General features: G+C 43.5%; 117 protein-coding genes and 1 other annotated feature (1 of these 118 running past the window's edge). Of the genes, 19 read left to right on the top strand and 98 right to left on the bottom strand.

Annotation, left to right across the window (positions count from 1 at the left end):
- The 9 genes from fmt to LCM10_RS00545 all read right to left on the bottom strand — a co-directional run.
- Positions 1–245, bottom strand: partial view of a methionyl-tRNA formyltransferase gene (gene fmt, locus LCM10_RS00585; RefSeq protein WP_224873897.1) — the 5' end (the start) only. The gene continues 697 nt to the left of window position 1, outside the view; the window shows 245 of its 942 coding nt (coding positions 1–245); its start codon is at positions 243–245; its stop codon lies beyond the left edge, outside the window.
- Complete coding sequence (gene def / locus LCM10_RS00580) at positions 242–727, bottom strand: peptide deformylase (RefSeq protein ID WP_224873896.1); 486 nt, start codon at positions 725–727, stop codon at positions 242–244. Before def (LCM10_RS00580) ends, fmt begins: the two co-directional genes overlap by 4 nt.
- Positions 728–755: 28 nt before the next feature.
- Complete coding sequence (gene priA / locus LCM10_RS00575) at positions 756–3,182, bottom strand: primosomal protein N' (RefSeq protein WP_224873895.1); 2,427 nt, start codon at positions 3,180–3,182, stop codon at positions 756–758.
- Positions 3,166–4,389 carry a bifunctional phosphopantothenoylcysteine decarboxylase/phosphopantothenate--cysteine ligase CoaBC gene (coaBC, locus tag LCM10_RS00570; protein WP_224873894.1) on the bottom strand — a complete coding sequence of 408 codons (1,224 nt, stop codon included), beginning with the start codon at positions 4,387–4,389 and terminating at the stop codon, positions 3,166–3,168. The genes priA and coaBC overlap by 17 nt, the downstream gene beginning before the upstream one ends.
- Positions 4,390–4,528: 139 nt before the next feature.
- Positions 4,529–4,750: a DNA-directed RNA polymerase subunit omega gene (gene rpoZ, locus LCM10_RS00565; protein WP_224873893.1), complete on the bottom strand. Its 222-nt coding sequence runs from the start codon at positions 4,748–4,750 to the stop codon at positions 4,529–4,531.
- Complete coding sequence (gene gmk / locus LCM10_RS00560; protein ID WP_224873892.1) at positions 4,751–5,365, bottom strand: guanylate kinase; 615 nt, start codon at positions 5,363–5,365, stop codon at positions 4,751–4,753. It abuts the gene before it with no gap.
- A complete protein-coding gene (remA, locus tag LCM10_RS00555; protein ID WP_172248446.1) occupies positions 5,366–5,638 on the bottom strand; it encodes an extracellular matrix/biofilm regulator RemA in 273 nt (90 codons plus the stop codon).
- 56 nt (positions 5,639–5,694) lie between these two features.
- A complete protein-coding gene (locus LCM10_RS00550) occupies positions 5,695–6,570 on the bottom strand; it encodes a YicC/YloC family endoribonuclease (RefSeq protein ID WP_224873891.1) in 876 nt (291 codons plus the stop codon).
- 186 nt (positions 6,571–6,756) lie between these two features.
- The gene (locus tag LCM10_RS00545; RefSeq protein ID WP_224873890.1) at positions 6,757–9,435 is read right to left on the bottom strand and encodes a cation-translocating P-type ATPase; all 2,679 of its coding nucleotides are present in this window, start codon (positions 9,433–9,435) and stop codon (positions 6,757–6,759) included.
- A gap of 652 nt (positions 9,436–10,087) precedes the next feature.
- Here LCM10_RS00545 and LCM10_RS00540 point away from each other — a divergent pair.
- The gene (locus LCM10_RS00540; RefSeq protein ID WP_224873889.1) at positions 10,088–11,791 is read left to right on the top strand and encodes an NFACT family protein; all 1,704 of its coding nucleotides are present in this window, start codon (positions 10,088–10,090) and stop codon (positions 11,789–11,791) included.
- A 132-nt stretch (positions 11,792–11,923) separates the two neighbouring features.
- On the opposite strand, the gene pyrE is transcribed toward LCM10_RS00540, so the two are convergent.
- The 46 genes from pyrE to LCM10_RS00310 form a co-directional block, all read right to left on the bottom strand.
- Complete coding sequence (gene pyrE, locus LCM10_RS00535) at positions 11,924–12,547, bottom strand: orotate phosphoribosyltransferase (protein ID WP_224873888.1); 624 nt, start codon at positions 12,545–12,547, stop codon at positions 11,924–11,926.
- Positions 12,544–13,254: an orotidine-5'-phosphate decarboxylase gene (gene pyrF, locus LCM10_RS00530; RefSeq protein ID WP_224873887.1), complete on the bottom strand. Its 711-nt coding sequence runs from the start codon at positions 13,252–13,254 to the stop codon at positions 12,544–12,546. The genes pyrE and pyrF overlap by 4 nt, the downstream gene beginning before the upstream one ends.
- Positions 13,226–14,167 (bottom strand): dihydroorotate dehydrogenase, encoded by a 942-nt coding sequence (locus LCM10_RS00525; protein ID WP_224873886.1) that lies wholly within the window; start codon positions 14,165–14,167, stop codon positions 13,226–13,228. The genes pyrF and LCM10_RS00525 overlap by 29 nt, the downstream gene beginning before the upstream one ends.
- Positions 14,164–14,940 carry a dihydroorotate dehydrogenase electron transfer subunit gene (locus LCM10_RS00520; RefSeq protein ID WP_224873885.1) on the bottom strand — a complete coding sequence of 259 codons (777 nt, stop codon included), beginning with the start codon at positions 14,938–14,940 and terminating at the stop codon, positions 14,164–14,166. The genes LCM10_RS00525 and LCM10_RS00520 overlap by 4 nt, the downstream gene beginning before the upstream one ends.
- Positions 14,937–18,149: a carbamoyl-phosphate synthase large subunit gene (gene carB, locus LCM10_RS00515; protein ID WP_224873884.1), complete on the bottom strand. Its 3,213-nt coding sequence runs from the start codon at positions 18,147–18,149 to the stop codon at positions 14,937–14,939. The genes LCM10_RS00520 and carB overlap by 4 nt, the downstream gene beginning before the upstream one ends.
- Positions 18,142–19,233 (bottom strand): carbamoyl phosphate synthase small subunit, encoded by a 1,092-nt coding sequence (locus LCM10_RS00510; protein ID WP_224873883.1) that lies wholly within the window; start codon positions 19,231–19,233, stop codon positions 18,142–18,144. Before LCM10_RS00510 ends, carB begins: the two co-directional genes overlap by 8 nt.
- Positions 19,230–20,516, bottom strand: a complete 1,287-nt coding sequence (locus LCM10_RS00505; RefSeq protein ID WP_224875554.1) for a dihydroorotase — start codon at positions 20,514–20,516, stop codon at positions 19,230–19,232. The genes LCM10_RS00510 and LCM10_RS00505 overlap by 4 nt, the downstream gene beginning before the upstream one ends.
- A 12-nt stretch (positions 20,517–20,528) precedes the next feature.
- Complete coding sequence (locus LCM10_RS00500; protein WP_224873882.1) at positions 20,529–21,410, bottom strand: aspartate carbamoyltransferase catalytic subunit; 882 nt, start codon at positions 21,408–21,410, stop codon at positions 20,529–20,531.
- Positions 21,411–21,558: 148 nt separating this feature from the next.
- The gene (locus tag LCM10_RS00495; RefSeq protein WP_224873881.1) at positions 21,559–22,890 is read right to left on the bottom strand and encodes a uracil-xanthine permease family protein; all 1,332 of its coding nucleotides are present in this window, start codon (positions 22,888–22,890) and stop codon (positions 21,559–21,561) included.
- Positions 22,891–23,037: 147 nt separating this feature from the next.
- Entirely contained in the window at positions 23,038–23,583 is a 546-nt protein-coding gene (pyrR, locus tag LCM10_RS00490; RefSeq protein WP_224873880.1) for a bifunctional pyr operon transcriptional regulator/uracil phosphoribosyltransferase PyrR, read from the bottom strand.
- A 233-nt stretch (positions 23,584–23,816) separates the two neighbouring features.
- Complete coding sequence (locus LCM10_RS00485) at positions 23,817–24,728, bottom strand: RluA family pseudouridine synthase (protein WP_224873879.1); 912 nt, start codon at positions 24,726–24,728, stop codon at positions 23,817–23,819.
- Complete coding sequence (gene lspA / locus LCM10_RS00480; protein WP_224873878.1) at positions 24,676–25,194, bottom strand: signal peptidase II; 519 nt, start codon at positions 25,192–25,194, stop codon at positions 24,676–24,678. The genes LCM10_RS00485 and lspA overlap by 53 nt, the downstream gene beginning before the upstream one ends.
- A 111-nt stretch (positions 25,195–25,305) precedes the next feature.
- The gene (locus LCM10_RS00475) at positions 25,306–25,581 is read right to left on the bottom strand and encodes a hypothetical protein (RefSeq protein ID WP_224873877.1); all 276 of its coding nucleotides are present in this window, start codon (positions 25,579–25,581) and stop codon (positions 25,306–25,308) included.
- A 311-nt stretch (positions 25,582–25,892) separates the two neighbouring features.
- On the bottom strand, positions 25,893–28,664 hold the full coding sequence (gene ileS / locus LCM10_RS00470; RefSeq protein WP_224873876.1) for an isoleucine--tRNA ligase: 2,772 nt from the start codon (positions 28,662–28,664) through the stop codon (positions 25,893–25,895).
- Positions 28,665–28,761: 97 nt separating this feature from the next.
- Positions 28,762–29,002, bottom strand: a binding site (T-box leader).
- Positions 29,003–29,055: 53 nt separating this feature from the next.
- A complete protein-coding gene (locus tag LCM10_RS00465) occupies positions 29,056–29,571 on the bottom strand; it encodes a DivIVA domain-containing protein (RefSeq protein ID WP_224873875.1) in 516 nt (171 codons plus the stop codon).
- 89 nt (positions 29,572–29,660) lie between these two features.
- A complete protein-coding gene (locus tag LCM10_RS00460) occupies positions 29,661–30,428 on the bottom strand; it encodes an RNA-binding protein (RefSeq protein ID WP_224873874.1) in 768 nt (255 codons plus the stop codon).
- Positions 30,429–30,519: 91 nt separating this feature from the next.
- Positions 30,520–30,783 (bottom strand): YggT family protein, encoded by a 264-nt coding sequence (locus tag LCM10_RS00455; RefSeq protein WP_224873873.1) that lies wholly within the window; start codon positions 30,781–30,783, stop codon positions 30,520–30,522.
- A gap of 8 nt (positions 30,784–30,791) precedes the next feature.
- Positions 30,792–31,241: a cell division protein SepF gene (locus tag LCM10_RS00450; RefSeq protein WP_224873872.1), complete on the bottom strand. Its 450-nt coding sequence runs from the start codon at positions 31,239–31,241 to the stop codon at positions 30,792–30,794.
- 14 nt (positions 31,242–31,255) lie between these two features.
- Entirely contained in the window at positions 31,256–31,930 is a 675-nt protein-coding gene (locus LCM10_RS00445) for a YggS family pyridoxal phosphate-dependent enzyme (RefSeq protein WP_224873871.1), read from the bottom strand.
- A gap of 4 nt (positions 31,931–31,934) precedes the next feature.
- Complete coding sequence (gene pgeF, locus LCM10_RS00440; protein WP_318247457.1) at positions 31,935–32,753, bottom strand: peptidoglycan editing factor PgeF; 819 nt, start codon at positions 32,751–32,753, stop codon at positions 31,935–31,937.
- Positions 32,754–32,811: 58 nt separating this feature from the next.
- Positions 32,812–33,093, bottom strand: a complete 282-nt coding sequence (locus tag LCM10_RS00435; RefSeq protein ID WP_224873870.1) for a YlmC/YmxH family sporulation protein — start codon at positions 33,091–33,093, stop codon at positions 32,812–32,814.
- Between the two features lie 138 nt (positions 33,094–33,231).
- Positions 33,232–34,008, bottom strand: a complete 777-nt coding sequence (sigG, locus tag LCM10_RS00430) for an RNA polymerase sporulation sigma factor SigG (RefSeq protein ID WP_224873869.1) — start codon at positions 34,006–34,008, stop codon at positions 33,232–33,234.
- A 225-nt stretch (positions 34,009–34,233) separates the two neighbouring features.
- The gene (sigE, locus tag LCM10_RS00425) at positions 34,234–34,953 is read right to left on the bottom strand and encodes an RNA polymerase sporulation sigma factor SigE (RefSeq protein ID WP_224875552.1); all 720 of its coding nucleotides are present in this window, start codon (positions 34,951–34,953) and stop codon (positions 34,234–34,236) included.
- A gap of 53 nt (positions 34,954–35,006) precedes the next feature.
- Entirely contained in the window at positions 35,007–35,930 is a 924-nt protein-coding gene (spoIIGA, locus tag LCM10_RS00420; protein WP_224873868.1) for a sigma-E processing peptidase SpoIIGA, read from the bottom strand.
- Positions 35,931–36,262: 332 nt separating this feature from the next.
- Positions 36,263–37,420 (bottom strand): cell division protein FtsZ, encoded by a 1,158-nt coding sequence (ftsZ, locus tag LCM10_RS00415; RefSeq protein WP_224873867.1) that lies wholly within the window; start codon positions 37,418–37,420, stop codon positions 36,263–36,265.
- A gap of 41 nt (positions 37,421–37,461) precedes the next feature.
- On the bottom strand, positions 37,462–38,760 hold the full coding sequence (gene ftsA / locus LCM10_RS00410) for a cell division protein FtsA (RefSeq protein ID WP_224873866.1): 1,299 nt from the start codon (positions 38,758–38,760) through the stop codon (positions 37,462–37,464).
- A 114-nt stretch (positions 38,761–38,874) separates the two neighbouring features.
- Positions 38,875–39,237 (bottom strand): small basic family protein, encoded by a 363-nt coding sequence (locus tag LCM10_RS00405; RefSeq protein ID WP_224875551.1) that lies wholly within the window; start codon positions 39,235–39,237, stop codon positions 38,875–38,877.
- A 1-nt stretch (position 39,238) separates the two neighbouring features.
- Positions 39,239–39,967 (bottom strand): DUF881 domain-containing protein, encoded by a 729-nt coding sequence (locus tag LCM10_RS00400; RefSeq protein ID WP_224875550.1) that lies wholly within the window; start codon positions 39,965–39,967, stop codon positions 39,239–39,241.
- 47 nt (positions 39,968–40,014) lie between these two features.
- Positions 40,015–40,716 (bottom strand): DUF881 domain-containing protein, encoded by a 702-nt coding sequence (locus LCM10_RS00395; protein WP_224873865.1) that lies wholly within the window; start codon positions 40,714–40,716, stop codon positions 40,015–40,017.
- Positions 40,700–41,488, bottom strand: coding sequence for a cell division protein FtsQ/DivIB (locus LCM10_RS00390; RefSeq protein ID WP_224873864.1), 789 nt, complete (start codon positions 41,486–41,488; stop codon positions 40,700–40,702). Before LCM10_RS00390 ends, LCM10_RS00395 begins: the two co-directional genes overlap by 17 nt.
- 612 nt (positions 41,489–42,100) lie before the next feature.
- Positions 42,101–43,201: a stage V sporulation protein E gene (gene spoVE / locus LCM10_RS00385; RefSeq protein WP_224873863.1), complete on the bottom strand. Its 1,101-nt coding sequence runs from the start codon at positions 43,199–43,201 to the stop codon at positions 42,101–42,103.
- 117 nt (positions 43,202–43,318) lie between these two features.
- On the bottom strand, positions 43,319–44,668 hold the full coding sequence (gene murD, locus LCM10_RS00380; RefSeq protein ID WP_224873862.1) for a UDP-N-acetylmuramoyl-L-alanine--D-glutamate ligase: 1,350 nt from the start codon (positions 44,666–44,668) through the stop codon (positions 43,319–43,321).
- Positions 44,669–45,643, bottom strand: coding sequence for a phospho-N-acetylmuramoyl-pentapeptide-transferase (gene mraY / locus LCM10_RS00375; RefSeq protein WP_224873861.1), 975 nt, complete (start codon positions 45,641–45,643; stop codon positions 44,669–44,671).
- A 1-nt stretch (position 45,644) separates the two neighbouring features.
- Positions 45,645–46,052 (bottom strand): hypothetical protein, encoded by a 408-nt coding sequence (locus tag LCM10_RS00370; RefSeq protein WP_224873860.1) that lies wholly within the window; start codon positions 46,050–46,052, stop codon positions 45,645–45,647.
- 2 nt (positions 46,053–46,054) lie between these two features.
- Entirely contained in the window at positions 46,055–47,515 is a 1,461-nt protein-coding gene (locus tag LCM10_RS00365) for a UDP-N-acetylmuramoyl-L-alanyl-D-glutamate--2,6-diaminopimelate ligase (RefSeq protein ID WP_224875549.1), read from the bottom strand.
- 197 nt (positions 47,516–47,712) lie between these two features.
- Positions 47,713–49,629: a stage V sporulation protein D gene (locus tag LCM10_RS00360; RefSeq protein ID WP_224873859.1), complete on the bottom strand. Its 1,917-nt coding sequence runs from the start codon at positions 49,627–49,629 to the stop codon at positions 47,713–47,715.
- Positions 49,630–49,785: 156 nt separating this feature from the next.
- Positions 49,786–51,993 carry a penicillin-binding protein gene (locus tag LCM10_RS00355; RefSeq protein WP_224873858.1) on the bottom strand — a complete coding sequence of 736 codons (2,208 nt, stop codon included), beginning with the start codon at positions 51,991–51,993 and terminating at the stop codon, positions 49,786–49,788.
- A complete protein-coding gene (ftsL, locus tag LCM10_RS00350) occupies positions 51,993–52,361 on the bottom strand; it encodes a cell division protein FtsL (protein WP_224873857.1) in 369 nt (122 codons plus the stop codon). Before ftsL ends, LCM10_RS00355 begins: the two co-directional genes overlap by 1 nt.
- A gap of 23 nt (positions 52,362–52,384) precedes the next feature.
- Positions 52,385–53,320: a 16S rRNA (cytosine(1402)-N(4))-methyltransferase RsmH gene (gene rsmH, locus LCM10_RS00345; RefSeq protein WP_224873856.1), complete on the bottom strand. Its 936-nt coding sequence runs from the start codon at positions 53,318–53,320 to the stop codon at positions 52,385–52,387.
- Between the two features lie 37 nt (positions 53,321–53,357).
- Entirely contained in the window at positions 53,358–53,789 is a 432-nt protein-coding gene (gene mraZ / locus LCM10_RS00340) for a division/cell wall cluster transcriptional repressor MraZ (protein ID WP_224873855.1), read from the bottom strand.
- 276 nt (positions 53,790–54,065) lie between these two features.
- A complete protein-coding gene (bshC, locus tag LCM10_RS00335) occupies positions 54,066–55,685 on the bottom strand; it encodes a bacillithiol biosynthesis cysteine-adding enzyme BshC (protein ID WP_224873854.1) in 1,620 nt (539 codons plus the stop codon).
- Positions 55,686–55,780: 95 nt separating this feature from the next.
- Positions 55,781–56,167, bottom strand: a complete 387-nt coding sequence (locus tag LCM10_RS00330; protein ID WP_224873853.1) for a DUF3397 domain-containing protein — start codon at positions 56,165–56,167, stop codon at positions 55,781–55,783.
- A 1-nt stretch (position 56,168) separates the two neighbouring features.
- The gene (locus LCM10_RS00325) at positions 56,169–57,065 is read right to left on the bottom strand and encodes a 2-dehydropantoate 2-reductase (protein ID WP_224873852.1); all 897 of its coding nucleotides are present in this window, start codon (positions 57,063–57,065) and stop codon (positions 56,169–56,171) included.
- A gap of 131 nt (positions 57,066–57,196) precedes the next feature.
- A complete protein-coding gene (locus tag LCM10_RS00320) occupies positions 57,197–58,738 on the bottom strand; it encodes an acyl-CoA carboxylase subunit beta (protein WP_224873851.1) in 1,542 nt (513 codons plus the stop codon).
- A gap of 41 nt (positions 58,739–58,779) precedes the next feature.
- Entirely contained in the window at positions 58,780–58,995 is a 216-nt protein-coding gene (locus LCM10_RS00315) for a biotin/lipoyl-binding carrier protein (RefSeq protein ID WP_224873850.1), read from the bottom strand.
- Between the two features lie 30 nt (positions 58,996–59,025).
- Complete coding sequence (locus LCM10_RS00310; protein WP_224873849.1) at positions 59,026–60,372, bottom strand: acetyl/propionyl/methylcrotonyl-CoA carboxylase subunit alpha; 1,347 nt, start codon at positions 60,370–60,372, stop codon at positions 59,026–59,028.
- Positions 60,373–60,678: 306 nt separating this feature from the next.
- Here LCM10_RS00310 and LCM10_RS00305 point away from each other — a divergent pair, with 306 nt between their 5' ends.
- Positions 60,679–61,155 carry an N-acetyltransferase gene (locus tag LCM10_RS00305; protein ID WP_224873848.1) on the top strand — a complete coding sequence of 159 codons (477 nt, stop codon included), beginning with the start codon at positions 60,679–60,681 and terminating at the stop codon, positions 61,153–61,155.
- A 54-nt stretch (positions 61,156–61,209) separates the two neighbouring features.
- Here LCM10_RS00305 and LCM10_RS00300 read toward each other — a convergent pair whose 3' ends face one another.
- From LCM10_RS00300 to LCM10_RS00285, 4 genes are all read right to left on the bottom strand, one after another.
- Complete coding sequence (locus LCM10_RS00300; RefSeq protein WP_224873847.1) at positions 61,210–61,833, bottom strand: RsfA family transcriptional regulator; 624 nt, start codon at positions 61,831–61,833, stop codon at positions 61,210–61,212.
- A gap of 104 nt (positions 61,834–61,937) precedes the next feature.
- The gene (locus LCM10_RS00295) at positions 61,938–62,696 is read right to left on the bottom strand and encodes an enoyl-CoA hydratase/isomerase family protein (protein WP_224873846.1); all 759 of its coding nucleotides are present in this window, start codon (positions 62,694–62,696) and stop codon (positions 61,938–61,940) included.
- Between the two features lie 105 nt (positions 62,697–62,801).
- Positions 62,802–62,975, bottom strand: coding sequence for a 50S ribosomal protein L32 (gene rpmF / locus LCM10_RS00290; protein WP_032088947.1), 174 nt, complete (start codon positions 62,973–62,975; stop codon positions 62,802–62,804).
- A 62-nt stretch (positions 62,976–63,037) separates the two neighbouring features.
- Complete coding sequence (locus LCM10_RS00285; protein ID WP_224873845.1) at positions 63,038–63,580, bottom strand: YceD family protein; 543 nt, start codon at positions 63,578–63,580, stop codon at positions 63,038–63,040.
- Between the two features lie 287 nt (positions 63,581–63,867).
- On the opposite strand from LCM10_RS00285, the gene LCM10_RS00280 reads away from it, so the two are divergent.
- Positions 63,868–65,085 (top strand): nucleotidyltransferase, encoded by a 1,218-nt coding sequence (locus tag LCM10_RS00280; RefSeq protein WP_224873844.1) that lies wholly within the window; start codon positions 63,868–63,870, stop codon positions 65,083–65,085.
- Between the two features lie 40 nt (positions 65,086–65,125).
- Here LCM10_RS00280 and LCM10_RS00275 read toward each other — a convergent pair whose 3' ends face one another.
- Positions 65,126–66,175 (bottom strand): SepM family pheromone-processing serine protease, encoded by a 1,050-nt coding sequence (locus LCM10_RS00275; protein WP_224873843.1) that lies wholly within the window; start codon positions 66,173–66,175, stop codon positions 65,126–65,128.
- 3 nt (positions 66,176–66,178) lie between these two features.
- On the bottom strand, positions 66,179–66,958 hold the full coding sequence (locus LCM10_RS00270; protein ID WP_224873842.1) for a patatin-like phospholipase family protein: 780 nt from the start codon (positions 66,956–66,958) through the stop codon (positions 66,179–66,181).
- A gap of 172 nt (positions 66,959–67,130) precedes the next feature.
- Between LCM10_RS00270 and ylbJ the strand changes: the two genes are divergently transcribed.
- Positions 67,131–68,357: a sporulation integral membrane protein YlbJ gene (gene ylbJ, locus LCM10_RS00265; RefSeq protein ID WP_224873841.1), complete on the top strand. Its 1,227-nt coding sequence runs from the start codon at positions 67,131–67,133 to the stop codon at positions 68,355–68,357.
- Positions 68,358–68,412: 55 nt separating this feature from the next.
- Here ylbJ and coaD read toward each other — a convergent pair whose 3' ends face one another.
- Together coaD and rsmD are read right to left on the bottom strand one after the other, a co-directional pair.
- Positions 68,413–68,898: a pantetheine-phosphate adenylyltransferase gene (gene coaD, locus LCM10_RS00260; protein WP_224873840.1), complete on the bottom strand. Its 486-nt coding sequence runs from the start codon at positions 68,896–68,898 to the stop codon at positions 68,413–68,415.
- Positions 68,899–68,924: 26 nt separating this feature from the next.
- On the bottom strand, positions 68,925–69,482 hold the full coding sequence (gene rsmD, locus LCM10_RS00255; RefSeq protein ID WP_224873839.1) for a 16S rRNA (guanine(966)-N(2))-methyltransferase RsmD: 558 nt from the start codon (positions 69,480–69,482) through the stop codon (positions 68,925–68,927).
- A 407-nt stretch (positions 69,483–69,889) separates the two neighbouring features.
- On the opposite strand from rsmD, the gene LCM10_RS00250 reads away from it, so the two are divergent.
- Positions 69,890–70,279 carry a methylthioribose kinase gene (locus LCM10_RS00250; RefSeq protein WP_224873838.1) on the top strand — a complete coding sequence of 130 codons (390 nt, stop codon included), beginning with the start codon at positions 69,890–69,892 and terminating at the stop codon, positions 70,277–70,279.
- Between the two features lie 53 nt (positions 70,280–70,332).
- Here LCM10_RS00250 and LCM10_RS00245 read toward each other — a convergent pair whose 3' ends face one another.
- On the bottom strand, positions 70,333–70,608 hold the full coding sequence (locus LCM10_RS00245) for a YlbG family protein (RefSeq protein ID WP_224873837.1): 276 nt from the start codon (positions 70,606–70,608) through the stop codon (positions 70,333–70,335).
- 235 nt (positions 70,609–70,843) lie between these two features.
- Here LCM10_RS00245 and LCM10_RS00240 point away from each other — a divergent pair, with 235 nt between their 5' ends.
- On the top strand, positions 70,844–71,158 hold the full coding sequence (locus LCM10_RS00240; protein WP_224873836.1) for a hypothetical protein: 315 nt from the start codon (positions 70,844–70,846) through the stop codon (positions 71,156–71,158).
- Positions 71,159–71,194: 36 nt separating this feature from the next.
- Here LCM10_RS00240 and LCM10_RS00235 read toward each other — a convergent pair whose 3' ends face one another.
- The 4 genes from LCM10_RS00235 to LCM10_RS00220 form a co-directional block, all read right to left on the bottom strand.
- A complete protein-coding gene (locus tag LCM10_RS00235; protein ID WP_224875548.1) occupies positions 71,195–71,638 on the bottom strand; it encodes a YlbF family regulator in 444 nt (147 codons plus the stop codon).
- A 75-nt stretch (positions 71,639–71,713) separates the two neighbouring features.
- Positions 71,714–72,094, bottom strand: a complete 381-nt coding sequence (locus LCM10_RS00230) for a hypothetical protein (protein WP_224873835.1) — start codon at positions 72,092–72,094, stop codon at positions 71,714–71,716.
- A gap of 107 nt (positions 72,095–72,201) precedes the next feature.
- Positions 72,202–72,441, bottom strand: coding sequence for a YlbE-like family protein (locus tag LCM10_RS00225; RefSeq protein WP_224873834.1), 240 nt, complete (start codon positions 72,439–72,441; stop codon positions 72,202–72,204).
- A gap of 11 nt (positions 72,442–72,452) precedes the next feature.
- Positions 72,453–72,860, bottom strand: coding sequence for a YlbD family protein (locus LCM10_RS00220; RefSeq protein WP_224873833.1), 408 nt, complete (start codon positions 72,858–72,860; stop codon positions 72,453–72,455).
- Positions 72,861–73,109: 249 nt separating this feature from the next.
- On the opposite strand from LCM10_RS00220, the gene LCM10_RS00215 reads away from it, so the two are divergent.
- Positions 73,110–73,592 (top strand): PaaI family thioesterase, encoded by a 483-nt coding sequence (locus tag LCM10_RS00215; RefSeq protein WP_224873832.1) that lies wholly within the window; start codon positions 73,110–73,112, stop codon positions 73,590–73,592.
- Positions 73,593–73,656: 64 nt separating this feature from the next.
- Here the strand turns inward: LCM10_RS00215 and LCM10_RS00210 are convergent, their stop codons facing one another.
- Positions 73,657–74,586, bottom strand: coding sequence for a CAP domain-containing protein (locus LCM10_RS00210; protein WP_224873831.1), 930 nt, complete (start codon positions 74,584–74,586; stop codon positions 73,657–73,659).
- 401 nt (positions 74,587–74,987) lie between these two features.
- A complete protein-coding gene (locus LCM10_RS00205) occupies positions 74,988–75,422 on the bottom strand; it encodes a CBS domain-containing protein (RefSeq protein ID WP_224873830.1) in 435 nt (144 codons plus the stop codon).
- 294 nt (positions 75,423–75,716) lie between these two features.
- On the opposite strand from LCM10_RS00205, the gene LCM10_RS00200 reads away from it, so the two are divergent.
- Together LCM10_RS00200 and ytvI are read left to right on the top strand one after the other, a co-directional pair.
- Positions 75,717–76,076, top strand: a complete 360-nt coding sequence (locus LCM10_RS00200) for a YugN family protein (protein ID WP_224873829.1) — start codon at positions 75,717–75,719, stop codon at positions 76,074–76,076.
- 381 nt (positions 76,077–76,457) lie between these two features.
- Positions 76,458–77,516 (top strand): sporulation integral membrane protein YtvI, encoded by a 1,059-nt coding sequence (ytvI, locus tag LCM10_RS00195; RefSeq protein ID WP_224873828.1) that lies wholly within the window; start codon positions 76,458–76,460, stop codon positions 77,514–77,516.
- Positions 77,517–77,580: 64 nt separating this feature from the next.
- Here the strand turns inward: ytvI and eis are convergent, their stop codons facing one another.
- The 8 genes from eis to cyoE form a co-directional block, all read right to left on the bottom strand.
- A complete protein-coding gene (eis, locus tag LCM10_RS00190) occupies positions 77,581–78,738 on the bottom strand; it encodes an enhanced intracellular survival protein Eis (RefSeq protein ID WP_224873827.1) in 1,158 nt (385 codons plus the stop codon).
- Between the two features lie 110 nt (positions 78,739–78,848).
- The gene (locus LCM10_RS00185; protein WP_224873826.1) at positions 78,849–79,310 is read right to left on the bottom strand and encodes a DUF420 domain-containing protein; all 462 of its coding nucleotides are present in this window, start codon (positions 79,308–79,310) and stop codon (positions 78,849–78,851) included.
- A gap of 72 nt (positions 79,311–79,382) precedes the next feature.
- Positions 79,383–80,288: a cytochrome c oxidase assembly factor CtaG gene (ctaG, locus tag LCM10_RS00180; RefSeq protein WP_224873825.1), complete on the bottom strand. Its 906-nt coding sequence runs from the start codon at positions 80,286–80,288 to the stop codon at positions 79,383–79,385.
- A 528-nt stretch (positions 80,289–80,816) separates the two neighbouring features.
- On the bottom strand, positions 80,817–81,149 hold the full coding sequence (ctaF, locus tag LCM10_RS00175) for a cytochrome c oxidase subunit IVB (RefSeq protein WP_224873824.1): 333 nt from the start codon (positions 81,147–81,149) through the stop codon (positions 80,817–80,819).
- A 4-nt stretch (positions 81,150–81,153) separates the two neighbouring features.
- A complete protein-coding gene (locus tag LCM10_RS00170; RefSeq protein ID WP_224873823.1) occupies positions 81,154–81,783 on the bottom strand; it encodes a cytochrome (ubi)quinol oxidase subunit III in 630 nt (209 codons plus the stop codon).
- Positions 81,783–83,651: a cytochrome c oxidase subunit I gene (gene ctaD / locus LCM10_RS00165; RefSeq protein ID WP_224873822.1), complete on the bottom strand. Its 1,869-nt coding sequence runs from the start codon at positions 83,649–83,651 to the stop codon at positions 81,783–81,785. The genes LCM10_RS00170 and ctaD overlap by 1 nt, the downstream gene beginning before the upstream one ends.
- 29 nt (positions 83,652–83,680) lie before the next feature.
- Entirely contained in the window at positions 83,681–84,757 is a 1,077-nt protein-coding gene (gene coxB, locus LCM10_RS00160) for a cytochrome c oxidase subunit II (protein ID WP_224873821.1), read from the bottom strand.
- Positions 84,758–84,860: 103 nt separating this feature from the next.
- Positions 84,861–85,775 (bottom strand): heme o synthase, encoded by a 915-nt coding sequence (cyoE, locus tag LCM10_RS00155; protein ID WP_224873820.1) that lies wholly within the window; start codon positions 85,773–85,775, stop codon positions 84,861–84,863.
- Positions 85,776–86,255: 480 nt separating this feature from the next.
- Between cyoE and LCM10_RS00150 the strand changes: the two genes are divergently transcribed.
- The gene (locus tag LCM10_RS00150) at positions 86,256–87,164 is read left to right on the top strand and encodes a COX15/CtaA family protein (RefSeq protein ID WP_224873819.1); all 909 of its coding nucleotides are present in this window, start codon (positions 86,256–86,258) and stop codon (positions 87,162–87,164) included.
- 41 nt (positions 87,165–87,205) lie between these two features.
- Here LCM10_RS00150 and pyc read toward each other — a convergent pair whose 3' ends face one another.
- The 4 genes from pyc to glsA form a co-directional block, all read right to left on the bottom strand.
- Positions 87,206–90,643, bottom strand: a complete 3,438-nt coding sequence (gene pyc, locus LCM10_RS00145) for a pyruvate carboxylase (RefSeq protein WP_224873818.1) — start codon at positions 90,641–90,643, stop codon at positions 87,206–87,208.
- Positions 90,644–90,786: 143 nt separating this feature from the next.
- Positions 90,787–92,004, bottom strand: a complete 1,218-nt coding sequence (gene ftsW, locus LCM10_RS00140) for a putative lipid II flippase FtsW (protein WP_224873817.1) — start codon at positions 92,002–92,004, stop codon at positions 90,787–90,789.
- A gap of 284 nt (positions 92,005–92,288) precedes the next feature.
- Positions 92,289–92,570, bottom strand: coding sequence for a YlaN family protein (locus LCM10_RS00135; protein ID WP_224873816.1), 282 nt, complete (start codon positions 92,568–92,570; stop codon positions 92,289–92,291).
- A gap of 149 nt (positions 92,571–92,719) precedes the next feature.
- Entirely contained in the window at positions 92,720–93,640 is a 921-nt protein-coding gene (gene glsA / locus LCM10_RS00130; protein ID WP_224873815.1) for a glutaminase A, read from the bottom strand.
- Between the two features lie 138 nt (positions 93,641–93,778).
- On the opposite strand from glsA, the gene LCM10_RS00125 reads away from it, so the two are divergent.
- Positions 93,779–94,276, top strand: coding sequence for a peptidyl-prolyl cis-trans isomerase (locus tag LCM10_RS00125; protein WP_224873814.1), 498 nt, complete (start codon positions 93,779–93,781; stop codon positions 94,274–94,276).
- A gap of 135 nt (positions 94,277–94,411) precedes the next feature.
- Here LCM10_RS00125 and LCM10_RS00120 read toward each other — a convergent pair whose 3' ends face one another.
- The gene (locus tag LCM10_RS00120; RefSeq protein WP_224873813.1) at positions 94,412–95,740 is read right to left on the bottom strand and encodes a PhoH family protein; all 1,329 of its coding nucleotides are present in this window, start codon (positions 95,738–95,740) and stop codon (positions 94,412–94,414) included.
- Positions 95,741–95,918: 178 nt separating this feature from the next.
- Between LCM10_RS00120 and LCM10_RS00115 the strand changes: the two genes are divergently transcribed.
- Positions 95,919–96,521, top strand: a complete 603-nt coding sequence (locus LCM10_RS00115) for a YhcN/YlaJ family sporulation lipoprotein (RefSeq protein WP_224873812.1) — start codon at positions 95,919–95,921, stop codon at positions 96,519–96,521.
- 36 nt (positions 96,522–96,557) lie between these two features.
- Here the strand turns inward: LCM10_RS00115 and LCM10_RS00110 are convergent, their stop codons facing one another.
- Positions 96,558–97,013: a pyridoxamine 5'-phosphate oxidase family protein gene (locus tag LCM10_RS00110; protein WP_224873811.1), complete on the bottom strand. Its 456-nt coding sequence runs from the start codon at positions 97,011–97,013 to the stop codon at positions 96,558–96,560.
- Between the two features lie 246 nt (positions 97,014–97,259).
- Here LCM10_RS00110 and LCM10_RS00105 point away from each other — a divergent pair, with 246 nt between their 5' ends.
- Together LCM10_RS00105 and LCM10_RS00100 are read left to right on the top strand one after the other, a co-directional pair.
- Positions 97,260–97,460, top strand: coding sequence for a YlaI family protein (locus LCM10_RS00105; protein WP_224875547.1), 201 nt, complete (start codon positions 97,260–97,262; stop codon positions 97,458–97,460).
- The gene (locus LCM10_RS00100; RefSeq protein WP_224873810.1) at positions 97,450–97,914 is read left to right on the top strand and encodes a hypothetical protein; all 465 of its coding nucleotides are present in this window, start codon (positions 97,450–97,452) and stop codon (positions 97,912–97,914) included. Before LCM10_RS00105 ends, LCM10_RS00100 begins: the two co-directional genes overlap by 11 nt.
- An 87-nt stretch (positions 97,915–98,001) precedes the next feature.
- Here LCM10_RS00100 and LCM10_RS00095 read toward each other — a convergent pair whose 3' ends face one another.
- Positions 98,002–98,310 (bottom strand): YlaH-like family protein, encoded by a 309-nt coding sequence (locus tag LCM10_RS00095; protein WP_224873809.1) that lies wholly within the window; start codon positions 98,308–98,310, stop codon positions 98,002–98,004.
- Between the two features lie 23 nt (positions 98,311–98,333).
- The gene (typA, locus tag LCM10_RS00090; RefSeq protein ID WP_224873808.1) at positions 98,334–100,172 is read right to left on the bottom strand and encodes a translational GTPase TypA; all 1,839 of its coding nucleotides are present in this window, start codon (positions 100,170–100,172) and stop codon (positions 98,334–98,336) included.
- Between the two features lie 250 nt (positions 100,173–100,422).
- Here typA and LCM10_RS00085 point away from each other — a divergent pair, with 250 nt between their 5' ends.
- Positions 100,423–100,608, top strand: a complete 186-nt coding sequence (locus tag LCM10_RS00085) for a YlaF family protein (RefSeq protein WP_224873807.1) — start codon at positions 100,423–100,425, stop codon at positions 100,606–100,608.
- Positions 100,609–100,685: 77 nt separating this feature from the next.
- On the opposite strand, the gene LCM10_RS00080 is transcribed toward LCM10_RS00085, so the two are convergent.
- Both LCM10_RS00080 and LCM10_RS00075 read right to left on the bottom strand, forming a co-directional pair.
- Complete coding sequence (locus LCM10_RS00080) at positions 100,686–101,477, bottom strand: inositol monophosphatase family protein (RefSeq protein WP_224873806.1); 792 nt, start codon at positions 101,475–101,477, stop codon at positions 100,686–100,688.
- Between the two features lie 312 nt (positions 101,478–101,789).
- Positions 101,790–101,984, bottom strand: a complete 195-nt coding sequence (locus LCM10_RS00075) for a hypothetical protein (protein ID WP_224873805.1) — start codon at positions 101,982–101,984, stop codon at positions 101,790–101,792.
- 185 nt (positions 101,985–102,169) lie between these two features.
- Between LCM10_RS00075 and LCM10_RS00070 the strand changes: the two genes are divergently transcribed.
- Positions 102,170–102,790, top strand: a complete 621-nt coding sequence (locus LCM10_RS00070) for a YktB family protein (RefSeq protein ID WP_224873804.1) — start codon at positions 102,170–102,172, stop codon at positions 102,788–102,790.
- A gap of 37 nt (positions 102,791–102,827) precedes the next feature.
- On the opposite strand, the gene LCM10_RS00065 is transcribed toward LCM10_RS00070, so the two are convergent.
- Together LCM10_RS00065 and LCM10_RS00060 are read right to left on the bottom strand one after the other, a co-directional pair.
- Positions 102,828–103,100: a UPF0223 family protein gene (locus tag LCM10_RS00065; protein WP_224873803.1), complete on the bottom strand. Its 273-nt coding sequence runs from the start codon at positions 103,098–103,100 to the stop codon at positions 102,828–102,830.
- Between the two features lie 15 nt (positions 103,101–103,115).
- A complete protein-coding gene (locus LCM10_RS00060) occupies positions 103,116–104,075 on the bottom strand; it encodes an NAD(P)H-dependent flavin oxidoreductase (RefSeq protein ID WP_224873802.1) in 960 nt (319 codons plus the stop codon).
- Positions 104,076–104,292: 217 nt separating this feature from the next.
- Here LCM10_RS00060 and LCM10_RS00055 point away from each other — a divergent pair, with 217 nt between their 5' ends.
- Positions 104,293–105,762 carry an aminotransferase class I/II-fold pyridoxal phosphate-dependent enzyme gene (locus tag LCM10_RS00055; protein WP_224873801.1) on the top strand — a complete coding sequence of 490 codons (1,470 nt, stop codon included), beginning with the start codon at positions 104,293–104,295 and terminating at the stop codon, positions 105,760–105,762.
- Between the two features lie 149 nt (positions 105,763–105,911).
- On the opposite strand, the gene LCM10_RS00050 is transcribed toward LCM10_RS00055, so the two are convergent.
- The 3 genes from LCM10_RS00050 to LCM10_RS00040 form a co-directional block, all read right to left on the bottom strand.
- Positions 105,912–106,031: a GapA-binding peptide SR1P gene (locus tag LCM10_RS00050; protein ID WP_224873800.1), complete on the bottom strand. Its 120-nt coding sequence runs from the start codon at positions 106,029–106,031 to the stop codon at positions 105,912–105,914.
- A gap of 273 nt (positions 106,032–106,304) precedes the next feature.
- Entirely contained in the window at positions 106,305–107,135 is an 831-nt protein-coding gene (locus tag LCM10_RS00045) for a polysaccharide deacetylase family protein (protein WP_224873799.1), read from the bottom strand.
- 69 nt (positions 107,136–107,204) lie between these two features.
- Positions 107,205–107,453, bottom strand: a complete 249-nt coding sequence (locus LCM10_RS00040; RefSeq protein WP_224873798.1) for a hypothetical protein — start codon at positions 107,451–107,453, stop codon at positions 107,205–107,207.
- A 229-nt stretch (positions 107,454–107,682) separates the two neighbouring features.
- On the opposite strand from LCM10_RS00040, the gene LCM10_RS00035 reads away from it, so the two are divergent.
- Positions 107,683–108,066, top strand: a complete 384-nt coding sequence (locus tag LCM10_RS00035) for a hypothetical protein (protein ID WP_224873797.1) — start codon at positions 107,683–107,685, stop codon at positions 108,064–108,066.
- A 139-nt stretch (positions 108,067–108,205) separates the two neighbouring features.
- Here the strand turns inward: LCM10_RS00035 and lpdA are convergent, their stop codons facing one another.
- From lpdA to LCM10_RS00010, 5 genes are all read right to left on the bottom strand, one after another.
- On the bottom strand, positions 108,206–109,615 hold the full coding sequence (gene lpdA / locus LCM10_RS00030; RefSeq protein WP_224873796.1) for a dihydrolipoyl dehydrogenase: 1,410 nt from the start codon (positions 109,613–109,615) through the stop codon (positions 108,206–108,208).
- Positions 109,616–109,619: 4 nt separating this feature from the next.
- On the bottom strand, positions 109,620–110,942 hold the full coding sequence (locus tag LCM10_RS00025; RefSeq protein WP_224873795.1) for a dihydrolipoamide acetyltransferase family protein: 1,323 nt from the start codon (positions 110,940–110,942) through the stop codon (positions 109,620–109,622).
- 171 nt (positions 110,943–111,113) lie between these two features.
- Complete coding sequence (locus LCM10_RS00020; protein ID WP_224873794.1) at positions 111,114–112,091, bottom strand: alpha-ketoacid dehydrogenase subunit beta; 978 nt, start codon at positions 112,089–112,091, stop codon at positions 111,114–111,116.
- Positions 112,092–112,094: 3 nt separating this feature from the next.
- Positions 112,095–113,210, bottom strand: coding sequence for a pyruvate dehydrogenase (acetyl-transferring) E1 component subunit alpha (gene pdhA / locus LCM10_RS00015; RefSeq protein WP_224873793.1), 1,116 nt, complete (start codon positions 113,208–113,210; stop codon positions 112,095–112,097).
- A gap of 495 nt (positions 113,211–113,705) precedes the next feature.
- Positions 113,706–114,365, bottom strand: a complete 660-nt coding sequence (locus tag LCM10_RS00010; protein WP_224873792.1) for a YkyA family protein — start codon at positions 114,363–114,365, stop codon at positions 113,706–113,708.
- A 280-nt stretch (positions 114,366–114,645) separates the two neighbouring features.
- On the opposite strand from LCM10_RS00010, the gene def (LCM10_RS00005) reads away from it, so the two are divergent.
- The gene (gene def / locus LCM10_RS00005; protein WP_224873791.1) at positions 114,646–115,200 is read left to right on the top strand and encodes a peptide deformylase; all 555 of its coding nucleotides are present in this window, start codon (positions 114,646–114,648) and stop codon (positions 115,198–115,200) included.
- Positions 115,201–115,343: the final 143 nt, after the last annotated feature.

Here is a 115,343-nt window from a genome sequence, read left to right as displayed (position 1 = left end):
AAGTCAGGTTCCAGTGCCAAGATTTGATCTAAATCTTCTTGATTCCTGATTTTTTCCGGTTGATATACCGGAATTCCGTGTTTCACAGCTTCGGCTTTCACTGGAGGAGGCGTAAGTACGCGTTTTCTCCCGACTGGCCTGTCTGGCTGTGTCACAACTGCAATCACATCATATTTTTCCTCCAATAGTGCCTGTAGAACAGGGACTGAGAAATCCGGTGTTCCCATAAAAACAATCTTTGTCATTCTGATTCATACCTTTCTAGTTCTTCTTCGGTTACATATCGTTCTATTTTTGATGTGAAAAGAATACCGTTGAGATGATCTATTTCATGCTGGATGGCCCGTGCCATAAAATCCTTCGCGTGAAATTCGATCAACTTCCCTTTTCGGTTATACGTTCTGACTTTGATGGAATCTGGCCTCGTGACTTCCCCATACAATCCCGGGAAACTCAGGCAGCCCTCAAGATCTGTTTGAGACCCATTTACTTCGATGATTTCAGGGTTGATCAGTTCGATCGTACCGCTGTCATCACCAATATCGACGATCGCCACTTGCAGGTCCACCCCTACTTGTGGGGCAGCGAGTCCGACACCGTCCGCTTCTATCATTGTGTCATACATGTTGTTCAATAATTTCTTTAATTTCTTGTCAAATGCTGTTACCTTCTCACATTCTTTTTCCAAGATTGGATCAGGGTGCATTACAATTGGAAGAATGGCCATTACATACCTCTGCTTTCTATATATTGCTTTACATCATCACATAAGGATTCACATCAATCGAGATTGATAAACCTTGAGATGCATATTGTTGTTGAAATTGATCCAGCACTGTTTTTAAGGTTGAAGCTAAATTCGGTTCCCGCTTGTATTTTATCAAACATTGGTAACGATATCTATTTTTGATCCGGGGGATCGGGGAAGCTGACGGCCCTAGAATAATCGTTGATTGGGAGAGTCGTGAACGGATGAAACCAGACAATCTTTCAGCGATGGATACGACCTGCATCAAGTCTTCATGACTGAGCGTAATCAAGGTGATGTAATAAAACGGTGGATAATTCCCCATTTTCCTCATCATCATCTCTTGAGAATAAAAGCGATCATAATCGTGTTCAGAAGCGAGTTCTATTGAATAGTGCTCAGGGGTGTAGGTCTGGATCACCACTTCACCCGGCAATTTGTGCCTTCCTGCCCGCCCGCTGACCTGGGTCAGGAGCTGAAAGGTCTTTTCCGCCGCCCGGAAGTCAGGCAAATGGAGCATTGTATCTGCGCTCAATACGCCAACCAATGTGATATTCGGGAAATCGAGTCCTTTGGCAATCATCTGGGTGCCAAGAAGGATATCCGCCTTTCCTTCGCCAAATGCGTTCAATAGTTTTTCGTGCGAACCCTTCCTGCTTGTTGTATCCACATCCATCCGGATGATTCTCGCACCAGGCAAAAGCTTATTCAGTTCTTCTTCCACCTTCTGTGTACCCGTCCCGAAATAGCGGATATGTTCACTTTCACATTCCGGGCATGTGTTCGGGACATGCTCTTCATATCCACAATAATGACACTTCATCCCATTGGAAAAGCGGTGATATGTCAGGGAAATGTCACAGTTTGGGCATTGTACGACGAAGCCGCAATCGCGGCACATGATGAAAGAAGAGTGCCCTCTTCTATTCAGGAATAAGACCGTTTGTTCCCCTTTCTCGATCCGGGTTTGCAGCTTATCGAATAGTTCCTGTGAAAACATCGAGCGATTCCCGCTCCTTAATTCTTCTCTCATATCAACGATTGATACAGCGGGCAAGTCACCATCATTCATCCGTTTATTCAAAGTAAGAAGGTGGTAGACGCCTTTCGAAGCCCGAGCGAATGATTCCAGTGAAGGAGTCGCACTTCCAAGGATGACGGGGCACCTGTGTGTTTCAGCCCTCTTCACAGCCACATCCCTTGCATGGTAACGGGGATTCTCTTCCTGCTTATAACTTGTTTCATGCTCCTCATCGATGATGATGATCCCGAGATTTTCGAACGGTGCAAAAATGGCCGACCTGGCGCCGACCACGACCTTTACTTCCTTACGCTGGATTTTTCTCCATTCATCGTATTTCTCACCGACCGATAACCCGCTGTGCAGGACCGCTACATCATTACCAAAGCGCCCTTTGAAGCGATGGACCATTTGAGGGGTGAGCGAGATTTCTGGGACGAGGACAATCGCTTCTTTTCCTTTTTCCAACACTCGTTGAATGGATTGCAAATAGATTTCAGTTTTTCCGCTTCCAGTCACTCCGTATAACAGGAAGGTGCGATGCAGGGTATCCTCGATCGTTTCCAGGATCGGAAGGATTGCTTCCCTTTGTTGATCCGTCAAAGTGAGCGGTGTCGTTTTCTCAAAGACCCTGTTTTCAAAGGGATCACGGTATACCTCGACGCTTTTTTCAATCAGAATCCCTTTTTTCACTAATGCTTTGATCGTAGAGGATGTCGTTTCTGCCCCTTCGATGAGTTCATTAGTAAGAAACGCTTTTCCGGGATCTCCTAGACTGTTCATGTATTGAAGAACTTCCTTTTGCTTATTCGCTTGAGGAGGAAGTCCTTCTATCACTTCCTGGAGGCGAGTTCCTGATACATTCAGCTTGAGGTGCCTCACTGTCTTTTTGTTCCCTTTCGCCTTTACCTTGTAGATGACATCAATGATCCCTTTATTCACTAGGGGTTGAATCACTGGAAGCAACCCTGCCTGTTCAATCACCTTCCAAGGGACTTCACTCCCCTTTTTGAAAAAAGGGATCAAAGACTCTGGCAGGTCGACATGCTCAGCAGTGGTTTCTAATTGAAAATATTTTTCATACTTTGCCTTCATTGCTGCGGGTAGCATGGCTTGAAAGGCTGAAATTTTAAAAGAGAGTGTCTTCTCCGTCAACCAGTTACCCAGTGACAATAACTCTTCATTCAATACAGGGACTAAATCCATCGGCTCGTGGATGGGCTTTAATTTAGATACTTCCCCTTTTTCCTTCAATTCCATGACGAATCCCTGTATTTTTCTTGGACCGAATGGGACAGCCACCCTCATCCCGGGAGAAATGCTTCCAAGCCATTCATCCGGAACGAGATAATCGTATGTACGATCTGTCTGCATCGCGGGGACATCGACTATGACGCTAGCTACGTTCTTCATGCTTACGCCCCATCTCTTTGATTGCTTCCCGGAAAATTTCCTTGGATGCATCCAGTTTTGAGAGTAGTGGCAGTTCCCTTACTGCATGTTCTGAGATGATTGTGATTTTGTTTGTCTCTGTCCCGAAACCGGATCCTTCTTCCGTCACATTGTTGGCAACGATCATATCCGCATTTTTCTTATGTAACTTCGCTTTTGCATATTCCTCAACGTTCATCGTTTCAGCTGCGAAGCCGATCAAGAACTGTCCATCTTTCTTTTCACCTAGGCTTTTCAGTATATCCTTCGTCCTTTCGAATTCCAACAGTAGATTGCCTTCCTTCTTCTTCAGCTTCTGGTCAAGTACCTCCACCGGTCGGTAGTCTGCCACTGCAGCACTCTTGACCACGATATCCGCCGCATTGAATCGGGAATGGACGGCATCGTACATTTCCTCAGCTGAAGTCACGGGAATGAATTCCACCCCAGAAGGCGGCTCAAGATTTGTCGGTCCCGAGATCAAGGTTACCTCTGCACCGAGCTCTTTAGCAGCCAATGCCAGGGCATGCCCCATTTTTCCAGTCGAACGATTTGAGAAGAATCTGACCGGATCGATTTTTTCACGTGTAGGACCGGCTGTAATGACAATACGCTTCCCTTTAAGGATAAGCGTTTCTTCCTTCACTCCTGAGAAATGATCATGGATGATACCCACGATTTGTTCAGGCTCTTCCAGCCGCCCTTTCCCAACGTATCCACAGGCAAGGTAACCTTCGCTCGGCTCAATGAACCGGCATCCATCGTCATACAATCTCCTGATGTTTCTCTGTACAGCAGGATGGTCATACATATGTACATTCATTGCTGGCGCAACCCAGACAGGTGCCGTAGTAGCCAAGAGAGTCGTGGAGATCATGTCGTCGGCGATCCCATTCGCCACTTTGCCGATCATGTTGGCCGTTGCAGGTGCGACCAGTACGAGGTCAGGCCAATCTGCAAGGTCGATGTGCGCAATCTTGGAAGGGTCTTTTTCATCGAACGTATCCCAATATACATCTTGTCTCGAGAGGGCCTGAAACGTCAGCGGCGAAACAAATTTCATCGCCGAATCCGTCATGATGACCTTCACTTCCGCTCCGCTTTGTACCAGCTTGCTGGTCAATGCGGCAGCCTTATAAACGGCTATGCCCCCAGTAACACATAAAAGTATCTTTTTCCCCTGAATCATCGTCTTTCCCCCATTACACTTTTTACTTCCTTATATTATGAAGGATTTATAAACAAAAAGAAAATAGGGCTGTCCCAGAAAGATTAAAATCTTTTTGAGTCAACCCTTTAATCACGTCATGGCTTATGAGATGAAAGAATTACTCATCCGAGTAAACGGCTTTTTCATCTCGTTCTTTCATCGATAATTGTCCGGCATGGATTTCTTCAAGTGCTTTGCCGACAAACTTTTTAGAAGCATACTTCTCCAAGCGGAAATCACCCGTTTCTTGAAGTCCCCTCGCGCGCTTTGCAGCAACGCTTACTAAAGAATATTTGGAATCAATTTTTTTCATCAATGAGTCAATCGATGGATATAACATCTATTCAACCTCCAGCATTTTAATATATCGTTGTTGAACTCTTTCTCTCTTGCAGTGCTCTGCTTGCACAATGGAATTGATCTTTTCTACAGCATGTTCGATCTTATCATTCTCAACGATGTAATCGTATAGATTCATCATTTCGATCTCTTTTCTCGCTGTATTCAATCTCCCCTGGATGATTTCATCTGTCTCGGTACCCCTTGTCACCAGTCGGTTCTGCAATTCAGACAGGCTCGGCGGAGCGAGGAAGATGAATAGTCCTTCCGGAAACTTATCACGCACTTGTTGAGCGCCCTGTACTTCGATTTCCAGGAAAACATCTCGACCATTGTCGATTGTCTCACGGACATAATCTACTGGGGTACCGTAATAGTTCCCTACGAATTCCGCATATTCAAGAAGCTTCCCCTGTTCGATGAGTGCTTCGAAATCTTCTCTTGATTTAAAGAAATAATCGACACCATCCACTTCGCCTTCCCGAGGCTTACGGGTCGTCATTGAAATGGAGTATTCAAATTTTGTATCTTCTTGGGAAAAAATCGCTTTTCTCACTGTTCCTTTCCCCACTCCCGAAGGACCGGAAAGTACGATCAGCAATCCTTTTTCATTCATTTATTTACCCTGCCCTTCTTCTTGCAAATCCTCTTTATCGGTTAATCGATGAGCAACGGTTTCAGGTTGAACAGCCGATAAGATCACATGATCGCTATCGGTGATGATGACAGCCCGTGTTCTTCTTCCGTATGTAGCATCAACCAGCGTTCCGCGGTCCCTTGCATCTTGGATCAACCGTTTGATCGGTGCAGATTCAGGACTGACAATCGAAATGATCCGATTAGCCGAAACAATATTTCCGAATCCTATATTGATGAGCTTAATAGACATGACGCTCCTCCTAATCAATAGCTTAGTTTCTCCGTATACTTGAAAAACTAAACTTCTTATTCTACATTTTGCACTTGCTCCCTTAGCTTCTCCAGTGTTGATTTCAGCTCGACGACAAGTGATGTGATCGTTGAATCATTCGATTTCGAACCGATTGTATTCACTTCACGGTTCATTTCCTGAATCATGAAATCAAGCTTCCTGCCGATCGGTTCCTTCAAGCTCAAAGTTGTTTGGAAGTAGTGAATATGGCTCTTCAAACGGGTCAATTCTTCCGTTATATCAGATTTATCGGCCATAATGGCCACTTCATTCAGTAAACGCGTTTCATCAAGCGCCCCTTCTGCATATTCCGTCATTTTCCTACGCAGCTTTTCACGGTATTGTTTAACCACTTCAGGAGCGAAACTACTCAACATCAGCACTTTTTCTTCGAATGAATTCAAGTGGGTATGAAAATCCGCATTAAGGGCGTCGCCTTCCTTCACCCTCATTTCCTTTAATTCTTCCGCAGCCAAGTTGACAGCATTAAGCACCAATTGTTCGAGCTCTTCATTCTCTTGTTCCGTTTCATCGATTGTCACGAACTCTTCCCTTGCCAATAGATGATTTAACTCGATGTCGCCTTTCACTTGAAAACTCTCTTTCACTTCATGTACTAACTGATAATAATCTTGAATGAGCTTCCAGTCAATATGCAGGTTTCTATGGACCAGCCCTTCACCTGTGATGGTGATGAAAATATCCACTTTTCCTCTTCTGATTAATTCCGAAACCTGTTTTTTGATTTTATCTTCAAGTTTCATCAATTGACGGGGAAGGCGTATATAGCATTCATGAAACCGATGATTCACCGATTTCATTTCCACTGTTATGGAAAAACGTTCTGAATCCAGTTTACTTCTTCCAAAGCCTGTCATACTGACAACCATTACGATCACTTCCAATCTGCCTGTTTAATCGTGTCAAGTAATGTTGTTTGATTATGTATAAACCTCCCAGTAACCTCTATAATGTTACAATCAAAGGGATACTTATAAGATGATCGGACTGACTATATGTAAAAAAAGGTAATAGAGGACAAATCTCTATTACCTTTTGGATTATACCACAATTCACTATTTTTTTCTTGCAAAAAATGAACCTGCAAGTAAAAAGGTAGGGACGGAACTCAATCCTAAGATTAATAACCAGTCTTTCCATTGGATCGGGACTGTATGGAAAATCGGCTGCAACGTTGGAATATAGATGACAAGCAGCATCAGTACCAAAGATGAAATGACAGCCCAGACCAAGTACATGTTACCGAACGGATTCCTTGAGAATACAGACACTTCGCTTCTGCAATCGAATACATGGATCAACTGGGCCATGACAAGGGTGGCGAATGCGACCGTCTGTGCATATGCCAAATGATCAGGGTGTGCCTTGTGTGCCAGGATGAATGCAAGGAGTGTAACGATCCCGATCAAAAACCCCCTTGATACGACTTTCCATCCCAAGCCACGGGAGAACACGCCTTCTTTCAAATTCCTAGGCTTCCTCTTCATGACATCGTCTTCAGGTTTATCAAGTCCCAGTGCCATCGCAGGGAGTCCGTCTGTCACCAGGTTCACCCACAGGATTTGAATCGGAACGAGCGGAAGAGGCAATGCCAACAGCATGGCAAATAACATGACCAGGATTTCCCCTACGTTTGACGCTAGGAGATATCTGATGAACTTCCGGATATTTTCATAGATATTCCGACCTTCTTGAATCGCGGATTTTATTGTCGCGAAATTGTCATCCAAAAGTACAAGGGAAGAAGATTCCTTTGCCACATCTGTTCCCGTGATTCCCATTGCCACTCCGATATCGGCAGACTTGATGGCAGGAGCATCATTTACCCCATCACCTGTCATGGCGACGACATGCCCCCTATTCTGCAAGGCTTTGACGATTTTCAATTTATGTTCAGGCGATACACGGGCAAAGACCGACACTTCTTCCACGACTTCCTGAAGTTCTTCTACATCCATTTCGTTCAATGCTTTTCCGTCCAGGACTTTGTCGTTCCTTTTCAGGATGCCTAACTGGGCAGCAATCGCCTTTGCCGTCAATACATGATCCCCAGTGATCATGACCGTCTTTATCCCCGCTGCCTTACATTCCCTGACAGCTTGTTTCACTTCCGGTCTTGGCGGATCGATCATCCCCTGAAGCCCAATGAACGTGATCCCTTCTTCCACATCCTTTTCACTCAGGGACTCCACTTTCATCCCATTTAAAGACTTGTAGCCAATGGCAATGTTTCTGAGTGCATTCGATGACATCCCCTCAATGGCATGCTCCACTTTCTGAGACAGTTCCCTTGTCTTCAATTGAAGCTTATCATCCCAGAGGATGGATTCGCTTTTGGCTGCCAGGACATCGGGTGCCCCTTTGGTCACGGAGAACTGCTTACCATGTTGATCGACGACAATGACAGTCATCATTTTTCTTGTGGAATCAAACGGAAACTCTTTTACGACTGTGAATTTCTCTGATAGGGATGCCCTATTCAATCCTGCTTTCAAACCTGCTACCAGGAGGGCACCTTCAGTCGGGTCCCCATCAACGGCAAAACTATCTTCCCGGCTGATGAGTTCCGCGTGATTGCAGAGCATCCCGTACGTAAGTAATTGATTCAGCGCTTTCTGGCCATGTGGCGAAACCCTTTCTTCACCATTGTAGAATTGACCTTCAGGTTCATAACCGGTTCCGGTTACGGACCACTCTCTTCCCCCGCTCCATAAGTGAGTAACGGTCATTTTATTCTGTGTGAGCGTCCCTGTCTTATCCGAACAGATGACAGATGCACAGCCAAGGGTCTCAACTGCAGGAAGCTTCCTTACGATGGCTTTCTTTTTGATCATCCGTTGAACACCAAGTGAAAGGGCCACGGTCACGATGGCAGGAAGCCCTTCAGGAATGGCAGCCACTGCGAGCGACACGCCTGCCAGGAACATTGTATAGATATCATGTCCTTGAATCACCCCGACCCCAACGACAAGAGCAGTGAGGATGAGCGCCACCGTAATGAGGATTTTCCCCAATTCCTCCAGCCTTCGTTGTAAAGGAGTGGTCATGGTTTCTGCTTTTTGCAGCATGTCCGCAATTTGCCCCATCGCTGTCTTCATTCCGATCGCAGTGACGACTCCGATCCCATTCCCTCTTGTAACCATCGTCCCCATGAATGCCATATTTTCAAGATCGCCCAGACTGACATGGTCCCCAACGACAGGATTGGTTGTCTTCGTCACTGGAACCGATTCACCAGTTAGTGCCGACTCTTCGATTTCCAGATTGTTTGCTTCCAACAATCTCATGTCTGCCCCAATCCTGTCTCCACTTACAAAGCGCAGGATGTCGCCCACCATCACTTCTTTGGAAGGAATCTTTATCCAGTTCCCATCCCTCAGCACCGAAACTTGTGGAGCCGACAGCTCTTTAAGTGCCTGAAGCGACTTTTCAGCTTTTCTTTCCTGGAAAAATCCGAGGAAGCCGTTGATCAATACGATCGCAATGATGGCGATTGCATCAATATACTCACCAAGCAATCCCGATATGAGGGTGGCTGCTAGCAGGACAAGCACCATGAAATCTTTAAATTGGCTGAAAAATAATAGTAGATTTGATTGTTTTTCTGCTTCTTCTAGCTGATTGTATCCAAACTGTTTCCTTTTTTGGGATACATCTTCTTCCGACAGACCGTTTTGATAATCGGTATTTAATGACTTTTCTATGTCTTCCTGTCTCATCTCATGAAATTTCATTCAACCAATTCACTCTCCTCCTACAATAACGAAAAGTTGTTCTTCTCTTAGCATTCTTATTCAGACTCGTCCTAAAAAATGATATGATTTAAATATCATTTTTAGCTTGATTGAATTAATCACCTTTAGTTCGATCTGTACTGAACACCGCTGTTGGTTTCCGTGCGAGACTTCGCTTTCCGCGGGTGACCCGTGAGCCTCCTCGGCTGCGCCTGCGGGCCCGAAAAGCGGAAGTGGGCGTTTTGCTCCCTTTGAAAAATGTTCTTCGGCTTTAGAGGCGTTTTTCGCCTCAAAAGTCGAAGGTTAATTTTCAAACGGGAGCAGACCACTGTAGCTAGACACGTCTCACATCAGCCACTTCTCCCGCAGGAGTCTGCGTCTTTCACTCCAACCAACAGCTGGAGATTTGAGAATTCAAGAATTAGCTTTTTCATATGGACAAAGCTTATAGTTAAAGGAACTGAGTTTTGATTAGGAAGTACATTAATAAAAATCAACTAATATATTTTTTGATTTTTTCACAGATGAGTTTTTACTTATTTATTTAGAGCAGCGGTCGATGTAAATCAAAAAAGTCTGATATTGATCAGCTGATAATAGTGCAGGTATAAAGAAAAACATAAAATACGTTATTTTAAAGAGGATGTTGGTTATGTCATTTGATGGATTGTTTACGAGAGCGATGGTATTTGAGTTGAAAGAGGCCGTTATGAATGGAAGGATCAATAAGGTTCACCAGCCTTATAAGAATGAGATCATCATGGTCGTACGGGCGAACGGGAAGAATCATAAGCTTCTTTTATCTGCCCACCCCAGTTATTCACGAGTGCAGTTGACGAAGGAAGAGTACGAGAACCCGTCTGTTCCCCCTATGTTCTGCATGCTCCTCCGCAAGCATTTGGAAGGGTACATCATTGAGGATATCAGACAATCTGAACTCGACCGGATGATTGTATTCGAGGTTAAAGGAAGAAATGAGATCGGGGATGTTTCGTATAAGCAGCTGATCGTCGAAGTGATGGGGAGACACAGCAATATCATCTTGGTCGATAAAGAACGAAACATGATCCTTGACAGTATAAAGCATATATCGCCAAGCATGAATACTCATCGTACGGTGCTACCTGGTCATGAATACGTCATGCCTCCACGGCAGGATAAGGGAAATCCCCTTGAAGCAACAGAAGAAGATGTATTGAGAGCCCTCGACTTCAATGCAGGGAAGCTTGATAAACAAATCGTTCAATCATTTGCGGGAATTTCCCCGCTATTTGCCAAAGAGGTCATCGAGCATGCGGGGCTTGGCAAGCAGGCTGCAATCGCCCAGTCTTTCCTTGATTTAGTAGGAAAAGCGAAAGATCATCAGATATCCCCCACGCTCATCATCGGGGAGAAAGAAGTATTTTACTGGGCCCGTCTAGATCATGTGGAAGGAGAGGAACTTGCCTTTCCTTCATTAAGTGAACTACTGGATCGTTTCTTCCATCAAAAAGCGGCCAGGGACCGTGTGAAACAGCAAGGAAATGATCTCGAGCGGTTCATCCGAAATGAACGGGATAAGAACGTCAATAAAATAGAAAAGCTGAAACAAACTTTGAAGGATGCCGAACAGGCCGACCGCTATCAATTGCTGGGGGAACTCCTGACGTCAAATCTCTATGCCGTTGAAAGGGGGATGACCGAAGTCAGTGTGGTAAATTATTATGACGAGGACGGTGGCAGCATCACCATCCCGCTTAACCCACAAAAATCCCCTTCTGAGAACGCTCAACTATATTTCTCCCGCTACCAAAAGGCGAAGAACGCGATTGAAATCGTCAATGAGCAAATCAACAAAGCAGAAGACGAGATCATTTACCTGGAGCGTTTGATGCAGCAGCTGGAGTCAGCATCAACGAAGGATGTTGAGGAAATCCGTGAAGAGCTGGAAGAAGAAGGCTACCTTAAAGCCCGTAAACAGAACAAAAAGAAAAAGACAAATGTGAAGCCTATTCTTGAAAAATATCGTTCAAGTGATGGCACACAAATCCTGGTTGGTAAAAATAATAAACAAAATGATTACTTGACGAATAAAGCTGCGGGCAAGGATGATATTTGGCTGCATACGAAAGACATCCCTGGTTCACATGTTGTCATTAAAAGTAATGACCCCTCCGAGCAAACAATCAAGGAGGCGGCAAATATCGCTGCCTATTTCAGCAAAGCAAGGGAGTCCAGTTCGGTTCCTGTCGATTTCACCGCCGTCAGACAGGTCAAAAAGCCGAAAGGGGCTAAACCGGGGTTTGTCATCTATGAAGGACAGCAAACCGTTTACGTCACTCCAGATCTCGACCTCGTTCGGTCACTAAAAGAGTAAAGAAAGAAGCGCTTTTACCACAACCTTCGGTAAAAGCGCTTTTTAGTATGCTTAGTTAAACACTCTTTGTCTCAACAATCTCCTAAATAAGTCTGATAGTAAAAAAAGCAACTCATAATGAGCTGCTTCCTTCTATTTACCCCATGCTTCGGGATTTTCCTTCCACTTATTCAATTCTTCCAGCTCTTCTTCTCTGATGATGGAACGTTGAAGTGCGACAGAGAGTAAGCTTGTGTAATCCGACAAGGCATGTGCGTTAATGTCATGTTCCTCCAGCATCTTTTTGCCTTTTTGAAGTTCATATGTAAAGATGGCTGCAACCCCCAATACCTCACACCCTGCTTCTCTTAATGCTTCGACTGCCGTGATGCAGCTGCCGCCTGTTGAAATAAGATCCTCCACCACGACGACTTTTTGACCTGCAGCCACTTTCCCTTCTATCTGATTTCCTTTGCCATGTGCTTTCGCCTTGCTACGGACATAACACATCGGGAGGTTTAATTTCTCACTCACCCATGCTGCATGAGGAATCCCTGCCGTAGCCGTACCCGCAATCACTTCTACTTCCGGATAGTGCGTTTTAATGATTTCCGTGAGGCCGCTTGAGATTTCATTCCTCACCGCTGGATAAGACATCGTCAACCGGTTATCACAATAAATCGGCGACTTGATCCCAGATGACCATGTAAATGGCTCTGCAGGATTTAAAAAGACGGCTTCTATTTCTAATAGTTGTTTGGCGATTTCTTGATTCATTCAATAGCCCCCCATTCTTTTACAACTTGCTCGTAAGCCTGTCGTGGATCCACTGCTTTCGTGATGCTTCTTCCGACAACGATTACCGATGATCCGAGTTCTTTTGCTTTTTCAGGCGTTGTGACCCGGTGCTGATCTCCCTTTTCATCCTGTGATAATCTGATTCCTGGAGTGACCCTTAAGAAATCCTCACCGCAATGCTCCCTTATAAGGGCCGCTTCATGAGGTGAACAAACCACACCATGTAATCCTGACTGTTTCGCGAGGCTGGCATAATGCAAGACTGAATCATCGATCGACCTCGGGATCAGCTGTTCCTCCCTCATTTGCATTTCCGATGTGGAAGTTAATTGGGTGACAGCAATCAATTTTGTCCGACTCCGACCTGATGAAGATCCTGCCTCAAGGCCTTCCAGTGCTTTCTCCATCATCGCCGTGCCACCTGCAGCATGGACGTTGAGCAGCTCAAGATCATATTGAGCAAGTCCTTTCATTGCACCGTACACTGTGTTCGGGATATCATGGAGTTTCAAATCAAGGAAGATGCGATGATCCTTACTTAAGAGCTTCTCGATGATGATCGGCCCATTCTGAAGATATAACTCCATTCCCACTTTTACATTCAAACTTTCATGGAATAATCCCAGAAAGTAAGAAGTTTCTTCCCATGTCGGAAAATCAAGAGCTATAAACGGCTTTTGATTCATTCTTTCCCCAGCTCCTTCCAGTGAGTTCGGAAATATGGTCCACTCCAAGTTCATCCAGCAATCCAGGAAGTTCGTTAATGATCCGTTGACAGACGAAAGGATCAACGAAGTTTGCCGTTCCAACTGCAACAGCGCTTGCTCCTGCGTAGAAATACTCAATGACATCTTCAGCGGATTGAATGCCGCCCATGCCTATGATCGGCAGGTCTACAGCCTGGCTTACTTCATATACCATCCTGATTGCTACCGGTTTGATTGCAGGCCCGGATAATCCACCTGTCTTGTTGGCGAGTACAGGCTTTGCCGTTTTTAGATCCAGTCTCATTCCGACAAGGGTGTTGATCATTGTCAAACCGTCTGCTCCGCCTTCTTCAACCGCTCTAGCCATTTCAACAATGTTGGAAACATTAGGCGAAAGCTTTACATAAAGCGGAACCTGCGACACTTCCTTTACTCTTTCCGTTAATTCCTTTGCCACTTCAGGAATGGTGCCAAAGGCAATTCCGCCTGTTTTGACATTCGGACAGGAGATATTCAGCTCAAGTGCCTTTACATTTGATGCGGTCGAAATTTCTTTGGCCACTTCAACATAATCTTCCATTTGTGATCCCGCCACGTTGGCAATGATCGGAACATCGTAGCGTGAAAGCCATGGCAATTCATTTTCCATGACCCCTTTCAGTCCAGGGTTTTGCAGGCCGATCGCATTCAGCATCCCAGCATTTGTCTCTGCAACCCTTGGAGTCGGGTTTCCGAACCGTGGCTCTTCCGTTGTTGCCTTGATCATGATGGCACCAAGTTGACTCAAGTCATAAAATTGACTGTATTCCCTTCCGAACCCAAAGCACCCAGAAGCAGGCATGATGGGGTTTTTAAGCGATAAACCCGGTAATTCAACTTTCAGTCTGTTCATAATTGCACCACCCCCGCTGGAAATACCGGCCCATCACTGCACACCTTTACATAACTATGACCTTCCGGATCGTCTTGTTTATGACAGACGCATGCAAAACAAGCACCGATTCCGCAGCCCATTCTCTCCTCCAAGGAAATGAAGCCATTTTTCATTTCCAGCTTGGATTGTAATGCATTCAGCATCGGTGTCGGGCCGCAAGAAAAATACTCATCAAAATCAGGAGCTTCTTTTTGGATGACATCCGTGACAAATCCCTTTGTCCCCAGTGATCCATCTACAGTGGCAATGAACGTTTCTCCAAGCTGACTGAACCTTTCTTCATAAAAGCTGACTGAATGATCTTGAAAACCTAAAATATGTTTCACTTCCCAGCCTCTTGCTATCAAGCTTTTTGAAAGTCCGTAAAGGGGAGGAACACCGATTCCACCACCTACTAGTAATGCAGTCTTGCCGTTCCCTTCCATTACGGTAAACCCATTTCCAAGAGGTCCGAGGATGTCGACGGTCTCCCCGCTACCGGAAAGGGACAGTAGCTTCGTCCCTTTCCCTTCTGCACGGTAAATCAACCTCATCGTTTGTTCTTGCTGATCATATGATGCGATGGAGATCGGCCTCCTTAAGAGAGGGTCGATCCCCGTTCCGACTTTCACATGGACAAATTGGCCCGGGGCCTTGATTTCATTCACTAGTTCCCCTTTGAGGACCATCTCGAAGATGTTCTTTGCGATTTGTTCATGGGAAACCACCGACATTTGGTCATTTACGATCATTGATGGACCGCCTCTCTTTTCTCCTGCTGTGCTGGAAGTGCCTCTGCTGAAAATGTCATTGATTCGATTACCCGTAAAATGGCCTCTGCTGTATCCAAGGATGTGAGACATGGGACCCCATTTTCAACGGATTCGCGTCTGATCCTGAAACCGTCACGAGCCGGCTGCTTCCCTTTTGTAAGCGTGTTGATGACAAACTGTGTCTCTCCGCTTTGAATGATGTCAAGTAAGGTAGGTCCTTCAGAACCGATTTTATCGACTTCCTTGACAGCGATCCCTTCTTTTGCTAAATGTTCAGCGGTCCCTTTCGTAGCCAGGATCCCGTAACCGATATTCACGAAGCGTTTCGCTAATAACACCGCTTCATCTTTATCTTTATCCGCCACTGTCATCAATACGGAACCGTACTCCTTCATTTCCATCCCCGCTGCTACCATTCCTTTGTACAGTGCTTTTTCTAACGTTAAGTCTTTCCCCATGACTTCCCCTGTGGATTTCATTTCAGGACCGAGCGTGATATCAACCCTTCTCAGCTTCGCAAAAGAGAATACCGGTACTTTCACGTATACTCCTTGCTTTTCAGGAATCAAGCCGGTTTCATATCCTTGGTCCTTCAAAGATATCCCGAGAATCGCTTTTGTCGCCATATTCGCCATCGGCACGTTCGTGATTTTACTGATGAACGGCACCGTCCTGCTTGAACGCGGGTTCACTTCCAGTACGAAGATTTCACCTTTGGAAATGACATATTGAATGTTTAGCAAACCGACGATGTTCAAGCCTTTTGCCAGGCGGATTGTGTAATCCACTAACATTTCTTTCTGTTCCTGCGTCAGCTGTTGTGGCGGGTACACAGCAATCGAATCCCCTGAGTGGACCCCTGCACGTTCAATGTGCTCCATGATCCCCGGGACAACAACGTCGACTCCGTCTGAAATCGCATCCACTTCAATTTCTTTCCCGATCAGATATCTGTCAATCAAAACAGGATGCTGAGGATTGACCTTGACCGCGTTTTCCATATAGTGAAGGAGCTCTTCCCTTCTATACACAATCTCCATTGCTCTTCCACCGAGTACATAGGAAGGTCTAACGAGTACCGGATATCCGATTGATTCAGCAATTTCAAGTGCCCCTTCAACCGATACGGCTGTTTTCCCTTGGGGTTGGGGGATCCCTAATTCGTGCAATGTGTGTTCGAATTTATCCCTGTTCTCCGCACGGTCGAGATCCTCAAGTGAAGTCCCTAGGATCTTGACGCCCCTGTTCACCAATTCCTCTGCCAGGTTTATCGCGGTTTGTCCCCCGAATTGAACCACGACTCCTTTAGGCTTCTCAAGATCGATGATGTGCATCACATCTTCCACTGTAAGCGGTTCGAAGTACAATTTATCTGATATGCTGAAATCCGTGGATACCGTTTCAGGGTTATTGTTTACGATGATGGCTTCATATCCGGCTTCTTTAATCGCCCATACCGAATGGACCGTCGCATAATCAAATTCCACTCCCTGGCCGATGCGGATCGGTCCAGATCCGAGGACAATGACACTTTCTCTTTTGGTTACCTTGGATTCATTTTCCTCCTCATACGTTCCATAGAAGTATGGCGTTTCTGATTCAAATTCAGCTGCACAGGTGTCAACCATTTTGTACACAGGGATGAGTCCGTTTTCTTTTCTCCATTGATAGATTTCATGTTCTGGACATCCCCACAGTTTCGCAACCGTTATATCAGAGAAGCCCATGCCTTTTGCTTTTTCAGCCAGTTCCAGGTTAAATGGATGGTCCCTTAATTCCCTCTCGAACTCTACAATTCTATTCATTTTGTGGAGGAAGAAAAGGTCGATCTTGCTCCACTCATGGATTGTTTGGATCGTTACGCCCCTCCTGAGAGCCTCGCCAACATAGAAGAGACGCTCATCCCCGGCTTTTCGGATTCTTTTTTCGATCCAGTCATCTGTCATTTGGTCACTATCACTCAACTCTAGATGGTACGTATTGCTCTCTAGTGAACGGACTGCTTTCAGGAGCGATTCTTCGAACGTTCTTCCGATCGCCATCACTTCACCTGTTGCTTTCATTTGTGTACCGAGATTTCGTTTTGCTGCCTCGAACTTGTCAAATGGCCAGCGTGGAATTTTCGTTACGACATAATCAAGGGCAGGTTCAAAGGCTGCATACGTTTTTCCTGTTACAGGATTCATCATTTCATCCAGTGTGAGTCCGACGGCAATCTTCGCTGCGAGCTTCGCAATCGGATAACCCGTAGCTTTTGAAGCGAGTGCCGAGGACCTGCTCACCCTTGGATTCACTTCAATGATGTAATATTGGAAACTGTCGGGATCCAGGGCCAATTGAACGTTACACCCTCCTTCGATCCCAAGTTCACGGATGATTTTCAAGCTTGTATTTCTGAGCATTTGATACTCACGATCACTTAATGTCTGACTCGGTGCCACCACGATGGAATCCCCTGTATGGATCCCGACAGGGTCGATGTTTTCCATGTTACACACCACGATCGCATTGTCCGCGGCATCTCTCATCACTTCGTATTCGATTTCTTTATACCCTGCGATACTCTTTTCAAGAAGACACTGGGTCACTGGGCTATATTTCAATCCTGAAGTTACGATTTCTATCAATTCCTGTTCATTATGACAGATTCCTCCGCCTGTCCCTCCAAGCGTGTAAGCTGGTCTTACGATGACCGGAAAGCCTACACCGTCCACGAACTCAAATGCTTCCTCTACGCTTCTGATGATTTCACTTTCAGGTACCGGTTCATTAAGCTCTCTCATCAAGTTTCTGAATAAGTCTCGATCTTCTGCTTTTTCGATGGCAGAGAGTTTCGTACCAAGAATCTCCACGTTACATTCTTCCAGTACACCTGATTTCGATAACTCGACTGCCATGTTCAACCCGGTCTGACCGCCCAATGTAGGCAATAAGGCATCAGGGCGTTCTTTTCGGATGATTCTGCTGACAAATTCAAGTGTCAGGGGCTCAATATAGACCTTGTCGGCCATCTCGGCGTCTGTCATGATCGTCGCAGGATTCGAATTGACCAGTATGACCCTGTATCCCTCTTCTTTCAAGGCAATACAAGCTTGTGTCCCTGCATAATCGAATTCCGCTGCCTGACCTATGATGATCGGTCCACTCCCGATTACTAAGATGCTTTTAATATCTGTACGTTTAGGCATTTGTAAGCTCCCCCTTCTTTTCTTCTTCCATTAATGTCAGGAAATCATCGAATAAATAATTTGAGTCCTCAGGTCCAGGTGATGCTTCCGGATGATATTGAACAGTGAAAGCAGGGTAATCAAGGTGTTTCAACCCTTCTACTGTTCCATCATTGATGGCGATGTGCGTTACCTCTAGTCTGGTATCTGCAAGTGATTTTTCGTCCACGGCATAACCATGATTTTGGGATGTTAATGCTACTTTCCCGCTTCTCAAGTCCTTCACTGGATGGTTACCTCCACGGTGACCAAACTTCATCTTGAACGAATCGCCTCCGCATGCGAGTGCGAATAACTGGTGACCAAGGCAGATTCCGAATAGCGGGATTTCCCCTACCAATTCCCTGATGGTTTGGATCGCTTCCGGCACATCCTTCGGGTCTCCAGGACCATTTGACAGCATGATACCATCCGGCTGCAGTCTACGGATTTCTTCTGCTGAAGTATGATAAGGGACAACAACGACGTCACAATCTCGCTTATTCAGTTCCCTTAATATTCCATGCTTCATCCCGAAATCCATCAAGACTACCCTGAACCCTCTTCCTGGACTGGCGTAAGGTGTCTTGGTCGAGACTTGTTCCACCTGATCTGTCGCAAGCGATGTTCCCCGAAGCTTACCAAGTGTCTCGTTAACGTCTGCCGCTGCATCGCAGATGATTCCCTTCATCGTTCCATGCTGTCGGATGATCCTCGTCAATTTTCTCGTATCGATGCCTGAGATTCCAGGGATCCCTTTCACTTTCAATAATTCATCCAATGTGGATTCATTTCTCCAATTGGAAGGGAAGTCTGCTTCTTCCCTCACGATGAACGCTTTGATCGCAGGCGTGATCGATTCAAAGTCATCACGGTTGATTCCGTAGTTTCCTATTAAAGGGTAAGTCAATGTCACCATTTGCCCGCAATATGAAGGATCCGAGAGAATTTCCTGATAGCCTGTCATACTTGTATTGAATACAACTTCCCCGATTGTTTCTTTATCTGCCCCAAAACCTTTGCCGATGAATATTGTTCCGTCATCCAATATGAGTTGTCTCTTCATTCTTCATTTCCTCCTTCATTCCATACAAGTGATCCTTGATAAAACGTTGCGACCGGCCACCCTTTGCACTCCCAGCCGCTGAATGGCGTATTTTTACCTTTTGACAGAAAATCTGCAGGGTTTACTGCATGTTGTCCTGATAGATCGATCAGTGTAAAATCTGCATCCCCACCCACTTCCAACTTACCGTAAGGCAGATTGAATGCCTCACAAGGCTTGATTGTCAACCAGTCAATCAGTTGATCGAGGGTGAAAATCCCTTTTTCAACAAACCCCGTATAGAGTAGGGGGAAAGCCGTTTCCAAACCGACAATCCCAAATGGGGCAAGCTGCATGCCTTCTGACTTTTCTGCTTGTGTATGTGGTGCATGATCGGTTGCAATGAAATCGATGGTGCCATCGAGCAGTCCTTCTATCAATGCATCCCGATCTTCTTTGCTTCTTAGCGGTGGATTCATCTTGAAATTCGGGTCAAGCCCAGGTATATCATCTTCACAAAGAAGCAGGTGATGCGGAGTGACTTCCGCTGTTACATTGATTCCCGCTTTTTTGGCATCCCTCACTGTCCTGACGGATTCTTTCGTTGAAATATGGCAGACATGATAATGAACCCCCGCAGCTTCGGCGAGTAATACATCCCTTGCGATATGTACGGATTCGCATACCGAAGGAATTCCTGCAATTTCATGCTTCTTGGAAAATTTCCCTTCGTGAACTGATCCTTTGTTGATCAGCGTATTCTCTTCACAATGTGCCACGACCGAAGCACCGATCGCCGCTGCCTGCCTCATCGCTTCAAGCATTGTCCCAGCCGATTGGACCCCCACTCCGTCATCCGTGAAGGCAAACGCCCCACTTTCCTTTAATGCTGATAAGTCATTGATACTCTTCCCCGTCTGCCTTTCAGTGATGGCCGCATATGGAAGGACACGGACGTGGGCTGTTTCTTCTATCTTTTGTTTCAAAGCTTCCAGTGTATTTACAGAGTCGGGGACGGGACGGGTATTCGGCATCGCTGCGATGGTCGTGAAACCGCCTTTGGAAGCAGCTTTGGTCCCAGTGGCAATGGTTTCTTTATGTTCACCGCCCGGCTCCCTTAAATGCACATGCAAATCCACGAACCCCGGTGAGACGAATAAACCTTCTGCTTGATATTCCGGGACGTCATGGTTTTCAAGATTTTCGCCCATCTCTACGATTTTTGTCCCTTCAACTTTAAGATCGATCCTTTTAAGTTCACCGTTCTCACCAATGATACTTGCATTTTTTATGAACCAATTCACCATGCATTCCCCCTATTCGTTAATCTCGAATGCCCGCTTCAGCACGGCCATTCTGACGTACACTCCGTTTTCCATCTGTTTGAAAATCCTAGATTGTTCGCACTCTACTAGTGAATCCGCTATTTCCACGCCTCGGTTGACTGGGGCTGGATGAAGGATGATGCTATTTTCTTTCATTCTTTCTTTCCTGCTTTCGGTCAAGCCGAAGCTTCTATGATATTCTTCCTTTGTTAAGTTGGATGTGCTTTGATGACGTTCGTGCTGGATTCTCAGAAGCATCACGGCATCCGAGGTCGATATACTTTCATCTACCGACATAAAGCGCTCTTGATACTCCCCAGGGAACCACTCCCGCGGCCCCGAGAAAACCACTTCGGCTCCCAGTTTCTCCAGTGCTTCTGCATTTGATCGCGCTACACGGCTGTGTGCTATATCGCCGATGATCGCCACTTGAAGACCTTCGAAGCCACCAAATTCCTGGCGGATGGTCAATAGGTCCAGTAAACATTGCGTTGGATGATTCCCACATCCATCTCCTCCGTTGATCACCCTTGTCTTCAAGCCTTTGAGTTCATCGAAGTAGCGTTCCATCGTGTGTCGGATGACCACCGTCTCCACTCCGATCGCCTCCAGCGTGCGAACCGTATCATAGAGGGTTTCACCTTTTTGGACACTTGATGTATGGGCTTCGAAAGGGATGACCTCAAGGCCAAGCTTCCTTTCGGCCATCTCAAAGCTGCATTTCGTTCTGGTGCTCGCTTCAAAGAAAAGATTGGCGACAGTTTTATGAGTTCCGCGGCTCCACGTTTCCCCTTCCTTAAACCTTTCGGCCTGATCAAGGATGCCGATTATTTCTTCTTTCGTCAGGTCATTCATCGTCAACAAACTCTTCATCTTAGAGCCCCCTATTCTATAAAAAAACACCCTGTCTAGAGTGGACAGGGTGTTTTGAACATACTTCAAGAGAACTGGGAGCCTTTGCTCACACAGCTATGTTCATGTTCACCCTTTTAGACTCTCTGGACTAACTTAAAAGGTGTTTCTATGCAACTTCATTCTTTGAAGAAATTTCTTCTTCGAAGAGATTGTTCTTTCCTTCACTTTCAGTACGGCCAGGCAGGACCAAGTTAAGCACGACCCCTACGATGGCAGCCAGTGCCATCCCGGATAAGGATACTTCATCACTCACTTTTACGAATGCGCCGCCTACACCGATTACAAGGATGACTGAAGAAATCACTAGGTTTCGTTTATTTCCAAGATCGACTTTATTATCGATCAGCATGCGCAGTCCGCTTGAAGCGATGATTCCGAATAATAGGATTGATACGCCACCCATGACCGCTTGTGGAATCGTACCGATTAACGCTGTGATCTTGCCGATGAATCCAAATGTGATGGCAAGCACCGCGGCACCTGAGATGACGAATACGCTGAATACTCTCGTGATGGCCAACACTCCGATGTTTTCTCCATATGTCGTATTTGGCGGTCCTCCGAGCATGGAAGCAATCATGGTTGCGACCCCGTCACCCAAGATTGAACGGTGAAGTCCCGGTTTCTCAATGAAGTTCCGTCCAACCACTTTACTCAATACCATCTGATCCCCTGTATGTTCTGCCAGTGTCACAAGCGCGACAGGAACCATGATGGAGACGATTTCCCATGAGAAGCTTGGGGTATAGTCTACGAATGGGATAAAGAAATCAGGCATTTGGAAGACCGGCGCATCCATTACCTTCTGGAAATCAACCAGTCCTGCGAAGATCGCGATTGTATAGCCTCCCACGATACCGGCTAGGATGGGAACCATCCCTAAAAATCCTTTGAAGTAGATCGAGCAGATTACCGTGATGGCAAGTGTCGCCAGTGCCACCATGAAATGTGTATTGCTGTAGACCAATTCTTCGGCACCAGGATTTTCATACATGGCCATGTTGACCGCAGTACCCGCTAAGCCGAGACCGATTACCATGATCACAGGACCGACGACAACCGGTGGCAGGATGTGTACCAACCACTTGATACCAAGTTTTGAGATGAGTAGTGCCACAATCCCATATACAATACCTGCCAGGAAGCTTCCGACCATTGCAGCCTCCGGACCTCCGAAGCTTTTCGCTGCAAGGATCGGTGCGATGAATGCAAACGATGATCCCAGGTATGCCGGTATTCTTCCTTTCGTTATCAAGAGGTACGCCAGTGTACCGAGTCCGCTTGAGATCAGTGCCACTCCAGGGCTCAACCCCACCAGGAATGGTACGAGTACCGTCGCCCCGAACATGGCGAAAAGATGCTGTATGCTCAACATGAGCCATTTACCCGGATTCGGTCTATCTTCTATATCAAGTACAATCTTTTGATTTTCGTTCATTTTTTTTCCTCCTTTGGATGTTTCTCAACAAAAAACCCTCTTTGTCCTGCAAGAGGGTACAAAGAGGGTATAAGAAGGCCATTTGTGCGCACTTCAATCTCCCATCCTTTGTCAGCCTCTCTGGACCACTCTTAAAAGGATGCTGCATTATTCATTTTCGTGTATTGTCACCTGTTCTTCGCCGTCGACCTCCGACAGGGAAACCATGATCTTCTCCGAGCTTGATGTCGGAATATTCTTCCCGACAAAATCTGCTCTGATCGGCAGTTCCCTATGACCTCTGTCAACAAGGACCGCTAATTGGATCTGACTTGGGCGTCCCTTGTCCATCAGTGCATCAAGTCCTGCCCTTACGGTTCTTCCCGTAAACAAGACATCATCGACAAGGATCACTTTCTTATTCGTGATATCAACCGGTAAGTCCGATCCTTTGACTTCAGGCTCATTATCTTCGGTTTTCTTACTAAGGTCATCCCGATATAATGTGATGTCAATTTCGCCTACGGGGATTTCCTGACCTTCAATGCTATGGATCCGTTCTGCAAGGCGGTTCGCAATGTAAATCCCTCTCGTCCTGATGCCGACAAGGACACAGTTTTCAATCCCTTTGTTCCGTTCGATGATTTCATGAGCGATTCGGGTAAGTGCCCTTCGGATCGCTGGTTGGTCTAAGACTGTCGCTTTCGCTGTCATTCGTGCACCTCTTTTCTGAATCGTCGTTTTCGTTCATGTTCCTCATAAATAACACTGATCATTCCGTGATTCAATAAAAAATCCCTCTCACCGTAGAGATGAGAGGGTAAACGTATCGTTAGTAACATTGCACGCCAAAAAAATTGGTCGTACACTCTTCCTTCTCAGCCTCACGGGACCGTATTAAAGGTGTTATTCAATTAACTAAATAGTACAGGTAGTTCTTTGTTTTGTCAATGTTTATTTTGCAATTGAATCAGTAGTTCCTTGAACTCAACTGGCAGTTCGGCTTCAAACTCCATGTATTCATTCGTTCTTGGATGCACGAAGCCCAATACACCTGCGTGCAGTGCCTGTCCATTGATTGATAGAGTCTTTCTTGGACCATATTTGGGATCTCCTGCTAGGGGATATCCAATATACTTCATATGCACCCTGATCTGGTGCGTTCTACCGGTTTCCAGTTCACACTGCACCAACGTGAAATCCTTAAATCGCTCAATGACCCTGAAATGTGTGACGGCATTCTTCCCGTTATCAACAACAGCCATGCTTTGACGATCTTTGGGATCCCTTCCGATCGGAGCGTCAATCGTTCCGTATTCATGCGGAATCGTTCCGTGGACGATGGCGGTGTATTTTCGTGTGACGGTCTTGTCTACTAACTGATTGACCAAATGTTCATGCGCATGATCATTTTTCGCCACCATCAATAGTCCTGATGTATCTTTATCGATCCGGTGGACAATCCCCGGCCTCAAAACGCCGTTGATGCCAGAAAGATCTTTACAATGATGCATGAGTCCATTGACCATCGTACCGGTATAATGCCCGGGAGCAGGATGTACGACCATCCCTTTAGGTTTATTGACGACAATGACATCTGAATCCTCATACGTGATATCAAGGTCGAGATCCTCAGGCTCCACATCCAATTCTTCAGGCTCGGGGATCGTAATGGTGATTGTCGAATCTATCGGACATTTGAAATTAGGCTTGACCTTTTCATCATCAATCTTGATATGACCTTCTTTGATCCATTGCTGGACTTGGGAACGGGACCATTCTTCATTCAATCCGCTGATAATCTTATCAATTCGTTCTCCCTGTTCGTTCTGTTGTATGATGTGCTGAATTACTTCCATTCTCTTTCTCCTTCTTTGCTTTTCGTTCGTCTAAGTACATATAAATGATCAACAATGCGACTCCAATCGTCAATGCTGCATCTGCAATATTGAATATCGGGAAATCGTAAGAAAGTATATATGTATTTAAAAAGTCGACAACTTCTTTCCTCACTACACGATCAATAAAATTCCCTATCGCCCCGCCGAGCATGAATGCAAGACTGATGCTGAACAAGGAATGACCTTTTGCATGAACTTGCATGTAATAGACAATGCCGGCAATCACGACAAGCGTAATAATGTAAAAAAACCACATCTGCCCCTGGAGTATACCCCATGCTGCACCTTGATTCCGATGAGAAGTCAGATAGAAAACATTCTCGATGATTTGGATGCTCTCACCTTCAGTCATCTTTTTCACAACTAACCATTTTGTTAATTGATCCAATCCAATTACAATCAAAGCCACTAAATAATAAAACACAAAGGCAACCTCCATATCGTAAAGAAATGATTACCTTTGCATTTTAGCACAAAGAATACAATAAAACACTAAACTCGGGGCCATTTATTAAAGATTGTGTGAAACTTGGCGTCAATAGGAGATCTTTCCGTATTCCCTCCACTCATTTGCCTCTTTCAATGAAGTGAGTGTGGGCTGCATGTTGATAAGGTCGAAGGGAATCTCTTCCCCACTGATTTCGCACCTGCCATAACGGTGTTGATCCGCCAATTGAAGTGCATATTTGATATCCGATATCTCCCTGGTTATATAATGTTGTATCAAAGGATGTTGAGATTGACTTTCCTCCAGCTCTTTCAAAGATAGTGCGAGTTCTTGAATGATGGATGTGTAGCGGTCATTTGTCATCTTGATCCCTCCATCCTTAGTATGGGGGAAAGACTTGAAAAGATTGTCTTGCAAGATATAGTAATTTTGGAATTATGGTTCTTTTCGCCGTCATGACACGATTTGAGCCATACTGTCAATGATTGCATGTCAGTGCCATCCATCGAGTACAGTCATGATAAATTTGGTTCATTCGTTACCATTGCTACTTTTGTAAATCATTTTAACCTAAGGTGCCCGCCCCATGGAATATGGTTAGGGGTGCTTTACAGAGCAATTCGACAAGAGAATTAAAAAAGCTGGTCCCAGTGTTCCGGGACCAGCTTTTTCGCTTAAGCTAAGTGAGAATAATTTTCTTTTACGACAGAAGCACATCTTGCACAAAGTTCAGGGTGATCTTGATCATCGCCAACGGTTGGAGTGACTACCCAGCAGCGGTCACATGTTTCACCTTCAGCTTTTTCAACAAGGAAACTGTTTTCCCCTACGGAAAGTGCTTCCGCTGGAGCATCATTCACGCCTCCGCCTACTTCAATGGCTGACACAATGAATAATTGCTTAAGATCTTCTGAAATTGAATTCAATAAAGATTTCGTTTCATCATTCACATAAAGAGTAACCTTTGCAGTGAGCGATTTCCCAATCAATTTTTGGTTACGGGCTTCTTCAAGAGCCTTGAGTACGTCATCCCTTAACTCAAGGAATGCATTCCATTTTTCCTTCAACCCTTCTGCGTTCGGAAGCTGTTTCACTTCAGGCATATCCGTCAATTGAACACTTTCTTCCTGAACACCTGGGATATACGCCCAAACTTCGTCTGCAGTATGAGAAAGGATTGGAGACATCAACTTGGTCAGGACAACCAAAGCGTCATACAATACAGTCTGCATCGCTCTTCTTTCGTCGTTGTCTTTTGCTTCGATGTAAAGGACATCTTTTGCAAAATCAAGATAGAATGAGCTCAAGTCCAGTGTACAGAAGTTATTGACAGCGTGATAGATGCTTGCAAATTCATAGTTGTCGTAAGAATGCTTCACATTTTTCACAAGTTCATTCAGTTTGACCATCATGAATTGGTCGACTTCACGAAGCTCCTCATAAGGAACTGCATCTGTCTTCGGATCGAAATCAGCCAGGTTCCCTAATAGGAATCGATAAGTGTTACGGATTTTCCTGTATACTTCAGCCACTTGTTTCAAGATCGGGTCGGAAACACGGACATCCGATTGATAATCGACCGATGCTACCCAAAGACGAAGGATATCCGCTCCGAGCTGCTTCATGACCTTTTCAGGAACCATGACGTTTCCAAGTGATTTACTCATCTTTCTTCCTTCACCGTCTAATGCGAATCCGTGACTGAGTACCCCTTTATAAGGTGCTTTCCCTGTCACCGCTACACCGGTGGTCAAGGAAGAGTTGAACCAGCCACGGTATTGGTCGGAACCTTCTAGGTAAAGATCCGCAGGTCGCTTGAGATCGTCTCGCTCTTCAAGCACCGCTTGGTGAGAAGATCCTGAATCAAACCAAACATCCATGATGTCTTGTTCTTTTGTGAACGTTCCATTTGGACTTCCTTCATGAGTGAATCCTTCAGGAAGAAGATCCTTCGCTTCTTTTTCAAACCAGATATTCGAACCATGCTCACGGAATAAATTCGAAACATGCTCAATTGTTTCCTCTGTGATGATTTCCTCACCATTCTCGGCATAGAACACAGGGATCGGGACTCCCCAGGCACGCTGTCTGGAGATACACCAGTCGCCGCGGTCTCGAACCATGTTGAATAGGCGGGTTTCTCCCCAGCCTGGGATCCATTTGGTTTCCTTGACTGCTTGAAGAAGTTCATCACGGAATTTATCAATTGAAGCAAACCATTGAGCCGTCGCCCTGAAAATGACCGGTTTCTTCGTTCTCCAGTCATGTGGATAGGAGTGGGTGATGAAGGTAAGCTTCAATAATGCCCCAACTTCCTCAAGCTTCTCAGTGATTGGCTTGTTTGCTTTATCATAGAATAACCCTTCAAATCCAGGTGCTTCCGAAGTCATGACACCCTTATCATCAACTGGACATAATACATCCAAACCATATTTCTTCCCTACAAGAAAATCATCTTCCCCGTGCCCAGGTGCTGTATGGACACAGCCGGTACCTGAATCTGTCGTTACGTGATCGCCTAGGATGACCAATGATTCACGATCATAAATCGGATGTTTGGCTTTCATGTGCTCTAAATCGGCACCTTTGACTTTGTTCGTTACTTCATATTGCTCCCACTCCAGATTCTCTGCAACATCTGAAAGCAAGTCTTCGGCGACTACATATGAAGTACCGCCTGTTTCAACCACTACATAAGTGAGGTCTTGGTGGACGGCAATCCCAAGGTTCGCTGGAATGGTCCACGGAGTCGTTGTCCAGATGATGAACTGAGTACCTTCTTCAAGGATCCCCTTTCCTTCTGTAACTTTGAATCCTACATAAATGGAAGCTGATCGTTTATCTTGATATTCGATTTCTGCTTCTGCAAGAGCAGATTCGCTGGATGGTGACCAATACACAGGTTTCTTCCCTTTATAGATATACCCTTTATTGGCCATATCGCCGAATACTTTGATCTGTTGAGCTTCATACTCAGGTTTCAGCGTGATATATGGATTTTCCCAATCCCCGCGTACACCCAACTGCTTGAATTGGACACGTTGATTATCCACTTGTTCGTACGCATACTCTTCGCATAGTTTACGGAACTCGGCGACGGTCATTTCTTTGCGCTTTACACCTTTATTAGTCAGCGCTTGTTCGATTGGCAATCCATGAGTATCCCAGCCGGGTACGTATGGGGCATGAAAGCCGTTCATGGATTTATATCTGACAATAAAGTCCTTTAAAACTTTATTCAATGCGTGGCCCATATGGATATTCCCATTCGCATAAGGAGGCCCGTCATGAAGCACAAACAATGGGCGGCCTTTCGTGCGGTCCTGGACCATTTTATAAATGTCCATCTCTTCCCATTTCTTCTGTGTTTCAGGTTCTCTTTTCGGTAAATTCCCCCTCATCGGAAATTCCGTTTTCGGCATCAATAAGGTATCTTTATACTCCATTTATTATCCTCCTCTAGCATCTATCCTACTTGCCATCATAACTACTTTCTTCACATCTTAATCACGTATGACAACAAAAAAAGCTTTCTCATCCCTAAAAAGGGACGAGAAAGCTTTCCCGCGGTACCACCCTCATAAAAGCACCACTTGGGCACTTTCACTCGTTTCATTCGTAACGTGAATAAACGCCATACATTACTCCTTCGGGTATTCCGAGATTTCATGTACGGAGCTCAAGGGTGATCTTCCGAATCTATTTCCTAACCGGGCTCTCACCGTCCCCGGTTCGCTTTATAGGATTTGTGGCAGAATCGTACTGTCCCTATCTTCGCAATTTGTATTATGGCAATTTAGATTGTTTTACAATTATATGAAAAGAAAGCCGCTTTCGTCAAGACAGAGTCTCTTCTTCTTCAAGAGTTTTTAACTCTGTTGCATCTAAGTCAAATTCCATCAACTGGTCCCAATCATCTGTATCGAGCAGGTCAAGTTGCGCTTCGATCAACATCTTGAAGCGTGTACGGAAAACCTTCGACTGCTTTTTAAGCTCTTCGATTTCAATCGCGATCTTCCTTGCTTTTGAAAGGGATTCATTCACAATCCTGTCCGCATTCTTTTCCGCTTCCTTGATAATCAGTTTGGCTTCTTTCGCTGCATTTCTTTTTACTTCTTCCCCTGCTTCTTGAGCGATGACAATCGATTTGTTCAACGTTTCTTCGATGTTTGTAAAATGGCCTAAACGTTCATTCAAAGTAGATAATCGCTCTTCGGTTTCTTTCTTCTCACGGATGAGAATTTCATAATCCTTGATGATTTGATCCAAGAATTCATTGACCTCGTCTTCGTCATATCCACGAAAACCGCGACTAAATTCCTTGTTATGTATGTCTAATGGCGTTAAAGGCATGGAAGCCACCTCCGGTACTTGTGAATTACAATTTCATTATAACTAAAAATTCGACAGCATGTGATGTATTTCCTTTATTTTTCGTTAAATTATTTCAAAATCCCGAAAGTTATCCGCCATTTTTCACGTTTTGTTTTCCCCTCGATCGATAAGAGCTTGCTCCTGCCGTGTCCTCTTGTAGAAATCACATCGCCAGCTTCGATTTCAATCGATGGATTCTCGGTCGTTCTCCAGTTTAATTTAACCAGGCTGCCCTTAATATAGGCTTGCGCCTTCTGACGGGAAATATTATAAAACGATGCAAGGACGGCATCAAGCCTGAGTGAGCTTACGGTCGTCACATTCTCCTGCCATTCCTCCTGTGAGTGGATCATGTTTGAAATTGGCACAGCTTGCAGTGTCACTTTCGCCTTGCCTACCTGATTCAATTCCATCCTGACATATTCAGAAATCTCTTCGGCAAGGAAGACTTGAAATTTACCTTGGGTCGATAGGATATCACCGAACTTCTCCCGTTTCAGGCCAAGTGACATCATACTCCCTAACACTTGCCTATGCTCTATTGTAACAAACTTACTTGGGTACTCAATCTCAAACAGGCGGGTACCAAAATCTTCTTGCTCAGGATGGAAATAGGGAGGATAAAGAAGAGCCCTCTTTCTTTCTGCACGTTCCGGATAGAAGGAGAGCTGTACTTCTTCATTTTGCCCCACAATTGATTCGACGATATGCTGCTGCCTCGGATCTAAGAAATCCGTTAGCTTCGGAGCATATTGGACTTCCACCTGCTCCCTCCACTCGAGCACACTGTCGACAAATTCCTTCTCGTCTATCCTGAAATGCTGATAAATCGACATATGACAACCTCCTAAACCTTTTAGGTCAATTGAAAAAAGCTGAAACGGCACAAAGCGCTTCAGCTCTTTCACTTACACGTTCAATGCTCATCTAAATGAGCCAAAAGTATAATTGGTTAAGGCCCATCTGTGCCAGATTCAGTACGATGAAAGCAACGATTGGAGAGATATCAATCATTCCAAGCGGCGGCACAATCCTTCTGAAAGGCTCTAAATATGGCTCACAAATACGGGCCAGGAATTGACCGATGGAGGTTTCTCTGGCGTTTGGGAACCATGACATCAAGATATAGATGATGAGGGCCCAAGAGTATAGCTGAATAAGTGTAGACAAAACTTCAAATACTAATCCCATAATTTACATTACCACCTTGAATCAGATAGATCTTCTTCTTTTAAAAATTCAGAGATATTGCCACTGACCTCCACATTATCAGGGGTACAGAGGAAAATATCCATGCCAACACGCTGGATATCCCCACCAATCGCATATACTGTACCACTCAGGAAATCCACAATCCTTTTTGCCTGGTCATGCTGAATCCTCTGCAGATTCACAAGGACAGACCTTCTATTCTTCAAATGATCTGCTATTTCCTGTGCTTCTGCGTAAACCCTAGGCTCAACAAGAATCACCTTCGAGGATTTCTGTACGCTTTGAAGACTGACAACATTCTGCTTCGGTTGAGATATCGATTGCGTTTTCATGCTCTTCTTCTCCTCGAATTCATCTTCAAACTTTTCATCTTCTTCATAATCATATTCTTCTTCATCAAGCAAGAAGAAAGTTTTCAATTTCGATTTAATGCCCATTTGTACATCCCCTCTCAGTCATTTCCAACTAATGCTGATCCAATACGGATAAAAGTAGCTCCCTCTTCAATTGCAATTGTGTAATCATTACTCATCCCCATCGATAGCTCAGTACATGGTGCATGTGGAAATTCCAAGGAACGCATTTTTTCTTGAAGCCCTTTCAATGTTCGAAAGCACTTCCTAAGATAATCTTCATCATCCGTATGAGGCGCCATCGTCATCAGGCCAATAACGTTGATATGAGGGAATTCACCAAGACTTTCGATGAATCCTTCGACTTCCCCAGGAGACAATCCATGCTTGGATTCCTCACCGGATACATTTACTTGAACGAAACAAGAAACAGGCTTGTCCGATCTTTTGTCGATTTCCTTGGCCAGTGACAAACGATCCAAGGAATGTATGTAAGATACTTTGTCAATGACATGTTTTACTTTTTTTGATTGAAGGGTCCCGATGAAATGCCACTTCGGCCGATCCTTCAATCGTTCCCATTTGGCAAGGAGACCCGTGTCCCTATTCTCACCAAAGTCGGACAAACCGGCTTCGATTGCTTCCTCTGCCCTTTCAATCGACACATATTTGGTCACAGTCACGATCGTAATGTCTTCAGGATTCCTTCCACTCCGGCTGCACGCCTCGGAAATTTGTTCATTTATTACTTTAAGGTTATCTGCAACTTTCATTTCACTACTCCTTCAAGCCAATAAAACTCATCATTCTTCCTGTCTTCCCTTGATCTCTACGATAGGAGAAAAAATCATTGCTGCAGGAAGAACAATAACCAGAAGTCTGGATCTGTGTTTCTTGTAAACCGCTTTGAAGCAACAATCGTTTGTTAACTTTCTTTAAATCCAAGTGATATTGCCCCTCTTCCTTTAAATTATAGGGCAAGTCGGTTTCATCTTCTAGTACTTTTTTTACCCGATCCAATACACGATCATCCACAACGTAGCATTTTTCACAAATGGAGGGGCCGATCACCACTTCAATGTCCTTCACCAAGGACCCCTTTTTCATGAATGCTTTTACCATTGCAGGGCCGATTTCTTCCACTGTTCCCTTCCATCCTGCGTGTGCGACTCCTATCCTGCCGGTCTGCCCATCGAGAAGATACAATGGAACACAATCTGCATAACACATCGTCAAGAGGAGGTCACGATTGTCTGTCATTAATCCATCCGTGTCCTTAATGCTGGTTGCGTAGGAATGACTGCCTTTTCCCATGTCCGGTGGGGTCACTTCCCAAATCGAATGACCATGTGTCTGCTCTGCGCCTACCCATCTCTCCAAAGGAAAGCCGAGGGAATCCGACAGTAAGGACCGGTTCTCTCTAACTTTTTCTTGGTCGTCCCCGACATGGAGCCCCATATTCATGGAATCGAAGGAGTCTTCACTCACTCCTCCGTGACGTGTTGAAATACCTGCGATCAATCCAGGGAATCTACCATTCCATCCCTTGATTGCATAAAAAGATTCGTCTTCTTTATGAAAAGGCTCTATAGACACGAGCGAATCACCTTCTTTTCTTTCAAGTGTACCATAGAAACCGAAGATTCGTCATTTATCACGAGGATTCTTTGGGTTCCTCCAACTGCCCTTGTATATAATGGCTTTCCTTGTGTCTGACAAGGATGACATCTTCACCGATTTTGACAATGCTCTTCCATGGGATGACTACATCCTCATCTTTGCCAAAAAAACCTAATAGCTTTCCGCCTCCCCCAATGACAATCGCTTCGATTCTACCTGTATCCAGATTGATTTCTATGTCTCCGATATTTCCAAGCTTCCTTCCATCCGATATATTGACGACATCCTTTATCTGAAATTCTGAAATGCGTACCACGGGATCTCCTCCTCAAATTCTCGTTCGTGACAGTGGATTTTCATATTACTAATAATATATGCAGCAAAAAATAAAGGCAGACCCCGTTTTTAAGGATCTGCCCTTGTCTCCTGCACAAGATATCGTGCTTCATGTGCATCACTGGATATTCTTATTCATTTGTTTGATTGCCGCCTTTTCCAACCGGGATACCTGTGCCTGTGAAATACCGATTTCATCGGCTACTTCCATTTGTGTTTTCCCTTGGAAGAATCGTTTACTGATAATTAACTTCTCTCTGTCATTCAACCTTCTCATACCTTCTTGCAAGGCAATTTCTTCAATCCAATGGAAGTCCCTGTTCTTCTCATCACTAAGCTGGTCCATGACAAAAATGGGGTCTCCTCCATCGTTGTAGATCGGTTCGAATAGAGAGACAGGATCCTGGATTGCATCTAGCGCAAACACTATTTCCTCATGGGGCACATCCAAAACCTTTGCGATTTCTTCAGCAGTCGGTTCCTTGGAGGTTTCCCCCATTAACTTCTCCCTTACCTGCAAAGCCTTATAGGCAATGTCACGTAGGGATCGCGACACCCGGATCGGGTTATTGTCACGCAAATAGCGACGTATCTCCCCGATGATCATCGGTACTGCATAGGTGGAGAAACGCACATTTTGACCCAAGTCAAAGTTGTCGATGGATTTCATCAATCCTATGCAACCGACCTGAAACAAGTCATCAACATACTCACCACGGTTGTTAAAGCGTTGAATTACACTTAAGACAAGGCGTAAATTCCCATTAACAAGCTTTTCTCGTGCGCTTATATCGCCTGCTTGCATTTGTTTGAAAAGCACTCGCATTTCATCGTTTTTCAATACTGGTAATTTGGACGTATCTACACCACAGATCTCAACTTTATTTCGTGTCATTCTTTCCCCTCCTTGCAGGAGCTGTTGTACAAAATTCAGTATTTCCTTGAAGAGGAAAAATATGCATTTCATCCTTTCGATTCTCGTGTACCGATCCTCCAAACCCTTACAAATTCTAGAAATAAAGACAGAATTTTTTTTCTGCGCATGAATGGTCAAACAGTTCCATCTCTCAAAATATACATATAAAAAAGCTGATCCTCATTTGAAGATCAGCCTTTTGAATCACACCATCTTATTAAATTCTTTCTTCAGCCTTTTAATGATTCTTTTTTCAAGTCTGGAAATATAGGATTGCGAGATGCCGAGCATATCCGCTACATCTTTCTGAGTCTTCTCTTCTTCCCCCACCAAACCGAATCGTAGCTCCATGATTTGTTTCTCACGGTCGGATAGCTGATGGAGAGCATTAAAGAGCAACTTTTTGTCCACTGTTGCCTCAAGATCTTTCGTAATGATATCTTCATCCGTTCCAAGTACATCGGAAAGCAGTAATTCGTTCCCGTCCCAATCAATATTCAAAGGTTCATCGAAGGAAACCTCAGATCGTATCTTATTGTTTCTCCTGAGATACATAAGGATCTCATTTTCGATGCATCTTGATGCATACGTCGCTAATTTGATTTTCTTTTCTGGGTTGAATGTATTGACTGCCTTGATCAGTCCGATTGTCCCGATACTGATCAGGTCTTCGATATTGATGCCTGTATTTTCAAATTTCCTTGCGATGTAAACGACAAGCCTCAAGTTCCTTTCAATCAATAATGACCTTGCTGCTTTATCTCCCTTGGGCAATTTGGTGAGAAGTACTTCTTCTTCTTCTTTGCTTAAGGGTGGTGGAAGTGCCTCGCTTCCTCCTATGTAGTAGATTTCATCTGTCTTGATCCCTAACCTTATTAATAATTTGTACCAGATATACAGAATTCTCATTTTTAATTTTTTCATCATTGCTCCCCCTTCTATTTCTTTAAGATGTGAGTATAGTAGTAATAATTGAACTAAGAAACATTCTGTACGGGTTTACCAGCAGTCATTTTAGGATGGACAATGGCACAGAAGCTATCATCAGCGGACAGCGGCTCTTGTCGAAAAACGATCAATCCACTGGAGGGCCAGTTGGATTCATGGTCCTTCAACATGATTGAATCAGGCTTAATGGCTGCCAATAACTGGCTGTTCCTTCCAACCGATTGAGCCGGGACAATTCTTAAACGATCGGTCCATTGTTCTTCCAGGTTTCGTTTTCCTGAAAAAATATCTTCTGCTTCTTCACATAGTACATGTACGGCTTCTGGTACAGTTTCCTTAAATCCCTCAATGGAAACAATCATCACAGGGGTCTTTGAGATTGGATCCTGAAGCTGGTTACCACTGTCCACAAGTCCCCTGACAGTAAATTCAAACTCTCCGATTTTCACCAATACATCGACCAGCTGATCATATTGGATCTTAACATGTTCGACACTATCCATCCTCGCTTTCGAGAAGTACCATGCAATGGGCAGTGCCAACATGACGAAAACCCAGCTTATCGGATCCCCGTAGCCCTTGATGCTTGCTAATAATACGGTCGTTTCAGCTCCGGGATCAAAGGTTAGAAAGTAATGGGCTCCGATGAGGATCCCACCTGTTAAGAACGTGACAAAATAAAACATTAGTAGATTGGCAGCATAATAACGAAATCGCTTGAATCCAAACGCTGAATACACCATGATGAGTGAAAACAACAATTTAACGAGCGGATTTCCTACCACATGTGCAAAAGGTGAAAACGAGATCACGATGATGACAGAACCAATCAAGCTTCCAACCGCAATCCTCCATAGGGCATATTGTCTTTTAAGAATCAGCCCTGTCAGCCAGAGTAAGATAAAATCCACGAAAAGATTCAGTAACCAGATGACATCTAAATATAAGGTCAATCTCTACCCTCCTTAAACTTCATCCAGTCCGGGCACATGCTGATAAGAATTCGAATGACTTATAGGAAGTATATCGTACATCCCCTCTAAAAGTTTGTCATTTTATGTATGCCAGTTCGAGAAACTTTTAAGAGATTGAAACGAAATATGTCGCAGTGAAAAAATCGAGGTAATCATCCCTTTTACCCGCGGGTGAATTGCATCCAGACGACCCACTGTTTAAAGATTCACTTTATCAGTGATTGAATCTAGATCTGCTGTCTCAATGGTCCGAAAAATAGACGCAAAAAAAAGACCCCCTTTTCGGGGATCTTTTTTGTATCCTATCATTCTTATCTTCTACGGTTACGATTACGCAGGAACGTCGGGATGTCCAGTGTATCCTCGGCACCCTGATGATTATTGGAGGAAGAGCGGACAGGTTCTTGCTGAACCTCTTCACGCTTCGGCTGCTCACGCTTCACCTGTTGCTGAGGAGCAGGGTTTGGCTTAACCCCTCCAAATGTAGGACGGGTCTGCTTTGGAGCCTGCAGGACTTCTTCATTGAAGCCTGTAGCAATGACCGTAACTACGATATCGTCTTTTAGATCTTCATTGATGACGGATCCAAAAATCATATTCACATCTTGGTCTGAAGCAGAAGCTACGATATCTGCCGCTTCCTGGACTTCATAAAGGCTCAAGCTCGTTCCGCCAGTGATATTCATAAGAACACCTTGTGCACCATCGATGGATGTTTCAAGCAATGGACTTGAAACGGCCTTCTTTGCAGCTTCTGCAGCACGGTTTTCGCCAGACGCCGCGCCGATTCCCATCAACGCTGAACCTTTATTGGACATGATTGTTTTAACATCCGCAAAGTCAAGGTTAATCAATCCTGGTGTGGCAATGAGGTCGGAAATACCTTGTACACCTTGTCTTAATACGTTATCCGCTTCACGGAATGCCTCTAACATCGGCGTGCTCTTATCAACGATTTCAAGCAGTCGATCGTTAGGGATGACGATCAAGGTATCGACTCCCTCTTTCATCGCAGCGATTCCGCCACTTGCCTGATTGGATCGCTTACGTCCTTCAAAAGTGAATGGACGGGTCACGACACCGACAGTCAAAGCACCGATTTCACGTGCGATCTGGGCGATAACAGGAGCAGCACCTGTACCTGTACCTCCACCCATCCCAGCGGTAACGAACACCATATCCGCACCCCTGAGAGCTTCTTCGATCTGCTCTTTACTTTCTTCAGCAGCTTTTTTTCCGACTTCGGGATTCGCGCCTGCTCCAAGTCCCCTTGTCAGTTTTCCTCCGATTTGCATCTTGATCTCTGCTTTTGATAGATTAAGAGCTTGTGCATCCGTATTAACAGCGATGAATTCAACACCTTGAACACCATGTTCAATCATACGATTTACTGCGTTGTTTCCTCCACCACCGACACCGATAACTTTTATTGTGGCCAATGAATCTAAATTTGTATCAAACTCCAACATGACATATCCTCCTAACTCGTCGAATCAATGGATTCTTTGCTTTATTCAAAGAAGTATCCAAAGAACTTTTTCACTTTTGACATCGCTTTATCGTCTTCATGTGTTTCTTCTACAGCTTTTGCCGGCTTCGGTTTTTTATTGGTTTGTTTTGCTTGCCTCTTTTCAGCGGCTTCTACCGGAACAGGTTCAGCGCTTACGCTTCTTCCTTGCAATCTAGCATTCTTCTGGGCATATTTGATCAAACCGACAGCAGTGGTATATTGAGGTTCCCTTACACCGATATAATCCGGGATCGCAACCCGTACCCTATTCTGAAAAACGATTTGTGCTAATTCTAACACACCCGGAAGGTTAACTACACCACCAGTCAACACATATCCGCCAGGCAGGTCCCTTATCCCCATCCTTTTCAATTCATGACTGATGAGGTCCAGTACTTCTTCGAGCCTTGCTTCTATGATATCAGAAATTTCTAATTGATTAAATTGTTGATGTTGATCACTTCCGATTATCGGTACACTGAACACTTCATCCTCGGAAGCATGGTCATAAAAAGCATGTCCATATTTTGTCTTTATCTTCTCGGCGTCCTCGGTCGAAGTCCTTAAACCGATCGATAAATCCTTGGTGATATGCTCTCCACCGACTGGCAAGACTGTCGTTGCTTTAAGATGCCCTTGCTCGAAAACGGCTATGGTGGTGGAACCGCCACCGATGTCGATTAGAGCTGCACCAAGGTTCTTCTCATCCTTTGATAAGGCTACTGAACCTGCTGCTAGTGGCTGTAGAACAATATCCACAATTTCAAGCCCTGCTTTTTCCACGCAACGCAAAGTATTATGTAATATCGTCTTGGATCCCGTTATGATGGTGCCTTCCATTTCAAGTCGGACTCCGATCATACCGCGCGGGTCTGTGATTTCATCAAGTCCGTCAACGATAAACTGCCTTGGGATCACATTGATGATCTCCCTTTCTGGCGGGATGGAGACAACTTGTGCCGCATCCATGACCCTCATCACATCTTCATCACCAATTTCCCGATTCTCACTTGAAACGGCCACGACACCGTGACAATTCTGGAGAGAAACGTGATTGCCTGTAATTCCTACTATAACCTGATTGATCGATAGACCGACCATTCTTTCTGCTTGTTCAACTGCCTTCTTGATTGTATGAACAGTTTCGTCTATATCTACGATGGAACCTTTTCTGATTCCTTCCGATTCTACATTCCCTACACCGATAATGTTCAAGGAATCATTTGACATTTCACCAATGATCACTTTCACTGTGGATGTACCGATGTCTAGGCTAACGTATATTTCATTGCTGTTCACTCTATGGCACCTCCTTAAAGAATGTTTATGAGAACAACAATCCCAGTTAGTCTCAAATCTAAGTATATCTTAATAAGATATTCGCTGTTACAAAAACGATTCCCTTTTAAAATTCTAATTTTTTTCTCTTTTTTCGTGATTATTTGTCCAATTGCTAATGAGTATCCTTCTTATGACCGCTATATTTTGGAATAACCTTACACCAAATGCGAAAACAGCTGCCAGATACAAGTCTACACCAAGATGAACCCCTAGAAAAGCCAAACTTGCTGCTAGTAAAATATTAAAAAAGAAGCCTGAAACAAAGACTTTATCATCATAAATATTTTGGAGATGAGCACGGATCCCGCCAAAAAGTGTATCCAGTGCAGCAAGGACTGCGATCGATAAATAGTTCGAGTATTCATCTGGAATTCTAATATCGGTCAGAAGGCCGAGTACGACCCCCACTAGCAACCCTAAAACGGGAAGCCACATATTACCCATTCCCTCCTCTTTCACTTACCGGTTCCATATAGCGGACACGGATTGTATCATCGTAAGCTGGCAAAACCACTTCCTCCATCGGTTTGGCAATGGATACCCGCAGGTTGTCGATAAAGAAATCCTCCACGGATTGCGATACTTGCATCCGGTTATATAATTTTTTGGCTGTTTCAAGGTCTTTCGTCAACACCCTCACTTCAAAGGGGATCTTAGTGATCGAGTAACCGTCCACATTCGTTTCCCCGTTGATATCCCGTATGACCGAAGTATTGATTAAGCGGTGGCCATCAATGGAAATGTCCATTGCATCATACTGGTTCAACTCATTGACTAATCGTTCGAGTAGTTGAGGAGAGACACTCTGGACCTTTTCACCAAGCAATATTTCTTCCATTGCGGGTTCGATGGTGAGGATCAGGCCCGTCCCTTTTTTCTCAGTCAGGCCAGCTTCCGTCTTCAATTCTTCCAATGTCTGTTTCAAGGCTTGCTCAGGACTTGCCTTCTGCTCCGTTTTGTACGTTTCGAGTTTTTCCTCAACAGCCCTCATCTCGTCAAGCATGTTAGAATTCAATTCCTTCTCTTTGAGAAGTGCATCCCTTAATTCCCATATGTCTCTTGTATCACGGACAACAGGTTCCTTGACTGTCTGAAATTGAATGGCAATCATGAAACCGACGATCATGGTAATGATTGTAAAACTCACTTTAAGCTTGCTGTCCAATTCCTTCACCTTGCTTTCCAACACTTTCTACCTATTGGAGTGCAAACTCATGATTCACCAATCAGCGGTTGTAGCATAATATCGGCTTTCTTCTCTAAAGAGAATTCGATATTTTCATTCACCAACTGATCCTTGACCCCTCCCGCAATATTCATGGCTGACGAGAGTACCTCCGGATCACCGATGGCCGTTATTTCAAAAGGTGCCGGATATTCAATTCCATCAACTTGTATGACGGGTCCATGACACAACACGTATGAATCATGTTTCAGCCTCTGGCCATTGATGGCGACTGCAGACGCCCCGGCTATATACAATTCATTTATCACCTTGAAAATGTGGTGCTCATGAACGATATAATTGTTTGCATTATCTTCATTCGGTTTATAATCGGCATCCGCAAGTGTCACTGACACTCCCGGACCCTTGACTTTTGTCTTTCCCAGATACATCCGGTATTTTTCCGCTTCTTCAGCAAGATTGAAGTAAATTTGTTTTTCCTTTGAAAATTCCTTTTCCATGTTCACTACTTTTTCCTGTTTTTCATAGAGCTGCTGCTGCAGATTGTTATTCTTCTGTTGCTGCTCCAAAATCTGATCTCTCAGCTCTTCTTCCTGTTTCCATTGACCATTGCTTCGTTTTCCTTTACCAGCTTCTTCTGTGTTCGCGAGACTGTATGAAAAAGCAAGGATGAAACCAAGCACTAAACTTACTAGTGAGAGGATAACGTGTTTACCTTTCACTTTCATCCCCGTCATCTCCTTCATCTTCTCCATCCTGTTCATATGCCCTGAAGTAAGAGCCTACTTCCAAATCGATGATCCCTTTTTGTTCAGGATCGAGTTGACTGACGATTGAAGGGTAATGCTCCATTTTTTCAGAGAATGTCCGGATCGTCGCACTTACCTCATACCCATCATTCATGAATAACTGAAGATGATACTGATCCGTTTTCTTTGGGACCAGATTGATTTCTGAAATGAGGTGCTGAACCTCCTTTGGAAGCTCACCTAATTCTCCAATCATTTTCTTTAATGTCTTGTCTTCTTTGAACCCTCTTAGAAGGGGTGCATCCACAGGGATGGATTCCGAGCCTTTATCAAGGACTTTACCATTCTCCAGGATGACGAAAAATTTGTTATCCTTCAGTAGATACGCTTTTTTTCCCCATTCATTTACGTTAATCACATAGGAATTGGGAAATGAGAGCTTTACCTCTGCGCTCTTGACTTCCGGTAGTTTCTTCAAATGTTCTGCAATGTCATTTCTACTTACGCTCCATACATTCATCCCAGATTCCACTTTACTTACAGAAAGGATTCTCTCATCAGGGACCAATTCATTTCCCTTCACCTCTATCGTCTTTACATGACTAAGGGGCGACTGAAAATAAACGACTGATAGGATCATGAGCAGAAACAAGGACAATACGAACAACAGCCTTCTATTGGCTTTCTTTTTTCTGTGCTGTTTCAGTTTTGGGATTCTTTCTTCAATGGAAACAACATTTTCTTTTTTCATTACGTTTTCCTCAATTTCATTTCGTATTTATGGACACGTTACACCGTGCCTTAATATAAATGGTTTCTCTAATGAGAGTTCAGGAAGGCAATCATGTGAAAGGGAATCGGACGGTTATCAGGTAGCAGCTCAAACGATAATCCTTTACCTTCACCAAACATAATGAAAATTTCAAATGAAAATTATGTACATTCCATAGAATCGAATAAAGGGAATACCACCTTGTTTATTACACTCTTCTCCTCTATTCTAAACACCATTTACTTGATATGAAAGGATGTCATTGAAATGTAAAAGTTTTGGTTAAAAAAAGTAATATAATCTCCTATTATATTGAAAACCCTATCACTTTCATTCGTTTTAATTATGTAATATATTGTAACATCTTACCTTCGAATATCCTATTGTTATTTATAGAAAAAATGAGTAATAGTTCTTTATTCACTGGGCTGTGCCGGATATCCTCTCATTTGTTGATACTTGAACGCCCCTATTGCATCCGAATACCCCTGTAACCACAAAAAGATTGACTTCCACCCAGTCACGTAACCTTCGATAAAAAAGGTGAAGGATCACATGGACTGAGATGATAAGAAGCCAATCTTTTCCTAGTCATAGCCGGGAATACCGGCTTATATTCAATAGTACGCCAACTGCCATCAGCATCAGAGTCAGCGATGACCCCCCATAACTCAGGAATGGGAGTGTGATTCCCGTAACAGGCATCAAGCCAGTCACAACACCCACATTGATCATGACCTGTATGGCAATCATCGAAACGATCCCGACTGCAAGAAGGCTTCCGAACAAATCAGGTGCACCAAGCGCAATCCGGATTCCCCTCCATAGGATCAATGAAAAGAGGAGAAGGACGAATGTCCCGCCTATGAAACCGAGCTCTTCAGCCAATATCGCGAAGATAAAATCATTTTGTGGTTCGGGGAGATAGAAGAATTTCTGTCTGCTCTGCCCCAGCCCCAAGCCAAACAATCCACCTGGACCAATGGCATATAATGATTGAATGATCTGAAAGCCGCTGTTAAGTGGATCTTCCCAAGGGTCGAGGAATGATGTGATCCGTTTAATCCTGTATGGAGCGGACACGACGAGTCCTGCAAATCCGACCAAACCGGCGATGCCGAGCCAGGCAAAATGCATCACCCTCGCCCCCGAGATGAAAATCATCACCATGCATGTCCCGACCATTACTGTCCCCGTACCTAAATCCGGCTGAAGCATGATCATCCCGAATGCTGTGAATACAAGTAGCAGGGCAGGCAAGACACCTTTCCTGAAGGAGGTTATATACTTTTGATTTTCAGACAAGTATTTGGCCAGAAATGCAATCATGGCCAACTTCATGAACTCGGACGGCTGGATGGAAAATGCCCCGACACCGATCCAACTCCTCGACCCGTTCCTCAAGACACCAATACCGGGGATCAACACCATCACCAATAGAACGAAACAGATGATGATGAGAACCTTGGCCCAATTTTTCCACGTCCAATATTCCACATTCATAATAAAAAACATCGCAAAGACACCGACTGCAGCGAATAGTAATTGCCTCTTGGCAAAAAAGAATGAGTCGTCGAATTTGTAATCCGCCCAGACCGCGCTCGCACTGTACACCATAACCAATCCCACTGCCAAAAGTGTGAGGGTCACAATAATAAGGATAAAATCGGGATTCGATTTCTTTAAAGGCAATCTTAACACCTCGAATAGACGTATTTGAGCCGTTTAAAGCAATACATACTGTTTGATCTTCTTAGATTGCCTTACCCTGTTGCCACCGTATCTTTGCTCCCTGTAGACAAGCCCTTATTAAAGGTTATGCACAGCGTTAATAAAAATGTCACCGCGTTCTTCAAAAGTTCGATATTGATCCCAGCTGGCACAAGCCGGTGACAGTAGGATCACATCCCCTTCTTCGGAATGCTCATATGCTACAGGAACTGCTTTCTCTACATTATCGACACTCAGGATGGTTTGTATCCCTGCCTTCTGTCCTGTTTCTTCCAATTTTGACGCCGTTTCACCGAATGTGATCAATACCTTCACATTCTTCAAGAATGGGATAAGGTCATCAAACGAATTCCCCCTGTCCAACCCTCCGGCCAACAGAATGGTCGGCCCGTTGAATGCATCGAGGGCACTCTTCGTTGCGAGGATGTTGGTCGCTTTAGAGTCATTGTAAAACTTACGTCCATCCAATTCTTTGACAAACTGCGTACGATGCTTGACACCAGAAAATGTTCCGAGTACCTTCATGATGCTTTCATTTGAAACCCCATACAACTTAGAAGCTGCGACAGCACATAAAATATTTTCAAGATTATGCGCCCCCGGGAGCACAACCTCAGACAGCTGTCCGATCTTTTCTTTCTTAAAGTAAATGGAACCATCCTTGATATAGGCTCCGCCTTCCACTTCCTTGGTCGTTGAGAAAGGGATGATTTCAGCTTTGGTGAAATTCACTGCCTTGCCCAGGTGCTCCTGGTCATCATTGATGATCAAGAAATCTTCCTCTTTCTGGTTCTTTGTGATATTGGCTTTGGCTTTCCAATAGTCCTCGATATTCCCATGGTAATCCAGGTGAGCATCATATAAGTTCGTGATGATGGCAATGTGGGGTGAGAACTCTTCAATCCCCATCAGCTGGAAGGAGGACAGTTCCACCACCATTTTCTGATCTTCTTTTGCCGTTTGGGCCACTTCTGACGCAACCGTTCCGATGTTCCCTGCAATCAACGGATTCTGGCTGCCAGCTTTTAACATTTCAAAAAGCAATGTGGTGGTCGTTGTCTTCCCGTTCGTACCAGTGATCCCGATCATTTCAGCCTCTGAAATCAAATAGGCAAGCTCCACCTCTGTCAAGACCGGGATGCCCTTTTCGATTGCTCGCTTTATTAAAGGATTGTGATAAGGGATCCCGGGATTTTTAACGACGAACTCAAAGCCTTCATCCAATAATTCAATCGGATGGCTTCCACATATCACCGTTATCCCTTCTTGAAGGAGGCCTTGCGCCTCCGGGTTCTCCGCTAAAGGCTTCTGGTCATTCACCGTCACAAAAGCTTCAAGCTTATGTAGTAATGAAGCAGCACTTACCCCGCTTTTTGCCAATCCCAACACTAGAACTTTTTTATGTTTGAATTTTGTAATGTTCTTCAATTATAACCACACCTCGATATAGATTCCTAAAACAGCAAAAAGCAAACCAACCGTCCAAAATGTCACGACCACTCTCCACTCAGACCAGCCGACAAGCTCGTAGTGGTGATGAAGCGGGCTCATCTTGAAGATTCGTTTTCCTGTCGTCTTGAAAGACGCAACCTGTAATATGACGGATAATGTTTCAATGACAAATACTCCACCAATCAAAATCAAAATGATTTCAAGCTTAGTCAAGATGGCAATGGCAGCGATCGCGCCTCCAAGAGCCAGGGAGCCTGTATCCCCCATGAACACTTTAGCGGGATGAGCATTGAATACGAGGAAACCAAGCACGGCACCGACTACGGCAACACCGAAAATGGCAACATCATATTGTCCTTGATTCCATGAAAGGACGGCAAGTGCTCCAAATGCGATAGCGGATGTTCCTGAAACCAAACCATCCAATCCGTCTGTTAGATTGACCGCATTTGAAAATCCGACAAGCCAAAAAATGATAAAAACTACATAAAACCAGCCTAAATCAAAAGAAACATCGGTCATTGGAAGGGATACAGTCGTATCAAAACCAGTTTGCTTCAACACAAAATAGAAAATGACTGAAATGATGATCTGTCCAAGAAGTTTCTGTTTTGATGTCAATCCTAGATTTCTCTTCATCACAACCTTGATGAAGTCGTCGAGGAAACCAAGAAGTCCGAATCCGATCGTAACCAGAAGCAGCAGATACGTTTCGGCTCCTGCCTCGGAATATTTCCCTGTCATAATCAACGTTGTGACGGCGATTGATACAAGGAATACAATTCCTCCCATCGTCGGCGTCCCCGTTTTCTTTTGGTGGGACTCTGGACCTTCATCCCTAATGCTTTGACCAAATTTCAACCTTCTCAAGAAGGGGATGAAAACAGGTGCGAGGAGCACTGTAATCAGAAAGGCCATAATGATGGTAAAAAAGACTACTTGTTCCAGCACGTCATTCCCCTCCTTCCTTCAATTTTGATTCTTGTTTGTTGTCCATAACATCTGTATGTTCAGATTCATTACTACAAATAAACTTCGTCATAATTTCCCACTTTTCTTGATTGTTTTTTTGTTTGTAAAAAGTAATAAGTTCACGTTGAGCGGTACGAAGATCCTCCACAAAAAATAAAGGAAAATGATTTGGGACGAACATCGGCACGTTAACGGCCTTATCCCATAATGATGCAATCACACCATTGCCGATGCCTTCAAGAAGATCCTCATGCGATCCAATCGGAATGAACAATCCTCTTTCCAAACGCATATCCGCCATCGAGGATACGTTTTGAAAGCCGATACCGGGGAGCGCGACCCCCTTCGTATCGGGGAATAATTGTTTTACATCTTCATAAGTTAGCATGGTTACAGCTCCCTGATGATCTGTCTGGCCACTTCACGATCGTCGAATTCATACACATCGTGACCAATGATCTGATACGTTTCATGCCCCTTGCCTGCTATCAGGACGACATCTCCATCTTTTGCCTGTTTGATTGCAGCCTTTATCGCATCTTTTCGATCAATCATGAGCGTATATTGTTTTCCGACTACACCAGTTTCCATATCTTTTAATATATCCATCGGGTCTTCTGTTCTGGGGTTATCCGATGTGAAGATGGCATAGTCACCATAATCACAAGCGATCTCAGCCATGATCGGCCTCTTGATCTTATCCCTGTCCCCCCCACAGCCGACGACGACGATAATTTGACCATCCGTGATGGACTTAATGGTTTCCAGGACATTCTTCAACCCATCCGGTGTATGCGCATAATCGATAATGACCGAGAAGGATTGCCCTTCAGAAATGGACTCAAATCGCCCTCGCACACCTTGGGCTTTCTCTAGGGATTGAACAGCTTTATCAAAGGGAATCCCCGCTGCAGAAGCCGTAGCGATTGCAGCCAATGCATTATAGACATTGAATTTCCCTGCCATGCCCAGGACCATATCCTTTTCGCCATATGGACTGACAAGCCTAAAGGATGATTCAGAAGCTTTCAGTCGCAGGTCTTCAGCATAGAAATCGGCTTCTTTCGTCAAGCCGTATGTAAAGACATGGGCAGCAGTTGACTTGATCAGATAGCCGGCTACATCATCATCTTTGTTGATGATGGCATATTTAGGGGATTTTTTAAAGTAAGTATTGCCCAACTGGGCAAACAATAAGCATTTTGCATTCCGGTATTCGTCCATGGAACGATGATAGTCAAGGTGGTCCTGCGATAAATTTGTGAATACGGCAATATCATAGTCGCACCCATGCACCCTTCCTTGATCCAATGCATGAGAAGATACCTCCATCACGGCAGAGGTGACGCCTTTCTCACGAAATCGGTAGAAGGTCTGCTGCAATGTCAGGCTATCGGGTGTGGTATTATGACTCACCTCAAGTTCATCACCGGCTTTAATGTGCATCGTCCCGATCAATCCGGTTTTGATTCCATTGAAGCTAAAGACTTGGTCGATCAAGTGTGTAGTCGTCGTCTTACCATTCGTTCCCGTCACCCCGACTAATAATAGTTGATGGGAAGGTTGTTTATAGAAATAGTCAGCAAGGACCGCCATGGCTTTCTTCGTACTCGGCACCACGATTACCGGGATATTCACATCCACTTCTCTTTCTGCAAGGACAGCCGCTGCTCCATTTCGTTCGGCAATATGGGCAAGAGAGTGACTATCAATCTCATGACCTTGGATACAGATGAATAAATCGCCATCCTTTACTTTCTTGTGGTGATTTGCGATGTTTGAAATAGCTGGATTTCCTTCACCATGTACTTTATAAAACGGGAGTACTTCCAGCAAAGTATGCAATCTCATCATTTCAACTCCTCACAGGTAGAAAGCAACCTTTTTTTATTTTACATAAAATCAGTCTCGAAAGCTATCAACCTTTTAACTTAGTTCTTATTTTTTCTCTGCTTGATCCTATCATCGCAAAATCCATTCTCACCAATACCCTATGGACATCCCCGGGTTCAGATGGCACCTTTTCAAAGGGATGCCCTGCATGACATCTATTCAGACATATAAATACGGATGGTCGACCCCTCTTTGATTTTCACTCCGGGATCCGGTGACTGATTGACAACCTTCTCACCGCTTCCGCTGATATCCAGGTTCAGATTGATAAGCTGTTGTTGCAATTCATCCTTTGTCAATCCGATTAAATCCGGTGTTTTGATCATCGGGACATCATCCCAATTCATCTTTTTCTCGATTTGATCCTTGCGCTTCGGTACACCCATCGCCTCTAGACTATCGCCGATGATGCTTCCTGCAATCGGTGCAGCAACGACCCCACCGAATTGGACGGTTCCTTTTGGATTATCGACCGCCACATAAACGACGATTTCCGGATCATCTGCAGGCGCGACCCCCATGAATGAAACGATGTGATTATTCTCTAAATATTTTCCATCTTTCGCTTTTTGAGCGGTTCCCGTCTTTCCTCCGACACGATAGCCGTCTACAAACGCTTTTCCGCCCGTCCCTTGTGCCACGACACTTTCAAGTGCTTGCCTGATCTGTTTGGATGTGTCTTCCGAAATCACCCGCTTCTTCACTTGAGGTGTCTTTCTCATGACGACTTCACCCGTTTCAGGGTCGATCAATTCTTTGGCGATATAGGGCTGATATAATGTACCCCCATTGACCGCTGCAGAAACGGCAGCGACCTGTTGAATCGGTGTAACGGCCACGCCTTGACCAAATGCAGTTGTGGCCTGTTCCACAGGGCCTACGCGGTCCAGATTGAATAATATTCCTTTCCCTTCGCCTTGAAGGTCGATCCCTGTCTTCTCTCCGAAGCCAAAATCTTTAATGTATTTAAAGAGCTTTTCCTTTCCAAGTCGTTCCCCAAGCTCGACAAACCCCGGGTTACAGGAATTTTGAACAACCTCAAGGAAGGTCTGTGTCCCATGTCCGCCTCTCTTCCAACAATGAAGCGTTGACCCGGCCACTTCCACATGGCCTGAATCATGAAACGTTTCTTTATACAAGTCAACCTTCTTTTCTTCAAGGGCGGCCGCCAATGTGATGATCTTAAACGTCGAACCCGGTTCATACGTACTCCATATCGGCAAATTCCGATTATAGATTTCCTGGGGCACATTACGGAAATTCGCCGGGTCGAACGTAGGGCGGCTCGCCATGGCAAGGATTTCCCCGTTTTTAGGGTTCATGGCAATGGCAATCATGCCATCGGGGTTATACGTTGCCTGTGCAATATCGAGTTCCCTTTCAACGATCGTCTGGACCTTCGTGTCGATTGTAAGCTTGAGGTCCAACCCGTTTTCCGGATCTTCGAAATCATCTGCCATATCACCCATCCGCTTCCCTTTTGCATCAGAAAAGAACTTGACGTATCCCTTATCCCCTGTCAGTTCTTTATCATAAGATAGCTCAAGTCCCATAAGCCCTTGATTGTCGATACCGGCAAAGCCAAGGACATGGGACAGGTAGCTCCCATATGGATAATATCGTTTAGAGTCTTCGCCGAGATACACACCTTTGAGGTTCAGGTCTCTCACTTCTTTAGCCTTTTCATAAGAAATCTTCCTCGCTTCCTTGACCAACACCATGCTCTCCTGTTTTGATACATATTTATATGCAGTTTCCACTGAAATATTAAGAACAGGCGCCAGTTTCTCAGCCGTCGCCTGGGGATCGGTGATTTGTCTTGGTACAACAAAAATGGTTGGCGCGCTTTGATTTCCTGCCAATTCCACCCCATTCCTGTCTACAATCTTCCCTCTCTCCGGCTGAAAGGGGATATTCCTGCTCCACGAATCCTTCGCACGGCTCGTCAGCATGTCCCCCATAAAAAATTGAACGTAACCAAGTCGAAAATCAATAATCGAAAATATCAACACTCCCGCAACCAGAGCAATCGCCAATCTTTTTCTTACCGTGACATTCGATACTCTTTTCACAAATGGACCTCCCCTTTTAAAGCTCGTTCCATTATATGCTTGGACAATTGCGGGTATGTATTTCAAATCCGAACATTAAAAAGGACGGCTCTTCCCGCGTCTCCCCCCTAAGCTAAGGGCTCACACGCAGGAAGCGTCCATCCTTTTATGCCGAAACTAGTTCAATGGAGCTTCTTCTCCAGAACCTTCTTCTTTTTCCTTCTCCTTCATTTGTTCATCAGGAGTCTTGAAGTTGACAACGAGAGGTTCCCCCTCTTTCACAGGTGAATCAGGTTGAATGTTTTGACTGACTGCAAATCCGTTACCCACCATATTGATTTTGAGGCCGGCGATATTTGCGACTTTGAAGACGTCTCTGATGGACCACCCCTTCATATCCGGGACGGTGATGTCCCCATTGGTTCTGATGACCACTTTACCGCCTTGAATCATTTGACTACCAGCCAGTGGTAATTGTTTCACTACCTCGGTTCCGCTGCCGACCACAATAGGCTCAGCACCCATTTTTTCAATTTCCGATTTCGCCTTTTCCACACCCATTCCTGCTAAATCAGGAAGTTGTTGCCGCTTCACATCCACTTTTTCCTGCGGCTTTATGTTCAAGTACTTCAAACTGTTCTGCATGACAGGCTTAAACACTGCTGATACCGGATCTGAACCTATTTCTGTCGGTTCAAGCTCAGGTTCCTGAATGCCCACATATACAATCAGCTGAGGGTCATCTGCCGGTGCCATCCCCAAAAAGGAAAACAAATAATGTTCTTTACCGTATTTATATCCCCCTGTTTCTGCATCCGGGATCTGGGCTGTGCCCGATTTACCAGCAACACTATAACCCTCGATGGCAAACCGTGTACCTGTCCCATGCTCCGATGTGACCGTCGTCTCTAAATACTTCCTCGTTTTCTCGGCTGTTTCCTTCGTAATCGGATTTCCGACCACTTGAGGCTTCGACTCTTTCACAACTTGCTTCGTATTGGGATCAACCACTTTCGAAATCACATAGGGTTTCATCATTTTCCCGTCATTTGCGATTGCAGATTCAGCTTGAATCATTTGAAGCGGCGTGACGGTAGTCCCTTGTCCGAATATCGTGGTATACTTCTCAATCGGATAATGATACAAGATCGACCCCGATGCTTCATGCGGCAGGCCGACATTTGTTGGTTCCCCGAAACCGAATTCATTCAGATAGCCCTCGAAAGTCTCAAATCCGATCTTGTCCAAGAGGTATGCAAATGCGACATTCGATGATCGTTGAACCCCTTCAAGAAATGATATCGAACCCCAACCCTCTCCGCCATTGTGGTCCCTGATCGGATTCGGGACGTTATCGACCTTGTACGTCCCTGATTGATAGGCTTCATTCGGATTGAACTTCCCTTCATTCACCGCAGCTGCAAGCGAAAAGGATTTCATGGTGGAGCCCGGTTCGATTGTTTCCTCCACAATTGTATTGGTCCAGTTATCCAACAGCCCTTCACGTGTATCAGGATGGAAAGTTGGACGTTGAGTCATGGCGAGGATCTTCCCTGTTTTCGGATCCGATACGATCGCGAACATTTTCTTCGGCTTGTACTTCCCTTCCACTTCATTCATCGCTTCCTCAAGGAAGGTTTGGATTTTCTTATCAATCGTCAAATAGATATCTTCCCCGTCCTTCGGTGCGGTGACATGCTCTTCAGCATTCGGAAGGAGGTACCCCCAAACATCACTTTTATACTCCACGGTTCCGTTCGTTCCGCTTAATACATCATTGAAACTCTTTTCAATCCCCATTTTACCAGTTGTCTTGGATTCGCCCTCTTCCAACGCATCCTTCTGAGCAAACCCAATCAGATGGGACGCAAAAGTCCCATTCGGATAAAATCGTTTTGCCTCTTTCCGAAATGTGATCCCCGGAAGCTTCTCTTCCCTGATTTGGATCATCTCCTGATGTGAAAGTGCCCGACCAGCCGATCCGAATTCAACCTGATAGGCACCATCATTAGTCAATCGATTGTAGATTTCGCTCTCATTCATATCGATGTAGTTTGCTAGTTTCCCTGCAGTCTCCCTTGGGTCCGTCACATGTTTAGGATTTTCAGGATCGCTTGTCACCGTAGGGCTCAGGATTGCCACAAGGGTATAGGCAGAAGTATCCTCCGCAATGACCTCTCCTTTTTGGTCATAGATGGTCCCTCTGTGGGCTTCCAGTATACGATTCTTGATATATTTTTCGGCCGCCTGCGATGCGAGCACCTTACCTTCCGCCTCACCCGTCACTTGGATCGTTACAAAACGAACCATCAATATAAAAAAGAGCAAGCCGAAAATCCCGAAAAGGATGGCTGCCCCTATGTTCATACTTGGCCTTTTTTTCATTATTGTTCAACAACCTTCACATTCTTTTCTTTCAAGTCCAATCCAAGCTCTTTTGCCTTTTCTAAAATACGCTCGTATGTACTTAACTCGCTGATCTGCAGCTTAAGGTCATTGTTTTCTTTTTCTTGTTTCTCTACGGTTGTTTCCATCACTTGGACTTCTTTATTTACATCATAAATGGCAGCCTGCGTCTGAACGATTTGAACCGCCAGGAAACAAAATACTACCGCAAAGATTGCAACCAAAATCTTTTCGCCAGGCGTTATGGCAGATCGCTGTTCTTTTCTTGATGGCTGTGGATTTACCTCGACAGCCCGTTGTGAATGTTCAACATGCTGCCTTTCTAAATTTCTAGCTAAATTACTCATTCTTCTCCCTCCCATTTCCCTTTTTATTTATTTTTTTCTGCAATTCTTAGCTTTGCAGACCTTGCTCTATTATTTTCCGCCAATTCTTCCTCACTCGGTAATATCGGCTTTCTCGTAACAAGCTTAAGGATGGGTTCATATTCTTTTGGAATGATCGGCAGCCCAGGCGGTAAATCTGGTCCCGAGGCTTTTTCTTTGAACATGGTCTTACACATCCGGTCTTCCAAGGAATGGAAAGTGATTACACTTACCCTTCCTCCTTTTGCAAGTATCTCTATTGCTTGCTCAAGAGAGTCTTCGAATGCGCCCAGTTCATCATTCACGGCTATCCGAATCGCTTGGAAAACCCTTTTTGCAGGGTGTCCACCTTTTCTCCGGGCTGGAGCAGGTATCCCTTCCTTGATCAATTCCACTAATTCCCCAGTGGTTTCAATCGGTTTCTCTTCGCGCGCCGCTTCAATCTTCCTTGCGATTTGCTTCGAGAATTTTTCTTCCCCGTAGCGATAAAAGATGCGGACAAGATCCTCGAAGGACCAGTGATTCACCACATCATAAGCAGAGATTTCGGCATCAAGATCCATCCTCATATCCAAAGGGGCATCATGATGATAGCTGAACCCTCTCTCTGGTGTATCAAGCTGTGGGGATGATACCCCAAGATCATATAGAATACCATCGACACTATGTACCCCGAGGTCTGCCAGCTCTTCTCTCAGATTCCGGAAATTTGATTGAACGAATGTAACCTTACCTTCGTGGGATGATAGTTTTTCCTTGGCGTTGAGTATGGCTGTTTCATCCTGATCGAAGCAATAAAGATGCCCCTCATCAGACAATTGACTCAGTAAATACTCACTGTGTCCTGCACCACCAAGTGTACAATCCACATAAACCCCATCTTCTTTGATGTTCAGTCCATCGACCGTTTCTTTCAATAATACTGTTGTATGTTTAAACATGTTGACGTCACCTTTCCAATCGAACGTTATTGAGCTGTTAAATATCAAATCCTATCATATTCTCGGCAATTTCTGCAAAAGAATCTTCAGACTCTGTGAAGTAGTCTTCCCATAAAGCCTTGCTCCAAATCTCAATCCGATTGGAAACTCCCAGGATGATGCACTCTTTATCCAACTTTGCATAGCTGACAAGTGTAGCAGGAATGTTGATCCTCCCTGTCTTGTCAAGTTCACTCTCTGTTGCTCCAGAAAAGAAGAAGCGCGTAAAGGCTCGGGCATCTTTCTTTGTAAGTGGCAGTCCTTTTAACTTTTCCTCAAGCGTCCGCCATTCTTCCATGGGATAACCGAATAGACACTGGTCCAAACCACGGGTGATGACAAATGACTCTCCTAGGGAATCGCGGAACTTGGCAGGCACAATCAAACGGCCTTTATTATCAATGTTATGTTGATATTCGCCCATGAACATATGCACTGCCCCCACTTTCTATCACAAATGTACCACAACCCCCCACTTTTCTCCACTGTTTTCTAAATTCTCTTTTTATAAAATATTTCCTTTAATTTTCTCTAGTCTTTTTCCTCCGATTCCCGACAGTAAAATCGCAAGAAATTTGTCTTTAATACACATAAAAAGGACTTCTTTCGTCTTTTAGTACGAAAGAAGTCCTTTTTTATTGGACATGAATCATGGCTTGGATTACGATCTCCCACCAATCCACTGAAAATGTCCGATGTCTATTTTTTAAACGTAAACAGCTTTATGTGTTCCGTCAAATTCCATCGGGAGGGAAAGTAAATCATGAATGAAGCCAACCCCATATTTATTCAAGAAATAAAGAGCGTTCCATGTTCTTTCTTGCGGCCCCCCATTAGGGATGAGACTATTTTCCACTTTAGTGAAATCCGAGAATGTCTTGTCATGTCTGGCCTTAAGGGCTTTATCCGCCCTGTTTCTCAAGAATTCGAACTGCTGAAGATGAATGGACAGATTTTTATCGATGATTTGATTCAAGCCACCACCGATTTCCTCGGCACTATTTCGGATGCTGACATATCTTTCTTTGAGTAATTGTTCCAATTGGTCGATGTTATCCTCAAGAGAAGGCACCTTGATCGAATTCCAGTACCTTTCCCTTTGGATGGAGACTCCTTCCATCAGGACGCCTAGTAGAGAAAGATCAAGATGTTCCAATTTCTTTCCCACTTCCCGCTCAACCAATGTGATATTCAGTCTCGGCACAACAGGCGGGATATTCAATCCGACATGTTCAAAGGCTTTCTTCAGCTCACCCCAGTAAGCAATCTCACCAGGGCCGCCTATGAACGCAAGGGTCGGAAAGAGCCACTCTTGCATCATCGGTCTTGTTACGACATTATTGCTGAAAGCTTCGGGTTTCTGTTCAAGCACCATCAATAGTTCTTCCGATGAGAATGCTTCTCCCGAACTTTTCGCCTTGAACATTGTCCCTTCTCGTTCCAATAGTTCGCGCTCATCTTTCAAGCTGACGAAAATGTTCGCAGCCTGCTTTGTAAGTTCAAGTTGTGTGGAGAAGCCATGATTCCTTATTTCTTCCTGCTGCTGGAGAACGGCGTTGGTGATGTGTTCGCTATTTTCAATCAAATTGTGGAACCTTGACTTTTCTAACTTCCTTAATGGCGGATATGCCGAATCGACCACCAATAAACCGGTATCTTTAAACAGATGCATGACGAAATGGGCAAAAAACCTGACGATGTCATCCTCCTCGTCAACCATCTTATTCAAATGGAAGAGTAAATCGTTCGTATGTTCAGTTTCACCAAGCGTTTGTAAAATATCATTGATCCAGCCCTTCATCACGGCTTTATCAAACGGGATGTCCGAAGTCATCTTCTTTTCGATCACCCTTTCTGGATAACCGATTTTCTCCATTCTCCCATTATTTTCCAAGAAGATATGATTCACTTCCTGGTAATCATGATCTTCCCCGGCAATCCAGAAGACAGGTACTACGGGATGGTTCAGCGCTTCTTCTTGCTGACGTGCGAGCTTAATGATTGAAATGATTTTATGTATCGTATATAGAGGGCCAGTCAATAAACCTGCCTGCTGACCAGCGACAACGGTTACCGCACCGCCTCTCAATTTGTGTAATGATTCTTCCACTTTGTCTCCCTTAGGAAGGCCATTCATATAGGAAGCAATACATTCTGTGAGTTCTTCGCGGGGAAAATCACGGAATGTCAGATCTTCCAGTCTTCTTTCAAAGACATCTGGGCGATTGATATTATAATGAAAAAAAGAAGTCACCGGTTCTTTTTGACTTATATATAGTGAAGCAAACTGGTTGATGGCCGGAATGTTCAGATTCTCCAATTCCATATGAATTACTACTCCTTTACTGGCTCATTATTTCCTACCGATGAGTATAACATTTCATTCATGCAAAAGGAAAAAAACTGCCTGAACTTCGCACCCTAACTCAGTTCCAAGATCCTGAGGATCAACCCCGTTATCATCAATGTTATGTAAGCAGTGACAAACAATAGAAAGTTTATCCTCCAAACGCCCCGCAGAATCTTTGGAAAGTGAATCTCACCCTTTGCTTTCCAGTAAATCACTGCAAAAATCATGCCGACGCAAGCAATGCATAGGAGAATCACCCATAAATACGATGTGCCCCAAATGGCAATGACGATAAAATGAACTGAAACCATTAATAAAAAAGTTGTCACATCAATAGCTAAGTGGACTGCACTTCGGTGGTTCTTCATTACTTCCTTGGCAATGACAAAACTGATGAAATACCCCAAAAACGGTATAATGACAAATATGGCAATGACAGTTGAAAATATTGAAGCCATTTTAATCCCCCTGACCTTCTCTTTCGATTCCTTTGACAAGTTCGTAAAGTGTTCTCATGATGGGTACAAAATGGTTTTCCTGTTGCGCCTTGACTAATATGGCGCCTAAAATGGTCTCAACCTCTGTCTTTCTGTTTTCTTCTATGTCCTTCAGCATGGATGAACGATTTTCAGCAGTTCTGTGGCATATGTCCACGATCTGCTGAAAGTGTATACGGCCCCTCATCTGAGGGTAGAGAATATGAAGTTCTTCAAATAATTGTTGTTGTAGGTACTGAAAATGAGGATTGTCAGGGAGTCTTCCATTTCGAACTCCCGCAATGGCGGTGAGAGGGTTGATCAGTACATTCACATACAACTTCTTCAGCAGCATTTCCTCGTAATCATCTTGAATCTGGAAGGGAAAGTTCTTTATGTGTTCTACTAGTAATTCTTCTACTACACCCCATTCACCTCTAATTATTGAGAGATTTGTCCTACCAAGTCCTAAATGGTTCACCGAATGATCGGAATCTTTCAGTGCGCCATGTTCAACCGAACCCGCAAGGAGCGTGAGATGAGGGAGATTTTTCACACGGCCGATATGACCTATGCCATTCTGTAAGAATAAGAGAGGGATCCGGCAGTCTGATTTTAGTAGGATGTCCATTACATGATCAAGGTCATACTCTTTGACCGCAACAATGATTAAATGAAAGTCCATCTTGCTCTTGGCAAGGACTTCACTTTTGGAAGCAACAGTGGCTGAACGACCGTCCTTTTTAAGGGTGACACCATTCGAATTGATCTGGTCGGCTTGTTCCTGTCTCCTGACAAGAGTGGTCACTTCGAATTTCTCACTTAGATAGGAAGAGAAAAGCAGCCCAATCGCCCCTCCCCCGATAATGCCAATTTTCATTTCCTCACCTACATATACGTCTTTTAGCACTTATTAATCATAGTTTAGCAAATTTTTCCCTATTAGAAAACTGCACAAAAAAATGACTTGAACCCGAATGCAATCGGGTTCAAGTCATCTTCTCCATGTCTTTATACTGGATATACAGGGTGCTTCCTGTCACTGAACTGAACTTCTTTTGTTTCATATAGCTTAAATCGCTCGATCAAGACAGAACGAAGCTCATTTGGAGCGGTGATTTCGTCAACGATCAATTCTGAAGCAAGCTTATAGATATCGATATGTTCTTTGTATTCCTGTTGTTTCTCCTGAACATATTTTATTTTTTCCTTCGGATCTTCAATCGCTTGGATCTTATTCGAATAAACTGCATTCACCGCAGCTTCAGGTCCCATGACGGCAATTTGAGCTGTTGGAAGGGCGATGCATACATCCGGATCGAAAGCTGGGCCTGCCATGGCATATAATCCTGCTCCGTACGCTTTTCTTACAATGACCGAAATTTTTGGAACAGTCGCCGAACTCATTGCTGCAATCAATTTCGCACCATGACGAATGATTCCTGCCCTTTCGACCTTAGTACCAATCATAAAGCCGGGAACATCGGCAAGGAATAGCAACGGGATATGGAATGCATCACAGAGTTGGATGAATTTAGCACCCTTGTCTGCAGAGTCGTGAAATAAGACTCCTCCTTTAACCTTCGGCTGGTTGGCGATGATGCCCACGACTTTTCCGTCCATTCGGGCAAATCCAGTTATAAGCTCAGGCGCAAACAGTTTTTTCATTTCAAAAAAGCTGCCTTCATCAATCAGCGCATTAATTCCTTCGTACATATCGAACGGTGCATTCTGATGTTTAGGGATGAGATCTTCAAGAAGCTTTTCAGACTTCGGAGCCAACCCTTCTTTGACAGAAGGCCTTTCTTTATAATTTGCAGGAAAGTAACTCAGGTACCGTTTCGCCTCTTCAATCGCTTCTGTTTCAGATGACGCAAGCAGATCACCACAGCCGCTTACCGAGCAGTGCATCCTTGCCCCACCCATTTCTTCAAGTGTGACCTTCTCCCCGATTACCTTTTCGGCCATACGTGGTGAACCAAGATACATCGATGCATTTCCATCCACCATGATGACAATATCACAGAAAGCCGGAATATAGGCACCACCTGCTGCAGAAGGGCCGAATAAGACGCAAATCTGAGGGACCATCCCTGACATTTTCACCTGATTGTGAAAGATCTTGCCCGCACCGCGGCGGTTAGGAAACATTTCAAGCTGATCGGTAATTCGGGCACCTGCAGAATCCACCAGATAGAATATCGGGACCTGCAGCTTCAATGCAGTTTCTTGGATACGGATGATTTTCTCGACTGTACGAGCTCCCCACGATCCAGCTTTTACGGTAGAATCATTCGCCATGACACATACAGTCTGTCCACCCACTTTTCCGATGGCGGTCACCACTCCATCTGCAGGCAGGCTGTCCGCTTTGTTATTCGCAAACATTCCATCTTCTTGATAGTCTCCGTGATCGAATAATTGCTGCAGGCGATCGCGGACGAACATCTTATTCTGTTCTTTTAGTTTTTCATGATATTTCGGCTGACCACCTGCTGTAATCCTCTCTCTTGCCTCATTTAGTGTATCCGTCAATGTCTTTGAAACAGTCATACGAATCCCCCTTTGTTAATTATGTAACAATGAATGAGAACTTACCCTTCAAGAACCAGAAGAACATCCCCTTCGTTTACAAAGTCCCCTACGCTTACTTTCACTTCGGATACCTTTCCTTCAACTTCCGATTCAACAGGAATCTCCATCTTCATTGATTCGAGCATCAATACCGTTTCACCCTGCGAGACACTGGCCCCTTGTTCGACTAAAACATTCAATACTGTCCCTGCCATAGCTGCTGTAATTTCTTTCATCTTTCATTCCTCCAATTTTCAATCATTAATTTATGTCCGGTTTGCAGTCAAGTACTCCTGTAACCATTTTGTTGTATAAGTTCCCTCAACGAATTCCTTTTGCTTAATCACTTCTTTAAAGAGTGGCACATTCGTTTTCAACCCTTCGATTACGACACCTGAGAAGAATGATTCTGCCTTCTCAATGGCCTCTGAACGATCTTTACCATACACGACGCATTTGGAAATCATCGGATCATAAAACGGCGTCACTTTATTTCCTTCTATATATCCCGCATCGATCCGTACACCTTCACTCTCTCCCCAGTTCAGTGAACTGATGACGCCAGGAGACGGATAGAAGGTCTTCGGATCTTCAGCATAGACCCTGAATTCGATTGCGTGACCATTCGATACAATCTCTTCTTGCATTAACGGCAATGGCTTTCCTTCAGCGACCATTAGTTGCCATTTCACAAGATCAAGTCCAGTGACACTTTCTGTCACAGGGTGCTCAACCTGTAATCTCGTATTCATCTCAAGGAAGTAGAAATTCTCCTGCTCATCCACGATGAATTCAACCGTGCCCGCGTTCGTGTAATCGACCGCTCTACCAGCTTTTACCGCTGCTTCATACATCGACGTTCTCGTTTCATTTGATAATGCCGGTGACGGAGACTCTTCAATCACTTTTTGGTTACGCCTCTGTACGGAACAATTCCGTTCGAACAAATGAACAATGTTCCCGTGTTCATCACCAAAGATCTGAATTTCCACATGTCGCGCATTTTCAACACATTTTTCGAGGAATACCTCATCCTTGCCAAAATAAGCTTTGGCACGGTTTTTTGTTGAATCAAAGCTTTGAACGAGCGCTTGCTCATTTTCACAGCGAATCATACCGATTCCGCCTCCCCCGCCGCTCGCTTTGAGCATGACAGGGTACCCAATTTCCTCAGCAAGGACAATTGCAGATTCAATTGTGGCGATGCCGCCTTCACTTCCGGGAACAACCGGCACGTTTGCCTCTTTCATCACTTTCCTTGCTTCTACCTTATCCCCCATCTTCTGGATGGTTTCATGGGATGGCCCGATGAAGGTGATACCATCTTCCGATACCCTCCTGGCAAACTCACCATTTTCAGATAGTAAACCGTAGCCTGGATGAATCGCGTCTACCTTTTCTTTTTTTGCAACCTCAAGAATTGAATCTATTACTAAATAAGACTTGTTGACCGGCGGTTCACCGATCCGATAAGCTACATCAGCTTCTTTCACAAAGGGCATATCCTGATCCGCATCAGAGTATACTGCCACTGTTTGAATGTTTAATTGTTTACATGTCTTTATGATCCTCGAAGCAATTTCTCCCCTGTTTGCAATTAAGACTTTTTGCATCTTCCCTCTCCTTTCTGTGAAAAACTGCAATTCATATAAGGATTTCTACAAAAATCGAAGAATTCCTTCTTTATATTGTAAACGTTTTCTTAATTGAGTGCAGAATTTTTTGTTTATTTGTTATATAATGATAATAAATCTTTATTTTTTATACGTAGGGACTGTTAAACACCGCTGTTGATTACCGTGCAACAGCTGGAGCCGGCAAAATTCAATTATATTATTTAACAGAACCTATAGAATACAAGAACTTATGATATCGCTTACATGAACACGCATGATGAAGCAATCGCAGGAGGTAGAAAAATGGCAGTAAAAGTAGAAAAATTGAAAGTAAATTATAAAACCCTTGAAGAGTTTAAGAAATTCAAAGAATATGGTGTGCAAGAATTGTCCATGCTAGAAGATTTGCAAGCCAATATCATTGAGAATGACAGTGAATCGCCTTTTTATGGCATCTATTTCGGTGATACTCTAGTCGCAAGGATGAGCTTGTATCAACGTGAAGCGAGATTCGATCAGTACTTTGATCCTCCGCAGAACTATATGGAACTTTGGAAATTGGAAGTACTCCCGAAATACCAAGGAAAAGGATATGGAAAATCACTTGTTGAATTTGCTAAGAAGTCCGGGCTTCCGATCAAGACGAATTCCCGTATCAAGTCCCAGGGATTCTGGGAGAAAATGGGCTTCGAGGCAGTCACTTATGATGTAGAACGTGATTTAAGCGAAAACCCAATGGTATGGTACCCTGCAGGCGTTAAAGAACAAAAAAGCAGCTAACCCATAACGAAAGGCAGGCCATCAGTAATGAAGCCTGCCTTTTTCCACGCTATTCTACTTAATGACCCTCTGTAAATTCCCGTTTTTATCCATCTGAAATTTTACTTTTTCATCATTATCTTGAAGCACGGCCATTCTTCTGGCTTTCTCAAAAATGGTCAGAAGAGCCTTATGGTCATCCTCAAGTAACTCGTACTTACTTTTATATTCCGTTAAACGGGCTTCACATCGTTCCAACTCTTTGGACAATTGAGAGATTCGTTCTTTTAACTTTCCATTTTCCACTTTCGTCAATTCTTCATTTCTGACAGCGACCTCTGCTTTTTGTAAATACTGAATGATACTTCCCATTGAAAATGTTGGATCTACACGCTGTTCCATCTCTACATTTCCAGGGAGCACTTCCGGATTGTCTTCCTTAGGCAGCTTTTTGACGAACGATGAATGTTTTTTTGATTGTTTTCTTTGTTTTTTCGCTAATTCGATTCCTGACTTATATTGTTTACGCACAAACGAGTTCCACCTGAATCCGCAGGCAGCCGAAGTCCTTGATAATTTTCTTCCCACTTCTTCAAAGGCCTTGAGCTGCGTACCCCCTTCGCGGATATGTCGCAATACAACTTCTGCGAGTATGACATCCTCATCCTGACTCCATGCATCCTGTCTATTTGAAGACATTTTCATCCCTCCTGTATATCCATTTAATTATGCATATGCAGTTAATAGGGAAGATAGAATCAGGACATCGAATCACCTTGCATGGACGTGTTGGCTAGATCGGTCTACTTGGATAGGAAACGTTCAACTGCCTCATGATGCTCATCTTGCGCCCATAGGATCGAACATCTCCGGATCTCTTCCTCGATTTCCTCCTCTAGCTTCGTTCGATCCCATCTTCTCAACATTTGATTTTTATACGCTCGGAGGACACCATTCCCCTTTGAGGAAATATCCTTTAATAGGTGGCTATCATGGATACCTTCAAACTCTTCTAATAATTCGTTCAGGAAGCCCATTTGAAATAGCGTTACTGTATCGTTCATGCGTGCCGTCATAAGAAGGTCCATCGCTTTCGGGGAAGATATTCTTTGATGCAGCAATGTTCCCCCTCCCCAACCGGTGGTTATGGCTAGATTGGCTTGAACAAAGCCCATGTTCACACCTTTTTTTCCGATCCTGAAGTCACAAGCAGCTGCAATTTCGCACCCACCTCCGATTGCCGTACCATTGATGAATGCAAAAGTAGGTTTCTTCAAGAAGGCAAGCCTCAATAAGAGATCTCCCATCCTTCTAAGCATCGCATAACTTTCATCCGCTGTCTTGAGCCCATGAAACGTTGATAGGTCCCCACCTGAACAGAAGGCATGATCCCCATTGCCCGTTATCGTCATTGCTTTGATTGCCGGATTTGTCTCACACTCCGTCAGTATTTTTTCAAGTCCATCCATGATGTTGTAATTGATGGCATTCCTCTTTTCGGGACGATTGATGATAAAATGCAACACACCATGTTGATCGTTATGTACAATGTATTCTTCCAACCTTCATTCCCCTCCTTTACGTATAGTTTAAATGCTTTTCATATAAATGGATACAAAAAAAGCGTGAAGAGCCATGGTCTCTTCACGCTTTTTTACTGCTGTAAATTATTTATTTACAACTTCTTTACCTTTATACGTTCCGCACTCTTTGCAAACACGGTGTGCTAGTTTCATTTCACCACAGTTTGGGCATTCTACCATACCAGGTACACGTAGTTTGAAGTGTGTACGACGTTGTCTTTTTGCTGTTTTAGATGTTCTTCTAAAAGGTACTGCCATTCTTCCCACCTCCTTAAAGAGATAAAAATATTATGAAGCCAGAACGAACTGGTACTTCGCTTTTAAGAGTTCTTGTTTTGATCAAGAAGCTTTGCCAAGTCAGCGAGACGAGGATCGACTTTCTTTTCTTCTTCCTCTTCGACTTCATAAGCTTGCTCTTCCGTCATTACTTCCCAATTCTTTCCGGAAGGAAGCTTATCTTGTTCTCTCGCTTCATCACTGATTACCTGCAATGGTATCTCAAGTAACAGCAACTCTCTAATCACTGGTTTTAAATCAATTACATCCCCGTCGATCCGGTGGATTTCCTCTTCTTCATACTGATCATATTCAGTCTCGGAAAGTAGGAATGTTTCAATCGTTTTAAGATCGATTGGCAAGTCCACGTCCACTAGGGTCCTGGAACAAGGTAAGACAAGCTTTCCCTTTACATGAAGGTGAAAAGTGACACGGTTGGAACCTATGTCTACTTTACCTGTAACATGAATCGGGGATACCTCCCTGACTTGCGGGTCAATTTCTTTTGGATCATCGAATGTGACCGTTTCGTCAAGCGTGAGTCCCTTATCCCTGAATTTCTGTAATTGTATAATTGACCATTTCAATGCTATCACCTCAAGGCAACAAAGGTAATTATAGACTTGATATTACCGTTTGTCAATATTTTTTCTTTACACTTCACACTATACCAGTGTTGCAATTATAACGCTTATTTATAATCTGTTTCAAATATTTATTAATATCCGATATGATACTAGTAGATCGTGATCATTTCAATAGGATCCATTCATTTATGGTTCCAAATTCCAACCATCTCAGATGATCATCCCAACGATGAAATGAGTGGATTCAAATTTGGCTTACAAAACCATTTACAAGGAGTGAATAATAGATGAAAGCAACAGGTGTAGTTGTCGAATACAATCCCTTCCACAATGGACACTTACATCATTTAAATGAAACAAGAAAAACCTCCGGGGCAGATCTCGTCATAGCATGTATGAGCGGACACTTCCTTCAACGGGGAGAACCAGCCCTTGTCTCAAAGTGGGCCCGTACCGAAATGGCATTGTCTTCTGGAGTTGATATGGTCATTGAATTGCCTTATGCTTTTGCCACACAACACGCTGAAGTCTTTGCTAGAGGTGCGATCTCACTGCTTAATGAGATAGGCTGCGAAAGCTTCTGTTTCGGCAGTGAAGACGGGGACATCTCTTCATTCGAGAATACAGTCAGTCTGATCCGCCAACAAAACCGTGAGTATAATGACTCGATCAAACGCTATATGAACGAAGGAATGAGCTACCCTTCAGCCTTATCACATGCATTCAAAGACCTCCAAGCTGACAAAGAACTCATAGACCTAAGTAAACCGAACAATATCCTGGGTTATCATTATGTGGAGGCACGAAATGATATCGCATCGGATTTACATGCGTATACCATTTCAAGAGAATCTGCAGGCTATCATGATGAACACTTCTCTTCCCCATCCATCGCGAGTGCTACGAGTATACGAAAAAGTCTATTCAGCCAAGAAAGGGAAGATGGGGTCATCGATCAGTACATCCCGCACTCTACCCTTTGCACCCTAGAAAACTACAAGGAAACATTCGGAGATTATCATAGGTGGGAAAATTATTGGGCATTGTTGCAATATAAGATCCTATCATCCTCTCCTACAAGACTTCGGGACATTTACGAAATCGAGGAGGGAATTGAGTACAGGATGATTGAAAGTGCGAAGGCTGCCCTTTCATTTAGCGATTTCATGGGTATGTTAAAAACAAAGAGATATACATGGACAAGACTGCAACGGATGTGTTTGCATATCTTGACAAATACAACAAAAGAGGAAATGATCAAACAGCACTCAACACCATCTTACATAAGACTGCTTGGGATGAACCCAAAAGGACAGGCGTTCCTGAACGCGAGGAAAAAAGTGTTGAACCTTCCGCTCATCAGTAAATTATCAAGTGCGGATCAACAAGCTATTTCTTTGGATATCAAAGCTTCTGAAGTCTATTCGCTTGGCCTTCCATCGCCTTCAGCCAGAAAGCAGCTGCTTCAACAGGAATGGTCACAGCCTCCCATCATATCTAAATGAATCCATAAATAAAGAGGCTGCCCTGTGGCAGCCTCTTTATTTATGATTTGTCTTCTAATGACTGCAGGAACTTCATGGCATCTTCAAATGTCTTGACCGGTATCACTTTCATATCGGTTCCGATGTCTTCTGCCGTTTGTTTTGCACTTAAGTAGTTGGATTGAAGTTCGGGATGTTTTTTCTTTACTTCTTCCGGAATGCTATCATCAGGAGCCAGGAAGTACTCGGCCCCCGCCTTATCAGCAGCAATGATCTTCTGTTCAATTCCACCGATCCTTCCAACTTCGCCGTCTTCAGATATGGTTCCTGTCCCTGCTATTCTGTAACCTTTTGTCAGATCGGATTCCGTCAGTTGATTATAGATTTCCAGACTGAACATCAAACCAGCAGATGGACCCCCTATCTCTTCGGTATCAAGTGTGACTTCTGGATCCGTGATGATTTCTTTATCATCACTCAAGGAGATGCCTAGTCCGACCTTACCTGGAAGCTCAGGAAACTCCTCCAAGGGGATCGTCTCTTCGTTCTCTTTGCCATCCCGTATAAACTTGACTGTCACATTATCACCTTTGTTCTTTCCGCCCACATATTGAATGAACTCCTCTGAAGATTCAAAGGCTTGACCGTCTATTTCTGTTACGCGGTCACCCGGTTTAAGGATGTCAGCAGCTGGCATGGAAGGATAAACGTTCAGGACATAGATTCCATTATACTTATAATCAAACGGTTTATTTGCTGCCTTGAACGCTACTTCAATGGCATGATTCTGTGAATTCTCCATCAGTTGCAATTGTCTCAGATTATATTCCTCATCACTCTCATGAGGGTTCCTGATTTCTTCTACAGGGTAGATATACTCATACTTTTTAAGACTTGCCAGGAGATAAGCATAAATATTCGCCCTCCCCATCCTGACGGTTGTCAACATGAATTCACCTTGATCTTCGAAGCCCCCCTTCACTTCGATGATCGGATCGAGCTCATGTGCACTGCCCGGCTTCGTTACATAGTAGGGTAAATAGTAAAATGATGTCGCAACGATGAATACGGTCATTACGACCATGATCCTGATCAGTGTTTTATTTTTCATGAGTTACTCCTCCCACTCCTCCAACGTTTTTTTGATTGAAGGAATGACCTTCCTGGCCTCTTCTTCACCCATATCAATAATCTCTTCTATGTTCTTAAAAGCCCTCGTGCTATACATTTCCACATGAGGACGAATCATAAAGTCCGAGGCTATTTCTCTATGGGCCACTATTTCAAGTTGGAGGATATCTATACTTTGCATAATAACATCGTAAATCGTAGTGATTTCTGCATTTCTTTTAACATGGGATACATCCACACCGATCACAATATCAGCGCCCATTTCCTTTACGACAGAAACAGGTACCCGATCGATGACTCCTCCGTCCACCAACAGCCTGCCATCGATTTTTTCAGGGACGAATATTCCAGGAATGGCGATACTGGCCCTTACTGCGCTGGATACAGGTCCAGACGTGAAGACCACTTTCTCTCCATTTGTAATATCTGTCGCCACGACACTGACAGGAATGTTCAAATCCTCAATATTCTTGTTATGGGAGAATAATTGTATGAATTCCTTTATTCGCTTTCCAGCAATGAAGCCCATCTTCGGCACAGTGAAATCCAAGTAATATTTCCTTCTGAAGGTGGTGGATAGTTTATAGAGGTCTTCCATCCTGTGACCTACGCCATACATGCATCCCACCAACGCCCCCATACTGCTGCCTGCAATCATATCAATCGGGATGCCTTCATCAACCAGTGCCTTCAAGACACCGAGATGCGCAAATCCTCTTGCTCCACCTGAACCAAGGGCTAATCCTATCTTTGGCTTTTTCAAGCGTTCTTCCTCCTTTACCCTTAGTTTGCGGTTCAATTCATCATATGGTCTATTTCTAATATGTATGAGTATATTGATTAATATGAGGACAAGTTGAGGTTACTCTCATTTTATCATTATTTCTGTGTTTCACAAGAAGTTGACATAGTATGGTCAAGAGGAGGACGTCCGGTTGTCGAAGTCGAAATTGAAAACATTGGTCTTATCAGCAAGTGTAACGTTATTTGCTGCAGCCCTGATCTTGATGCCAGGTGAATCATTGGAAGCTTCCATCAGGGGACTGGATATGTGGTGGGAAATTGTCTTTCCATCGCTGCTTCCTTTTTTCATCGTATCGGAAATGTTGATTGGATTTGGGGTTGTAAGATTCATAGGAGTCATCCTCGAGCCGCTGATGCGCCCTATTTTCCGTGTACCTGGAGCGGGTGGATTTGTATGGGCCATGGGGATGGCATCCGGTTTCCCCGCCGGTGCTAAACTGACAGCACGCCTGCGCCAGGAGAATCAACTGACAAAGATCGAAGCCGAGAGACTCGTTTCATTCACGAACTCCTCGAATCCACTATTCATATTCGGTGCAGTTTCAGTCGGATTCTTTCAGAACGCTACACTCGGGATCGTCTTGGCAACTGCCCATTATATCGGAAATATTTGCGTGGGGGTGATCATGAGGTTCTATGGCAGAGGGGAAGAACGTCACAAAGTGGAACGTTCTAGAGAGAAGAAGAAGTTCATGCTGAGAGAAGCGTTCTCTGCCCTTCATCAAACGAGACTGAAAGATAATCGTCCGATCGGTAAGCTTCTTGGTGATGCAGTCACCTCTTCCATTCAAACATTGTTGATGATCGGTGGTTTCATCATCTTATTTTCTGTTATCAACAAAATGCTCTATCATTTGCATATTACGACCTTCATGGCACAAGGGTTCTCGAGTTTGTTCCATTTACTGCGAATAACTGATCAGTTAAGCATCCCTTTCATTTCCGGGTTGTTTGAAATAACACTGGGATCAAAGCTTACAAGCGGTGTGGGGGATGCCACGTTGCTTCAACAAGCAATCATCACAAGTTTCATCTTGGGATTCAGCGGTTTCAGCGTCCAAGCACAGGTTGCGAGCATTCTGGCACAGACCGATATTCGCTTTCAGCCGTTCTTTTACGCACGCTTTCTCCACGGGATTGCCGCTTCGATTGCGACAGTACTCATCTGGAAACCGATTTATGAAAGGTTCTCAAACGAACAACTCTCAAATGCAGTACCGGTTTTTGCACAGCGTCATGCCCATCTATGGAGTGAAATCTTTTACTGGATGAAGACGACTGGACCACTCATTACCATTGTAAGCTTACTTCTTTACATTCTTATCTACAGTAGAAGAGCATTCAGGAATGGCCTATAAAAAGGGCCGTACATCGAGTTATCGGGTAATTCCGATCGTGTACGGCCTCTCTCATTTATTCGGATGTATATTTCTCTTTCAATGCATCCCTTACTGGGAGAGGGACCAATTCTGAAATATTCCCTCCATATTTTGCAACTTCCTTTACAATACTGGAGCTCAAGAAAGAATATTGATTATTCGTCATGATGAAGAACGTTTCGATATCCTCTTCCAGCACCCTGTTCATCGATGTGATCTGCATCTCATATTCGAAATCAGAAACAGCTCTCAATCCCCTGATGATGGCACTCGCCTTTATACTCTTCGCATAATCCACAAGAAGTCCCTGAAATGAATTCACCACAACATTTGGAATATCCTTTGTTGATTGACGGATCAATTCCATCCTTTCTTCAACAGAGAATAAAGGGCTTTTAGAAGAGTTATTCAAAACAACAACATGTATTTGATCAAAGACCTTCGCCCCTCTGGTGATGATATCCAAATGTCCGAACGTGATTGGATCAAAACTTCCCGGACACACTGCAATACTTGTCATGAGCTTTACCCCCAAGCGTCTTTCTATTAGCTATTTTGATATGTATAAATCGAGATACCAATGATCCCATATACTTCTTCCTTCACTTTACTCAATCGCCCAATTTCATTCATAGGCTTGCTGTCGGAACTGTACTCACACAATACGTAACCGTTTTCATTTAAAAGGTTGTGCTCATCGATGAACGCAACAAGATCCTCCATCCTCTTTTGTTTGTAAGGGGGATCAAGAAAGATATAGTCGAAGGAAAGTTCTCTTTTGACGATTGCTTTCAGTGCCCTATTGGCGTCGTTTCGATATACCTCGCTGGACTCCGTCAACTCACATTCCTTCAAGTTGGCCTTTATCGTTTGGAGTGCTTTTGAATCTTTATCAATGAATATGACTTTATCAAGACCGCGACTTAGTGCCTCGATTCCAAGTCCTCCGCTGCCCGCGAAAAGATCCAGGCCGATTCCCCCATCAAAGAATGGACCAAGCATATTGAATATTGACTCTTTCACTTTATCTGTTGTCGGCCGCGTGCCGCTTCCTGGGACGGCTTTCAGCTGCCGGCCTTTCAACGTTCCTGCAATTACTCTCATAAATCATCCACCATTTATGTATTTTTCTTCATTATCCTAACACAAATCTACATCGTTCGCCACATAAGGAAATTATGCTTAAAATGTATAAAAATTTATCGTTAGGTGATAATGGAAGTAACAACATCCTAATCGATGTTGTTGCCAACCGCGGAGAAGACTTACGTTTCCCCATAAGTTCTTCCTCCGGTTTCTCCTCTCCCTTTGCCTTCTTTCCAGAAATGGATATAGAAGGACCCTGCAGAAGATTTCTGCAGGGCTTTTTATGTTTATTCACCTTCCCCAGAACAGCGGGTGATGAATCGTCGGATCATTTCTAAATAGCATCCATCAACCCTCTTTACTTCTCAAGGTATGTTTGAAATAATAAGGAATTGATTGAATAATTGACAAAAAGGAGTTTAAATATGATTCAGCGATTTATCGAATTAGGTGAGGGCTTGTCCGATTTGTATGAATTAATGGAGCTATCCAGATGCAATAAGGAAAGAGTCCAGCATCTCATGGCCTTCCATACCATTGTAAAGGACCGACCAGTAACATCCCTTGCGGTTGTAATGAATCCTACAGCTGAAGGAAAGTTCCAGGCCATCTATGTATGCCGTGAAGGGGTCCCAAACCCAAATATATTGGAAAATAAACGCTATTCGCTCTTTCAGGAGACGGCTGAGGAACTTGGGAAAACCATCATTCAAATGGATGTAAAGCCTTCCACAATGTTCCCTGAGAAAGACTTGTATTATCAACATCTGATTGCCATTTTACGACTTAATCACTATATCCTACCTTTGCAATGATCTCTCCTCTGCGAACAAAAAAGCTGCCAACTTAAAAGTTTGGCAGCCGTCGTTTAGAATCCCATCTTGTAATCATATTCCTTCGCTTTATCTGGCCTTGAATTCTCAAAAACTGATTTGATGAAGGGCTTATAGGATGGATCGACTCTTTTCACATACGAATAGGAATTGATTCGTTCCATGACTGAATCGATATCGTCCTGATTACAATACAGTACAACATATTTCATTTTTCTTGAAACATAGTGAACATTTCCGAACCGTCTCAGAGACTTTGCATGCTTTAAACTATGTAACCAAACAACTAAACCTTGTCTTTGCGTCAACATACCGTTTCCCCTCTAGGCATCACTTTTTTACCAGTCTAGCACATAAATATGGGAATAATCAACACGAAATACGGTACCTGTTGGTCTTAAAGCGACAAGCATGCAGTGGGTGTAGCCTTTTTGGTTGGCTTGCGTTGTAGCTGAACCCAATGCGAAATGCTTAAGGGTTCGTCTTTAATAATTAGGGAAAAATAGTTAGTACCAAGAATCTGATTGTTGGTTGGAGGGGCTACGGATGGATTTGAAAGTCATTTGGGATGAATTCATTGACTACCTTAACGGGGATCTCGCAATTGAGGAAGCCAATGTCAAATGGATTGCAGGAATTCCCTTTCTCTATATACGTTCCGAACTGGATAAACGCGAAGTCGAACATGCTATCAAGAAATGGTCAGCACGGTCAATGAGGGGGAAAAGATTGCACTCGGAGACAATCTTCTTCAGGGAAGACTCTTCACAATATGTTTATCGGCACCGTTTCTACGTACCTCAAGAAAAAATGTTCTGTTGCGGCAACCTATGTGTCGATTGTGTCCGTCTAAAACAATAAGAAAAGAGCAGGACAACCGCCTGCTCTTTTCTTCATTTATGCCGAACAGCCACAGCTGCCCCCGGAACCACAGCCGCCTCCACATGAACTGCCGCTGAAGAATGGATTGCCTGTAGGTACTTTTACATTCTTGGAAACGGAATGACCTATGATCAGGCTGACCCTGTCAAGGAGATCCTGAAGTTCATTTTCAGCTCTCCTGAATGCAGCCACGTGTTCATCCAAATCCATATCCCTCTTAAGTTCACGGATTTCCTTCATGACTGTCTTGTAGTCCGGATGATAACGGCCGAAACGCTGCACCTCTTCATAACGCTCTTTCATACGCGTGAATTTTTTTATTTTATCCTGCGTATCCACGTTTGTTCGAAGTGTATATAGAGACTTCCGATAGTTTTCTGCGACATCGGAATGTAAGATCCATTGAGATAGTTCATCTGCACGATCTAGAATTTCCACTCTTTCAAGAGTAGCAAGCATCAACGCTCACCTCCGTAACGTCATTTTACCACGTTTTGTGAGTTGAAGCGAATATGCTTTCATGACCCGTTCATCTTATGGGATGGTCACATATAATTGTTTCTTGATACCAAGGGATTTATTTCCCGGGCTCACGACCTCTACAGTCAGTATATGATTGCCCTTTGGCAGGTTCCTGACCACGAACGCTGCGGTATAGAACTCCTTATATAATCCGTTTGTGTTGGAAGTGACTATGATCTTCCCTTTTTTCGCACCTTTCCTGGAGGAAGTAAACGTTACATCCGGAACAATACATTCAATGAAAACTTGATTCCCTTGCACGATATGCTTTATGGACAGCGACTCTTTCGCATGGGCTTTATGGCTAAATGAAAAGGTTTCAGGCTCAGGCATATCATCTTTGCACCCGCTGACAACCATTAACATCAACATTAAACATATAATTTTCTTCATAGTCGAGACAACTCCTTTTCTCTTAGCCTTCCCCATCTTGTCCTTTCTTTACTCATAAAAAACGAACACAACCCTCTTCGATTGTGCCCGCATCCTTGCAGATTCATTTATTCAGATTCATTCATAGTTTGAAACATACTGATCATCATGGAAGCCATCTGGACCCCATTTGAGAATTTCTGTACCCGATGCGGAATCGTTTTTTGGAAATAGTTTATGGACGCGATTTCAAATTTCTCTAGCTCATTCGGATTTCTTGAAAGAGTTCGATACCATTCGGGCATTTCCCTTAAAAACATTTTCAACTCTTCATTTGAATGGATGTACTCAATGATTTCCGCTCTCACTTTATCCCCTCCTAGTCTTTCCTGAATGAGAAGGGGTGAGAAGGCTTAGATCTAGTATCACTTGAAACAGTAGGACTTTTTGGATTCGATGAGAATTGGCTGATCACACCTTGAACCGTACCCAACACTTCACTGATATTATTGATGTGGCTTTGCAACTGATTGGCATCCATATTCTTCACTAATTCCCCCACTGAATCGAACCAACCGTTTTTGTTTGAATCAACCGCTTTTGCTTCGCTCGATTTCTCACCGTCCCTGTAAGAGTCCCACCGGGTATCCTCTTCCCCAAGTATATACCAGTCCTCAAAAAGGTCTTGCCAATTGGTGTTTCCATTACGGACATCCTTTATGATCTTAGGATTCTTCCTGACAAACTCTTTAAACTCTTTCACTTTGGGATGCAATGATTTCCCCATTCCCCAACACCTCCTGAACAGGACATTAACCTACTACAGTTTATGAATAAAATTAAAATTGGTGAACCATTCCTTTTTGTAGTAAAATTTACTTGTAGTCAATGCCGATTAAACTAAACAGTCATGATCTTACATAAACGATTGCAGATTAAAGGAATGTCGGTTGCCTTTTGAAGGGAATGGTGCAGTCTGACTGCGAGACCGCTGCTGATGTTTAATGAGGACGTGTAAAAGAAAAGGATGTTTGGAATGCAAGAAGAATTACATAAATTACTCGACGAAGTGTTGAAAAGAGCGGATGAACAGGAAATAATCAGCATCCGGCAGCTTCTAAATGGAGTGAAGCGTAAGCAGAATCACGAAAATGAATCATTAATAGGCGGCATTTTCGCCATGGATAAAAGGTCAGATAGTGAAGAGCTTGAAATCAGTATTCCTATCAGCACGGTTACTCATAATTCACTACAGATCGTGCATGGTGGCGTTACAGCAACCCTGGTGGATACAGCAATGGGAACATTGGCCAATATGCTGCTACCCGACGGATACGGAGCCGTAACAACTAACCTAAATGTCCACTACCTTGCACCTGGCACCGGAACCAAGCTGACTGCCCGCGCTACGGTTGTTCATCGCGGAACCAAAACGATGGTGGTAGAGGGGAAAGTGGTAAGTGCTGAAGGAAAAATGGTTGCCCATTCTACCGGTTCGTTTTTCATCATCAAAAAATAATCAGAATAAAAGGTTGGATTTTATCGAGGAGCACAAACATGTCCCCTTGAAGATCCAACCTTTTTCACTGTTCGATATTAAATTTTTCGATGAAATTCTGGGTATAGTATTTTTTATACACGCCGACGCCAAGATCCGTAAATTCTTCTTCGAGCAAGATCTTTCTATGCCCTTCAGAGTTCAGCCAACCATGAACTGCTTCAGGAGCGTCTGTATATTGAGAGGCGATATTCTCCCCTGCTGTCTTGAACGGGATTTCGTCCTTTTCCAGTCGGTCCGAAAGATTTCCGAATACTGGAGATTCATGGGAGAAATACTCTTCTTCATACATCTCCTCACTGTGTCCCCTGGCTACATTTGCAACCTGCTCATTCCAATCGACTTCATCCACCTCGAAATGAGTGCGCATTACATTCGTGATATCATAGATTTGTTTTTCACTTGCAGTGTCGATCCTCGTCCATTCTTCATCAGTAGGTTCTGTTTCTGCGACAAGCTCTCCTCGGTACATCATTTCATATGGATGCATTTTGATCAACGTGGAACCATCAAGGAACCTTATGCTCATTAATTCACCCGTAAACTTGTCCAGATAGAGTTGGGCATATATATCGCCTAAAGACACCAATAATCTAGTATTAAGATCTTCTTCATTCAATTCGAATTGATATGAACCCGATTGATCATTTACCACTATTTCAGATTCTATGATAGTAAAACGGTAGATATCCTCAAGTTTCTGCCCAAGCTTATATGGACTGACATTCACCTCGTCACCTATTGTATACAGAGTAACAACTTTACTATCTTCAATCCCCAGCTGGATATATTGCTTAGATGAGATTGGATAAACCCACCAATCATACCCATAGGAACTTGGTTCGATCCTTTCCGGTTCACCTAGTGTTTCAAGGACATGATCTGAATTTTTTCCGATCCATGTGGAAAGACCGCTTACCGGGCGTTCCCCGCTGTTCTGAACGGATTGTTTCAATTGATTATCGTGATCTTTCTTAAGAGTCTGGGTTTCAGGACCTTTAAGAGGCTCATTTTCATCCTTGAGACTTTGATAAATACTTATTGAAAGAATAAATATAAGAATAATTGCGATTCGTAAAACCGTTTTCAGAGATTTCCCTCCTTTCTATCTTCACTAGCAGGATATGCTTTGATTACTAGAATTATTATACCATTTTACGTTTTTTTAAGAGTATGTATTATATAAAGCATAGCATATTTCATCCGACACTAAAACTGATGAACATTAAATAACAAAGGTAATGAAGAAGGTCCTCCAACAGTCTTCACCGTTCATATATGTACAATCTAAAAAAGGGCGATCAACAACAAGTGATCGTCCCCCATTCTATGCTTGTGCCAAGTTGATGCCGTTCACTAAAATGGTTTATTGCTGAAATGAGATTCCGAAATATTTTCAAGCGCTATTGATGCATGCTTGATCAAGGCGTCCCGGATAGCAAAATCCCCTAACGAAACCACACCTACCAGTCTTTCACCATCGACAATCGGTAACCTTCTGATCTGTTTTTCAGCCATTAAATGTGCCGCTTCAGCAGCATCGGCATCAGGTTCAATCGTAACCAAATCCTTGCTCATGATATCTTCAACCTTTGAAGACGCAGGGTGTTTCTCAGCTATACACCGGGTGACAATATCCCTGTCCGTAATGACACCCACAATTCTTTCCCCATCTACAATTGGAATCGACCCTACCTGACACTCTTTCATTTTCACTGCCACTTCGTAAACATTATCCAGGAGCGTACAGGTTTCAACATCCTTTGTCATGATATCTTTTAGTTTTGCCATGATTATCCCCCTTCATTAAAAACATTGAAGTATCATTCATCCTGATATATTTTTCACCTAAGTCCCTAACTTATTCAGCGTTAAAAAAATTGACATAATCGGATTCATCAAGACATTGCAAGAAAAAGGATTTTACACTATTATTAAAAATGAGAAATACCGCATTTTGTATCTCTATACATAATACCGATATGAATGCTCCCAATTTAAAGTATGCATAGAGGCTACAACAGACTTTGTCCTTCTTGGGATCAAAGCGTATGGCCTTGCAGCAAAATACAGGAGGGAATTTTTATGCGTTTCGAAGAAACTGGAATTGAAAACTTAAAAGCAGACCTGAACCGCCTTGATGAGATCATGGAATCTCACGGACTAGTCCGCGCAGGTCAATGGGATTATGAAAGAGTGACGTATGACCGAAAGTTTGAAATCAGAGAAGGCATTTTCTATCTACGAATTCAAGGTCACGCAGTCGAAGGGGATATCGGCAAACATGATGCGATCATCCAATTGATGAAACCTTTGCTAGGGAAGCACTATTATCCACATGGCGTTGAATACGGCGAAGGGGAAGAGTTCCCTAAACACTTACTTACTTCATGCGAAAAATTAATCGCTGACGTAAAAAAAGAAGTAACCGAATTCGCTTGGTGAAACCAAACGCGACGGCGGCTCGCCGAGAGGCGACAAGCATAAGCTGAACCACCCAAAAAGGCATTCTTTGCCTTATTGGGTGGTTTTGCTTTTGTTTCGTGGATGCAACTGCAAGATCTTGATAAACCTGGTACGGGGCAACTGCCAAGAGGATAGAAGCATCATGTAACCCAGTAAACAAGGCGTTCTTTGCATTAACTTATAATACCTCTGTTTTGATACGATGAGTCAAGCAACGTATAAGCACTGTATTGTAGTGAATCCTTCTCCCCCCCTTACCTCCTGCAATAAAATTAATAAAAATCAGAACCATCCTACTGTTCAATCCTTCCCCACTTTAATATAATATAGTAAGAGGAAACGCTAGAAAGGGGTTCTCAATTGACCAAGCTCTTCACCAAAAAAGTTCTTATCATCATTATCAGCATCACGATCCTTGCATTACTTTCATTCTTTATTCTACCCATATCAGTCCCCTTGCTGACTGCTTTGATTACAGCATTATTTTTAGAACCTGCGGTTAAATTCACTCAAAGACGATTCTCCACAAACAGAAAAATTGCGGTGTTATCCGTGTTCATCATATTCTTACTGTTGATCGGTTTATCGGCTTTCTTCGTCACCACAAAAGTAGTCGGAGAAGGAGTTCAATTAATAGAAGATACACCGAAATATATCAATCAATTAAGTGATATCTGGCTGGATTATGAAAAGAGACTACTCGATGCAGCTGAGGATCTACCGAATGAAGTGGTCACTGGATTCAGTGAAGAAGTTCAGAATTTCTTGAATTCAGTCAAGACCAAGATCCTCAATTCCTTGAATATAGAAAAAATCAGTGCCTTCTTATCTTATATTCCGAGCTACTTAGTCAGCTTCCTTGTTTACTTGATTGCTCTTTTCCTATTCATGCTTGACTTGCCTGGTATCAAGAAGAGTATTTTCAGTCACCTGACTGAAAGAACTGCGGAAAAAGTGAATTTCATGACTTCAAGGCTATCTTATGTCGTGTTTGGATTTTTCAAAGCACAGTTCCTTGTGAGTGTCATCATTTTCCTTGTAGCCCTTATTGGATTGCTCTTTATCTCTCCAGAAGTGGCAATCGTGATGTCGATCATCATCTGGGTCATTGATTTCATACCGTTGATTGGCTCAATTGTTGTGTTGGGACCCTGGGCACTCTTCCATTTGATCACAGGAAACATATCACTTGGTACACAGCTAGCTGTGCTGGCAGCCGTCCTATTGATTATCAGGAGAACAGTCGAGCCGAAGGTGATGGGGACCCATATCGGACTTTCTCCCCTGGCAACCTTAATTGCCATGTATCTGGGGCTTAAGCTATTCGGGGTACTTGGATTCATCATCGGGCCGCTCATTTTAATTGTCTTTAACTCTGCCAAAGAAGCCGGCATTATCAAGACAAATTTTAAATTATAAGTAAAAGAGACTAATCAAACGATGTTTGATTAGTCTTTTTTGTTTTATTCCTATTGGAATAGGTTTAGAAAAAATCATAGAAGAACGGTGTTGAATCTATGAGTAGATCATCAAGAAAAGCTAGTCCTGCGGTTTCCCCTTGAATTAATCCCATATCAGTAAGTGCTTTTGGGGAGTATACTCCAAAGATCAGTGCAGTGAACGTATTGATGCTCAGTTCAATACCATGACCACTTTCTGTTTGACTTCTTTTCACCTGTTGTTTTTCAATAGTGAAAGTAGCATTATTCCAGCTTGCGAATTCATCCTTGATCGTCAAATGGAGCTTACCTTCGTATTCTATATGCTGAAGGTAACTTTTCAGGAACCCTTCAACATCTACAATCCTGCTCATGAAGTATGGGAGCCTTTCGACTTTGACCCTTGGATTTTCAAGAAGAAATGTGAGAGGTTCATTTGGATTCAATACCAATTCAGCTTCTTCGATCATCGAGTCGTGCTGACAGATGAAATTCCATAAACCAACCCTTGCTTCCGAATTCAAAGGAACAAATTCTTCAACCTTCATTTTTTCTTTCTTAACTTCATAACTAATATACCCCTTCGGCACTTGTTGATCATCATAATAAATAGCGACCCACAAGTCTGATATACTGCGCTCTCCCCACCAGTCTTGCGAGCGGTTCAACATGCCTTTGTGCTGTCGGGCATATTCTTCATACACATTTTTCAATTCCTCAGGAAATGTATCCCTGTTATATCTTTTAATATTGCCACTTACTGCATTTAATGGCATCAGGTCTTTCTTATTTAGCCTCACCTTATCAAAGTATGCAAATAATTCATATCCAAATTTCCTATAAAAGGATATTTCGAATGGATGGAGCATGGATATGACCTGCCCTCCATCCTTCATTTCCTTCAAAGCATGAGTAATCAGGGATTTAACATACCCCCTTCTCCTGTACTCCGGATAGGTAGCTACACCTGCGATCCCACCCATGTTGACCTTCCAATCACCTATCCACACTTCCAACGATAGTAAATGAAGTTTTGCCGCTAATGATTCACGATCGAAAATACAGTAAACTTGCTGATTGTCCAATTGTTTTCTTCTATTGTCCCTCTTCTCTTCTGGTATCTTATATTGAAACGAATATTCCGATAGTTGTAAGGATTCTTCGTAATGTGTTTCGGTCAGCTTTGTGATCGCATGCACCATTGTATCGCACTCCCTTTCACAATTGAATATTCGACAATGAAGGGTCTATCCCTTCTTCCACTTATATAAAAAAGACTGGATAAGGAAAACCTTATCCAGTCTTTAAACGCTTAACTGCCCAGTATCGCTTTAATGACGGAGGTGGTTTCCCCACCTTCGTAGAATACGTAAAGCAATAAGTAAACAGCCACCCCGGTTATGGCAGTGAAGAACCATATGATGCTTGTAATTGGACCAAGTTTACGGTGCCTTTTAAGCTTCTCTTTGTACCCTGTCCATAAACTCATCAATCCGAAAACTGCGCCCACGGTCGCAAGGGTGATGTGAAAAATCAGGAACAGGGTGTAATAAATCTTAATGTCATCAGGGCCACCAAAAGAGGTATTCCCAATGAAAATCGTCCTGCTTGCGTATATGATAAAGAATATTAGTGCAAAGATTCCAGCCAGCGTCATCGTACCCTGATGCTGCTCAATCTTTCTTTGTTTGATTTGCCACCAGCCAATTGCCACGGTGATTGCACTTAGAACAATGAAGCTAGTGCTGATTGTCGGTAAAATTGGTAGACCCATTTCGTATCCTCACTTTACTGTAAAATTTCTATGTAATGCAGGAAAGGACATAATCATTCCCTGCAAAACCATTTATTCTGTTGTGACAGGATCAACAACCGGATCATATGATTGTGTTTCCTGCTTTTCCATATCCTTTCGATACCACTGGAAGAAAAGGTTGAAAAGCATGACCCCGAAAACAATTTCCTGAATGATCTTCATGATCACTCCCCCGAGCTGCTGGTCGTTCAAAGTCGACATTGACGTGAATAACTCGGGTCCTGATAAAGTCATACCTTGTAATGTATCTACCGGCACACAAAGCGCCAGTGCCTTCAAGAACTCTTCTGGATCATAATAAGGTGCATAAAGGGGATGCTCGGCGAAAATGATCAATCCACACGCTGGTGTCAGCAACACAGCACTTCCTAATATATACCCAATCCTCTTTAGACCGCTCAGATCAATGTCCTCATCAGCAGGATTCAATAATGGCCACCACATGAAGATGGATAGTAGGAATAATATGACAGAAGCCAGTCCATGCAACGTCACATCTGTTCTCACATTATCAAAGATCAATGGGATATGATAGATGGAAAACATAATATTGAATGTAAGCAAAGCAATTAAAGGCCTTGTCATGAAACTGAACACAGGCTTGACGACTGGTAAAGATATGATTGCCTTCCAGACCCAGTGAGGGATACCCATCACGATAAGCGGGGCCACCACCAAAAACAGCAGTGCCATCTGGGTCATATGAGCAGAAAACAGAATGGTGCTCATCACCTCGACAGGTGAACCTTTAAGTACATATACAAGTAGAATAGCCAATATGAAATAAATGGCTTCTTTCCTTTTAAGAGGCTCACTTTCCTTAAAGCTGCTCCTCCATTTGACCGTAACCAAAAAATAAACCACTGTTATAAAGAGCAATGCCACAATAAAAAACGGGCTCCATAACGCCATGAATCCAAAAATACCCAAAGGCATTTCCTCACCTCATTTCACATAAAAAAACCTTTACCTACATTATACTGACAACCCTCCCCCACTTCAATCTAAGCTAATGACAAGTTCTTGACAATTAGAAAAGCGGAGGCGGCTTGGTCAGAGGCGACAAGCATAAGACAGGGCAGCCATAAAGGCGCCCTTTGCCTTTTTGGATGGCATGGCTTATGTCTCGAGCCTCTAGCCGCCGGAGCTGGACAATAGAAAAGCGGAAGGGCTTTGGTCAGAGGCGGGTAGCATAAGACGAACCGGCCGGGAAGGCGCCCTTTGCCTTCTTGGACGATTCGGCTTATGACATGTGCCTCTAAGCCCCGGAGCTGGACAATAGAAAAGCGGAGGCGGCTTGGTCAGAGGCGACAAGCATAAGACAGGGCAGCCATAAAGGCGCCCTTTGCCTTTTTGGATGGAATGGCTTATGTCTCGAGACTCTAGCCGCCGGAGCTAGCCAACTAATATAGCATTGGCAAACAAAAAAAGTCAGCCAATTATACAAATTGGCTGACTCCATTATTAGATCCAGACGATTGTCATGAACGTTAACACGGTAATGAATGCTACAAGTGCACCTGAATACAAGAACAAGGCAGGTGCTTCATGTCCTTTATGGCTCATATGCATGAAATAGTATAATTGAAAAATCAATTGTACGACTGCCAATAACAGGATGAAAGGTACCACGAAGTACTTATTGAAATCCCCTGCTACTGCGATAAATGCAACGAGTGTCAAGAAAATCATCAACATGAAGGAAGTTACCTGCATTCTCATGTCTTCAGCATTTTTCTTACGACGATATTCGTAATCTACACTTGGGTTACCTGAATTTGATTGTTGATTCGCCATCAGTTTATCCCACCATTCCCATTAAGTATACTACTGTAAAGATGAATACCCAAACAACGTCGATAAAGTGCCAGTATAAAGAAGCCAGATAGAACTTTGGTGCGTTGTAAAGGTTTAATCCACGTTTGGCGTTACGGAGCATCAAGCTTATGATCCAAAGAAGTCCGAATGCAACGTGTCCTCCGTGGAATCCAACAAGTGCATAAAAGGATGAACCGAATGCACTGCTAGTAAAAGTATGCCCGTATTCATGTACGTAATGATTGAACTCGTAAATTTCCAAACCAAGGAAGCCTGCTCCCAATAATACGGTGATCAGTAACCATGCCTGCATCCGTTGGAAGTTATAGTTTTTCATATGATACATTGCGTAAACGCTTGTTAATGAGCTTGTTAAAAGCAACATCGTAGCTACAAATGACAATGGTAGATCGAATAGATCCGTGGTCAATGCATGGCTATCACTTGGTACCTTGTTCTTAAGTGCAAGGTACGTAGCGAATAGTGAGCCGAAAAGAACGGTTTCTCCACCAAGGAAGAACCAGAAGCCCATAAACTTGTTTTTCGCCTCTAGTGTCGCCTTTTCAGGGGAGGCTGGCCATGTCTTAGGCGTGAATTTTTCTTCAGCGTGCATTATGCCTTACCCCCTTTATCATCATCCATTAAATCTTCTTTGTGAATATGATATCCGTGATCATCGATAACTGATCTCAAGAACATGGAGACAAGCGTAATCAGCATTCCGATGATCAATACAGGCAATGCCCAAGCTTCACCATCCGGACGATACATCGCACCGAATGCTGCAACGAACAATCCAAGTGAAATGAATACCGGAAGAATTGAGTTATTCGGCATATGAATATCGCCGATTGGCTCTGCAGGTGTTAGGCCATCCTTGCCTTCCATCTTCTCTAACCAGTAAGCGTCAAGCCCCCTGATCAGCGGAGTTTGTTTAAAGTTATAGAACGGAGGCGGTGATGGGATTGCCCATTCGATCGTACGTCCGTCTCCCCAAGGGTCATTCCCCACTTTGACACCTTTCACTTGAGTCGTGATGATGTTCAGAAGGATGATGATGACAGACACACCCATGAATCCTGCTCCGATTGAACTTACTAAGTTACCTGTTTCAAATCCTTGGCCAGGTAGGAACTTCCAGATACGACGAGGCATCCCCATAAGACCTAAGAAATGTTGAATGAAGAATGTCAAATGGAAACCGATGAAGAATAACCAGAAAGAAATCTTTCCTAGGAAATCATTCAGCATAGTACCAAACATCTTCGGCCAGTAGTAGTGAGTACCTGCTAATAAAGCGAATACTACCCCACCTACGATTACGTAATGGAAGTGAGCGACAACAAAGTACGTATCATGGAACTGATAGTCAGCTGCTGCAGAAGCAAGCATGATACCTGTCACCCCACCCGCAACGAATGAAGGAATGAAAGCAACCGCATACAACATAGGCGTCGTGAATCTCAAGCTACCGCCCCACATAGTGAGAAGCCAGTTAAAGATCTTGATACCTGTCGGAACGGCAATGGCCATCGTTGCTACAGCAAAGATTGCATTTGCAATTGGACCAAGTCCTACCGTAAACATGTGATGCGCCCAAACCATGAATCCTAAGAAACCGATAAGGACGGTCGCGAATACCATTGAAGAGTATCCGAATAAGCGTTTTCTTGAAAAGTGTGGAATGATCTCAGAGAAAATTCCGAATGCCGGTAATACAAGGATGTAAACTTCCGGGTGTCCAAAGATCCAGAAAAAGTGTTCCCAGATGATTGTGTTACCACCGTTTGCTACATCGAAGAAATTCGCTCCGAACATACGGTCAAACATCATTAAGAATAGTCCGACTGTCAATGCTGGGAAAGCAAATAAGATAAGTGCTGATGTAACGAATGCTGTCCATGTGAAAAGTGGCATACGCATGTATGTCATACCAGGAGCACGCATATTGATGATTGTAACAAGGAAGTTAATACCACCAATCAATGTACCTGCACCTGCGATCTGTAGACCCAAGACATAAAAATCGACTCCATGGCCTTCAGATGCCAAAGATAAAGATGCATAGGATGTCCATCCTGCATCCGGTGCTCCTCCCATGAACCATGATAGGTTAAGGAATACCCCTCCGAAGAAGAATAACCAGAATCCAAGTGAGTTCACAAAAGGAAATGCAACATCACGAGCACCGATTTGTAAAGGAACAACGGCATTCATAAATGCAAAGATCAATGGCATGGCAGCCAAGAAAATCATCGTTGTACCGTGCATGGTCAATACTTCATTGTATAAGCCTGCGCTAATGAAATCACTATTAGGCACTGCAAGCTGTATACGGATAATAAGAGCTTCTAAACCTCCAAGCAGAAAGAAGAATCCTCCTGACATAAGGTAAAGGATGGCGATCTTCTTATGGTCTACTGTAGTCAAGTAGTCCCAAATAGTCGCTCCGAAGCCTTTTTTCTGTGCTAAGCTACTCACGATTTAACCTCCCTTTAACTAATCCCCTATTAATCTTGAACCTTGAGACCCATCAGGTATTCAGCAAGAGCATCCTTTTCTTCTTCTGAAAGCTCTCCATATGTACCAGTCATTTTGTTTCCTGGCTTATACTGCTCAGGGTCTGTCAACCAATTCTTAAGTTCTTCTTCATTATGTTCTAAAATTCCGGCAATGCGGTTACGTTCCCCAAATGTCGCCAGGTTCGGCGCAAGACGTGCTGATTCAGGACGTCCGTCTGCTGGAGAAACGGCATGACAGCTTAAGCACTTTTGGTTAAAGATTTCTTGTCCTTGTTGAGCTAAATCAGAAGTTGGTTTTGGCTCTCCTGCATTTTGCATATCTTTTACCCATGCTTTGAAATCATCTTGTGATAACGCTTTAACTTTGAAGTCCATTAATGCATGTGAAGGTCCACAAAGCTCTGCACATTTACCATAGAATACCCCACCGGCTTCTTTGGATTTTTCATCATCGAATTCCAAGAAGAAGGTATTGACTCCATCTACATTCGTATCAATCTTTCCTCCTGCTGCCGGAATCCAGAATGAGTGTTTAACGTCAGATGCTGTCACATTGAAGTAAACCTTTTGGTCGGTTGGGACAACCAGGTCCTGGGACGTGATGATTTTTTGGTCAGGATATTCGAATTCCCACCAGTAAAGATTCGCTCTGACATTGACGACGAGCGCTTCACGATTCCCTTCAGCGTCTTTCTTGTCCATTGCCTTTGTATCAGCCAACTGGAATGTTGCAGTCACTGTTGGAACTGCAAGGATAAGCAGAAGGATGATAGGGATAACTGTCCATACAATTTCAAGAGTATGACTTCCTTCGACTTGTTTCGGAATGGAAGTATCTCCTTTTTTCCTACGGAAACGGATAACCGCCACTGCATAGACGACCATCACGACAATGATAACCAATACCATTATCGATGTAGCCAGGATCATTAGATCATATTGTGTCTGTGCTACTTCTCCGGCTGGCTGCAGTGTAGACAGGAACGGCTCACCGCAACCAGAAAGAATAAGTGCCATAAGGGCAACAATGGAGAATAAGCGCCACTTAGTTAGCCTTGCTTTCATAGCTTAATCAAACCCCTCTTTCGTGTAATATACTTTTGAAATAAAACAAGGACTCAAAAAAATATCTATTTGGATTTCTTATCAGAAAGAATTCCCACTAATCTTATATAACGGTAACGATTACCATCGCTACAAACAAGATAGTCAAATAATTAAGTGAATATACAAACATGAGTTTAGACCACTTAATGTCATCCTTCATTTTATAGCCCGCAAGGCCAAGAGCCAACCAGCCAATGTTAAACGCTGTAGCAAGTACGAAGAAGAACGTGCCTAATTCTAATAGGAAGAAAGGAATCGGTAATAGTGCAATGACCCAAGCCACAATGTGGTTTTTGGTAACGGCGAATCCTTTTACGACTGGAAGCATCGGGATATTCGCTGCCCTGTATTCTTCGACTCGCTTCATGGCAAGTGCGTAGAAATGTGGAGGCTGCCAGATAAACATCATTAAAAACAGCATCCAAGCAACGATATCAAGATTTGGGTCAACTGCAGCCCATCCAATCAATGGAGGAACCGCCCCTGAAATACTGCCCACAATCGTATTGCTTACATATTTTCTCTTAGACCACATGGTATATAATACAACGTAACTGAACACTCCAATTATGCCTATGACACCTGCTGTGACGGTCGTCATGAACAGCATGACAATCCCAAACGCAATCATCAGAAGCCCCAACAATGAAGCCTTTGTACCGTTTATCTTACCGGTTACAGTAGGACGCTCTTTTGTACGCTCCATCAGATGATCGATATCACGGTCATATACGTTATTGATCACGCATGATCCGGCGATGATCAATGAGGACCCCACTAACGTAAGGAACATCGTATCGAGTGAATTCAGAAAGTGTGTATTTGTAAAATAAAATGCTAACCACATACCAGTGAAGGTAGTAATTAGATTTGAATTAACAATTCCGACCTTGATTAACGCCAAGAAATCTTTCCAAACAGTGGAAGTTGGGATCTCAGCTTTTTCAACATTTGTCATTAATCGACTATTTGACATATTAGCCCTCCTCTAATAAAGAACAAACAGAGGTAGATGACACCCCTTACTACTATAAAGTAAATGAACTACCATTTCTATATCGAATTCAAATTTTTAGCAAATATACGAAATAGTAATCATGCTATCAATATTATATTAAACCATATATTTTTTCCTTTTTGTGATGGAAATATATAATATTGTGAAGAAATTGTGAAGAAGGGCACTCATGTTCGTCCACTTGTTCCTTGCCGGGGCACAGTTATTATCATATCATACTTTGAAGCTAAGCGCTTACACATTTGAGGTGTTCATCATTAGTATTTTCCTACTATTGTTAGTTTCTTCTCTTTCAATTATGCGATGCTCAATATTCTGTAACATTTTATCTGTTGAGTTTTAGCCTTAATTTCGTTATTATCGTAAAAGCAACAAACTATTTTTCTACTATATTTTTTATTAAAGTGAGATAAGTCATTAACTAAGAAGGTGAATAGATTGCATAAAGGTTTGAAATGGCTTGCTGTCATCACGACACTCGGCATGCTATTTGTACTATTAGGCGGTGCGTTGGTGACCAAAACAGAATCCGGAATGGGCTGCGGTCGTTCCTGGCCACTGTGTAACGGTCAACTGATCCCCACAGATATAACATTTGAATTAGTGATCGAGCTCGCACACCGGGTAGTTTCCGGAGGAGTTGGACTTTTGGTGCTGGCTTTGTCGATCTGGTCTTGGAAAGCGATTGGTTATAAGCGTGAAACGAAGTTCCTTTCGGTTCTTTCATTCTTCTTCTTGTTGCTTCAGGGATTGATTGGAGCTGCTGCGGTATTATGGGGACAATCAGACTTTGTTCTTGCGTTGCATTTCGGTATTTCACTTATTTCATTCGCAGCCATCCTGCTCCTGACACTACTGATATTCGAAGTGGACCAAAAGTTCGAAGCGAGTTCTTTAGTCATCAATAAACGGATGAGATTTCACATGATCGGCGTGACATTATACAGTTATATTGTCGTTTATACTGGAGCACTAGTTAGACACACAAATTCAAGCCTCGTCTGTAAGGACTGGCCGCTATGTGTGAACGGAAGTCCAGGGCTTCCCACTAATATCTATGAATGGATCCAGATGGGCCACCGTTTCGCTGCTGGCTTGATTTTTCTTTGGATCGGCTACATTACGTTCATCGCCATCAAAGAACATAAACATCAAAAGATCATTTACTGGGGATGGATCATTGCCTTTACACTTGTATCATTACAAGTGCTCTCAGGTGCAATGGTCGTGTTCACCCGCTTGAATTTAGGGATTGCGCTGCTTCACGCACTGATCATCGCTTGCCTGTTCGGATTATTATGTTACCTTAATCTTCTTGCTTCGAGAAGTAAATTGAATAACGAATAAAAAGGATGCCGGAACTCCGGCATCCTTTTTTTATTCATTCATCATTTTCGCATTTCGATCAATAAATCACCAGGGCTGATGGCGTCTCCGCCGCCAACATGGATATCTTTAACGGTTCCGGAGAAAGGAGCTTGAACAGTGGTTTCCATCTTCATGGCTTCCGTGATCATCAAGTGATCACCTTTTTCCACTTTCTCGCCTTTTTCAACGATGACTTTTATGACTGTTCCAGGCATCGATGCGCCGATTTGCGTTTCATCCTTCGGATCGACCTTCCTTTTCGCGGTTACCGTCGATTTGATATTCTCATCCTTGATTACGATTTCACGAGGCTGACCATTCAATTCGAAATAGACAACCCTTGTTCCATCAGCTTGCGCCTGCCCGATCGATACCAATTTAACGATCAACGTCTTCCCTGTCTCGATCTCCACTTCTATTTCTTCGCCGAGTCTCATCCCAAATAAGAACGTAGGGGTATCCAGTACGGAAATATCGCCAAATTGTTCGAGGGTTTGTGCATACTCACTGAATACCTTAGGATACAAGGCGTATCCAAGGGCATCAAAGCTTGTGACAGGACGGTTCAATTGTTCATACAGTGTTTCCTTCAATTTTGTAAAGTCCACGTCATCAAGCAGTTCACCCGGACGAACGGTCAGCGGTGCCTTACCTTTCAAGATGGCTTTCTGCAGCTTCTCAGGGAATCCGCCGTGCGGCTGTCCAAGGTACCCTTCAAACAATTCCACTACTGAATCAGGGAAATCGATCTTATCGCCTTTCTCGATGACATCCTCTTCGGACAGATTGTTCTGGACCATGAAGAGGGCCATGTCGCCAACCACTTTCGATGAAGGGGTCACCTTGACGATATCACCAAATAGATGGTTGACCCTTGCATACATTTCTTTCACTTCTTCCCAGCGTTCACCGAGTCCGACAGCTTTGGCCTGCTGCTGCAGGTTGCTATATTGTCCCCCTGGCATTTCATGTTTATATACTTCTGAATGAGGCGACATCATGCCGCTCTCGAAATCAGTGTAATATTTGCGGACATCTTCCCAATAATGTGAAAGTGATTCTAGGGAATCAATCTTCACATCCGGCTCCCGTTCAGTCCCCTTCAGTGCATAATATAGCGTGTTTGCACTTGGTTGGGAAGTGAGTCCGGACATTGTACTGAGGGCCGTATCCACGATATCCACCCCGGCATCGATCGCCCGTGCATACGTGTAAATGCCATTCCCGCTTGTATCATGAGTATGCAAATGGATTGGTAGACTTACAGAGTCTTTCAGTTCCGAAATCAACCTATAAGCTGACTGTGGCTTCAATAGACCGGCCATATCCTTTATTGCCAGTATGTGGGCACCTCCAGCTTCGAGTTCTTTTGCCAGATTCTTATAATAGTCGATATCATATTTTGTTCGGGTCGGGTCGTCGATATCCCCCGTGTAGCAAATTGCGGCTTCAGCGATTTTACCGCTTTGCCTTACTGCATCGATTGCGACTTCCATCCCTTTTACCCAGTTGAGGCTGTCAAAAATACGGAATACGTCAACGCCGGCATAAGCGGATTTCTCCACAAATTCACGAATCACATTATCAGGATAATTCTTATACCCGACTGCATTCGAGGCCCTTAAAAGCATTTGGAACAATACATTAGGGATGCGCTCGCGTAACGTCAATAAACGATTCCAAGGGTCTTCCTTGAGGAAACGGTAAGCAACATCAAAGGTGGCCCCTCCCCACATTTCGAATGAAAACATATCTGGTAGAAGATGGGCTGTCGGTTCTGCTATATGCTTCAGGTCATTCGTCCTTACACGGGTAGCAAGCAACGACTGATGCGCGTCACGGAAAGTAGTGTCAGTCAACAGGACTGATTTCTGGTCCTTTACCCAATCCACAAGCCCTTCTGCTCCCCGCTCATCGAGGATTTGCTTCGTGCCAGGTTTCAGTTCGGCATTCACATCAAGATTAGGGATCCTCGGTTTAGGGAAGACCGGTTTCTTCTTCTTTTCAACCCCCGGGAAACCATTGATCGTCACATTTCCAATATATGAAAGCATCTTGGTACCACGGTCTTTTCTCTTAGGGAAAATGAATAATTCAGGTGTAGTATCAATGAATGATGTATTATATTCCCCTGTAATGAACTTTTCATGTTTCACGACATTCTCCAAGAAAGGAATATTCGTCTTGATTCCTCGAATTCTAAATTCTTGAAGATTTCTGACCATTTTGGATGCAGCTTGTTCAAATGTCAGTGCCCATGTAGAAAGCTTGACGAGCAGGGAATCATAATACGGTGTAACAATCGCTCCCTGATATCCGTTTCCAGCATCGAGACGGACACCGAAACCTCCTCCGGAACGGTATGCCATGATCTTCCCTGTATCGGGCATGAAGTTATTGAGCGGGTCCTCTGTCGTTACCCTTGACTGGATCGCAAATCCGTGCAACTGAACATCTTCCTGCAGGGGAATTCCAACTTTACTGCTGTGTAACGAATGTCCTTCAGCAATCAGCAGCTGAGACTGAACGATATCAACACCTGTTACCATCTCGGTGATCGTGTGCTCAACCTGTACACGGGGATTGACTTCTATGAAAAAGAATTCGTTGTTCGCCACAAGGAACTCAACCGTTCCGGCATTCACATATTTCACATTGTCCATCAGGCGTACCGCCGCTTCACAAATATCCTCTCTCAGTTTATCCGGGAGGGACACGGATGGAGCGATTTCGACTACTTTCTGGTGACGTCTCTGAATGGAGCAGTCACGTTCGTAAAGATGCACAATATTCCCTTCGGCATCCCCTAGGATCTGCACCTCTATGTGCTTTGGATTTTCCACGAATTTCTCAACATAGATCTCGTCGTTCCCAAAAGCTGCCTTCGCTTCTGATTTTGCACGTTCGTACGCTTCCTTTAAGCTTTCAAGGTTCCGAACGATCCTCATTCCACGTCCGCCCCCACCGAGGGATGCTTTGATGATGATCGGGAAGCCTGCTTCTTTACCGAAGCTGATGACCTCTTCCAGGCTCGATACCGGTCCGTCACTTCCAGGGATGACAGGGATATTCGCAAGCTGTGCTTGCTTACGCGCTTTTACCTTATCCCCAAACATATCTAAATGAGTTGAATGTGGACCAACGAACGTAATCCCCTCTTCTTCGCATCTTCTTGCAAAATGAATATTCTCCGAAAGGAAACCATAACCTGGATGGATCGCATCCACATCTGCCTTCTTGGCTATTTTGATGATCCCTTCTATATCAAGGTAGGCATCGATCGGCTTTTTGCCTTCGCCCACCAAGTACGCTTCATCAGCTTTATAACGATGGTAAGAACCTGAATCTTCTTTGCTGTATACAGCAACTGTCCTGATGTTCAATTCCGTACATGCCCGGAATACGCGGATGGCAATTTCTCCGCGGTTTGCGACTAATACCTTTTGAATTTTCTTCAATACAATCTCTCCTTTGCGTTCGTTCATGATTGAAAATCTTTCATTACTAGTCTATTAAAAAAGGGCTGACCCGAAAGATGGATACAAACGTATCTTAGGGGGCAGACCCTAGACATAGAGCAATCATTGGCTCTATTATAGACCTACATTTTAACACCATATATTTTCCGGTTAGTAGACATATTCTCCAAAGGTTCGTCATTTTCCTTCTTTGTTTTATATTTTTCTTCATATTTCACAAACATGGACACATTGACGAGCACCCCAAGCGATAATGATAGAACCAATAGTGAGGATCCACCATAACTAATGAAGGGTAATGGGACCCCTGTAATAGGGATCAACCCAGACACCCCACCAAGATTGATGAATGCCTGTATTCCGATCATGCTCGAAATGCCTATGGCGAGCATCGTACCGAATGGATCCTTACATTTCACTCCAATATAAATCCCTCTTAAAACGATATAGGATAAACCGAGGATCACGAAACTGACCCCGAATACCCCCAATTCCTCTGCAATGATCGCCATGATGAAGTCCGTCTGCGGTTCGGGGATATAGCCAAGTTTCTGAATACTCTGTCCGAGCCCGAGGCCCTGAACACCCCCGGAACCTATTGCAAGGTAAGAATTGACGAGTTGATATCCTTCCCCCTGAGCATCCTTGAACGGGGAAAGATACGCTTCGATCCTTGACATTCTTTCCGTTGTAAAGATGAACCCTCGTGCCAAGTAAATGAGCGGTGATGTCACAAGCAAGATCCCTGCCCCGATTCCGGCGAGCTTAAAGAAAGTCTTGTAGCTTATTCCGGAGCACATGATCACGATGGCACCTATTGCGAATATGATTGCGGCAGTCCCGAAATCAGGTTCCAAGAAAACAATAAAACAAATGAAGCCTAGAAAGATGAGCGGAGGTGCTAGGCCGCGATTCAAGTCGTCTATATATTCCTGTTTCTTTGAATAGACCGAACCGAGATAAATGACGACTGCCAGTTTGGCAAACTCAGATGGCTGGATCCTCATGAAACCCAGATCTATCCAACTTTTCGCGTTATTAACTTCACTTCCGATGATATGTACGGATATAAGCATCGTGATGATGATGAACATAAGACCCTTGATGATCTTCCCTACCTTGAATGCCTTATAGGGAAACCATGCAGCCACGGAAAAAGCAACGAATCCTATGATGATATTGATGAGCTGCTTCTTATAGAAATGGTCGCTTTCCCAACCGAAGCGTTCGACTGCCATTACCATACTTGCACTGTAGACCATTACAAGTCCGAAAAAACATAAAAAAACGTAAACAGCGATCAAGGAATAGTCATACGACTTCAATATTTTTTTTATCATGACGGTTCAATCCTTTTTTCTTTATATCTTTATTAAATGTCTGCCCTGTTTTCACTTTGCTATAAAGCCTAATACACTAACAATCTACTTTATTCACCTAGCGGAGTGATGCATCCAGCGATCGTTTTCGCCTTTAGGGAAATTGGTACTTCCGGCCTTTCATGGTCAATATAGGAGAAAGATGTGTGACCGGGGCTTAATGCAAGTCTGGAAGGGACTAAGTATGTACCTACAAAAAAACTCAAACAACAGAGTGATGTATTGTTTGAGTTGTCATGTCTATTTTACTTTTTTGTGGACGCTTCATGAAGGGCAGAAAGTTGTCTTTCCAAAGAATCCAACAGTTCCTTGCCATCGGCATCATCCACGAGTCCTAATCGGACAGCAAATTCAATCTCCCGAGATAATCCGAACATTTGGGTATCCAATACTTCCTCATAAAGAGGACATTGGGGCATCGTTAAATTATCCATTTGTACTTTGATAAGCTGTAAAATCTTTTCTGCATCGGCCTTTAGTAATTCATAGGCTTTTTCTCGATGGTTAACTGTCATTTCTGACGCCACAGTGATCCCCCCATTTCCGAACAAATAGCATTCCTGTCTTAAAATTTTATCGTTAAATCGCATAAATTGCAAGAAGAATTAGCGTATTTGAGGGGAAGGAATTCAACGGACGATGGCCGCGGCACCAGAAACCGATGCTTTGCCGTTCTCTAAAATATACTCCAGGAATACTTGCCACTCAGCCCCTCAAGCAATTTAACACCCGCGATGCTATTTCCCACTTCATCGAGCGCCGGGCCAAATATCCCGATGCCGCATTTTCCAGGTACACTTCCCATGATCCCGCCTGAAACACCGCTCTTGGCAGGAATCCCTACTTTGATTGCAAATTCGCCTGAACTATTGTACATTCCACAAGTGACCATAAAGGTCTTGCATATCCTGGCAACATCCTTTGTGATGAGCTGCTTTCCACTTTCAGGGTCTGCCCCATCATTTGCGAAAACGGCCCCGATCTTTGCAAGGTCCATACAGTTCATTTCCACTGCGCACTGCTTCGTATAAAGTACAAGTAAGTCTTCCACATTCCCGGATATGACACCGTGCTGTTTCATAAAGTAACATAATGAACGATTCAGATTTGCTGTCTGCAATTCCGAGTAAGCCACGTCTTCGTTATAGGTTACTTTCTGTCCAGTCAAATGGCATATGAATTCAATCAGTCTGTCCCATTTCTCCACAACACTATTACCGCTTATCATATTCGTGACTGCCAATGCACCCGCGTTAATCATTGGGTTAAGTGGCTTTGACGGCTTATGTGTCTCTAGCTTCGCGATTGAATTAAATGGGTCTCCCGTCGGCTCCATCCCGACTCTGGAAAACACTTCTTCCTCGCCGTTGTCCATCAAAACCAGTGCCAAAGCAATGACCTTCGATATGCTTTGAAGCGTGAATTTCTTCAGATGGTCACCGGCATAATACGATTCATTCTCTATGGAGTAGATGCTGATCGCTAAATCATCAGGATTCTGATCCCTCAGGGCGGGGATGTAATCCGCCACCTTCCCATAAGTGGCAAATGACCTTGCAATATCAACCAATTCACCCAGTAAGTCCTGATTCGCCATACTTAAACCTCCTTTATCCTCAAGAATAAGTTTCCCTATTCCCTTTGAATGAAAACAACGAAAATGCTTACATAATATCATGTGACAAAAAGACCTATAACCTATATACTAAAATTAATTGTAAGGGAGGAATCTTTAGTGGAAAGCATCGTACCGATCAAAGGTAAAGTAAAGTTTGTCATCACATTGGATTCCGGAGTATGGATTTTTGATGACAGGAAGATTGATTTAAGCACATTTTTTGATGAAGGAAGCATCATCAAGGACGAACTTGAGGAGTATACAAAAGCAGTATCGAAACATTGGTCCCGTGAAATCCAGGAAGGTGCCACCTATCCGCCTACTTTAAAAACGGAGAAGAAATACGAAAAGGAGAAGGTTTTGACAGGAAGCTTCGCGATACCTTTCTCTCCATTCCTAAAGAATGCCGAGCCTCTAGAAAGCGCTTCGAAAATCGTTGTGGAGACAGAAACCGGTGAATATAGCTACGGACTACATGAAGCAAATGACTGGTTATTGGGATTTTCTAAAGACGGCAAGCCACTGAAGGAAGACGGCCCGATTCATATCATCTTTAAGGATGGTTCCAATAAAGAAGATCCAATCAAACATGTAAAAGCATTCCGATTGGAATAGGCCTACATAAAGTAAAGAAACATAAAGTAAAGAAACCTGTGCCGGAACTCCTGCACAGGTTTTTTCATATGGTATGAAGGTATTTGTTTTTCATTTCCTACGTTATACAATCGTGCAACAAGCTCTACTCTTATTTTATAATAGATCGGCTGCAAGCTGGGCGAGTCCCGAACGCTCCCCTTTCATCAGTTTCACATGACCTGCAATGGACTGATCTTTAAATTTCTCGACAACATACGTCAACCCGTTGTTATATTCATCAAGATAAGGATGGTCGATCTGTGCGGGGTCCCCCATCAACACGATTTTGCTTCGTTCACCAACACGTGTCAGTATGGTTTTGACTTCGTGCTTGGTTAGGTTTTGGGCTTCGTCGATGATGATGAACTGGTCAGGGATGCTCCTCCCCCGTATATAGGTCAGGGCTTCCACTTCAATCGATCCCATACCCGCCAATATATCATCCAATTCTCCCGGCTTCTTGACATTGAACAGGTACTCCAGGTTATCATAAATCGGCTGCATCCAAGGGCGAAGTTTCTCTTGTTTCTCACCAGGAAGATACCCTATATCTTTCCCAACTGGCACAATTGGGCGGGCGACCAGCAATTTATTGAATTTATGGAAATCTTCGGTCTGGAGGAGTCCTGCAGCGAGCGCAAGAAGGGTTTTCCCTGTCCCTGCCTTCCCGATCATCGTCACAAGTGAAATGTCATCCCTCAGAAGGAGTTCCGTCGCCATTGTCTGTTGGACATTCCGGGCTTTGATGCCCCACATATGATCATGATCGTATACTAACTTCTTCACTCTCTTACCCGTTCCATCCACCATCCCAAGGGCGGATGCCGAGCTGCCAAGAGCGTCCTTCATCACGATGAATTCATGGGAATGGAATCGTTGATTCGTGATCTCTACAAGCGGTAATTCGCCTTTTTCATAAAATTTATTCATCAAGCCTTTATCTATATACAGTTCATTGAAGCCTGTGTAAATGTCGTTCACTTCCACAACACGATCACTCAAAAAGTCTTCAGCTTGAAGACCCAGCGCATCCGCCTTAACCCTTACAAGCGTATCTTTACTGACCAATATCACCGACTTACCGTCGACTTTGGCTTCCTCTTCCAATGATAGGTTTTTTGCAACGGCTAAAATACGATTGTCGTTTGTTTTTTCAACGAATATTTCTTGCAACGCTTGAAAGGACCGGTGATTCAATTCAATTCTCAAAGACCCCCCATTGTATAACGGAATCTTCTCATGGAGCTTTCCTTCCTGCCTTAAATTATCTATTAGTTTTGATACATGTCTTGCGTTTCGCCCGATTTCATCCATGTAACGCTTTTTGGAGTCCACTTCTTCTAATACGACGGCTGGGATGACCACCTCATTATCCTGAAACGTGAAGATGGCTTGTGGATCTTGTAATAAGACATTGGTATCTAATACATAAATTTTATTCAAATCGATGCCTCCTGCTCCTCATTTCTTATTACTATTGTATGTAGCCAAAGTTGATCCGGTTATTGTCAGCAACTTAAATAGGACGGCCCGTTTCTTAAAATATATGAATAAACGTATAAAGATAGAAGAAAATTACACAATAAGAAAAGATATTGATCATTATTTGGGAGGTAAGGTCATGAAAAGATTCATCTCTCTATTTGTGCTTACACTCATTCTTGCTGCATGTGCCAATAAGAATGAGGTAGGGTATGAAAAGAATCCTAATTCTGACAAGAATAAACCGATCACGGTTCAAGACAGTAACATTCAACACGTTGAAAGAAAATCTGGTCAAGAAATATCCAAACATCTCGTCAATCTCACAACCGGGGTACCAGATGTCAAAGACGCTACGGCGGTCGTATTCGGGAAGTACGCTTTTGTCGGAATCGATATCGATTCCGATGTAGAACGTTCCCAGGTTGGATCGATCAAATACTCGGTTGCAGAAGCGTTAAAGGACGATCCTTATGGCGCACAGGCAGTCGTTGTGGCGGATCCCGATCTGACTGCCAGGCTGAAAGAAATCAGCAATGACATTAAACGTGGCGAGCCTGTCCAAGGTATCATGAATGAACTTTCCGATATATCAGGAAGGCTTATGCCTGAAATACCGCGTTCCCTCAAGCAAACCGACCCTGAGAATGCCCCTGATGAACCAAAGAAACAAATAAATCAACAAAAAGAAAAACAATTGAAGAAAGAACAAGAAGATCAAAGCGAAAAGAAAATTGATTGATTCAATGATGACAAAAAGCCATGAAAAAGCTAAGATTCAAGCTTTTTTCATGGCTTCTATCACTTGACGGTCCAGCCTGTCGGCGGCCGCTTTATCGTATGTTTTCTCATAACTCGGCACTGTCGAAATCTTCGAACCATAAAACATGACGTCCCTGACCTCTTGGATCGAAAGCTTGATCAGTGTAAGCTTCAATGGCACCCCTTCTAGGAGGGACTGCTCTACTTCTGCCTTACCGCTAATGGCATACGTGGACTCATTTGCAATCAGATTCACGACCGTGAGCGGATTATTCTTTATATTCTCCACAATCTTTGATTTCTGATTCACACTGAAAAGAACGGTTTCCTCATCCTTCGCCAACACCCAAGAAACAGCATTGACATTAGGACCACCTGTGTCATGATCCACCGTGGAGACGGTTACGAACCGTTCAGATTGAAGTTCTTCAAACAGTACCGGAATTAAGCCTGGTTCCACTTGATTCGCCATATACTCACTCCTCCATGAACTGCACTGTACTTCAAGCATATAGATCAAACTCGACCTTTATGCCTTATATATGAGAATTCGTGAAGGCAACATCAATGTCCTTCTTTTCTTTCATGTTTCATTCCACATCATGCCGCGGCATGCTCGAAAATCGAAAGTCCACATCACCTAAGGAAAAAGTTGTTTGCGCATGGTATACTGGATTAAGATATTTGTATGAGATAGAAAAGCAATGGGGTGTTTATGATGCGTGTAAAATGTGCGTTATGCGAAGTAATAGAAAATATTGATGATTATTCCCTTCAAGCCAAGAGACTCCGGAATAGACCGATTCACACGTATATGTGTGATCCATGTCATGAACGGATCACGAAAAAAACGGAAGAAAGGGCCGCCACCGGTAATTTCAAGTTGTACAGGTCCCCCAAGGTGGACGATGACTTCTAAACCGATCCTTGCTGGGTTCTTCATCGGAATTGGTTCTGGAATCATTCTCGGGTTGGTGCTTAAGTTCCTTCAGGCACTGACGGGTATAAAAGTTTACGTGTTGCTCTTGAATGTCGACTTCATCCCCTATTTTGGGGATGTCCACTGGTCAGAATGGGCAGAGTTCCTCTTCCACCTAGTCGTTTCAACCATACTCGGTATCCTATTCGTTTTTCTGATCCGGATCTTCAGACTTTCGGGACGTGCCATATGGTTAACGGCAAGTGTACTGACATTTCCGGCGTTCCTTTTATATTTTCCTCTCTCTCTCCTTGCCATTAAGGAGGTACCCGATGTCTTTGATCCCGGCGGTATTACCCTTTGGTTCATCGGACATGTCATTTATGGCGCTACCCTTCCGATCTTATACTTCATGTGGAAGAAACAGAAATCACGTTCTGAATGGGTATCATAAAAAAGCTGCAGTCATCGTATGACTGCAGCTTTTTTGATGATGTGTTGCCGAAGAATTCATTAAAGATAAAAAGGCATCCCCTAATCTTTAAACATTTCCTTTTTGCTTCTCGTTAGTCAGGCGGATCTTATAGATGATCAAAATAAGCGCCGCTACCACTAAACCTTCCGCTACGGGCAAAAATATCCCCAGGAATGTCAGGACTGTACATCCAATAATCAAAAAGAGGTAGATGACAATCGATTTGCCCAACGGAAGTTTCTTGGCAAACCCAAGCTTATAAACTAAAATCGAGAGCCCCACTATTGTGAAATAAAGAAGCCACATCCCAAGTTCCGCATTCTGATCAACTCGGTATAGGGATGCGAAAAAGGATAAACGCTCTGTTACATCCATCTCTTGCTCCCCCTTCTTTTAGTTTATTGTGATACCTTGCTCTTCTTCTCCGCTCTTTCACGTTCATTCTTATCTAAAATCTTCTTACGGAGACGGATTGATTCAGGTGTTACTTCACAATATTCATCATCGTTCAGATATTCAAGTGATTCCTCAAGCGTCATGATTCTTGCCTTCTTAATCGTAACGGTTTGATCCTTGTTCGCAGAACGAACATTTGTCGCTTGTTTGACCTTCGTGATGTTAACGGTAATATCATTTTCTCTTGTGTGTTCCCCAACGATCATACCGCCATAAATTTCAGTACCTGATTCAACGAAGATCGTTCCGCGATCTTCCACTTGCATGATCCCGTATTGTGATGCTTTACCTGTTTCCATTGATACCAATACACCTTGACGGCGTCCACCGACACGGCCTTTTTGCAGCGGCTGATAGCTGTCAAATGTGTGGTTGATGATCCCATACCCACGAGTAAGGGTCATAAACTCAGTAGAATAACCGATTAATCCACGAGCAGGGACCATAAAGATCAAGCGAACTTGACCATTACCATTGTTCACCATATCAAGCATTTCACCTTTACGCTGACCAAGTGATTCAATGACGCCACCCATGTATTCTTCCGGAATATCGATTTGAACACGCTCTACAGGCTCACACTGTACACCATCAACTTCCTTGATGATTACTTGTGGTTTGGACACTTGTAACTCGTATCCCTCACGACGCATGTTCTCAATCAGAATGGAAAGATGTAGCTCTCCACGGCCTGAGACTGTCCATGCATCAGGTGAGTCTGTTTGCTCAACACGTAAACTTACGTCTGTTTGAAGCTGAGCCAGCAAACGTTCTTCAATCTTTCTTGAAGTAACATATTTACCTTCTCTACCTGCAAACGGGCTGTTGTTCACTAGGAATGTCATTTGTAGTGTCGGCTCATCAATTCGAAGAACCGGAAGTTGATCCTGATGTTCAATCGGACAAACCGTTTCACCGACGTTAATGTCTTCCATTCCTGAAACGGCAATCAAGTCACCAGCTTTTGCTTCTTGGATTTCTTCACGTTTCAAACCAAAGAAACCGAAGATCTTAGTTACACGGAACTGTTTTACAGAGCCATCAAGCTTCATCAGGGCTACCTGTTGACCAACCTTCATCGTCCCTCTGAACACACGACCGATTCCAATACGCCCTACATAATCATTGTAGTCCAGAAGAGCTACTTGGAATTGAAGCGGTTCTTCGGAATTATCGACAGGTGCAGGGATGTGCTCAATAATTGAGTCATATAAACACTGCATGTTTTCGTCTTGTTTTGCAGGATCAGGGTCAGTACTTGCTGTACCATTGATCGCAGAAGCGTATACAACTGGGAACTCGAGCTGTTCATCATTCGCATCCAGTTCGATGAATAATTCTAATACTTCATCAATAACCTCTTCTGGACGGGCTGACGGTTTGTCAATTTTATTGACAACAACAATTGGTGTAAGCTTTTGTTCAAGCGCTTTTTTAAGCACGAAACGAGTTTGAGGCATACATCCTTCATATGCGTCCACAACAAGTAAAACACCATCTACCATTTTCATGATACGCTCTACTTCGCCACCGAAGTCTGCGTGTCCTGGTGTATCAAGAATATTGATACGTGAATCTTTATATTGGATCGCTGTATTTTTCGCCAAGATTGTAATACCGCGTTCTCTCTCTAAATCATTTGAATCCATTGCGCGCTCTGAAACTTGTTCATTCTCGCGGAAGATTCCTGATTGCTTTAATAGCTCGTCCACCAACGTCGTTTTTCCGTGGTCAACGTGAGCGATGATAGCAATATTTCTAAGATCATTTCTTAAGTTCATTTTCCCACTCCTGAATATATTGGATTTCTTTCCTAGAAGGCTAAAGATAGGATAATTCTGTTCAACTAGACCATTATATCACAGCCCCCCGTAAAATCCCTAATGAATCTTTTCTTCGGTTTGTTCTAAAGCGCTGCCAACGACAGATTGTACTTTTTTATCAGAAGAATAAGCATTGCACATTCGTTGTAGAGTAGGTAGAATTTAAGTAAGCATTTTCAAACGTTCAAATGCACGGAGGTGTTTTTTTATGAGTCAAATAAAGTGGATTTTTGTGTTATATTCAATCCTGGCGGCCGTTTCAATGATGGGAATCGCCATTTCAATAAGTCTCAAAAGCCTTCTATTGGCTTTCGGCAGCTTGGTCGCCCTCGTAATCGTCATGGGCTTTGGGTTCACAACGAAAAAAAGGTATCGTGAAGAAGGAAGACTTTAATAAACGAAAAAAAATGCTGAATGAAACATTCAGCATTTTTTCGTTTATATTGGTTGTTTAATGAAAGTCTACTTCTTTTATCTTTTTAAATAATCCGTCATGATGGTTTGATGCAGTCGGGGTTTTGCAACGAATAGTGAACTTTTGTTTAAAGGATCCAGCTCGTTCCCGTCTAAATCCGTGACGATGCCACCGACTTCTTCAATGAGGATCTTGCCTGCCGCAAAGTCCCATGGGGCAAGTCTCATACTGAGGTAAGCGTCCAATCTTCCGGCCGCTATATATGCCATCTCTATCGCTGCGGAACCGTAAGAGCGTGTCCCCCTTACTTTCTGTACCAAAGGGGAAAGGATCTTGGGATCGATACGTCTATTACTCGTCACCCATTGAGCATTAAGGGCAATGACAGAATCCTCGACCTCCACCTCGTTCAAATCAGGTAGCTTCACATCATTCATATAGGCCCCGTGCCCCCGGTGAGCATGATAGAGTTCATCGTGCACGACATCATAGATATAGCCGAGGACTCCGACTGAATCTTCATACACCCCGATTGAAATGGCAAAATTCCTTTGCTGGTGCACAAAATTCATTGTACCGTCAATGGGATCCAAGATCCATGTGACACCATCCAAATCAAGCAGTTCATCACCAAATCCTTCTTCACCCATTATTTTATGGTCTTTATATGTAGTACGTATTTTTTCGATGAAGAGGCGCTCGGTTGCTTCATCCATGTTCGTGACTAAGTCATTGCGGTTAGATTTTGTCTTGATATTCAGTTCAGTCTGGAAGGAATCACGGATTTTACTTCCTGCTTCCTTGATCCAAGCCCTAACATTCTGGTCTATTTCTTTCCAATTTGTCACTCTCTTACCTCCATTACCATGCAGAAATAATTTTCACGTCAAATACCCACTGTTTTTACTTTACCCCTAATATGATCTTCCCATAATGAGGCAAATGTTTCTATTGCTACATAGCTTAAAGGATATAAGAACCGGATTCAAGTAATCACTCCCATGGTGCAGGATCACGACTTCATGTTCGAGATCCATTCTCCAAGAAAAAAATAAGGGACCCGCTTTAACAAAAAAGCGAACTCCGCCTATGTACATAAGGAGTCCGCCTTCATCGCTTTTCCCTTCAACCTCATAAAGATCTTTTTTGAATCTCAGATGCTATAATGCTTTCATCTTCATTAGTTCTTCGCGGATAGTCATGAGCTTTTCTTTTGATTTTGTTTGTGTTTCCTTATTTTTTGTTTGGATGGCTTCGAACAATACAGCTAGTTCATAATCCATTTCGAGTCTTAATACATTTAAACGCTGTTGCTGGACATCTCGTTTTTTGGACGTATTCATTACTTGTTTCAAGGCAATGCACCCCTTCCGTGTTATTCGATTTATCTGATTGTTCTGATAATATTTAATACATATTATGAACTTCCACCTCATCTTGTAACAAAAATGTGCAGACACCTAATGAACAAGCTCATCACTACATGTAACCCCATTCATTGTGTTAAAATATGACCGTTAAACAAGGAGGTTTGCTATTAATGAAATTCAACGGATTTACCGAACATGATTTTGACGTATTCACCATTGATGGGTTGGAAAATAGAATGGAAGCCATTCAACAGCATATACGCCCCAAACTCGAATACCTGGGAGAATATTTCTCACCTGCCCTCAGTGCACTGACGGGTGATGAGATGTTTCATCATGTAGCCAAGCACGCACGCCGTTCCGTCAATCCACCTGATGATACTTGGGTTGCCTTCGCCAATAATAAGCGCGGCTATAAGAAGCACCCTCATTTCCAAATCGGATTATGGAAAACCCACCTGTTCATCTGGTTCGCCATGATCTATGAAGCTCCACAGAAGGCTGAATTCGGAAAGGTCGTCGAAGAGAATGCGGAAAGGATACGTTCGATCATCCCTCCGAACTTCGTCTGGTCCGGCGACCACACAAAACCGGAAGCCACAACCTTTTCTTCGATGTCAAAGGAAGAGTTCGTTGCATTAAGCCAGAGGGTCCAGCAAGTGAAGAAAGCCGAGCTCCTATGTGGCCTGCACTTGGAACGATCTCTTGTAACAGCACTCAGCGGTGACGAATTAATCCGCAAGATCGATGATGCCTTTGAAACACTTTTACCCCTTTATAAAATGAACTAAACCATCAAAAAAACGACAGCCGCTCAGGCTGTCGTTCTTACTTCATGCTGACTAGATCAGCATCTTCTGATTCTTTCATTTTTTTCACTGCATGATATGCGGAATAGCCACTTGACTCCTCGAATTCCGAACAGATCCTCTTCTCCTCGGACTTACTGGGAACAATTTCTTTGAATCTCCGGTAACGATCCATCAAGTCCTCTTTTCTGATTCCTCTTTCATATGCCTTTTCAATCGCTTCAAAGAATGCAATGACATCGATCACTTCCTCAGTCGACCAATCGATTGAAAACGGATATTGATATTCCATTACTTCAACAACTCCTTACCCATTCCATTTACTGCGGATTTGTTCTGCCTCTCCGATCATCCTTTGAATCAGCGCTTCAACCGAAGGGATGTCGTTGATCAGGCCCATGACTTGCCCTGCCCATCCAAACCCGTCTTCTTTATTCCCCTCATGGATATAACGTTTATTAGCTTCCCCGCTAATGAGCATTTTTAGCCCGTCATATCCTGAACCGGTATCTTCAGCTTCCAAGATTCTATCTGTCCATGCATTTCTGATGGCCCTCGCCGGTGCACCAAGTGAGCGTTTAATCACTACTGTATCATTCTCACTTCCCTCTAACAAGCTCCTTTTATATTCTTCCGATGCGTGGACACATTCCCGGGTTGCAATGAATCTAGTGCCCATCTCCACTCCTTCGGCACCAAAGCTTAGGGATGCCATCAACCCCCTTCCATCCCCAATGCCGCCTGAAGCGATGACAGGGATTGATACTTCATCCACTACGCCGGGCACGAGGACGAATGTCCCGATATCATCCTTGCCCAAATGACCTCCGCCTTCCTGACCGACAACCATGACGGCATCGGCACCCAATTGTTCAGCTTTGACCGCTTGCCTCTTTGAAGCGACCAAGACAAGCTTGATGATTTTTGTACCCTCCAATCGCTTGAATAGCGGAGCAGGGTTCCCCCCTGTTATCGAAACGACCGGTACAGATTCTTCAATTGCGGTTTCCAGGAAATCCTCGTATGGCCTTCCATGCTGACCGATGGCGAAGTTGACCCCGAATGGCCTGTCGGTCAATTTTTTCACCTTTCTGATTTCCTCCCTCAATTCTTCATGGTGCTCGAGGGACATGGCGGTGATTTGTCCCAGGCCACCTGCATTCGATACAGCGGCGGCAAGTTCAGCATATGCCAGATGGGCAAGCCCACCCTGAATGATCGGATATTCAATGTTCAATAACTCGGTAACTCTTGTTTTCCAGTTCATCTAAAATCCCTCCCGTCCCTGTCGTATTCTCCACTCTTTCAAGGTTTTCCTTCAAGGAGAAACAAAATCGTTCCGGCATGGGCAAAAGCCACTATGCAAACAATATCCTTAATGCTATAATTCTTTTGTTTGAAAGGACTCCTTTGACAAATGATATACTGTAAAGGTGAGTACAGACCACTTCTGTACCGACAAAAATAAAGAGGTGTTGAATGAATTGTCCCAAAATGAAACGCCGTTGTTTACCGGCTTAATTGAACATAGTAAAAAAAATCCAGTACAGTTTCATATTCCCGGTCACAAGAAGGGCGCTGGAATGGATCCTGACTTTAAAGAATTCATTGGTGAAAATGCCCTTAGCATTGATTTGATTAACATCGGTCCTCTCGATGACCTCCACCAGCCCAAAGGGATGATTAAAAAGGCACAGGACCTTGCAGCTGAAGCTTTTGGTGCCGATCATACATTTTTCTCTGTCCAAGGTACGAGCGGAGCCATCATGACCATGGTGATGAGCGTGTGCGGACCCGGGGATAAAATCATCGTGCCGAGGAACGTGCACAAATCCGTCATGTCGGCCATTGTCTTTTCTGGTGCCACCCCCATCTTCATCCACCCCGATATTGATGAGGATTTAGGGATTTCGCATGGAATTACAACAGATTCAGTTTCCAAAGCGTTGGAACAGCATCCCGATGCCAAAGGGGTCCTGGTCATTAATCCAACCTACTTCGGAATCTCGGCGGATCTGAAGAAAATTGTTGAAATTGCCCATTCCTATGACGTTCCTGTACTGGTTGATGAAGCACATGGCGTGCACATTCATTTTCACGATGAATTGCCGATGTCTGCCATGCAGGCTGGAGCAGACCTCGCAGCAACCAGCGTTCACAAGCTTGGTGGGTCCATGACACAAAGCTCTGTATTGAATATGAAAGAAGGATTGGTTTCAGCGAAAAGGGTCCAAACCATCCTCAGTATGCTGACGACAACCTCGACCTCATACCTTCTACTTGCATCTCTTGATGTTGCCAGGAAGCGACTAGCGACGGAAGGTCATGAATTGATCAGTTCTACGATCGCGTTGTCTGAGAAAATCAGGAATGAAATCAATGAAGTTGATGGGCTTTATTGTGTCGGGAAAGAAATCCTTGGAACAAAGGCGACGTTCGACTATGATCCGACTAAGCTGATCATATCAGTCAAAGAATTAGGCATTAGCGGATTCGATGCTGAAAAGTGGCTTCGTGAAGCTTACAATATCGAAGTTGAAATGTCCGACCTATACAATATCCTTTGTATCATCACACCAGGGGATACCGAAGTTGAAGGAAATCAACTGGTATCCGCACTCAGGGAACTTGCAAGAGAATTGAAACAGCACGGTGACATCACACCCGTCACTGTCATGCTTCCAGATATACCTGTCCTGGCGATGACACCAAGAGACGCATTTTATGCTGAAACAGAAGTGATCCCGATCGATGAATCAGCAGGACGGACGATTGCAGAGTTCATTATGGTGTATCCTCCAGGCATTCCAATCTTCATTCCCGGAGAGATTATCACGGAAGAAAACATTCATTATATCAAGACCAATATCGAAGCAGGATTACCGGTCCAGGGACCTGAGGATTATGACTTGAGACATTTACGCGTCATCAAGGAACACCGGGCCATTCGATAAACATACGCCCCCTCCCGATGTTGCACTGAAGGCACTGCTCTGTGATGTTCAAAACAAAAAAGGTGAAGAAGTCATCTCATGACTTCTTCACCTTTTTTTATCTATTTACCCCTTTTAGTCCGTCTAAACCCGTTCCGCTTTGCTTCTGATCAATCGTCTATTTCTACATCATCATTACAATCACAGCAATTAGAGAATAAAACAGAAACCTTCTCATCTTCGTAGTGTTCAATTGTGCTTAGGCATGATTGACAAACAATTGTCCCCATCTTTTATCCCTCTCCCTTAATGATGTTTTGTGTAAGCGTTTTATCTTAACTGTCTTTATAATAATATAACACATTTAAAAAATCAAGCCTAAATTGTATAACATATTTAAATATAATTCCCTTTTAATTCGTCATATTTTTAAATGATATGCGATTGATTGCGTTTACATACCGACTGTATTCATAGTTAAAGCTACTCTTCTTCAAAAGCACCAAACAACCTTTTTTAATCAAACAAAAAAACCTGAACGAAGATCATTCAGGTTTAAGAAGTTATGGTGTTTGGATTTTATGTGGATCAAGAATTTCGTAGCCTTTCTCCCTTAGTCCTTTCACGATGTCGGGTAAGGCTTCGCTTGTCCATGTCCTGTCGTGCATTAGAAGGTTTGCACCTTTATTCAGAAAGGGGCTGTTGACCATGATATCAGTGATTGCATCTTTTGTTTGATACTGTTTTCCCCAATCGTACCCGTACGTCCAATTCATAAGCGCCATCTGTTCCTCTGCTGCAACCTGCCTGCTGAAATCGGTATTCTGGCCGAATGGTGCCCTAAAGAACTTTGGACGCTCACCAGTAATCGATTCAACCATGTCACTGACTGAAACGATTTCTTCTTTTTGTTTTTCATTTGTCAAGTCTTTCAAGGAGCTATGACTATACGTATGGTTTCCTATGACGAACCCCATATCGTATATTTTTTTAAGTGTTTCCTTTTCTTCGGGTGTATCCAGGAAATGCCCATTCACGAAAAAGATTGCCGGGGCATTCAACGCCTTGAGATCTTGAGCCATTTTTAAGGCATGGCAATCTGGCGCATCATCGATCGTCAACAACACCACTTCCGCATTTCCCCCTGCGATGGGTTCTATACTCCAATTATTTTCATTGATCTTATATTGAGGTTCGACCTTACCATCCTGCCCTGTAACGGATTCGTCTTTTACTTCCTCAACGCTATCTTTTTCCGGTTGGTTATCTTCTGTGCGATCCGCTGTCTCCTGTATATCCTTCTTTTGAACAGGTTGTTTTGAGACTGGAGCAGGTTCATTTGCACACGCTGTCAATAATAAGAAAGTCAACCCCGACGCTACAACCTTTTTCATCCTACTCACCCTTCATATGTCAGTTACTTTGAATATTTTAACATATTATAAGGGATATCTGGGTATGAATTAAAATTTTCCCATCAGGTTTTCGAATAGGACTTTGCATGCCAAGAAAAAGGAAAGGCTGAATGATGTCACGAATACAGTAAGCCTTCGTGTCTGAACGATTTTTTTTGCTGCAATGAAAGCCAGATAAAAGAATAGGACGAACATGATCCATTTGTATTCCACATGATCTTTATACGATACCCATTCTGCAATATAAAAAATACTCCATAGTATCATCTGAATCAGGAACGCAACATAGAATTTCATTGTTAACACCCTTTTACGACAGTCTAGTGTTCAGCTAGAACGATTGTATTAACATAGTATATTCTTTGCATATTACTTTCATTATTGATGTCTTTTCATTTCTGTAACATTTTAATGACTTACCCCTTTTACTTTTTCTCATATGATAAAATGTGACCAACGAATAGGTCTTTGTACGCAGAAAACTCTCTTAACGTTAATGGTCTTCGCTAAGAAAAGAGGATGATGTATGAAACATTTACTTACCTTGATTATGTTAGCATCAACAGCGTTACTACTTACTTCATGTAATGATCTAGCTGCAGATAAGGTAGTGTTGGCCGAGGATAGATTCATCAATAGACAAGTCATATTTTTTACGGATGATCGGAAAATTTCTGAAGAAGTTGAATACTATGATGCCATTATCGAACTTAAGAGCAAGTATCCAGAAGACCTTAAACACCTTGAAGTAGTCAATCAAAAGTCCGATCACTCCAACCCCAATATCCAGTCTCCCGTATACCCTGCCATCATTGTCGTTGATAACAATCGAATTGTCACAAAAATATCAGGAAAAGCCCAGAAAGAACAGATCATTAAATCGGTCTCAAAAGCCATCAAGCAATGGTGATTTTTTGATTGTATTGCATTAACAGGGTTTTACTTTCCCGCACGATATAGATTACCTTCCCGTGGAATGCAGCTTAGATGTCGCATAACAAAAAAAGATGATCCTTCAATGGAAGGATCATCTTTTCATTTCATTTTTCTTACTTAACGATATGGATTGGGCTTCCGATTGCAACTTCGGCAGCTTCCATCGAAATCTCACCAAGAGTTGGATGAGCGTGGATTGTCATTGCAATATCTTCAGCAGTCATGCCTGATTCGATTGCAAGACCAAGTTCAGCGATCATATCAGATGCTCCTGAACCAACGATTTGAGCACCAATCACTAATCCATCCTCTTTACGAGTGACAAGCTTCAAGAAGCCTTCAGTTGCGTTAAGCGCCAATGCACGCCCATTTGCTGCAAATGGGAATTTAGCTGCTGCAACTTCAATTCCTTCTTCTTTTGCTTCTGCTTCGGAGTAACCAACTGTTGCAAGTTCTGGATCCGTGAAGCAGACTGCAGGAATTCCAAGATAATCGATTTCAGCCGGTTCACCAGCGATGACCTCTGCTGCAATCTTACCTTCGTAAGAAGCTTTATGCGCAAGTGGAGGACCTTCAACGATATCACCGATCGCAAAGATGTTAGAGATGTTTGTACGACATTGCTTATCGATTTTGATCAATCCGCGATCTGTCATTTCAACTCCAACTTCTTCAAGACCAATTTCATCTGTATTAGGACGGCGGCCGACTGTCACTAGGACATAATCTGCTTCCACAGATTTCTCTTCACCATTTACCTCATACTTGACAACGACTCCGCTGTCGCTTTCGTCAACGCCTTTAGCCATTGCTTTTGTTACGACATCGACACCTTTTTGTTTTAGTCCCTTTTTCACGACTGCTGTCATTTGCTTTTCGAATCCACTTAGGATATCGTCAGCACCCTCAAGGATGGTTACTTCAGAGCCTAAGTTAGCGTATGCAGTACCAAGTTCTGTACCGATGTAGCCTCCGCCGATGACAACAAGCTTTCCTGGGATCTCTTCAAGCGCCAATGCACCAGTTGAATCAAGAACGCGTTTTGAGAACTTGAAGCTTGGGATTTCAATCGGACGAGATCCAGTTGCAAGGATCAAGTTCTTGAACTTATATGTTTGCGCTGAATTATCATCCATTACGCGTAGCGTGTTTTGGTCTACAAGGTAAGCTTCACCGCGAACGATTTCTGCTTTATTTCCTTTAAGGAGACCTTCAACTCCACCAGTTAATTTCTTGACTACTCCAGCTTTCCACTCTTGAACCTTATCGAAGTTCACTTTTACATTTTCAGCTACGATACCCATGTCATCTGAGTGTTGAGCTTGGTGGAAGCGGTGTCCAGCCGTGATAAGAGCTTTGGAAGGGATACATCCAACGTTCAGGCAAACCCCACCAAGATTTTCTTTTTCGATGATTGTTACTTTTTGTCCAAGCTGAGCTGCACGGATCGCAGCTACATATCCACCAGGACCTGCACCGACTACTATAGTATCTGTTTCAATTGGGAAATCTCCTACTACCATCGCATTACGCCTCCATTAATAATAATTCTGGATCGTTCAACAAACGCTTCATATGGTTAAGTGCATGTTGAGCAGTAGCTCCATCAATCATACGGTGATCGAAGCTCAATGATAATGCTAACACAGGTGCCGCTACAATTTCACCATTTTTAACTACAGGTTTTTCTGCGATACGGCCAACTCCAAGGATTGCAACCTCAGGGTGATTGATAACCGGAGTGAACCATTGTCCGCCTGCGGAACCAATGTTTGTGATTGTGCAAGAAGCACCTTTCATTTCATCACCGGAAAGTTTACCGTCACGCGCTTTACCTGCAAGTTCATTGATCTCATTTGAGATTGAGAACATTGATTTACGGTCTGCATTCTTAACGACTGGTACAAGTAAGCCTTTATCTGTATCTGCTGCGATACCGATATTATAGTAATGCTTCTGAACGATTTCGCTCGTTGCATCATCAATGGATGTATTAAGAGCAGGGTACTCACGAAGAGCACTTGTCAAGGCTTTTACGATATAAGGCAAGAATGTAAGCTTGATGCCTTTCTCCGCTGCAACTTCCTTGAACTTCTTACGGTGTGCCCATAGCTTCGTTACATCTACTTCGTCCATTAATGTAACGTGAGGAGCTGTATGTTTAGAGTTCACCATTGCTTTCGCAATCGCTTTACGCATACCGCTCATCTTCTCGCGTGTTTCAGGGAATTCACCCTCTGGAAGTTTTGGTGCAGCTGCTTTTGTTTCTTCCTTAGCAGGTGCTTGTTCTTCTGTCTTACCTTCTGCTGCAGGTGCCTCAGCTTTAGCTGTTCCACCGCTTAGGAATGCATCGATGTCCTCTTTCAACACACGGCCATTTTTACCTGAACCTGATACTTGACGGATTTCCACGCCATTTTCCCTCGCATATTTACGAACGGACGGCATAGCGATTACACGTTTGTTAGGATCAACGGCTTGTTCTGAAGCATCCTTGTTTACATCCTGACCTTGTTCAGCCGTAGCTTGAACTTGCTCTTCTGTTTTTTCTTCGGCTTTGGCAGCTTCTTTCTTATCGCCTTCATCGCCCTTGAATTGAAGGTCCTCGTATCCAGGTGCATCGAACTTGATCAATGTATCACCTACGACAGCAACAGTTCCTTCATCAACAAGAAGTTCTTCAACTGTTCCTGCTACTGGAGATGGAATTTCAACTACTGCTTTATCATTTTGGACTTCACATAGTACATCGTCTTCTTCTACTTTATCGCCAGGCTTGACAAACCATTTTACGATTTCACCTTCATGAATACCTTCACCGATGTCCGGTAATTTGAATTCGAAAGACATGGATTCTACCTCCTGTATTGAATAATGATATAGATGAGTGTTTTTATTTTATCTATTTTTCTCTGTCTTTTTATAAAAGGGAAAAGAGAAGGGATGGTTCCCTTCTTTCCCTTCATTGTGAAAGATTGTGCAAGTCTCTGTTAATCAAAGACTGTATATCCCTTGTTCCGCTTAGAATTCAAGGACTTTCTTAGCCGTCTCAAGAACGTCTTTATGGTTTGGAAGCCAGATTGGCTCTGCTTGAGAGAATGAATACACTGTATCAGGAGCTGTTACACGCAGGACAGGTGCATCCAGGCTAAGGATTGCGCGGTCATTGATTTCAGCAACTACGTTCGCTGCAATTCCCGCTTGCTTTTGAGCTTCTTGAACGACGATTGCGCGGTTTGTCTTTTCAACTGACGCCATGATTGTGTCAATATCAAGTGGGCTAACCGTACGAAGGTCGACAACTTCTACTGAGTATCCTTCTTTTTCAAGCTCTTCCGCTGCTTTGATCGACTCATGGACCATTGCACCGTAAGTGATGATGGATAAGTCTGTTCCTTCACGCTTCACTTCAGCTTTACCAAGCTCAATCGTGTATTCCTCTTCAGGAACCTCTTGACGGAATGAACGGTATAACTTCATATGCTCAAGGAAGATGACTGGGTCATTATCACGGATGGATGAAATCAATAGACCTTTAGCATCGTATGGAGTAGATGGAATGACAACCTTCACTCCAGGTTGCTGCGCCATAAGACCCTCTAAACTATCAGCATGAAGTTCAGGAGTATGTACCCCACCACCAAATGGTGAACGCACTGTGATCGGAGCAGTATAAGAACCGCCGGAACGGTAACGCATACGTGCCATTTGTCCAGAGATTGAATCCATTACTTCATATACGAATCCAAAGAATTGAATTTCAGGTACTGGGCGGAAACCTTCCAGTGCCAATCCGATAGCTAAACCACCGATTCCTGATTCTGCAAGTGGTGTGTCAAATACACGGTCTTCACCGAATTCTTTTTGAAGTCCTTCCGTCGCACGGAATACACCACCGTTAAGACCTACGTCTTCACCAAAAACTAAAACGTCTTCGTTGTTACGCAGTTCTGTGCGCAGTGCATCAGTGATCGCTTGAATCATTGTCATTTGCGCCATGGCTTATTTCGACTCCTTCTCTTTGTAAATTTCTAATTGCTCTTTCAAGTTATATGGAAGCTCTTCATACATGTTATTGATGAAATCAGTAACTTTTTGCTTAGGCTCTCCATCTGCTTGTTTGATTGCTTGTTTGATATCTTCTTTTGCTTCTTCGATTACTTCGTTTTCTCTTTCTTCGCTCCATAGTCCTTTAGCTTCTAGGTACTTACGGAAACGAACCAATGGATCTTTCTTCTCCCAGTCAGTATCCATTTCAGAAGAACGGTAACGTGTCGGATCATCTCCGGCCATCGTATGCGGACCATAGCGGTAGCACATTGTCTCGATAAGTGAAGGACCTTCACCGTTTACCGCACGTTCCCTTGCTTCACGCGTAGCGACATAAACAGCAAGTGGATCCATTCCATCAACAAGGATTCCAGGGATACCAGCTGCAACTGCTTTTTGAGCAATCGTCTTACCGGCAGTCTGCTTGTCACGTGGAGTCGAGATTGCGAATTGGTTATTTTGAACAACAAAGATCGCTGGAGCTGCATAAGCACCTGCGAAGTTGATTCCTTCGTAGAAATCACCTTGTGAAGAACCACCGTCACCAGTGTACGTGATGGCAACTGCTTTTTTACCGCGTTTCTTAAGTCCAAGAGCCACACCTGCTGTCTGGATGTATTGAGCTCCGATAATGATTTGAGGAGATAATACATTGACACCTTCAGGAGGCTGATTTCCTACAAAATGTCCACGGGAGAACAAGAATGCTTTATATAAAGGAAGACCGTGCCACACGATTTGAGGTACATCACGGTAACCTGGAAGAATCCAGTCCTCTTTCTCCAAAGCAAAGTGGGATGCGATTTGAGACGCTTCCTGTCCTGCTGTTGGTGCATAGAAACCTAAACGTCCTTGACGATTAAGTGAAATTGATCTTTGATCAAGAATACGAGTGTAAACCATACGGCGCATTAATTCCTGAAGATCCTCATCAGAAATCTCCGGCATTGCATCTTCGTTCACTACTTCGCCTTCTTCGTTCAAAATTTGAAACATTTCAAACTTGTCTTCAATCTGCTCGAGCGTTTTAACTGCATCGAATTGTGCCTTCTTTGATTTAGAAGCCATCGAAGTCACCTATCCTTTCTGTATACATTTATTTTGGTTTTTTACATACAAAGTTTAGATTACCCAAATTCAGTATGACCTACCACAATACTTGTGAAACACATTATAGATAGTTTTCCACAAATAATAAGAAAGAAAACCCACTTTTGTAAAACGGGCTCTCTGTATTAGTCTGTTTAACAGTTTCACTAATACAACACTAACTACCTTTCATAGTTTACAATATAAAAAAACATCTCGTCAACGACAAAGTATTATCTTTTCAAGATATTTCTATGACATTTTCGGAACACAGCGATTGTTAAATTTTATCTGTATCAGTAAAACAAAAACATCTGTTATATATAAACCCCTCCATTTAGCTTAACTGTTATAGTGTACTTTCTTCTTATAAATCAGCATGCATTCCACACTGTGAAATTTCCCACTGCAAGTGAAAAGAAGGCACAAAAAAACCAGGGAAGATATCCCTGGTTTTTTTGTGCCTTCTATTTTTCAGCTCTTCTCTTCAACATCGATGCCCGCTGTCTTGTAGAAGCTTTGTTTTAGCTTGTTGAATTCATCCGTCTTTGTATTATAATCACCATTCAGTTTGATGGTTTGATCATATGCTTCATTAATTGAAGAAATTTGTTTTTCCAATTCTTCCATCGTCAATTCCTTCTTCTTGAAGAGCTCATACAATTCTTTATCCATTGTAAGTGACTTAAGGTATGAGTCGGTCAATTTCTCATGAAGCTGATAACGATCTTTCATCGTTGCATCCAGCTTTTCTGCTTCACTCTTCAACTTTGCATCATCTAATTTCCCTATGTAATCATCAAGACTGGAAAATTGAGCTTTTGCTTCTTTCATCGCTTCCCGCTCTTTCTTGATATATTCCTCACGTTCAGAAATATTTTCTAGAGCGTCGTCTGAAAGTTTTACTATTTTATCGAATTCTTTCATACCAAGATTCATGATCTCATTATAAAGTTCTTTTTCTTTTTCTTCTAAATCCTGAAGAGGTTTCTGTACCTCTACATAGTCCGCTTCCTTGGCAACGGTTTCTTCGAGCACATTATGGATATTTTCTTCAGGAGAAGCTCCTCCCACACAACCCATAAGAACGAACATCACTATACTTAAAATAAAGGTAAAACGAAAATTCGACACAACCAGATCCCCCTTAATGATATACCATCTTCTACTATATCTTTGACTACAACTTTTGACAATAGGGATTTACAACTGTGGAAAATTTTGTCGATTGGACTATTCTCCTATTACCATACCTATGATGGGGACGGGCAAAGTATTACTGAAATCGAAAGCCGTTCTATTAACTTTTTAACGATATAATGCTAGACTAATTCTGTACATATTGATATATCTTATGAACGTTTGAAGTATACATTCATAATAAGAACACTGTTTGTTGTAAGGAGGAACATACATGATTACGATGAAAGATATCATCCGTGAGGGCCACCCGACCCTTCGCAAAGTGGCTGAAGAAGTTACTCTGCCTCCAACTGCAGAGGATCAAGAGACGCTAAGGAGTCTTCTTGAGTACGTAGTGAACAGCCAGGACCCTGAGATGGCAAGCAAGTACGGCCTCAGACCCGGTATCGGCCTGGCGGCTCCGCAGATCAATGTATCCAAGAAGATGCTGGCCGTGAATGTCATTGATGAGAAGGGCACTCTATACAGCCATGCTTTGTTCAATCCGAAGATTGTCAGTCACTCCGTTGAAAAGGCATATTTGACATCGGGCGAAGGATGTTTATCGGTCGATCGCCAAGTCCCGGGCTTCGTCCCCCGTTATGCAAGAGTGACGGTTAAAGGGTGGAATGTAGAGGGTGAAGAAGTGAAGCTTAGGTTAAGAGGGCTGCCTGCTATCGTTTTCCAGCATGAAATCGATCATTTAAACGGCATCATGTTTTATGACCATATCAATCATGAAAACCCGTTTGAACCGATCCCAGGTGCTTTAGCCATCGAGCGATGATAATAACAGAAAAACCGCATCCAGTGGTACCGACCCCCGAAAGTTAGAGTGAAAAAACTAACTTTCGGGGGTGTTTTTTTGGCTAAATATAGTGATGAATTTAAAATGAAACTTGTCATCGAGTATTTATCTGGAAATCTAGG

This window comes from Rossellomorea aquimaris, assembly GCF_020171925.1.
Classification (GTDB): Bacteria; Bacillota; Bacilli; order Bacillales; family Bacillaceae_B; genus Rossellomorea; species Rossellomorea aquimaris_F.
Note: the sequence above shows the minus strand (reverse complement) of the source record. Positions and strands in the feature narration are given on the sequence as shown.

Coding starts and splice junctions, on each gene's coding strand:
- LCM10_RS00320 (WP_224873851.1), bottom strand. CDS start 58,738: ATGACTGTTTCAAAGACATTGACGGATACACTAAATGAGGCAAGAGAG.
- pyrF (WP_224873887.1), bottom strand. CDS start 13,254: ATGAATCAAAAGCCGTTTATAGCTCTTGATTTTCCGACATGGGAAGAA.
- sigE (WP_224875552.1), bottom strand. CDS start 34,953: ATGAAAAAATTAAAAATGAGAATTCTGTATATCTGGTACAAATTATTA.
- LCM10_RS00235 (WP_224875548.1), bottom strand. CDS start 71,638: ATGCTTGCTACTCTTGAAAGAGTGGAAATTCTAGATCGTGCAGATGAA.
- def (WP_224873791.1), top strand. CDS start 114,646: ATGATTACGATGAAAGATATCATCCGTGAGGGCCACCCGACCCTTCGC.
- LCM10_RS00545 (WP_224873890.1), bottom strand. CDS start 9,435: ATGAAATTTCATGAGATGAGACAGGAAGACATAGAAAAGTCATTAAAT.
- ftsZ (WP_224873867.1), bottom strand. CDS start 37,420: ATGTTGGAGTTTGATACAAATTTAGATTCATTGGCCACAATAAAAGTT.
- pdhA (WP_224873793.1), bottom strand. CDS start 113,210: ATGGCTTCTAAATCAAAGAAGGCACAATTCGATGCAGTTAAAACGCTC.
- LCM10_RS00315 (WP_224873850.1), bottom strand. CDS start 58,995: ATGAAAGAAATTACAGCAGCTATGGCAGGGACAGTATTGAATGTTTTA.
- lpdA (WP_224873796.1), bottom strand. CDS start 109,615: ATGGTAGTAGGAGATTTCCCAATTGAAACAGATACTATAGTAGTCGGT.
- LCM10_RS00550 (WP_224873891.1), bottom strand. CDS start 6,570: ATGGTTGTCAGTATGACAGGCTTTGGAAGAAGTAAACTGGATTCAGAA.
- LCM10_RS00305 (WP_224873848.1), top strand. CDS start 60,679: ATGGCAGTAAAAGTAGAAAAATTGAAAGTAAATTATAAAACCCTTGAA.
- ftsL (WP_224873857.1), bottom strand. CDS start 52,361: ATGAGTAATTTAGCTAGAAATTTAGAAAGGCAGCATGTTGAACATTCA.
- LCM10_RS00035 (WP_224873797.1), top strand. CDS start 107,683: ATGAAACATTTACTTACCTTGATTATGTTAGCATCAACAGCGTTACTA.
- def (WP_224873896.1), bottom strand. CDS start 727: ATGGCCATTCTTCCAATTGTAATGCACCCTGATCCAATCTTGGAAAAA.
- LCM10_RS00065 (WP_224873803.1), bottom strand. CDS start 103,100: ATGGAATATCAATATCCGTTTTCAATCGATTGGTCGACTGAGGAAGTG.
- LCM10_RS00220 (WP_224873833.1), bottom strand. CDS start 72,860: ATGGGGAAATCATTGCATCCCAAAGTGAAAGAGTTTAAAGAGTTTGTC.
- pyrR (WP_224873880.1), bottom strand. CDS start 23,583: ATGACAGCGAAAGCGACAGTCTTAGACCAACCAGCGATCCGAAGGGCA.
- LCM10_RS00070 (WP_224873804.1), top strand. CDS start 102,170: ATGAAATTCAACGGATTTACCGAACATGATTTTGACGTATTCACCATT.
- LCM10_RS00365 (WP_224875549.1), bottom strand. CDS start 47,515: ATGAGATTGCATACTTTGCTGGAAGTACTCCCGTTTTATAAAGTACAT.
- LCM10_RS00395 (WP_224873865.1), bottom strand. CDS start 40,716: ATGAAAGTGAAAGGTAAACACGTTATCCTCTCACTAGTAAGTTTAGTG.
- LCM10_RS00245 (WP_224873837.1), bottom strand. CDS start 70,608: ATGTTGACGCAAAGACAAGGTTTAGTTGTTTGGTTACATAGTTTAAAG.
- LCM10_RS00495 (WP_224873881.1), bottom strand. CDS start 22,890: ATGAACGAAAATCAAAAGATTGTACTTGATATAGAAGATAGACCGAAT.
- gmk (WP_224873892.1), bottom strand. CDS start 5,365: ATGAATGAAAAAGGATTGCTGATCGTACTTTCCGGTCCTTCGGGAGTG.
- LCM10_RS00060 (WP_224873802.1), bottom strand. CDS start 104,075: ATGAACTGGAAAACAAGAGTTACCGAGTTATTGAACATTGAATATCCG.
- LCM10_RS00110 (WP_224873811.1), bottom strand. CDS start 97,013: ATGGCGAATCAAGTGGAACCAGGCTTAATTCCGGTACTGTTTGAAGAA.
- LCM10_RS00330 (WP_224873853.1), bottom strand. CDS start 56,167: ATGGCTTCAATATTTTCAACTGTCATTGCCATATTTGTCATTATACCG.
- LCM10_RS00460 (WP_224873874.1), bottom strand. CDS start 30,428: ATGTCGATTTATCAGCATTTCAGGATAGACGAGAAGGAATTTGTCGAC.
- priA (WP_224873895.1), bottom strand. CDS start 3,182: ATGAAGAACGTAGCTAGCGTCATAGTCGATGTCCCCGCGATGCAGACA.
- LCM10_RS00445 (WP_224873871.1), bottom strand. CDS start 31,930: ATGAAAGTTGCAGATAACCTTAAAGTAATAAATGAACAAATTTCCGAG.
- ftsW (WP_224873817.1), bottom strand. CDS start 92,004: ATGATAAAAAAAATATTGAAGTCGTATGACTATTCCTTGATCGCTGTT.
- LCM10_RS00485 (WP_224873879.1), bottom strand. CDS start 24,728: ATGGAAGTAATTCAGCACATCATACAACAGAACGAACAGGGAGAACGA.
- glsA (WP_224873815.1), bottom strand. CDS start 93,640: ATGGCGAATCAGGACTTACTGGGTGAATTGGTTGATATTGCAAGGTCA.
- LCM10_RS00500 (WP_224873882.1), bottom strand. CDS start 21,410: ATGAAGAGTTTGTTGACGATGAATGACCTGACGAAAGAAGAAATAATC.
- LCM10_RS00540 (WP_224873889.1), top strand. CDS start 10,088: ATGTCATTTGATGGATTGTTTACGAGAGCGATGGTATTTGAGTTGAAA.
- LCM10_RS00185 (WP_224873826.1), bottom strand. CDS start 79,310: ATGGGTCTACCAATTTTACCGACAATCAGCACTAGCTTCATTGTTCTA.
- LCM10_RS00025 (WP_224873795.1), bottom strand. CDS start 110,942: ATGTCTTTCGAATTCAAATTACCGGACATCGGTGAAGGTATTCATGAA.
- LCM10_RS00095 (WP_224873809.1), bottom strand. CDS start 98,310: ATGGATGTAACAGAGCGTTTATCCTTTTTCGCATCCCTATACCGAGTT.
- LCM10_RS00205 (WP_224873830.1), bottom strand. CDS start 75,422: ATGGCAAAACTAAAAGATATCATGACAAAGGATGTTGAAACCTGTACG.
- rpoZ (WP_224873893.1), bottom strand. CDS start 4,750: ATGTTATATCCATCGATTGACTCATTGATGAAAAAAATTGATTCCAAA.
- cyoE (WP_224873820.1), bottom strand. CDS start 85,775: ATGTCAAATAGTCGATTAATGACAAATGTTGAAAAAGCTGAGATCCCA.
- LCM10_RS00200 (WP_224873829.1), top strand. CDS start 75,717: ATGCGTTTCGAAGAAACTGGAATTGAAAACTTAAAAGCAGACCTGAAC.
- LCM10_RS00325 (WP_224873852.1), bottom strand. CDS start 57,065: ATGAAAATTGGCATTATCGGGGGAGGGGCGATTGGGCTGCTTTTCTCT.
- LCM10_RS00475 (WP_224873877.1), bottom strand. CDS start 25,581: ATGACAAATGACCGCTACACATCCATCATTCAAGAACTCGCACTATCT.
- LCM10_RS00465 (WP_224873875.1), bottom strand. CDS start 29,571: ATGCCTTTAACGCCATTAGACATACATAACAAGGAATTTAGTCGCGGT.
- LCM10_RS00450 (WP_224873872.1), bottom strand. CDS start 31,241: ATGGGCATTAAATCGAAATTGAAAACTTTCTTCTTGCTTGATGAAGAA.
- LCM10_RS00355 (WP_224873858.1), bottom strand. CDS start 51,993: ATGAAAAAAAGGCCAAGTATGAACATAGGGGCAGCCATCCTTTTCGGG.
- coxB (WP_224873821.1), bottom strand. CDS start 84,757: ATGAAAGCAAGGCTAACTAAGTGGCGCTTATTCTCCATTGTTGCCCTT.
- LCM10_RS00520 (WP_224873885.1), bottom strand. CDS start 14,940: ATGATCGTAAATGACCAAATGTCGGTGGTTTCCCATGAACAAATCGCA.
- rpmF (WP_032088947.1), bottom strand. CDS start 62,975: ATGGCAGTACCTTTTAGAAGAACATCTAAAACAGCAAAAAGACAACGT.
- carB (WP_224873884.1), bottom strand. CDS start 18,149: ATGCCTAAACGTACAGATATTAAAAGCATCTTAGTAATCGGGAGTGGA.
- LCM10_RS00105 (WP_224875547.1), top strand. CDS start 97,260: ATGCGTGTAAAATGTGCGTTATGCGAAGTAATAGAAAATATTGATGAT.
- LCM10_RS00215 (WP_224873832.1), top strand. CDS start 73,110: ATGCAAGAAGAATTACATAAATTACTCGACGAAGTGTTGAAAAGAGCG.
- ctaG (WP_224873825.1), bottom strand. CDS start 80,288: ATGCCTTTGGGTATTTTTGGATTCATGGCGTTATGGAGCCCGTTTTTT.
- LCM10_RS00240 (WP_224873836.1), top strand. CDS start 70,844: ATGGATTTGAAAGTCATTTGGGATGAATTCATTGACTACCTTAACGGG.
- coaD (WP_224873840.1), bottom strand. CDS start 68,898: ATGACAAGTATTGCAGTGTGTCCGGGAAGTTTTGATCCAATCACGTTC.
- LCM10_RS00405 (WP_224875551.1), bottom strand. CDS start 39,237: ATGTGGCTTCCCGTTTTAGGGTTGCTAGTGGGGGTCGTACTCGGCCTT.
- LCM10_RS00455 (WP_224873873.1), bottom strand. CDS start 30,783: ATGGGATTAGTATTTGAAGTTTTGTCTACACTTATTCAGCTATACTCT.
- coaBC (WP_224873894.1), bottom strand. CDS start 4,389: ATGATTCAGGGGAAAAAGATACTTTTATGTGTTACTGGGGGCATAGCC.
- LCM10_RS00310 (WP_224873849.1), bottom strand. CDS start 60,372: ATGCAAAAAGTCTTAATTGCAAACAGGGGAGAAATTGCTTCGAGGATC.
- LCM10_RS00250 (WP_224873838.1), top strand. CDS start 69,890: ATGATTCAGCGATTTATCGAATTAGGTGAGGGCTTGTCCGATTTGTAT.
- sigG (WP_224873869.1), bottom strand. CDS start 34,008: ATGACACGAAATAAAGTTGAGATCTGTGGTGTAGATACGTCCAAATTA.
- LCM10_RS00525 (WP_224873886.1), bottom strand. CDS start 14,167: ATGAACAGACTGAAAGTTGAATTACCGGGTTTATCGCTTAAAAACCCC.
- LCM10_RS00275 (WP_224873843.1), bottom strand. CDS start 66,175: ATGAAAAATAAAACACTGATCAGGATCATGGTCGTAATGACCGTATTC.
- mraZ (WP_224873855.1), bottom strand. CDS start 53,789: ATGTTCATGGGCGAATATCAACATAACATTGATAATAAAGGCCGTTTG.
- LCM10_RS00085 (WP_224873807.1), top strand. CDS start 100,423: ATGAGTCAAATAAAGTGGATTTTTGTGTTATATTCAATCCTGGCGGCC.
- rsmH (WP_224873856.1), bottom strand. CDS start 53,320: ATGTTTAAACATACAACAGTATTATTGAAAGAAACGGTCGATGGACTG.
- ctaF (WP_224873824.1), bottom strand. CDS start 81,149: ATGGCGAATCAACAATCAAATTCAGGTAACCCAAGTGTAGATTACGAA.
- rsmD (WP_224873839.1), bottom strand. CDS start 69,482: ATGAGAGTAATTGCAGGAACGTTGAAAGGCCGGCAGCTGAAAGCCGTC.
- typA (WP_224873808.1), bottom strand. CDS start 100,172: ATGAACTTAAGAAATGATCTTAGAAATATTGCTATCATCGCTCACGTT.
- eis (WP_224873827.1), bottom strand. CDS start 78,738: ATGGTGCATGCGATCACAAAGCTGACCGAAACACATTACGAAGAATCC.
- LCM10_RS00230 (WP_224873835.1), bottom strand. CDS start 72,094: ATGAAGAAAATTATATGTTTAATGTTGATGTTAATGGTTGTCAGCGGG.
- LCM10_RS00045 (WP_224873799.1), bottom strand. CDS start 107,135: ATGAAAAAGGTTGTAGCGTCGGGGTTGACTTTCTTATTATTGACAGCG.
- LCM10_RS00100 (WP_224873810.1), top strand. CDS start 97,450: ATGACTTCTAAACCGATCCTTGCTGGGTTCTTCATCGGAATTGGTTCT.
- LCM10_RS00300 (WP_224873847.1), bottom strand. CDS start 61,833: ATGTCTTCAAATAGACAGGATGCATGGAGTCAGGATGAGGATGTCATA.
- LCM10_RS00050 (WP_224873800.1), bottom strand. CDS start 106,031: ATGGGGACAATTGTTTGTCAATCATGCCTAAGCACAATTGAACACTAC.
- LCM10_RS00040 (WP_224873798.1), bottom strand. CDS start 107,453: ATGAAATTCTATGTTGCGTTCCTGATTCAGATGATACTATGGAGTATT.
- bshC (WP_224873854.1), bottom strand. CDS start 55,685: ATGGAATTGGAGAATCTGAACATTCCGGCCATCAACCAGTTTGCTTCA.
- LCM10_RS00390 (WP_224873864.1), bottom strand. CDS start 41,488: ATGAAAAAAGAAAATGTTGTTTCCATTGAAGAAAGAATCCCAAAACTG.
- LCM10_RS00370 (WP_224873860.1), bottom strand. CDS start 46,052: ATGCTAACTTATGAAGATGTAAAACAATTATTCCCCGATACGAAGGGG.
- LCM10_RS00510 (WP_224873883.1), bottom strand. CDS start 19,233: ATGAAGAGACAACTCATATTGGATGACGGAACAATATTCATCGGCAAA.
- LCM10_RS00020 (WP_224873794.1), bottom strand. CDS start 112,091: ATGGCGCAAATGACAATGATTCAAGCGATCACTGATGCACTGCGCACA.
- ileS (WP_224873876.1), bottom strand. CDS start 28,664: ATGGAGTATAAAGATACCTTATTGATGCCGAAAACGGAATTTCCGATG.
- LCM10_RS00280 (WP_224873844.1), top strand. CDS start 63,868: ATGAAAGCAACAGGTGTAGTTGTCGAATACAATCCCTTCCACAATGGA.
- LCM10_RS00170 (WP_224873823.1), bottom strand. CDS start 81,783: ATGCACGCTGAAGAAAAATTCACGCCTAAGACATGGCCAGCCTCCCCT.
- remA (WP_172248446.1), bottom strand. CDS start 5,638: ATGTCTATTAAGCTCATCAATATAGGATTCGGAAATATTGTTTCGGCT.
- pyrE (WP_224873888.1), bottom strand. CDS start 12,547: ATGAATCAAGAAATCGCCAAACAACTATTAGAAATAGAAGCCGTCTTT.
- LCM10_RS00115 (WP_224873812.1), top strand. CDS start 95,919: ATGAAAAGATTCATCTCTCTATTTGTGCTTACACTCATTCTTGCTGCA.